This window comes from Pseudoalteromonas marina, from assembly GCF_000238335.3.
GTDB lineage: Bacteria > Pseudomonadota > Gammaproteobacteria > Enterobacterales > Alteromonadaceae > Pseudoalteromonas > Pseudoalteromonas marina.
Map to the genome: position 1 here is coordinate 1,672,472 of NZ_AHCB03000005.1, position 115,343 is coordinate 1,787,814.

104 protein-coding genes and 1 pseudogene (2 of these 105 running past the window's edge) are annotated in these 115,343 nt (G+C 39.1%); 40 read left to right on the forward strand and 65 right to left on the reverse strand.

All coding sequences use genetic code 11. The features are described from left to right. Window positions 1–918, forward strand: partial view of a tryptophan synthase subunit beta gene (trpB, locus tag PMAN_RS07740; RefSeq protein ID WP_006792214.1) — the 3' portion only. The gene continues 267 nt to the left of window position 1, outside the view; 918 of the gene's 1,185 nt are visible here — the last part of the coding sequence; the start codon falls outside the window, past its left edge; the stop codon is at window positions 916–918. Further along, the gene (trpA, locus tag PMAN_RS07745; protein ID WP_010557517.1) at window positions 915–1,736 is read left to right on the forward strand and encodes a tryptophan synthase subunit alpha; all 822 of its coding nucleotides are present in this window, start codon (window positions 915–917) and stop codon (window positions 1,734–1,736) included. Before trpB ends, trpA begins: the two co-directional genes overlap by 4 nt. A 60-nt stretch (window positions 1,737–1,796) precedes the next feature. Here the strand turns inward: trpA and PMAN_RS07750 are convergent, their stop codons facing one another. Both PMAN_RS07750 and PMAN_RS07755 read right to left on the reverse strand, forming a co-directional pair. Next, window positions 1,797–2,375, reverse strand: coding sequence for a type 1 glutamine amidotransferase domain-containing protein (locus PMAN_RS07750; RefSeq protein WP_006792216.1), 579 nt, complete (start codon window positions 2,373–2,375; stop codon window positions 1,797–1,799). 207 nt (window positions 2,376–2,582) lie between these two features. Beyond that, a complete protein-coding gene (locus PMAN_RS07755) occupies window positions 2,583–2,852 on the reverse strand; it encodes an HU family DNA-binding protein (RefSeq protein ID WP_006792217.1) in 270 nt (89 codons plus the stop codon). 171 nt (window positions 2,853–3,023) lie between these two features. Here PMAN_RS07755 and ispZ point away from each other — a divergent pair, with 171 nt between their 5' ends. After that, on the forward strand, window positions 3,024–3,599 hold the full coding sequence (gene ispZ, locus PMAN_RS07760; RefSeq protein ID WP_008127733.1) for a septation protein IspZ: 576 nt from the start codon (window positions 3,024–3,026) through the stop codon (window positions 3,597–3,599). Window positions 3,600–3,660: 61 nt separating this feature from the next. Beyond that, entirely contained in the window at window positions 3,661–4,302 is a 642-nt protein-coding gene (locus PMAN_RS07765; RefSeq protein ID WP_010557518.1) for a CPBP family intramembrane glutamic endopeptidase, read from the forward strand. Between the two features lie 50 nt (window positions 4,303–4,352). Here PMAN_RS07765 and PMAN_RS07770 read toward each other — a convergent pair whose 3' ends face one another. Then, window positions 4,353–5,777, reverse strand: coding sequence for a sodium-dependent transporter (locus tag PMAN_RS07770; protein WP_010557519.1), 1,425 nt, complete (start codon window positions 5,775–5,777; stop codon window positions 4,353–4,355). 189 nt (window positions 5,778–5,966) lie between these two features. On the opposite strand from PMAN_RS07770, the gene PMAN_RS07775 reads away from it, so the two are divergent. The 6 genes from PMAN_RS07775 (at window position 5,967) to PMAN_RS07800 (ending at window position 10,265) form a co-directional block, all read left to right on the forward strand. Further along, complete coding sequence (locus PMAN_RS07775) at window positions 5,967–6,269, forward strand: YciI family protein (RefSeq protein ID WP_008127726.1); 303 nt, start codon at window positions 5,967–5,969, stop codon at window positions 6,267–6,269. 155 nt (window positions 6,270–6,424) lie between these two features. Further along, entirely contained in the window at window positions 6,425–6,685 is a 261-nt protein-coding gene (locus tag PMAN_RS07780; protein WP_010557520.1) for a PepSY domain-containing protein, read from the forward strand. 3 nt (window positions 6,686–6,688) lie between these two features. Next, the gene (locus PMAN_RS07785; protein WP_008127723.1) at window positions 6,689–7,363 is read left to right on the forward strand and encodes a response regulator transcription factor; all 675 of its coding nucleotides are present in this window, start codon (window positions 6,689–6,691) and stop codon (window positions 7,361–7,363) included. Then, the gene (locus PMAN_RS07790; protein WP_010557521.1) at window positions 7,357–8,694 is read left to right on the forward strand and encodes an ATP-binding protein; all 1,338 of its coding nucleotides are present in this window, start codon (window positions 7,357–7,359) and stop codon (window positions 8,692–8,694) included. Before PMAN_RS07785 ends, PMAN_RS07790 begins: the two co-directional genes overlap by 7 nt. Beyond that, window positions 8,681–9,091, forward strand: a complete 411-nt coding sequence (locus PMAN_RS07795; protein WP_010557522.1) for a hypothetical protein — start codon at window positions 8,681–8,683, stop codon at window positions 9,089–9,091. The genes PMAN_RS07790 and PMAN_RS07795 overlap by 14 nt, the downstream gene beginning before the upstream one ends. 103 nt (window positions 9,092–9,194) lie before the next feature. Next, a complete protein-coding gene (locus PMAN_RS07800; RefSeq protein WP_010557523.1) occupies window positions 9,195–10,265 on the forward strand; it encodes a flavin monoamine oxidase family protein in 1,071 nt (356 codons plus the stop codon). A gap of 38 nt (window positions 10,266–10,303) precedes the next feature. Here PMAN_RS07800 and PMAN_RS07805 read toward each other — a convergent pair whose 3' ends face one another. Further along, window positions 10,304–11,338: an AI-2E family transporter gene (locus tag PMAN_RS07805; RefSeq protein WP_008127717.1), complete on the reverse strand. Its 1,035-nt coding sequence runs from the start codon at window positions 11,336–11,338 to the stop codon at window positions 10,304–10,306. Between the two features lie 170 nt (window positions 11,339–11,508). On the opposite strand from PMAN_RS07805, the gene PMAN_RS07810 reads away from it, so the two are divergent. The 6 genes from PMAN_RS07810 (at window position 11,509) to PMAN_RS07835 (ending at window position 19,818) form a co-directional block, all read left to right on the forward strand. Continuing rightward, window positions 11,509–12,399: a TIGR01777 family oxidoreductase gene (locus tag PMAN_RS07810; RefSeq protein ID WP_010557524.1), complete on the forward strand. Its 891-nt coding sequence runs from the start codon at window positions 11,509–11,511 to the stop codon at window positions 12,397–12,399. Between the two features lie 140 nt (window positions 12,400–12,539). After that, the gene (locus tag PMAN_RS07815) at window positions 12,540–13,703 is read left to right on the forward strand and encodes a GGDEF domain-containing protein (RefSeq protein ID WP_010557525.1); all 1,164 of its coding nucleotides are present in this window, start codon (window positions 12,540–12,542) and stop codon (window positions 13,701–13,703) included. A gap of 138 nt (window positions 13,704–13,841) precedes the next feature. Further along, window positions 13,842–15,002 (forward strand): IS30 family transposase, encoded by a 1,161-nt coding sequence (locus PMAN_RS07820; RefSeq protein ID WP_138529284.1) that lies wholly within the window; start codon window positions 13,842–13,844, stop codon window positions 15,000–15,002. Between the two features lie 566 nt (window positions 15,003–15,568). Next, on the forward strand, window positions 15,569–18,229 hold the full coding sequence (locus tag PMAN_RS07825) for a hypothetical protein (protein ID WP_168371074.1): 2,661 nt from the start codon (window positions 15,569–15,571) through the stop codon (window positions 18,227–18,229). Further along, a complete protein-coding gene (locus tag PMAN_RS07830) occupies window positions 18,213–18,659 on the forward strand; it encodes a DNA-binding transcriptional response regulator (protein WP_010558157.1) in 447 nt (148 codons plus the stop codon). The genes PMAN_RS07825 and PMAN_RS07830 overlap by 17 nt, the downstream gene beginning before the upstream one ends. Window position 18,660: 1 nt before the next feature. Continuing rightward, window positions 18,661–19,818 (forward strand): phosphorylase family protein, encoded by a 1,158-nt coding sequence (locus PMAN_RS07835; protein ID WP_010558156.1) that lies wholly within the window; start codon window positions 18,661–18,663, stop codon window positions 19,816–19,818. A 266-nt stretch (window positions 19,819–20,084) separates the two neighbouring features. Here PMAN_RS07835 and PMAN_RS07840 read toward each other — a convergent pair whose 3' ends face one another. The 3 genes from PMAN_RS07840 to PMAN_RS07850 all read right to left on the reverse strand — a co-directional run bounded on the left by PMAN_RS07840 (window position 20,085) and on the right by PMAN_RS07850 (window position 25,306). Continuing rightward, window positions 20,085–21,245 carry an IS30 family transposase gene (locus tag PMAN_RS07840; RefSeq protein WP_138529284.1) on the reverse strand — a complete coding sequence of 387 codons (1,161 nt, stop codon included), beginning with the start codon at window positions 21,243–21,245 and terminating at the stop codon, window positions 20,085–20,087. Between the two features lie 237 nt (window positions 21,246–21,482). Then, window positions 21,483–24,032 carry a glycoside hydrolase family 3 protein gene (locus PMAN_RS07845; protein ID WP_010558142.1) on the reverse strand — a complete coding sequence of 850 codons (2,550 nt, stop codon included), beginning with the start codon at window positions 24,030–24,032 and terminating at the stop codon, window positions 21,483–21,485. Continuing rightward, window positions 24,032–25,306 (reverse strand): sugar MFS transporter, encoded by a 1,275-nt coding sequence (locus tag PMAN_RS07850; RefSeq protein WP_006792235.1) that lies wholly within the window; start codon window positions 25,304–25,306, stop codon window positions 24,032–24,034. Before PMAN_RS07850 ends, PMAN_RS07845 begins: the two co-directional genes overlap by 1 nt. A 258-nt stretch (window positions 25,307–25,564) precedes the next feature. Between PMAN_RS07850 and PMAN_RS07855 the strand changes: the two genes are divergently transcribed. The 3 genes from PMAN_RS07855 to PMAN_RS07865 are packed head-to-tail and all read left to right on the forward strand — an operon-like array spanning window position 25,565 to window position 29,329. Next, window positions 25,565–26,893 carry a GH1 family beta-glucosidase gene (locus PMAN_RS07855; protein WP_010558143.1) on the forward strand — a complete coding sequence of 443 codons (1,329 nt, stop codon included), beginning with the start codon at window positions 25,565–25,567 and terminating at the stop codon, window positions 26,891–26,893. Window positions 26,894–26,946: 53 nt separating this feature from the next. Then, on the forward strand, window positions 26,947–28,284 hold the full coding sequence (locus tag PMAN_RS07860; protein ID WP_010558144.1) for a glycoside-pentoside-hexuronide (GPH):cation symporter: 1,338 nt from the start codon (window positions 26,947–26,949) through the stop codon (window positions 28,282–28,284). Window positions 28,285–28,327: 43 nt separating this feature from the next. Next, entirely contained in the window at window positions 28,328–29,329 is a 1,002-nt protein-coding gene (locus PMAN_RS07865; protein ID WP_010558145.1) for a LacI family DNA-binding transcriptional regulator, read from the forward strand. Window positions 29,330–29,375: 46 nt separating this feature from the next. Here PMAN_RS07865 and PMAN_RS07870 read toward each other — a convergent pair whose 3' ends face one another. Beyond that, a complete protein-coding gene (locus PMAN_RS07870) occupies window positions 29,376–30,044 on the reverse strand; it encodes a DUF2987 domain-containing protein (protein WP_010558146.1) in 669 nt (222 codons plus the stop codon). After that, complete coding sequence (locus PMAN_RS07875; RefSeq protein ID WP_010558147.1) at window positions 30,037–30,846, reverse strand: glucosaminidase domain-containing protein; 810 nt, start codon at window positions 30,844–30,846, stop codon at window positions 30,037–30,039. The genes PMAN_RS07870 and PMAN_RS07875 overlap by 8 nt, the downstream gene beginning before the upstream one ends. A gap of 169 nt (window positions 30,847–31,015) precedes the next feature. Here PMAN_RS07875 and PMAN_RS07880 point away from each other — a divergent pair, with 169 nt between their 5' ends. Beyond that, the gene (locus PMAN_RS07880) at window positions 31,016–32,308 is read left to right on the forward strand and encodes an anti-phage deoxyguanosine triphosphatase (RefSeq protein ID WP_010558148.1); all 1,293 of its coding nucleotides are present in this window, start codon (window positions 31,016–31,018) and stop codon (window positions 32,306–32,308) included. A 96-nt stretch (window positions 32,309–32,404) separates the two neighbouring features. On the opposite strand, the gene PMAN_RS07885 is transcribed toward PMAN_RS07880, so the two are convergent. Beyond that, the gene (locus PMAN_RS07885) at window positions 32,405–34,564 is read right to left on the reverse strand and encodes a prolyl oligopeptidase family serine peptidase (RefSeq protein WP_010558149.1); all 2,160 of its coding nucleotides are present in this window, start codon (window positions 34,562–34,564) and stop codon (window positions 32,405–32,407) included. Window positions 34,565–34,720: 156 nt separating this feature from the next. On the opposite strand from PMAN_RS07885, the gene PMAN_RS07890 reads away from it, so the two are divergent. Next, window positions 34,721–35,035 carry an Mpo1-like protein gene (locus PMAN_RS07890; protein ID WP_006792243.1) on the forward strand — a complete coding sequence of 105 codons (315 nt, stop codon included), beginning with the start codon at window positions 34,721–34,723 and terminating at the stop codon, window positions 35,033–35,035. A 79-nt stretch (window positions 35,036–35,114) separates the two neighbouring features. Here the strand turns inward: PMAN_RS07890 and PMAN_RS07895 are convergent, their stop codons facing one another. The 3 genes from PMAN_RS07895 to PMAN_RS07905 all read right to left on the reverse strand — a co-directional run bounded on the left by PMAN_RS07895 (window position 35,115) and on the right by PMAN_RS07905 (window position 38,415). Continuing rightward, window positions 35,115–36,113, reverse strand: a complete 999-nt coding sequence (locus PMAN_RS07895; RefSeq protein WP_010557374.1) for a branched-chain amino acid aminotransferase — start codon at window positions 36,111–36,113, stop codon at window positions 35,115–35,117. 209 nt (window positions 36,114–36,322) lie between these two features. Continuing rightward, a complete protein-coding gene (locus PMAN_RS07900; RefSeq protein ID WP_008127423.1) occupies window positions 36,323–37,375 on the reverse strand; it encodes a fatty acid desaturase family protein in 1,053 nt (350 codons plus the stop codon). Continuing rightward, window positions 37,372–38,415, reverse strand: coding sequence for a ferredoxin reductase (locus PMAN_RS07905; protein WP_010557373.1), 1,044 nt, complete (start codon window positions 38,413–38,415; stop codon window positions 37,372–37,374). The genes PMAN_RS07900 and PMAN_RS07905 overlap by 4 nt, the downstream gene beginning before the upstream one ends. 393 nt (window positions 38,416–38,808) lie before the next feature. On the opposite strand from PMAN_RS07905, the gene PMAN_RS07910 reads away from it, so the two are divergent. The 6 genes from PMAN_RS07910 (at window position 38,809) to PMAN_RS07935 (ending at window position 44,360) form a co-directional block, all read left to right on the forward strand. Beyond that, complete coding sequence (locus PMAN_RS07910; protein ID WP_010557372.1) at window positions 38,809–39,972, forward strand: PQQ-dependent sugar dehydrogenase; 1,164 nt, start codon at window positions 38,809–38,811, stop codon at window positions 39,970–39,972. 143 nt (window positions 39,973–40,115) lie between these two features. Further along, entirely contained in the window at window positions 40,116–40,295 is a 180-nt protein-coding gene (locus PMAN_RS07915) for a DUF6435 family protein (RefSeq protein ID WP_010557371.1), read from the forward strand. A 535-nt stretch (window positions 40,296–40,830) separates the two neighbouring features. Beyond that, on the forward strand, window positions 40,831–42,177 hold the full coding sequence (locus PMAN_RS07920; protein WP_010557370.1) for a Fic family protein: 1,347 nt from the start codon (window positions 40,831–40,833) through the stop codon (window positions 42,175–42,177). Between the two features lie 110 nt (window positions 42,178–42,287). Continuing rightward, window positions 42,288–43,160, forward strand: coding sequence for a hypothetical protein (locus tag PMAN_RS07925; protein ID WP_010557369.1), 873 nt, complete (start codon window positions 42,288–42,290; stop codon window positions 43,158–43,160). 25 nt (window positions 43,161–43,185) lie between these two features. Further along, on the forward strand, window positions 43,186–43,680 hold the full coding sequence (locus PMAN_RS07930; RefSeq protein WP_010557368.1) for an ankyrin repeat domain-containing protein: 495 nt from the start codon (window positions 43,186–43,188) through the stop codon (window positions 43,678–43,680). A 284-nt stretch (window positions 43,681–43,964) separates the two neighbouring features. Beyond that, on the forward strand, window positions 43,965–44,360 hold the full coding sequence (locus PMAN_RS07935) for a zinc ribbon domain-containing protein (protein WP_010557367.1): 396 nt from the start codon (window positions 43,965–43,967) through the stop codon (window positions 44,358–44,360). A 45-nt stretch (window positions 44,361–44,405) separates the two neighbouring features. On the opposite strand, the gene PMAN_RS07940 is transcribed toward PMAN_RS07935, so the two are convergent. The 6 genes from PMAN_RS07940 to PMAN_RS07965 all read right to left on the reverse strand — a co-directional run bounded on the left by PMAN_RS07940 (window position 44,406) and on the right by PMAN_RS07965 (window position 48,238). Continuing rightward, the gene (locus PMAN_RS07940) at window positions 44,406–44,849 is read right to left on the reverse strand and encodes a GNAT family N-acetyltransferase (protein WP_010557366.1); all 444 of its coding nucleotides are present in this window, start codon (window positions 44,847–44,849) and stop codon (window positions 44,406–44,408) included. Window positions 44,850–44,871: 22 nt separating this feature from the next. Then, a complete protein-coding gene (locus tag PMAN_RS07945) occupies window positions 44,872–45,462 on the reverse strand; it encodes a DUF2238 domain-containing protein (protein ID WP_010557365.1) in 591 nt (196 codons plus the stop codon). 101 nt (window positions 45,463–45,563) lie between these two features. Continuing rightward, on the reverse strand, window positions 45,564–46,355 hold the full coding sequence (locus PMAN_RS07950) for an SDR family oxidoreductase (RefSeq protein WP_010557364.1): 792 nt from the start codon (window positions 46,353–46,355) through the stop codon (window positions 45,564–45,566). Between the two features lie 45 nt (window positions 46,356–46,400). Next, complete coding sequence (locus PMAN_RS07955; RefSeq protein ID WP_010557363.1) at window positions 46,401–46,904, reverse strand: Mpo1 family 2-hydroxy fatty acid dioxygenase; 504 nt, start codon at window positions 46,902–46,904, stop codon at window positions 46,401–46,403. An 88-nt stretch (window positions 46,905–46,992) separates the two neighbouring features. After that, on the reverse strand, window positions 46,993–47,394 hold the full coding sequence (locus PMAN_RS07960) for a hypothetical protein (RefSeq protein WP_010557362.1): 402 nt from the start codon (window positions 47,392–47,394) through the stop codon (window positions 46,993–46,995). 175 nt (window positions 47,395–47,569) lie between these two features. Then, window positions 47,570–48,238: a Crp/Fnr family transcriptional regulator gene (locus PMAN_RS07965; RefSeq protein ID WP_008129892.1), complete on the reverse strand. Its 669-nt coding sequence runs from the start codon at window positions 48,236–48,238 to the stop codon at window positions 47,570–47,572. A gap of 495 nt (window positions 48,239–48,733) precedes the next feature. On the opposite strand from PMAN_RS07965, the gene PMAN_RS07970 reads away from it, so the two are divergent. The 3 genes from PMAN_RS07970 to PMAN_RS07980 all read left to right on the forward strand — a co-directional run bounded on the left by PMAN_RS07970 (window position 48,734) and on the right by PMAN_RS07980 (window position 54,829). Continuing rightward, the gene (locus PMAN_RS07970; protein WP_010557361.1) at window positions 48,734–51,703 is read left to right on the forward strand and encodes a TonB-dependent receptor; all 2,970 of its coding nucleotides are present in this window, start codon (window positions 48,734–48,736) and stop codon (window positions 51,701–51,703) included. A 95-nt stretch (window positions 51,704–51,798) separates the two neighbouring features. Next, the gene (locus PMAN_RS07975) at window positions 51,799–53,349 is read left to right on the forward strand and encodes a tryptophan halogenase family protein (RefSeq protein ID WP_010557360.1); all 1,551 of its coding nucleotides are present in this window, start codon (window positions 51,799–51,801) and stop codon (window positions 53,347–53,349) included. Next, window positions 53,342–54,829, forward strand: coding sequence for a tryptophan halogenase family protein (locus tag PMAN_RS07980; protein ID WP_010557359.1), 1,488 nt, complete (start codon window positions 53,342–53,344; stop codon window positions 54,827–54,829). The genes PMAN_RS07975 and PMAN_RS07980 overlap by 8 nt, the downstream gene beginning before the upstream one ends. An 86-nt stretch (window positions 54,830–54,915) precedes the next feature. Here the strand turns inward: PMAN_RS07980 and PMAN_RS07985 are convergent, their stop codons facing one another. Then, entirely contained in the window at window positions 54,916–57,483 is a 2,568-nt protein-coding gene (locus tag PMAN_RS07985; RefSeq protein WP_010557358.1) for a glycoside hydrolase family 3 protein, read from the reverse strand. Between the two features lie 224 nt (window positions 57,484–57,707). Between PMAN_RS07985 and PMAN_RS07990 the strand changes: the two genes are divergently transcribed. The 3 genes from PMAN_RS07990 (at window position 57,708) to PMAN_RS08000 (ending at window position 61,667) form a co-directional block, all read left to right on the forward strand. Beyond that, entirely contained in the window at window positions 57,708–59,036 is a 1,329-nt protein-coding gene (locus PMAN_RS07990) for a GH1 family beta-glucosidase (RefSeq protein ID WP_010557357.1), read from the forward strand. A 32-nt stretch (window positions 59,037–59,068) separates the two neighbouring features. Then, window positions 59,069–60,595, forward strand: coding sequence for an MFS transporter (locus PMAN_RS07995; RefSeq protein ID WP_010557356.1), 1,527 nt, complete (start codon window positions 59,069–59,071; stop codon window positions 60,593–60,595). 70 nt (window positions 60,596–60,665) lie between these two features. Then, window positions 60,666–61,667 carry a LacI family DNA-binding transcriptional regulator gene (locus PMAN_RS08000; protein WP_010557355.1) on the forward strand — a complete coding sequence of 334 codons (1,002 nt, stop codon included), beginning with the start codon at window positions 60,666–60,668 and terminating at the stop codon, window positions 61,665–61,667. Here the strand turns inward: PMAN_RS08000 and PMAN_RS08005 are convergent. Continuing rightward, a complete protein-coding gene (locus tag PMAN_RS08005; protein WP_033035638.1) occupies window positions 61,664–62,608 on the reverse strand; it encodes a LysR substrate-binding domain-containing protein in 945 nt (314 codons plus the stop codon). The genes PMAN_RS08000 and PMAN_RS08005 overlap by 4 nt on opposite strands. A 113-nt stretch (window positions 62,609–62,721) precedes the next feature. On the opposite strand from PMAN_RS08005, the gene PMAN_RS08010 reads away from it, so the two are divergent. Further along, window positions 62,722–63,669 carry a sodium-dependent bicarbonate transport family permease gene (locus PMAN_RS08010; RefSeq protein ID WP_010557353.1) on the forward strand — a complete coding sequence of 316 codons (948 nt, stop codon included), beginning with the start codon at window positions 62,722–62,724 and terminating at the stop codon, window positions 63,667–63,669. Between the two features lie 34 nt (window positions 63,670–63,703). On the opposite strand, the gene PMAN_RS08015 is transcribed toward PMAN_RS08010, so the two are convergent. The 4 genes and pseudogenes from PMAN_RS08015 to PMAN_RS08030 all read right to left on the reverse strand — a co-directional run bounded on the left by PMAN_RS08015 (window position 63,704) and on the right by PMAN_RS08030 (window position 66,276). After that, complete coding sequence (locus PMAN_RS08015; protein WP_010557352.1) at window positions 63,704–64,231, reverse strand: M23 family metallopeptidase; 528 nt, start codon at window positions 64,229–64,231, stop codon at window positions 63,704–63,706. 146 nt (window positions 64,232–64,377) lie between these two features. Beyond that, window positions 64,378–64,785, reverse strand: a complete 408-nt coding sequence (locus PMAN_RS08020) for a hypothetical protein (protein ID WP_006792270.1) — start codon at window positions 64,783–64,785, stop codon at window positions 64,378–64,380. A 305-nt stretch (window positions 64,786–65,090) separates the two neighbouring features. Then, a pseudogene (locus PMAN_RS08025) lies at window positions 65,091–65,291 on the reverse strand (hypothetical protein); the annotation flags it as partial. A gap of 172 nt (window positions 65,292–65,463) precedes the next feature. Continuing rightward, the gene (locus PMAN_RS08030) at window positions 65,464–66,276 is read right to left on the reverse strand and encodes an alpha/beta fold hydrolase (RefSeq protein WP_010557350.1); all 813 of its coding nucleotides are present in this window, start codon (window positions 66,274–66,276) and stop codon (window positions 65,464–65,466) included. 200 nt (window positions 66,277–66,476) lie between these two features. Here PMAN_RS08030 and sbcB point away from each other — a divergent pair, with 200 nt between their 5' ends. After that, entirely contained in the window at window positions 66,477–67,922 is a 1,446-nt protein-coding gene (gene sbcB, locus PMAN_RS08035; protein ID WP_010557349.1) for an exodeoxyribonuclease I, read from the forward strand. A 1,433-nt stretch (window positions 67,923–69,355) separates the two neighbouring features. Here the strand turns inward: sbcB and PMAN_RS08040 are convergent. From PMAN_RS08040 to galU, 25 genes are all read right to left on the reverse strand, one after another. Beyond that, window positions 69,356–70,063 carry a VpsP family polysaccharide biosynthesis protein gene (locus PMAN_RS08040; protein WP_010557348.1) on the reverse strand — a complete coding sequence of 236 codons (708 nt, stop codon included), beginning with the start codon at window positions 70,061–70,063 and terminating at the stop codon, window positions 69,356–69,358. After that, on the reverse strand, window positions 70,056–70,784 hold the full coding sequence (locus PMAN_RS08045; RefSeq protein ID WP_010557347.1) for a tyrosine-protein phosphatase: 729 nt from the start codon (window positions 70,782–70,784) through the stop codon (window positions 70,056–70,058). Before PMAN_RS08045 ends, PMAN_RS08040 begins: the two co-directional genes overlap by 8 nt. Before the next feature lie 12 nt (window positions 70,785–70,796). After that, entirely contained in the window at window positions 70,797–72,995 is a 2,199-nt protein-coding gene (locus PMAN_RS08050) for a GumC family protein (protein ID WP_010557346.1), read from the reverse strand. 22 nt (window positions 72,996–73,017) lie between these two features. After that, a complete protein-coding gene (locus PMAN_RS08055; RefSeq protein WP_010557345.1) occupies window positions 73,018–73,542 on the reverse strand; it encodes a polysaccharide biosynthesis/export family protein in 525 nt (174 codons plus the stop codon). After that, window positions 73,542–74,756 carry an outer membrane beta-barrel protein gene (locus PMAN_RS08060; protein WP_010557344.1) on the reverse strand — a complete coding sequence of 405 codons (1,215 nt, stop codon included), beginning with the start codon at window positions 74,754–74,756 and terminating at the stop codon, window positions 73,542–73,544. The genes PMAN_RS08055 and PMAN_RS08060 overlap by 1 nt, the downstream gene beginning before the upstream one ends. Further along, window positions 74,740–76,143 carry an undecaprenyl-phosphate glucose phosphotransferase gene (locus PMAN_RS08065; protein ID WP_010557343.1) on the reverse strand — a complete coding sequence of 468 codons (1,404 nt, stop codon included), beginning with the start codon at window positions 76,141–76,143 and terminating at the stop codon, window positions 74,740–74,742. Before PMAN_RS08065 ends, PMAN_RS08060 begins: the two co-directional genes overlap by 17 nt. Before the next feature lie 198 nt (window positions 76,144–76,341). Continuing rightward, window positions 76,342–77,301: a hypothetical protein gene (locus PMAN_RS08070; RefSeq protein ID WP_010557342.1), complete on the reverse strand. Its 960-nt coding sequence runs from the start codon at window positions 77,299–77,301 to the stop codon at window positions 76,342–76,344. 15 nt (window positions 77,302–77,316) lie between these two features. Then, a complete protein-coding gene (cysC, locus tag PMAN_RS08075) occupies window positions 77,317–77,961 on the reverse strand; it encodes an adenylyl-sulfate kinase (RefSeq protein ID WP_010557341.1) in 645 nt (214 codons plus the stop codon). Window positions 77,962–77,999: 38 nt separating this feature from the next. After that, window positions 78,000–79,733 (reverse strand): SLC13 family permease, encoded by a 1,734-nt coding sequence (locus PMAN_RS08080; RefSeq protein WP_010557340.1) that lies wholly within the window; start codon window positions 79,731–79,733, stop codon window positions 78,000–78,002. A 304-nt stretch (window positions 79,734–80,037) separates the two neighbouring features. Beyond that, window positions 80,038–81,459: a phosphomannomutase gene (locus PMAN_RS08085; RefSeq protein WP_010557339.1), complete on the reverse strand. Its 1,422-nt coding sequence runs from the start codon at window positions 81,457–81,459 to the stop codon at window positions 80,038–80,040. 1 nt (window position 81,460) lies between these two features. After that, window positions 81,461–82,876, reverse strand: coding sequence for a mannose-1-phosphate guanylyltransferase/mannose-6-phosphate isomerase (locus PMAN_RS08090; protein WP_010557338.1), 1,416 nt, complete (start codon window positions 82,874–82,876; stop codon window positions 81,461–81,463). 16 nt (window positions 82,877–82,892) lie between these two features. Then, on the reverse strand, window positions 82,893–83,375 hold the full coding sequence (locus PMAN_RS08095) for a GDP-mannose mannosyl hydrolase (protein WP_010557337.1): 483 nt from the start codon (window positions 83,373–83,375) through the stop codon (window positions 82,893–82,895). A 9-nt stretch (window positions 83,376–83,384) separates the two neighbouring features. Continuing rightward, complete coding sequence (gene fcl, locus PMAN_RS08100; protein WP_010557336.1) at window positions 83,385–84,344, reverse strand: GDP-L-fucose synthase; 960 nt, start codon at window positions 84,342–84,344, stop codon at window positions 83,385–83,387. 53 nt (window positions 84,345–84,397) lie between these two features. After that, entirely contained in the window at window positions 84,398–85,519 is a 1,122-nt protein-coding gene (gene gmd / locus PMAN_RS08105) for a GDP-mannose 4,6-dehydratase (RefSeq protein WP_010557335.1), read from the reverse strand. 35 nt (window positions 85,520–85,554) lie between these two features. Further along, window positions 85,555–86,793: a WcaI family glycosyltransferase gene (locus PMAN_RS08110; RefSeq protein WP_010557334.1), complete on the reverse strand. Its 1,239-nt coding sequence runs from the start codon at window positions 86,791–86,793 to the stop codon at window positions 85,555–85,557. Further along, window positions 86,768–87,340, reverse strand: coding sequence for a putative colanic acid biosynthesis acetyltransferase (locus PMAN_RS08115; protein ID WP_010557333.1), 573 nt, complete (start codon window positions 87,338–87,340; stop codon window positions 86,768–86,770). The genes PMAN_RS08110 and PMAN_RS08115 overlap by 26 nt, the downstream gene beginning before the upstream one ends. Continuing rightward, window positions 87,318–88,415, reverse strand: coding sequence for a glycosyltransferase family 4 protein (locus tag PMAN_RS08120; RefSeq protein ID WP_010557332.1), 1,098 nt, complete (start codon window positions 88,413–88,415; stop codon window positions 87,318–87,320). The genes PMAN_RS08115 and PMAN_RS08120 overlap by 23 nt, the downstream gene beginning before the upstream one ends. 74 nt (window positions 88,416–88,489) lie before the next feature. Then, on the reverse strand, window positions 88,490–89,716 hold the full coding sequence (locus tag PMAN_RS08125) for a glycosyltransferase family 4 protein (RefSeq protein ID WP_010557331.1): 1,227 nt from the start codon (window positions 89,714–89,716) through the stop codon (window positions 88,490–88,492). Further along, on the reverse strand, window positions 89,709–90,485 hold the full coding sequence (locus tag PMAN_RS08130) for a sulfotransferase domain-containing protein (protein WP_010557330.1): 777 nt from the start codon (window positions 90,483–90,485) through the stop codon (window positions 89,709–89,711). The genes PMAN_RS08125 and PMAN_RS08130 overlap by 8 nt, the downstream gene beginning before the upstream one ends. Before the next feature lie 21 nt (window positions 90,486–90,506). Then, on the reverse strand, window positions 90,507–91,697 hold the full coding sequence (locus PMAN_RS08135) for a hypothetical protein (protein ID WP_033035883.1): 1,191 nt from the start codon (window positions 91,695–91,697) through the stop codon (window positions 90,507–90,509). 72 nt (window positions 91,698–91,769) lie between these two features. Continuing rightward, a complete protein-coding gene (locus PMAN_RS08140; RefSeq protein WP_168371077.1) occupies window positions 91,770–92,360 on the reverse strand; it encodes an LbetaH domain-containing protein in 591 nt (196 codons plus the stop codon). Between the two features lies 1 nt (window position 92,361). Further along, complete coding sequence (locus PMAN_RS08145; protein WP_010557327.1) at window positions 92,362–93,714, reverse strand: lipopolysaccharide biosynthesis protein; 1,353 nt, start codon at window positions 93,712–93,714, stop codon at window positions 92,362–92,364. A 57-nt stretch (window positions 93,715–93,771) separates the two neighbouring features. Then, the gene (gene cysN, locus PMAN_RS08150; RefSeq protein WP_010557326.1) at window positions 93,772–95,205 is read right to left on the reverse strand and encodes a sulfate adenylyltransferase subunit CysN; all 1,434 of its coding nucleotides are present in this window, start codon (window positions 95,203–95,205) and stop codon (window positions 93,772–93,774) included. Between the two features lie 50 nt (window positions 95,206–95,255). Then, window positions 95,256–96,170: a sulfate adenylyltransferase subunit CysD gene (cysD, locus tag PMAN_RS08155; RefSeq protein WP_010557325.1), complete on the reverse strand. Its 915-nt coding sequence runs from the start codon at window positions 96,168–96,170 to the stop codon at window positions 95,256–95,258. A gap of 110 nt (window positions 96,171–96,280) precedes the next feature. Next, entirely contained in the window at window positions 96,281–97,168 is an 888-nt protein-coding gene (gene galU, locus PMAN_RS08160; protein ID WP_010557324.1) for a UTP--glucose-1-phosphate uridylyltransferase GalU, read from the reverse strand. 309 nt (window positions 97,169–97,477) lie between these two features. Here galU and PMAN_RS08165 point away from each other — a divergent pair, with 309 nt between their 5' ends. The 4 genes from PMAN_RS08165 to PMAN_RS08180 all read left to right on the forward strand — a co-directional run bounded on the left by PMAN_RS08165 (window position 97,478) and on the right by PMAN_RS08180 (window position 102,273). Next, window positions 97,478–98,176 carry a transglutaminase-like cysteine peptidase gene (locus tag PMAN_RS08165; protein WP_010557323.1) on the forward strand — a complete coding sequence of 233 codons (699 nt, stop codon included), beginning with the start codon at window positions 97,478–97,480 and terminating at the stop codon, window positions 98,174–98,176. After that, window positions 98,160–100,166 (forward strand): bifunctional diguanylate cyclase/phosphodiesterase, encoded by a 2,007-nt coding sequence (locus tag PMAN_RS08170; protein ID WP_010557322.1) that lies wholly within the window; start codon window positions 98,160–98,162, stop codon window positions 100,164–100,166. The genes PMAN_RS08165 and PMAN_RS08170 overlap by 17 nt, the downstream gene beginning before the upstream one ends. Before the next feature lie 22 nt (window positions 100,167–100,188). Further along, entirely contained in the window at window positions 100,189–100,716 is a 528-nt protein-coding gene (locus tag PMAN_RS08175) for a hypothetical protein (protein ID WP_010557321.1), read from the forward strand. 246 nt (window positions 100,717–100,962) lie between these two features. Then, the gene (locus PMAN_RS08180; protein WP_010557320.1) at window positions 100,963–102,273 is read left to right on the forward strand and encodes an O-antigen ligase family protein; all 1,311 of its coding nucleotides are present in this window, start codon (window positions 100,963–100,965) and stop codon (window positions 102,271–102,273) included. Between the two features lie 412 nt (window positions 102,274–102,685). Here PMAN_RS08180 and PMAN_RS08185 read toward each other — a convergent pair whose 3' ends face one another. The 14 genes from PMAN_RS08185 to yceD form a co-directional block, all read right to left on the reverse strand. Next, on the reverse strand, window positions 102,686–104,545 hold the full coding sequence (locus PMAN_RS08185; RefSeq protein ID WP_010557319.1) for an alkaline phosphatase D family protein: 1,860 nt from the start codon (window positions 104,543–104,545) through the stop codon (window positions 102,686–102,688). Window positions 104,546–104,549: 4 nt separating this feature from the next. Then, window positions 104,550–105,329, reverse strand: a complete 780-nt coding sequence (locus PMAN_RS08190; RefSeq protein WP_010557318.1) for a TatD family hydrolase — start codon at window positions 105,327–105,329, stop codon at window positions 104,550–104,552. Between the two features lie 19 nt (window positions 105,330–105,348). Then, on the reverse strand, window positions 105,349–105,675 hold the full coding sequence (locus tag PMAN_RS08195; protein ID WP_006792298.1) for a PilZ domain-containing protein: 327 nt from the start codon (window positions 105,673–105,675) through the stop codon (window positions 105,349–105,351). An 11-nt stretch (window positions 105,676–105,686) separates the two neighbouring features. After that, complete coding sequence (locus tag PMAN_RS08200) at window positions 105,687–106,601, reverse strand: DNA polymerase III subunit (protein WP_010557317.1); 915 nt, start codon at window positions 106,599–106,601, stop codon at window positions 105,687–105,689. A gap of 1 nt (window position 106,602) precedes the next feature. Beyond that, a complete protein-coding gene (gene tmk / locus PMAN_RS08205) occupies window positions 106,603–107,229 on the reverse strand; it encodes a dTMP kinase (protein WP_010557316.1) in 627 nt (208 codons plus the stop codon). A gap of 7 nt (window positions 107,230–107,236) precedes the next feature. Then, window positions 107,237–108,223, reverse strand: a complete 987-nt coding sequence (mltG, locus tag PMAN_RS08210) for an endolytic transglycosylase MltG (RefSeq protein ID WP_010557315.1) — start codon at window positions 108,221–108,223, stop codon at window positions 107,237–107,239. Continuing rightward, window positions 108,223–109,041, reverse strand: coding sequence for an aminodeoxychorismate lyase (gene pabC, locus PMAN_RS08215; protein ID WP_010557314.1), 819 nt, complete (start codon window positions 109,039–109,041; stop codon window positions 108,223–108,225). Before pabC ends, mltG begins: the two co-directional genes overlap by 1 nt. 59 nt (window positions 109,042–109,100) lie before the next feature. Beyond that, entirely contained in the window at window positions 109,101–110,339 is a 1,239-nt protein-coding gene (fabF, locus tag PMAN_RS08220) for a beta-ketoacyl-ACP synthase II (protein ID WP_010557313.1), read from the reverse strand. A 276-nt stretch (window positions 110,340–110,615) separates the two neighbouring features. After that, window positions 110,616–110,852, reverse strand: a complete 237-nt coding sequence (acpP, locus tag PMAN_RS08225; RefSeq protein ID WP_006792304.1) for an acyl carrier protein — start codon at window positions 110,850–110,852, stop codon at window positions 110,616–110,618. Window positions 110,853–111,101: 249 nt separating this feature from the next. Further along, the gene (fabG, locus tag PMAN_RS08230; RefSeq protein WP_006792305.1) at window positions 111,102–111,848 is read right to left on the reverse strand and encodes a 3-oxoacyl-ACP reductase FabG; all 747 of its coding nucleotides are present in this window, start codon (window positions 111,846–111,848) and stop codon (window positions 111,102–111,104) included. 10 nt (window positions 111,849–111,858) lie between these two features. Beyond that, a complete protein-coding gene (fabD, locus tag PMAN_RS08235) occupies window positions 111,859–112,785 on the reverse strand; it encodes an ACP S-malonyltransferase (RefSeq protein WP_010557312.1) in 927 nt (308 codons plus the stop codon). A gap of 53 nt (window positions 112,786–112,838) precedes the next feature. Next, a complete protein-coding gene (gene plsX / locus PMAN_RS08240; protein ID WP_010557311.1) occupies window positions 112,839–113,879 on the reverse strand; it encodes a phosphate acyltransferase PlsX in 1,041 nt (346 codons plus the stop codon). Between the two features lie 12 nt (window positions 113,880–113,891). Beyond that, a complete protein-coding gene (gene rpmF, locus PMAN_RS08245; RefSeq protein ID WP_004587686.1) occupies window positions 113,892–114,062 on the reverse strand; it encodes a 50S ribosomal protein L32 in 171 nt (56 codons plus the stop codon). Between the two features lie 10 nt (window positions 114,063–114,072). Next, window positions 114,073–114,597 carry a 23S rRNA accumulation protein YceD gene (gene yceD, locus PMAN_RS08250; protein ID WP_006792308.1) on the reverse strand — a complete coding sequence of 175 codons (525 nt, stop codon included), beginning with the start codon at window positions 114,595–114,597 and terminating at the stop codon, window positions 114,073–114,075. 131 nt (window positions 114,598–114,728) lie between these two features. On the opposite strand from yceD, the gene PMAN_RS08255 reads away from it, so the two are divergent. Continuing rightward, complete coding sequence (locus PMAN_RS08255) at window positions 114,729–115,325, forward strand: Maf family protein (RefSeq protein ID WP_010557310.1); 597 nt, start codon at window positions 114,729–114,731, stop codon at window positions 115,323–115,325. 15 nt (window positions 115,326–115,340) lie between these two features. Here the strand turns inward: PMAN_RS08255 and PMAN_RS08260 are convergent, their stop codons facing one another. After that, window positions 115,341–115,343 carry the 3' portion of an HAD-IA family hydrolase gene (locus tag PMAN_RS08260; RefSeq protein ID WP_010557309.1) on the reverse strand. 648 nt of this gene lie beyond the right edge of the window, so 3 of the gene's 651 nt are visible here — the last part of the coding sequence; the start codon falls outside the window, past its right edge — the gene reads right to left on this strand; the stop codon is at window positions 115,341–115,343.

Below are 115,343 nucleotides of genomic sequence, written 5' to 3' on the forward strand. Positions count from 1 at the left end.
CTTGGCCAAGCGTTATTAACAAAACGTATGGGTAAAAAAGAAGTGATTGCTGAAACCGGCGCAGGTCAGCATGGTGTCGCTACTGCTTTAGCATGCGCACTTTTAGGTTTAAAATGCCGTATATACATGGGCGCGAAAGACGTTGAACGCCAACAACCTAATGTATTTAGAATGAAATTAATGGGCGCAGAAGTTATTCCTGTTACAGCGGGTTCTGGCACATTAAAAGATGCCGTAAACGAAGCGCTACGTGACTGGTCAGCTAACTACCAAGAAGCACACTACTTACTAGGAACTGCGGCGGGCCCTCACCCATTCCCAACAATTGTTCGCGAATACCAAAAAGTAATTGGTGAAGAAGCCAAGCAACAAGTGCTTGAAGCTGAAGGTCGCTTACCAGACGCCGTTATAGCTTGCGTGGGTGGTGGGTCAAACGCTATTGGTATGTTTACCGATTTTATTGACGAGCCTAGCGTAAAGCTAATTGGTGTTGAGCCAGCAGGTAAAGGCTTAGATACCCACGAACACGGCGCCACTATTTGTAAGGGTACTAAAGGTATACTACACGGTACATACACTTACATTATGCAAAACGATGATGGCCAAATTGAAGAATCATACTCTGTATCAGCAGGTCTAGATTACCCAGCGGTAGGCCCACAGCATGCATTTTTACATGAAACTGGCCGTGCACAATATGTAGGTATCAGTGACACTGAGGCACTTGACGCATTTCAGTCATTAGCTAAAAACGAAGGTATTATTCCCGCTCTGGAGTCAAGCCATGCTTTAGCCTACGCGCTAAAATATGCAGAAGAGCAGACGCAAGACAGTGTAATCGTAATTAATTTAAGTGGCCGTGGCGATAAAGATTTAGCACATGTACACAAAGTATTATCTGAAGGAGGCCAGCTATGAGCCAAGTTAAGACGGACCGTTATGGCGCTATGTTTACTGCACTTAATGAGAAAAATCAAGGTGCGTTTGTTCCCTTTGTGACTATTGGCGATCCAGGTAAAGAGCAGAGCATTGCTATCATTAAAAGCTTAATTGATGGTGGTGCTGACGGACTAGAGCTGGGTATCCCCTTTTCAGATCCAATAGCCGATGGCCCTGTTATCCAAGCCGCTAATATTCGTGCGCTTGATGTGAATATTAACACCCAAGATTGCTTTGACATTATTAAAGAAATTCGTGAATACAATGCAGATATTCCAATTGGTTTATTATTATATTCAAACTTAGTGTTTAAACGTGGCTTAGAAGCGTTTTACAAAGATGCAAAAGCCGTAGGGGTAGACTCTATTTTGGTAGCGGATGTTCCTTTGCATGAATCTAAAATGTTTAGAAAGGCTGCAATGGACAATGGGGTTGACCCAATATTTATTGCAACACCTAATGCAGATGACGACACTCTTCGCCAGTGTGCTTCATATGGACGAGGTTATACTTATTTACTTTCACGTGCAGGCGTAACAGGTACTGATACCAAAGCACAAATGCCCGCTGGTAATATTGTAAATAAATTAAAAGAGTATCATGCAGCCCCTGCTCTACTAGGCTTTGGTATTTCAACGCCAGACGATGTTAAATCAGCATTAAATGCAGGTGCAGCCGGGGCCATTTCAGGCTCTGCGGTGGTAAAGATTATTGAAGCCAATCTTGATGATTTAGATGCAATGACAGCACAACTAAAAACGTTTGTTAGCAACATGAAAGCCGCTACAGAGCTTTAATTAAACTCAGGTTTAAACACATAAAAAGGGCATTTAAATGCCCTTTTTCATTATTAAAATTTAGTGTGCTTTATGCTTCCCTTCTAGCACTTCTTCAATAAATTTAGCATTAAAAGCATCTAAATCTTCTGGGCTGCGGCTGGTTACTAAACCTCTGTCTACACACACCTCCTCATTTACCCAGTTTGCGCCTGCATTCATTAAATCGCTTTTAATACTTGGGAAAGAAGTGATTGTGCGGTCACGTAACTTGTTAATTTCAGCCAGTAACCATGGTGCATGGCAAATTGCAGCAACTGGTTTGTTTTTTTCTGCACCAAAAAAGCCGTCTATAAAGGCTTTTGCGTGTTTGTCTTGACGAAGGCTGTCTGGATTAAATAACCCACCGGGTAACATTAATGCATCGTAATCAGCTGAGTTTGTATTGGTGACGAGTTTATCTACTGATACTTTTTCGCCCCATTTATCTTCATTCCACCCAGTTATTTGACCTTCTTTGATAGAGACGATCTCTATTTCTGCACCCGCATTTAATAATGCATCGCGAGGAGAAAACAATTCACTTTGTTCAAAACCGTCAGTGGCTAAAATGGCAATTTTTTTACCTTTTAGTGGCGTACGCGATTGTAATGTATTCATTTGGCTCTCCTTATAAATTAATTAAGTGTTTAACGCACTAAACAATAAGCAGGACGGATGCCAGATTTAAATTATTGAAAATTATATTAAATTTTAATTTATAATATAACCCCATGTAAATTATTTATAATTAATGAATAATCTACATGAAGTTAAAAGAGCGTTGTTCTAGATAGTACAAATAAAAAGGTAAGTAGAAGTGAAGTATTAAAGGCGATCTTTAAGTGCTTTAGCTGGTTTAAAAACGGCCTTGTTAGCCCCTTCTATTTCGATTGTCTCACCCGTTTGTGGATTGCGCCCAGTGCGTGCCGGATAATAGCTAAGTGCAAACGTACCAAATCCATTAATTTGCACCTGATCACCTTCAGATAACGATTTAGTAATCACTTTTTGAATACTTGTAAGAGCGGCTTGTGAATCTTTTTTAGTAAGTTCACTGTGTTTTGCCATTTCGGCAATAAGTTGAGTTTTGTTCATATAAGGCTCCTAAATACACGTAAACAATGAATACGTTTAGCGTGGGAATATAATGATGAATAAATAAAGCCACGCAGGCTAAGGCTTACAGGGCTTTAAGTCAACCTTGTAGTTACCAAGTGTTATGTGGTAAAAACGCTGTAATTTATTTTTGTATAATTTAGGTAGTATATGCACGCATTAATTGAATACATTCCACTTATACTGTTTTTTGCAGTGTTTAAGCTTGTAGATATTTACTGGGCAACGGCTTTATTAATTGCAACATCGCTTATTCAAGTCATATTTAGCTATTACAAACATGGGAAAGTACCGACCCGCCAGTGGATCTTCTTTTCTATTGCCGCCGTGTTTGGCACCTTAACGCTTGTGTTTCATGATGAGCAATTTGTAAAGTGGAAAGCCACTATTATATACGCGGGTTTCAGCATTATGCTGCTTGTGAGTCGTTACATACTCAATAAAAACTTAGTAAAAAAGGCACTAACCGCTATTTTAGAAAACGCAAATGACACAGATAAAAAAATAACCGTGCCAGAGCCATTATGGGATAAATTAAACTTAATGTGGGTAGCTATTACCGCCGGTATTGCAGCACTTAACATATACATAGCATATAACTTTTCACTCGACTTTTGGGTAAACTTTAAAGTCTTTGGCTTGATGGCTATTACATTTGTAAGCATTTTTGCCACAATTATTGCCCTTTATAAATACCTCCCTGATGATGACGAAGCTGTAAACTAGTTTTCGTCATAAAAATGTCGTCTTAGCTTGTTAGTTTATAAAAAAACAGCCTGAGACGACCTTGAACGCTAATCAATACCGCTGGTTTGAATTTACCCTCATATTTATTTTTTTACCGCTAGTAGGCTTTAGCTTACGCAGCCATTTAGCAAATTGGCTTTTACCTGCGCTTATAATATTAATGAGCGTATGTTGCATGCTTTTGTTGAGCGACCCACACTTTAAACGCTTCAGGCTTACCAGCCTTGGACAGTTTTCTGCTGTAAAAAATCGTCTGTTTAGTTTCTTTTTATTAGGCGCCGTTTTCTCTGGTATGTTTTACGGGATCATCCATCAAGAAAACTGGTTTACCCTCCCTCGTAATTCTTTTGATGATTGGCTGCTTTTGTTACTGCTATACCCCGTGTTATCGGTTATCCCTCAAGAGCTAATATTCAGAACCTATTTTTTTCATCGTTATAAACACATTATGCCTAAAAAAAGTATGCGAATTATTGTAAGTGCCACTGTATTTGCACTGGCTCATATAGTTTATGCAAATTTGATTGCGGTATGTTTAGCTTTTTTAGGCGGCTTGTTATTTTCGTATACTTACGCTCAAAGCCGCTCAACCTTTGTATGTGTTATTGAGCATAGCTTGTGGGGAATTTGGATGTTTACTCTAGGTATTGGGAGTTATTTAGACTCAGGTGCTTTAACCTAAATGTTTAGCAAAAAAAGCCGCGACAAGCGCGGCTTTTTATACTTTACATTTTAAAAGCCAAATAACTTTAAACCAAAGAACTTGGTAGCAACCGTGTTTATAAATATCACGGCTAAAATAAATGGGATAAACGTTGAAAGAGAAAAGTTAACGTATTTCTCCATCATGCTGCCTTCGTAGCTAGGTGAACCTTGGCTTAGTTCCTGTGTTAAACGCGCTTTTTTCCATCGATACATTACAAACAAACACACCATTAAGCCATTTAGAGGTAAAATAGTGTCGTAAAATACATCAACTACAATATCAAAAAAGCTCTTACTGGCACCGCCATAGCTGGTAAACGACGTTAAACTGTCAACCATACCAAACGACATAGTACATATAATTGTAAGCACGCCTGTGCTAAGCGTTAGTATACCTAAGGCTTTTTTACGACTAATACCTTTACGATCACTCAATGTTGCCGTTGGTACTTCTACAATTGAAACCAAAGACGTTATTGCTGCAAAAAATACAAGTAAAAAGAATGAAAAGGCGACAACTGAAGCCCCTACATAGCCAATATCGTTTTGTAATGCTAATAAGATTTTAGGTAAATAAACAAAAATCATTGATACAGACGAGTCTGATAACGACTCCGGGTTAGTATTTGGGTCAAAACTAAATATAGCGGGTAAAACCATAAGGCCGGCAACAAACGCGACTAGTGAGTCTGTAATAGCCACCATTTTTGCACTACTAACTATGTCGTCTTTCTTAGAAATATAAGACGCATAGGTCATTAAAATACCCATACCTAGCGATAAAGAGAAGAACGCTTGACTCAATGCACCATTGAGTACGCTAGCACTCATTTTTGAAAAGTCAGGAATAACGTAATACTCAACGCCTGCCAATGCGTTATCTAGCGTTAAAACATACGCTACCAAAGCCAACAGCATCACCAACAATGCTGGCATTAATACTCTAGCCGCTTTTTCTATGCCCTGTTTTACACCGCCGAGTAGAATGAGGTTAACAATAACAACCACCACTGCCATATAAGCAAATACTGTGTAGCTGTTAATAAATGTTCCAAAATGGGCTGGGTCGGCTAACGCATCTAAGTTACCCATGCCTGCCTGTATCAAGTAGCCAAAAATCCACACTGTAATTACCATATAAAAAACGGCAATCATAAATGGAGTTAAAACGGCTAAAAATCCTGCAAATTTCCATTTTTTATCGTTATTTGCTAAAAGTTTGTATGAACCGAGCGGATCTTTTTGAGCATTTCGGCCCATGGCCATTTCTGCCATCATCACGGGTAAACAAATAAACACGACAAATAGAGCATAAATTAATAAAAATGCGCCGCCACCATTTTTAGTCGCAGAAACGGGAAAACCCACTAAATTACCAATACCAACAGCAGAACCAGCTGCAGCCAGTATAAATCCGAGACGGGAGCTAAATCGCTCTCTATTATCGCTCATGTATAAAACCTTTTTATTATTTTGAGTATCTGAGCGACTCTACCAGTGTTATACAGCGGTTTTCAAGCAATTAGCGTTAAAAATAAAATCCAACTGTAAACCTAAGTGTATACGCTTTTAGTTAGCCAAATTTGAGCTCTGTGGTACTATTTGCATAATTAAATTTAACAACTTAAGTGAGAATCTATTATGTTGTACATGATTTACTCAACAGACGTTGAAAACAGTCTTGAATTACGAAAAGCCGCACGTCCAGCGCACTTAGAACGCTTAAAAGAGCTTGATGCACAAAACAGGCTACTTACCGCCGGCCCTTTCCCTGCGGTTGATAATGAAGACCCTCAAGATGCCGGTTTTACTGGCTCAGTTATTATTGCAGAGTTTGATTCGCTAGAAGCTGCGCGTGAATGGGCAACTGATGATCCTTACGTTTCAGGTGGCGTATACGTAAATACAATTGTTAAACCATTCAAAAAAGTGTTTCCAGTATAAATAACAGCGTGTTGTTACAAGCCAACCTGTAATTCAGGATTTGTTCACACGTTTTTAATTAAAATTACTAATGTAATTACGGATTTAACGTTTTTACTTGAATTTTAGTAACTTAGTTAATTAAACTAAGGTTATCTGGTCTAGGAGTTTCTGTTATGCGCGTATTGTTAAGCCTCATTTTTATTGCTTGTGTTAGCTTTGCTAGCAACAGCCAAGCTTCGGCTACGCCCACTAAAAAGGTTAATCAACCGGTGGATAAAAAGAAAGCGGTAATACTTGCAAAACAAAGCATTGGCGGTAAAACGCTAAAGATAACTGAAAAACCAGAGTTTTATACCGTACGAATACTCAAATCTGACGGCCACGTCGTTGATTTACATATTAATAAAAAAACCGGCGAAGTGAAAAAGGATTAAAAAATGCGAATTTTAGTTATTGAAGACGATCTACATTTAGCAGACAACCTACGAAATGCATTAGAGAAAGAACGCTACAGCGTGGATTTATGTCACGATGGTGAAGCTGGTTTATTCCATATTACTGAATACCCTTTGGATATGGCTGTGGTTGATTTGGGTTTACCTAAAATTGACGGAATTGAGTTAATTAACAAAGCACGTGCCCAAGGCGTGACAATTCCAATTTTAATTTTAACAGCCCGTGATCGCTGGCAAGATAAAGTTGAAGGGCTAGATGCCGGTGCAGACGACTATTTAACAAAGCCATTTCATGTTGAAGAATTAGCAGCGCGTTGTAACGCTCTTATTCGCCGCAGTGCAGGTAAAGCTAACCCTGAAATGACAGCAGGACCTATAAAAATACACACCCGTTCGCAACAAGTTTGGGTCGATGACAAAGAGTTAAGCCTAACGGCTTATGAGTATAAAGTACTTGAATACTTAATGGTAAACCCACAAAAGGTTATTTCTAAGTCAGAGCTTACCGAGCATATTTACGATCAGGATTTCGACCTTGATTCGAATGTAATTGAAGTATTTGTCTTACGCCTACGTAAAAAGTTAGACCCAGAGGGCACCCTCAACCCAGTTGAAACGTTACGTGGCCGTGGTTACAGGCTAAAAAGTCAGTGGTAGGACCGCAAGTATCACTAAAAATAAGGCAAGGATTTATCCTTGTCTTTGTTTTATTGGTGGCACTGCCTATTTTGTTTTACTCAATTGGCAAAGCCTATTATGCCTCTTTGGTCGATGCCACAGAAAAAACGCTAGAAGCTCAACTCTATTCTCTTATATCTGAGGTAGACTTCACTGAACATGGCATAATTATGCCAAGCACTATATTAGCGCCTGAGCTTAACAGATTAAACTCTGACACATACGCAATGATTTACCGAGATGAAGAGCCAATTTGGCATTCGGAGTCAGCGGTGAATGTCGACTTTGTACCTCAACAAATAGAAACCAAAGCCGGTGCTGCTGACTTTAGGCGCGTAGAATACAAAAATACGGTTTATTGGCAGCTTAGTTTAACCGTAATATTAAATAATATTGATCAGTCCGAGCAGGCTCGGTTCATTTTAGTAAAACGTAACGACGCTCTACTTCGCTTAATGGATGGGTTTAAACAAACACTTGTTGAGTGGATGTTTGTTATGGGTATTGCCATAACAATTTTAATGGCTATCGGTTTTATTTGGAGCGCCCGCCCACTTCAGCGCTTAGATAAAGAAATAAAAGCCATTGAATCTGGTGATATACAAGAAATTAAAGGCCTTTATCCAATTGAACTACAAACCATAAAAGCCGACTTAAACTTGTTACTTGAATCTCAGCAACGACAAAAAGAACGCTACAGAGCATCGCTCAGCGATTTAGCGCACGCACTTAAAACCCCACTTGCTGTTCTTAAATCAAGCCCGCTTGCAAATGATGCTGACGCACAAGAACAGTTAGACCGTATAAATGTGATGATCGAACACCAATTAAAGCGTGCAGCTACTGGCGCGTCAGATACGTGGAAAAAACAAACGCCTATAAAACCAGTTATCGACTCAATACTAAGTGCAATGGCTAAAGTTTATCGCGACAAAGATATTATTTTTGATTGTATAGTTTCTGATAAAGATTACTTTTTAGGTGACCAAACCGATTTAATGGAGTTACTAGGCAACTTAATTGATAACGCCTGTAAAGCGTGTCGTTCTCAAGTAACGGTACAAGTGGTGCAAAGTAAGACATTATGTATAGGTATAAGTGATGACGGCCCGGGTGTGCCAGAAGATAAGCGCGAATCATTACTTAAACGCGGTACACGCCTAGATACATACCAAAGTGGGCATGGTGTTGGCATGGCCATTGTCTCGGACTTGGTTACATCTTACCATGGCACACTGACAATCACTGAAGCCGACAAGCTAGGCGGCGCACAATTTATATTAGAGTTTAATTACCATGATAAAAAATAACACGTATGCAAACTTGTTTTCGATTTTTCTCCTTATAATAAGTGGCAGTGCTTATTCTAATGCTGTGTGCCAATTGGTTGATAAGCCAACTATGAATGAATCTAAGCGTTACATCCAATGCCTTGACACCCAGCTCGATAAAGCCAAACAAGAGCAAGGGACTTGGATACAAAAACGTAAGTACGAACTAGTCCAATCTGAAGAAGCAACGGGTAATACCCAAGTACTGCAGTTATTTATGCGCAGTATAAAAAATAACGAGAAGTACATTGAAAGCGCCTGCCAGTGGCGCTACATATTGAAACTTCCTAATGCAAAAGCAGCCGCTATCAGCTACAAGCACTGTGAAATTCAGTTAGTAAATCAGTTTACAGAATCCTTGAAACAACCTTTTTAAACCACGTGTAAATAACACGACTAGCTCGCATACTCACTTGACAATAGTGCACACACAAAACAAACTACCTACTAGTAGATTGTTAAACTTAAAAAGGTAAATAATGGCCAAGCCTATAATAATTATTGGTGGCGGACTTGCAGGGCTTTATGCTGCAACAAAATTGCATGAACGTAATATTGCGTTTTTATTATTAGAAGCCAAACCATTTTTAGGTGGGCGTGTTTATTGTGAAAATTCAATAAAAAATGAAAATGTTGGGTTTGATCTTGGTCCGACGTGGATCTTTCCTCATCAACCAAAAATTCAATCATTGGTCAAATCGCTCAACTTATCGATATTTGAGCAATACAATCATGGTGATGTGTTATACCAAGCGCCTAATCAGGCAGTTCAACAAATTGCAGGCGCTGGCGAAATGCAATTGTTTAGGCTAAAACATGGCATGAGTACCTTAATCAAGGCACTCTATAAACAGCTACCTGCAAAGCATATATTGTTAAATCATTGCGTAACAGAACTCAAAAAAAGTAATGATAACTGGCAGTTAACAGTTAATAACAATGGTAAAGTACAGCAGTTTGAAACAAACACAGTGCTCACTGCCCTGCCTCCTCGAATGATCACCCAACATTTAACACCTAATTTTTGGGCAAGTGAGAGGCTTATAAATCGTTTGACTACAACGCCCACTTGGATGGCAGGACAGGCTAAATTTGTGGCCACATTCGAATACGCCTTTTGGCGAGAACGCAATCTATCTGGGCAATGCTTTAGCCGAGTCGGCCCCATGATTGAAATACATGATGCAAGTGCGGAACACAATAAGCATGCTGCCTTATTTGGCTTTATCGGCGTGCCATACGCCACTCGCAGTAAAGTTTCCAAAGCACAATTAATAAAAGCTTGTATTAACCAGCTAGTCTATTTTTACGGCGAAGCCGCTAGAAACCCCACACATTGTTTTATAAAAGATTGGGCTGAGGATGAATTTGTTGCCAATAACGACGATAAAACACAACCCTCACAACACCCTGATTTCCATTTAGGTGAACTAACAAGTGAGCTAAGAGATTTAAATATTCACTTAGTAGGAAGTGAATTCGCAAAAAAAGAAGCAGGTTATTTAGAGGGAGCACTTAACGCTGTTGATGACGCATTAAGTGCTATATAGCAATTCAAATGGGTTATGTTGGCTATAAATGCTGAAGGTTAACGCATCGCGCTATCTTCACCACTGCCTAATAATGTAGCAACCCATTTACCTTCTATGCTGGTTTCAAGGCCTATTTTAACAATCATTGTTAATGGAACAGATAAGAGCATACCTACTGTACCAAGTAGCCACCCCCAAAATATTAAAGATAAAAATACAACAAGGGTTGATAGGCCAAGCCCTTTACCTAAAAATTTAGGCTCTACAATGTTGCCCATCACCGTGTTTATTGTTAAGTAACCCGCCGCTACCATACCTGCAATTAGAGGGCCTTGAGTTATTAAGGCAAGTAACACGGCAGGCACAGCCGCAATAATTGACCCAATATTCGGAATGTAATTAAACATAAATGCTAAAACACCCCATAATATAAAGTAGTCGACATTTAGAACCCATAAGTAAACAGACACAATAATACCAGTAGCTAAACTCACGAGTGTTTTTATAGCCAAGTAAGAATTAATTGATTCTAAAAATCGGTCAATTTGCTTCATTTTACTATCAGGATCTTCAAGAGCCATATGTATTTTATTGCTTAGCAGTGGGCCTTCAAACAGCATAAAAATAACCGTTAAGATTATTAAAAACATGTTTGCCATTACGCCACCAAGCCCTGTCAGCATGTTAGTTGCTACATCAACCATTTTGCCTGGGTCAAACATCGAAATAAGTTGTTCTTTATTAATTAAAATATTGTACTGGGAGGCGAGGTCTACAAGCCAAATAAACTCTTCTTTGAGTTGGGCTTTATATTCAGGAAGCTGCTGTGAAAAATCATTAATGGACTGGCCAACTAAGCCACCTAAGCTGACTCCAAGCCCAACAATAATTAGCACCACAAGCATCACTGCAATGCCTTTAGGAATTTTATAACGTGCAAAAAATTTAATTAGTGGATTACAAATAATGGCAATAAATGCCGCTAATATGAAAGGAATAACAATGACACTTGCTGATTTGATCCCTGCCAATACCACTACTAAAGCAGCAAAAACAATTAAGCTTTTATTTACACCCGTTAAACCTGCCACTTTATTAATCCTTATATTTGTAATAAGGCCACAGTGTAAGGCAAAACCTAATGAAATGAAATAATTACAAAGTGATCATAACCCTTGTTATTTCGTATTAAGGATAGAAACTACATGCTAGTGAGTATAAATTAAAAACACTTGCTACAATTATAATTTGAGGATTCAATATGCATATATTTGTTACAGGTGCTACTGGGCTAATTGGCCAACATTTATGTCCTTTTTTAGAGCACCACAACACGGTTACCGTGCTTAGCCGTAATGCCACAAAAGCAAATGTATTATTGGGTCATAAAATTAAAGCAGTCACTGACATAAGCGCTGTTGATTTTAATACAGTTGACGTTGTTATTAATCTAGCCGGTGAGCCAATCGTTAATAAACGTTGGAGCGATAAACAGAAGCAAATTATACGTGACAGCCGCATTAATCTAACAGATCAAATTAGCCACGCCATTGCAGCAAGTACTAACCCTCCACACACGTTTATATCAGGCAGTGCTATTGGCTACTATGGACGCCAAAGCGACAAGCGCATAGATGAAAACTTTACAGATCCCCACAATGAATTTAGTCATCAGCTGTGTAAAGACTGGGAAGACGCAGCATTAAAAGCAGAGTCTGAAAAAACACGAGTCTGCCTATTACGAACCGGTATTGTATTAGCTAAAAAAGGTGGTGCATTAAGCAAGATGCTTCCCGCATTTAAATTGTGTTTAGGCGGGCCAATTGGTGACGGAGAGCAAGGTATGTCGTGGATACATATAGACGATATGACACAGCTTATTTTATATATTATGAAACACCCTGAAATTTCGGGGCCAATTAACGCCGTAGCACCAAACCCAGTTAGTAACTCAGAGTTTAGTAAACGCTTGGGTAATGCATTATCGCGTCCTGCTTTTATGCCCATGCCTGCATTTGTATTGAAAGTATTAATGGGTGAAATGTCTGACTTACTTACTACCGGGCAATTTGTAGTGCCAACCAAAGCACAAAAGCATAACTATCGTTTTCATTACGAGAACCTTAAATCGGCCTTGGACAGTTTGGTTTAGCTGGCGTTAATAATCTTCTGCGTATACTCTATTCAGTTACAATATGGGTAACTAGTACTATTTACCCATGTTGACCTTTCATGATTAATACATAATACTTAAGTTAGTCAGACACAATTTCCTAATAAAAGCGAAAATGAATGCTACACCTGCCTACTGTGATTGGTCTCTCTTTTATACTTAACCTACTAATAGGGTTGTTTTTTTTATCTGTTCATAATTACAAAAAACAATCTGCTTTTTTAATTTTTGGTTTAGCGTGCATTGCATTTTCATTTGCTGAACTACTCGCATGTTTAAAACTAATACTTAATTTTCCTTTTATTACGAGTTATTTAGCGAATATTTTTATAATACTCAGCCCATTTTTAATTATTCTGGGACTACATAAATACAAATACAGCAAACCTTTAAACTTACGCCCTATTTACTATTTGCTGCTTTTTACCGCCGTAATTTTATTATCTGTGTATCCTTACTCCGCAGCACAAATGGTAACGAGCTTTATTATTGCAGGGTTATACTTATTTTCTGCTTACATCATTAGCACTATGAGCTTTGTTGCAACCTTACAAAAAAAGGCATTAATTACCTGCTTTTTAATCCATAGTTTGCTTATGTTTGTTCAAACAGTGCTGCTTGCTTTACCTATTTTAAGCCTAAGCGAGACAACCTATTTAGAACCATTAGAGCTCATTTTAAGCAGTCATTTAATTTTAGCCACTTGCAGTGCATTATTACTCCCTTACTTATTAGCATCTAATACAGAACATACGCTTGCCAGCATTGCTAATACCGACGTTTTAAGTCAACTATTTAACCGCCGTGGTTTTTTTATGAAAGGAAAAAACGCGTTAAGTTTATCACTTTACCAAAACAAAAATATTTCACTTATTTTGCTCGATATTGATTTTTTCAAACGCGTTAACGATACCTATGGCCACGAGGCAGGCGATCAAGCCATAAAGTGGATAGCTCAGCATGTAAAATCACAATTTTTAAATGAAGAGATATCAGCCAGGATCGGCGGCGAAGAATTTGCCATTTTATTGCCCAACTGCTCATTAAGTGATGCCAGAAATAATGCCGAAGAACTACGAGAAAGCATAAGCAGTTATCCATTTTATTACGAGGGGCACGATATAAATTTATCGGTGAGTGCAGGCGTCAGTAGCACATTAAACGGCGAGCAGACTATAAAAGAGTTACTAGCGAACGCCGATAAACGACTCTACCTTGCTAAAGAAACTGGCCGTGACAAAGTGGTAACCTACGATGAAAAAAGCTTACTTTTGCAAGCTTAATTTGAAAAAGTCTTAACTTGATCTGCCAGATTCGATTTGTACAGTTGGATTAAATCTGACAGTGAATAGCCGACTTGTGCTGTGAGTTCAACTGGTGAATGCAACGCTATCCTTATTATTAGTTAAAGGAGCGTTTACATGAAACAGAGAAAGCGTATTTATTATAATGCAGAACAAAGAAGGTTAATTTGGGATCGATATCAGCGCGGTGATAGTGCGCATGATATAGCAAGGCTATTTGATCGATACCATTCATCTATATTAGGTATTATCCATAAAACAGGTGGTGTTCGGCCGCTTGAGCCCAAACGCTCACCAACAACACTAACTCTTGCAGAGCGAGAAGACATTTCACGAGGGTTAGCAGCAAGTAAGTCACTTCGAGAAATAGCGAGATACCTTAATCGCTCACCTTCCACTATTTGCCGTGAAGTAAACCGCCACGGCGGGATTAAAAAATATCGAGCGAGTAAAGCTGACAAAGTTGCCTGGGAAAATGCCAAACGCCCTAAGCCTTGTAAGCTGTATGGCAACAAAGAATTATGTTTAATCATTGCTCAAAAGATGGAATCTGCATGGTCACCTCAGCAAATCTCTGGTTGGCTTAGGCGGAGATACCCCAATAATGAGGATTTGAATGTGTCGCACGAAACAATATATAAAACCCTATATATACAAACCCGCGGCGCCTTAAAAAAAGAGCTACAAAAACACTTAAGGACGCAGCGGGTAGTCAGGAAATCAAAACACGCCACTCTTAAAGGTAAAGGGTTAGGAAAGATAGTTGACGCTGTACCAATTAGTGAAAGGCCATCAAATGTTGAAGACAGAGCTGTTCCAGGCCACTGGGAGGGAGACTTGATCCAAGGCTCAGGAAACAGTTTTATCGCGACTCTAGTTGAGCGGCACTCTAGGTATGTAATGTTAGTGAAAGTACCTAGTAATAAAACAAAGCCAGTAATCGAAGCGTTGATTAAACAAGCTAATAAGTTGCCAGCAGAGCTTTATAAATCATTAACTTGGGACAGAGGATGTGAGCTTACAAATCATAAAGACTTTACTCTAGCTACAGATATTCAAGTATATTTCTGCGATCCACAATCACCTTGGCAACGCGGCTCCAATGAAAATACAAATAGGTTATTAAGACAATATTTTCCAAAAGGAACTAACTTAAATGAGCATTCTCAGATAAGATTAAACCAAGTTGCCAGACAACTTAATGAGAGACCGCGGAAAACACTAGAATACGAAACACCTGCGGAGCGATTTAATCAGTGTGTTGCATCGAGTGGTTGAACTCACAGCCATGAGCAGACCTTCAGGCGTAACTCGTTTTTGCCCCTTTTTTTGCTTAGAGTAATTACTCCTCCACTGCACAAGTATTTTCATAAGATAAACTTTTCTAATGCTCAGGAGCTCCCTAACTCAAGCGGCTTATCAAGTATGAAAAGGAAAAGTAAATACAAATAACCAAATCTCAATAAACTTAAAAATTAAATATGCTCAATAATAAAGGCAATAAGTGTTATATTTGAACACAAAAAGTAAGTAGCCACAGTGAGCGCCTTATGCTACAGAGTATTAATTATTTGAATATTAAGCACCTTTTACTAAATATAAATAACGTAGGTTCAGTCCATTTAATCGATATCCCATCGAAGAAAGCGCGGAATTATTTGAGAGGTACAGACCCTACTAACTTCAAGCAAACTCGTAGGGCTTTAGAGAAGATCAAGCATAGTTGCACCAATTCCGATTTCAAAAAATCTATCTTATTTGTTAGATCCAGTTCCATTTTTGATAGAACTGAAATTGGTCAGTTGCTTTCGGATAGGTGCCCTAATGAGGCGAATGACTTAATTGTGAAATATTCACTACATGAGGTTGTAGAGTATATTAACAAGTATGCTTTCGAACTAGAAGAGTTGGCTGACTGTGCGGTAAAGATACTAGAATCGCTAAATGTTGGAGATATTAATACTGCTTTAGAATATTGTAGTGATTTAGCTGATATGAAGGGGGCGTCCGTATTTTTAATTCGTCAGTTATCTTACATAACAAATAGATACCAGCTTTTAGGATTGGATGATAACGAGATTCTCAGAAAAATTGATTACATAAAGCAACGAATAAGTATATCACGTTGTCCTTTCATTGAAAGCGCTGTTACTCAATTGAGTAACTTAAGGACCTCTCATATTACCACATCGAAAAGAATCTATGAAATTAATAAAATATTCAATGGGATACATATAGCTAAATCTTTTATTAAGCCAATCCCTAATGACAAATTAGAGTTTGAATTAGTTTTAAGCGATTACTTCTCGTTTTCTCTTTTTGATTCTTACCTCTATCTTATGAAATTGCTTAAGTTTAACCTTTCGTTCATTCCTACAACTACTGTGGAACGAAGCTTAGAGGAAGCATATGAAAGAATTTCTGCAATTCAATTTAACCCGGAAAATATGTACAAAAAAGTAGACGAAGATGTTGGTTACTATTTTCTGAGAGAAGGCTTCCTATTTTCTGAACAACCCAATGCTCTACAGTTCCAAATAGTTCATGGCTATTACTACTTAAATGCCTTAAATTCAAAGCACATAAATCAGCTAGCAACACCAATTGTTGAAGAATATTTTTCAGATATCAATGAGCTAGAACATCTGAATCACACAACTCCTGCTAGGTATGAAATTAGAAGTGACAAGTATAATTCTTCTACTTGTGGGATGTTAGAAAACTCGACCGCACTAGTATATGTACTGGGCCGAAAGCAAGGTCAACTATCGCAGAACGAGCAAGACTTGTTTGTGGAATTAATGTCCTATACGCGTGAGATTGGCGAAATATGTCCAAAAGAATATTTAGCATCAATGGCATCTTCAGCCACATGTCAGCGACTTCAATTAGTAGTTAACTGTTTAATCACCCTGAATCATAAATCTCAGCTGTCAGAGCATAAGCTTCGGTCAGTAATCCAAGATTATTGCATACAACAGTTCAATGGCAATTTGAACGACTTAGTCCAGTACTTATATAGTATTTCTCCAGCGGTAGCAGAACACCTACTATTGACCTGTGATGAAACATTCCTAGCGACCCTGTTTAGGATAGTAGATCGCCCTGTGGATGCGATACAGCTTCGTGCTGATATGCTCAACTGGTACGGTAAAATCAGTGGTGAAGAACGTTATCTAGATAGAGCCAAAACATTAAAAATAGATATTCAAATTAACAAAGAAAAGGGTACTATTGATGATTCCCGTATTTATGTAGACCCATTTAAATACACTCAATGGTTTGAGGATCAAATGGTTGGTAAGCTAACCATGGCTCTTGATAACCTTATGATTAGTGAGCACCCTGCTGTAAATCTTAATTGGAAAAGTACCGGTGTAGGCAGCACAGATGAGGTTATTAATCTATTGCTAGCATGCTACAAAGAGTTTTGTGACAACCGTTCGTTTGGCATAGCTTCATACCTTGGAAGACGGATAAGACACGGCACCTTCGAAGGGACTGCTAGCACAGAATTAAAAGCTCTATCTTCCAAGGAAGAATATATTCACTTATTCGATGATAAGGAGTTTAGCTCTAGGTTTGGCGAATGGATGAAACGCTACGAAGAAATGATAGACGCTTTGAAAAAGAACGTCTTACAGGTCAAGAGCAAACGTAAGCCTGATGGGTGCTTTTCTACAGATATTGATTCTCCAGCTAAAAAAGTCGTTGCTGATCAACTGATATACGAAATCCTTCGAATATATTCCAAGAGAACTGGTGTTGTTAGGTTGCCAAGCTTAATTATTGATTACTGCTGGAGGCTTGCCGAATTTGACCTAGTTACAACTAAGAAGTTGCTCAGTGAGAGAAAATCTTCACATGGTGTATTTTCTTATAGTCCAAAATATGGTTCATTAACACATAAGAGACAATACTCCAAATTTTCTCAAGAAGTTAACTCACTTACTAGCCAGAAATTTGGCTTGATGGCATCTTGGTTCAACAAGCCTACTTATGCTTCGCCAAGTACCGATATCTATTTATTATTTAACGCAGTGATATCCGAAGTAAAAGATAGCTTCCCAGAATTTGAGCCTAAAATAGACTTAGCAGATAAAATCTTCACCATAAATGGTGGCACGTACTATGTTATATATGATGCATTATTTGTTTTAATCCATAATTCTGCTAAGCATGGTAAACCTAACGGTAGAATAGATTTCAAAGTGTCCATACTTGAAGAAAGAAGGAATGCGATTCGTATTGAGTTATATACAGAACTCGATAGTTGTGAAGCAGTAACAAAAGCACTAAATAACATAGAAGAAGCTCAGCTTTTAGCTAAAGGTGATGCTGACGACTATGAGAGTAAAAGCGGGATTCGAAAGCTCAAAAAACTAGAGAACGAAGGAAGTATAAGCGAGCTAAATTTTTCTCCTAATGAAGAGGGAAATATGCTCTGTTTTGAATTCCATTTTGAACTTGATAGTAGAGGTAAGTACGATGATATTGATAGTTGAAGATGATGCACATAAATCGTCACAGATCATGGAAGTTTTTAACTCTGTATTAGGCAACGAGACAGAAGTAACGCTAGTTGATAACGTCATGGATGCTGTCAGGTTTTTAATTGATTATACTCCAGAAAAAATCATACTGGATATGTCTTTACCCAGCCATAGAGCTCTACCGGGGCAAGGAACTCCGGTTCCTCTTCCTACTGGCGGTATAGAGGTTTTGTTTGAGCTAAAAATGAAAAATTTGATGGACTTACCAGTTTTGATTCTAACTCAATACCCTGAAATCGAGATAGAACAAGACTTAATACCAGTTCAAGACTCTGCTGCAACCTTTAGAGAAGAATACGGCTTCATGGCGATTGAAGCCTGTTACTACGACCACAGCAATAATGAACCGTGGAAGAAAAAAACAATGGAATTCTTAAAGTAAAATGAAAATACTAATTATCGAAGACAACCCAAGTAAGAAAGAATCTATTGAAGAAGTTATAAATACTTCTTTGCAAAACCTAGCAAATCACTACAGTATTAATTGGGCAGAAGATTTAACTAGTGCTAGACGTTACCTTTATACAGAGCAATTTGACCTTGTTATCTTTGATATGTATCTTCCAGACATAAAAGGACATGGTCAAGAAAGAGATTGCTCTTTTGAGCTTATTTCTGAATTTTCTCACAGCAAGAATTACCAATCTGAAGCAATAGCTTTAACCCAATTTGAAGTCAATGAGATAGAAAACATACAGCTTTTCAACAAAGCAGGTATAACACTAGTTAGTTATGACGAGTCCAAAGGCTGGAAAACTGCCCTAGAATTAAAATTAAGTAGAGTCGCTCAAAAAATTAAATGTGACTTTTTGATCTTTTGTGCGTTGGCTAAAGAACGCTCTGCTTTTTCAGACACAATCGCTACGCTTGGCGAATCTCAAAATATTTCAGGAATGGATTGCCAAGAAATTCAAATCGGTGATAAACACGGTTTAATCATAAAGCCAAATGAAATGGGTTTAGTTAGTATGGCTATCGTTTCATCTAAAGCTATAGAGTTATTTCAACCCAAAATAGTGGCAATGAGTGGTATTTGTGCCGGAGTTTCAGGAGAGTCAAATTATCTAGACATCATTGTCGGAAAAATATGCTGGGAATATCAAACAGGGAAATGGAAAGATGGTGAATTCAAACAAGAGCCCATGCAGGCCTCTATAGACTCTAATCTTAAGGTCGATCTTGAGCAGTCTAAAAATGATAGCTCTCTCATCAACGCAGTACGTAAAAACCTTTATGCTACTGAACTAGGTAACATGAACATACATGTTGCTCCTATCTCATCAGGTTCAGCTGTCATAGCTGATGCTTCTATGATGGAGAGAATAGGAACCCAACACCGTAAAATGGCGGGACTGGAAATGGAGATGTATGCACTTTATGAAGCGGCATCTCAGTCATTATGTAAACCATTGTACTTCGGTGCGAAGACAGTTGTAGACATGGCCGATAACACGAAAGCAGACGGATTTCACGATATTGGTTGCCTAACTTCAGCACGATACGTAGCAATTATGCTCCAAAAGCAACTTGAGAGATTATAAGAGTTTGAAATATATAACCATATAAGATTGTGAATAAATAATCTCACTAACTCAGATCTAATTTGACAGACTTACCATTGCAACTCTGCTGCTGTCAGATTAGATATCGTGTGGGTTAGTACATTTAGTCGTGGATAGATGAGAGTGACTTCTCAATTGAGGTCTCTCAATACTTTAGGTAATCAATTAAACGTTCATTTTAAAAATTACTGACTCATTTTTGTCCAAAAACGAGTTTGTCTGGACGTCTGCTTCTCGCTGTGAGTTCAACCACTCGATGCAACACACTGATTAAATCGCTCCGCAGGTGTTTCGTATTCTAGTGTTTTCCGCGGTCTCTCATTAAGTTGTCTGGCAACTTGGTTTAATCTTATCTGAGAATGCTCATTTAAGTTAGTTCCTTTTGGAAAATATTGTCTTAATAACCTATTTGTATTTTCATTGGAGCCGCGTTGCCAAGGTGATTGTGGATCGCAGAAATATACTTGAATATCTGTAGCTAGAGTAAAGTCTTTATGATTTGTAAGCTCACATCCTCTGTCCCAAGTTAATGATTTATAAAGCTCTGCTGGCAACTTATTAGCTTGTTTAATCAACGCTTCGATTACTGGCTTTGTTTTATTACTAGGTACTTTCACTAACATTACATACCTAGAGTGCCGCTCAACTAGAGTCGCGATAAAACTGTTTCCTGAGCCTTGGATCAAGTCTCCCTCCCAGTGGCCTGGAACAGCTCTGTCTTCAACATTTGATGGCCTTTCACTAATTGGTACAGCGTCAACTATCTTTCCTAACCCTTTACCTTTAAGAGTGGCGTGTTTTGATTTCCTGACTACCCGCTGCGTCCTTAAGTGTTTTTGTAGCTCTTTTTTTAAGGCGCCGCGGGTTTGTATATATAGGGTTTTATATATTGTTTCGTGCGACACATTCAAATCCTCATTATTGGGGTATCTCCGCCTAAGCCAACCAGAGATTTGCTGAGGTGACCATGCAGATTCCATCTTTTGAGCAATGATTAAACATAATTCTTTGTTGCCATACAGCTTACAAGGCTTAGGGCGTTTGGCATTTTCCCAGGCAACTTTGTCAGCTTTACTCGCTCGATATTTTTTAATCCCGCCGTGGCGGTTTACTTCACGGCAAATAGTGGAAGGTGAGCGATTAAGGTATCTCGCTATTTCTCGAAGTGACTTACTTGCTGCTAACCCTCGTGAAATGTCTTCTCGCTCTGCAAGAGTTAGTGTTGTTGGTGAGCGTTTGGGCTCAAGCGGCCGAACACCACCTGTTTTATGGATAATACCTAATATAGATGAATGGTATCGATCAAATAGCCTTGCTATATCATGCGCACTATCACCGCGCTGATATCGATCCCAAATTAACCTTCTTTGTTCTGCATTATAATAAATACGCTTTCTCTGTTTCATGTAAACGCTCCTTTAACTAATAATAAGGATAGCGTTGCATTCACCAGTTGAACTCACAGCTCATAGCTGCCTGTCAGATAAAGTCTAAACCTATTTGCTTATACTGTCAGATCAGATATGAGCTACTACACTTAATTACTAAATTAAACTATCTGTGTATTTTGATTCATAAAAAAAGCCCTTCAAATGAAGGGCTTTACTACACACAACAATCTATCTATTTAATTTAGCATACTCTTACTTACACTTAAGCGTTGCTTCATCTGCTTTGTTTGGTACAAATTTGATATCTGATACCGACACAGAGGCTTTACCTGAGCTGTGCAAACTAAATGGGCTTGTTAAACTCGCAAAATTTACGCCTTTATCAGCAAAGCATTTAAGGTCAATCGATACTGACTGCCATTTACTAAGTAAACTACTATCAACAACGTTAGCTAGGTTAATACTTTCACCACATTCACCCGAGCACATTGCAAGTGAAAGCTCATTACCAAGCGCTTGGTTAAGCTTTATGTCAAAACTAATCACGCCATTTGCTTCAACATAAGTAATAGTATCTTCAGCAAAGCTCGTTACTATTTCTGCGCTCGCTTTTTCACTACCGTTGAAATTAAACTGACGAGCATCTTCTTGTACAACCTTATCTTCAGTTCGGTATTTTATAGCGCCAAACTCATGGGTACTGCTCGACACATCTAACAATTCATCACCCGATTTTAGCAATAGACGCCATGGCGCAACCGGTGCTCCCACTAAAATATCCATACTCGTGAGTGAAGAATTATCTAATTGCGAATTTTCATCTAAATTATCCGCAAGTATATTTTTATCACCATAGGTTAAACCAAAGCCATACGGTAATAACGGCGAGTAATCTTTATCTCCTTTATTCACCGTTGTTTGAACTGCCGTTTTAGGCCATGAAAAAGAAAGTTTGCCTTTAAAATCGTGGTTAACACTACCGTCGGCTGTTTTTAGTAGCACATCGGCAACACCACCGCCTTCAGTACCAGGTAACCATGCCGCTACAAATGCATCTGAAGCGTTAAGTTCACTGTTTACCCACATTGGACGACCAGAAATAAATACAGAAACAACTTTTATTCCTTGCGCTTTTAATGATTTTAACAGCGCTAACGATTTTTTATTGCCGCGCTCAAATTCAAGGTTATCTCTGTCACCATGCCCCTCCGCGTAAGGTTCTTCACCAAATACAACAACGGCTACATCGGGTTTTTGCTCAAAAGAGCCATCATCACTGAGTGTAACTTTACCGCCTGCGGCAGTAACTTGCTCTTCTAAGCCTTTATAAATTGACGTGGCTCCTGGGAAGTCAGCATTTTTATTGTTAGTGCCCTGCCAAGTAATACTCCACCCACCAGACTGCTTACCGATATTATCGGCACCGTCACCAGTAATAAGTACATGTTGATTTGGCGAAAGCGGCAATAAGCCATTTTTATTTTTAAGAAGTACGAGTGACTCACGTACTGCTTGTCGTGCTACTTCACGGTGATCTTGTGCGCCAATTAATTCTGTTTTACCTGAATATAAACGGTTTGCTGGACTTGGCTTATCGAATAAACCCGCGCGTAGTTTTACACGCAATACACGTGCAACAGCATCGTCAATACGCGCCATGCTAATTTCGCCAGATTTAACTTGCGCTATGGTATTTTCATACAGTGGTTTCCAAGCGCCCGTTGGCACCATAAATATATCTAGCCCTGCATTAATAGCTTGTGGGCAGCTTTCGTTGGTACAGCCTTTTATTTGTCCATGTCCATTCCAGTCACCAACAACAAACCCGTCAAAACCCATGCGTGTTTTTAATACATCGGTCAGTAAATATTTATTACCGTGATTTTTAACACCGTTCCAACTGTTAAACGACGCCATTACAGACTGACTACCCGCCGATAACCCACCTACATAACCTTGTGCATGAATATCAAATAACGATTGCTCACTGTCGATATTGTTACCTTGATCGTCACCATCAACAGTGCCGCCATCACCTAAAAAGTGTTTAACAGTACTAATTACACGTTTATCACTTAAGAAGTCTTCATCGGCCTTACCTTGTAATCCATTTACAATAGCTGCTGAATACTCACGCACTATTGCAGGGTCTTCAGAATATCCCTCATAGGTTCTACCCCAGCGATCGTCACGTACAACTGCAACGGTTGGCGCAAATACCCAATCAATACCTGTAGCCATAACCTCTACCGCGGTAACAGCTGCAATTTGTTCAATTAGGTCAGGGTTATTAGCCGCACCCAAACCAATATTATGTGGAAATAACGTAGCACCAATCACATTATTATGACCATGCACTGCATCTGTTCCCCACATAGTAGGGATTTTGCTACCGTCTATTGAATCATCAATGGACGCTTGATACATTTTTTCAGCAAGGGCAACCCAATCTTGTGGTGTGGCATGTTTATCCCCATTAGGAAACGCCCCCCCCCCGTTTAAGTAAGAACCAAAACCGTATTTACGCATATCTTCAACGGTAATATCACGTATTTCAGGCTGAATCATTTGCGCTACTTTTTGCTCAAGCGTCATTGAGTTTAAATAACTCGCTATTTGCGCTTCTATCTCTGCATCTTTTTTAACCGCAATGTTGAGCTTGGGCCATATTTGTTCAGCACTAGCATGCGCTTTTGTAGTATCAGCTTGATTAGTATTGTCGTTTGAACAAGCAGTTAATGTGGTCACTGAAGCAACCAATGTTGCTAATGCAATTTTATTGAGCGTAAAACGTGTGTTCATTATAAAGTCTCCTTAGCTTGAACAGGTTTGCTGCCACTTAAGCCGTAAAATACGATGAATAGATAACATAAAATTGGTAAAGCATACGAAAGTTGAACCCCAACACTATCAGCAAGTGCACCTTGTAAAAGCGGCACAATTGCACCGCCTACAATTGCCAAACACAAAATGCCCGAACCTTGCGCTGTGTGCTTGCCTAAGCCATTTAGTGCAAGGCTAAAAATAGTAGGAAACATAATGGAGTTAAATAATCCAACTAATAATATTGACCACATTGCTAACTGACCAGATGTGCTCATGGCAATAACCACTAAAATAATAGCCATGGTTGCATTAAAACCAAGCACTTTACCGGCGGGAAGTTTTTGCATTACAGCCGCGCCAATAAAACGCCCAACCATTGCACCGCCAAAGTAATAGGTAATGTAATGAGCCGCGACATGTTCTTTTAATCCAGCAATATTTTCTTGCGCTAAAAAGCTAACTAAAAAACTACCAATCGCAACTTCCGCGCCCACATACATAAATATGCCTACCGCACCCAAAACAAGGTGGCGATACTGCCATGCACTCCCTTCAATGGTGTCTGATTTCTCGGCAGCTTCTTTTTGCTCGCTCATAATGTCAGGAAGCTTAAGCCATGCAAACACACCAGCTAATACAATTAACATTGCAGCAAGCAGCAAGTAAGGAAGTTGAACTGATTCGGCATTTTGCGCCGGTGTCAAAAAAGCATCCGACGCTGAGCCTAGTATTAATAATGCACCAAAAGACGGTGCAACCGTGGTACCAAGCGCATTAAATGCCTGTGTTAATGTCAAACGAGAAGACGCTGTTTTTGCAGGACCTAATAAGCTTACGTATGGGTTTGCAGATACCTGTAATAAAGTAATTCCGCTTGCTAAAACAAACAGCGCAAACAAAAATACAGGATAGTTATGCATTTGTGCCGCTGGATAGAATAATACACACCCAACTGCAGCAATTAATAACCCGACAACAATGCCGTTTTTATAACCCAGCTTTTTCACAATAAGCCCGCTGGGTATAGACATTAAAAAGTAAGCACCAAAAAAACAAAACTGCACAAGCATAGCCTGCACGTATGTTAAATCGAATACCGCTTTTAAATGCGGGATTAGAATATCATTTAGGCAGGTAATAAAACCCCACATAAAAAATAGCGTTGTTAACGATGTAAGTGCAAATCCATAATTATTATCGCCTGTGTTTTGCGATTGTGTGTGTGTCGTTGTTGGTGCTGAACTAGCCATGTGCTCTCCGCAATTTATTATTATCGTTAACCTTCTCTGTATTGTTAATAAATTGGCGGCTAAGCCATGCTATTAAAGAGTTGACCTGAAGGTTAATTAACATTAATCTTAAAAATGTAAGCGCTTTCACAGCTAATTAAATACGAACACGTAACATAATTCAACAATTTTTATTTTTTTATCAAGTCGAGAGTAAGCTACGAGGCAGTAAATATCGGCGCTAAAAGTGCAATTTAGGTTTTAAAAGGTTTGTAACTAATGACTAAAATATCTTTACCAACTTGTTCACCTCTATTAACAAAAGAGTTTATTTATGGTGTAGCAACAGCGTCTTTCCAAATAGAAGGTGGATCAACTCACCGTCTGCCGTGTATCTGGGATACCTTTTGTGATACTCCAGGTAAAATAGCTGATAACTCAAATGGGCATGTTGCATGTGATCACTACAATAATTGGAAACAAGACATAGATTTAATCGAATCATTAGGAGTAGATGCTTACAGACTTTCTATTTCTTGGCCTCGTGTTATTACAAAAAGTGGTGAGCTTAACCCTGAAGGCGTAAAGTTTTACACCGACATCTTAGATGAACTGAAAAAGCGCAATATTAAAGCGTTTGTCACGTTATACCACTGGGATTTACCTCAACACCTTGAAGACGAAGGGGGTTGGTTAAACCGAGAAACAGCTTATGCGTTTGCTCACTATGTTGATTTAATTACCTTTGCATTCGGTGACCGAGTCCATTCATACGCTACCTTAAATGAACCTTTTTGCAGTGCTTTTTTAGGTTACGAAATTGGCATTCATGCGCCAGGTAAAGTGGGTAAACAATACGGGCGCAAAGCCGCCCACCATTTGTTATTAGCACATGGGCTTGCCATGACCGTATTAAAGCAAAACTCACCGACGACTTTAAACGGTATCGTGCTTAATTTTACTCCCTGTTATAGCATCTCTGAAGACGCTGATGACATTGCTGCAACTGCTTTTGCAGATGACTACTTAAACCAGTGGTACATGAAACCCATCATGGATGGTACATACCCAGCAATTATTGAACAATTACCTTCAGCACATCTGCCAGATATTCACGATGGTGACATGGCTATTATTTCGCAATCAATTGATTATTTGGGTATTAACTTTTATACCCGTCAGTTTTATAAAGCGCACCCTACTGAAATATATGAGCCAATAGAGCCTACTGGCCCGCTAACCGATATGGGCTGGGAAATTTACCCTAAGTCGTTTACAGAGTTATTAGTCACACTTAACAATACCTATAACCTACCGCCTATTTTTATTACTGAAAATGGCGCAGCTATGCCCGACAGCTATAATAATGGTGAAATCAATGATGTAGATCGACTAGACTACTACAACAGTCACCTAAATGCCGTTCACAATGCAACAGAACAAGGTGTAAGAATTGACGGCTATTTTGCCTGGAGCCTAATGGATAATTTTGAATGGGCAGAAGGTTACTTAAAAAGATTTGGTATAGTTTATGTAGATTACAGCACACAGCAACGTACTATAAAAAATAGTGGCCTAGCCTATAAAGCATTAATCTCAAATAGATAAAAAAACGTATTTATTAACGCAACTAAAAAAACATAAAGCGAGATAAAGCAACCATGGTTAGTGTAAAAGAAAAAATAGCCTACGGATTAGGCGACACCGCCAGCAATATTATTTTCCAAACGGTAATGATGTTCCTAATGCTTTACTATACCGACGTGGTGGGCTTATCCCCCGCTGTTGTTGGTACTATGTTTTTAGCTGTTCGCATTTTTGACGCCGTAACCGACCCCCTAATGGGCAACCTAGCTGACAAAACACAAACTAGATGGGGGCATTTTCGCCCTTACCTACTATGGCTTGCGCTCCCTTTTGCCATTATTAGTATTTTAGCGTTTACTACACCCGACTTAGAAGGCACTGACAAAATAATCTATGCCTTTAGCACCTATACCTTACTGATGGTTGCTTACACTGCTATTAATATACCTTATTGCGCACTCGGTGGTGTGTTAACCGCAGACGCAAAAGAACGCGTTACTATTCAATCGTACCGTTTTGTATTTGGGATGCTTGGTGGTGTTATTGTTGCTGGATGCACCATGCCAATGGTTGAATACTTTGGCCAGGGCGATAACGCTAAAGGTTACCAGCTAACCATGACCGCCATGAGTATTTTAGGCCTTGTGCTGTTTTTACTCTGCTTTTTAGGCACTAAAGAACGTATTCAACAACCCAAGGAACAAAACATCCCTTTTGCTAAAAGTATTCAAGCCCTAGTAAAAAACGATCAATGGCGTACCTTGTGTATTGCTGCATTTTTCTTGCTGACTGGCCAAGTGCTTAGGCTAACTCTGGCGGTTTATTACGTCAAATACTACCTCGGTCGGGAAGATTTAATTACTCTATTTATGACCCTAGGTGTAGTTGCTAGTATGATAGGTTGCGCCGTTGCACAGCCTCTAGCTGCGCGTTTTTGCAAAATAAAAGCTTACATTAGCTTACAACTTATCGCTGCAACTATTTGTGGGTTTAGCTACTTTATTGGCAGTGAACAACTGGTTCTCGCGTTTGCTGCTTTTATTCTATGGAAATTCTTTTTAGATATGGCGACCCCACTCCTATGGGCAAAAATGGCTGACACCATAGATTATGGTCACGAAGTAACGGGATTACGGATTACGGGCTTAGTTTACTCCGGTGTTATATTTTTTATTAAGATGGGTGTTGCTGTTGGAGGTGCTATTGCAGGTTGGTTATTATCATTTTACAGTTATCAGGCTGATGTGACGCAAACAATGAGTACTCAGCAGGGAATTTTACTGTCGTTTACTGTACTACCCGCCCTAGGATCCCTTTTTGTAGCATATACAATGAAAAAATATACATTAACTAACCAGGTTGTTGAAAATATTCAATCAAAGCTAACCACAGTCAACAACACTAAGGTATGATTTAGCTGATTAAGTTAAGGGTGAAAGCGAGTCAATAAGTAACATGGCAACAATTTATCAAGTATCAGAGCTTGCAGGTGTATCGTTAGCTACCGTCTCTCGGGTAATGAACAAAAACACAAAAGTAAGTGATAAAACAACTAAAAAAGTACTCGATGCAATGCAAACATTGGGTTACAAACCTAACTCAATAGCCCAATCTTTAGCATCAAACTGCACTAACAGTGTAGGTATTCTAGTATCTGAATTACATGGTCCTTTCTTCGCCCAAATGATGGCGGGGATTGAGTCTGAGCTTAGAGCTGCCGGTAAACACGTTATTATTACAACCGGCCACAGTGAAGAAGATAAAGAAAAAGAAGGCATCGACTTTTTAATTAGCAGGCGCTGCGACGCCATAATTTTGCATGTTGAAGCAGTGACCGACGAATACCTGATATCGCTCAGTAGAGGCACAACGCCTGTTTATTTAATGAGCCGCTACGTTGAAGAACTCAAAGAGCACTGCATTAGCTTAGACAATAAACTAGGCGGTTATTTAGCAACTAAATCGGTGTTAGAACAAGGCCATACCGAAATTGCTTATATTGCAGGCCCTCAGTTTAAGGCCGATGCTGTAAACCGTTTAGCGGGTCATAAACAAGCCCTCGAAGAAGCCAATATAACGTTTGACCCATCGCTTTATTTTGAAGGTGATTTTAACGAAACCGGGGGAAGTTCAGCGCTTGAGCACCTCATTAATAGTAAGCTAAATTTTACCGCTCTTGTGTGCGCAAACGACGAGATGGCCTCAGGTGCGATGAAATATGCCCGAGAGCACGGCTATCACCTACCCAACGATTTATCTATAGTCGGATTTGATAACGTAATATTTGCAAACTACCTCTACCCAACACTAACAACGATTGATAATCCGGTAGCTAAAATGGGTGAAATGGCCGCAAAACTTGTTCTTAAAGACGTATACCAAACAAAAAATATTAAAATAAATCGTTTTTTTGAACCCACACTAATGCAGCGTGACTCTTCAGCGCCACTAAAATAAAAAAGCGGCTAATGCCGCTTTTTTGTATTTCACTGCAACGTTACCGTTACTTTGCAATCCAGGGAGTTACTTTTAAAACATTACTAATTTCACCGAACGATTGGCTATCCTCTTCCCAATTATCGTCAACATCAAAATAACAAATCGATTCCTCGCAGGTTACGTTATCATCATTAATGTTTATTGGGTTTTTAAAGGTAACCGCCACACCTTTTTGCTCAGGTAATAAAAACCACATTAGCTTACTAACAAAAAAGCCTGACAAATCAGTTAGTAATTCGTCTAGCTCCTCGTTAATGGTATACAACGCATGTTTTGAGAAAGCTAAATCGTCAAATTCGTTAGCTTCTATTTGTAGCTTTAACTGGCAGTCATGCTCAGGGTTTTGTGGCTCGATAACAATAACAGCTTTATCTGAATCAAGTTGCTTATCAAAAGGCAACAACAGCTGTGCGCTATCTGTGAAGTTAAGCGGATACTCGTTATTCTCTGTTAAAATGGTTCCGTTTTTTATTGCGCATGCCTCATTAGTAGCAATGTCGCTTATGTAAAAGTTGACACGGGCATATTGAAAATCCCCTTTATTAACTACTTTTAAACGATCATAAAAACCATCGTACGACATTACAAACTCTCTGGCGTTGGCGTTAAATGCACTTAAGCTCAACAAAAAAAGTAAACTCGCGTAAAAGTAACCTGTCATATATTTATTCATCAAAATAAGCTCTGTTTTGTCTAATCATCGTATTTAACTCCTCAATGTAGGCCTCGCCTCGCTCAGAGTAAGACATCAAACCATGAGTTAGTTTGGTTGCTAATACTGGCTTTTTTTCACGGCGCAGGTTTTCACGTATGCCCCGTAACTCTTTGTAAGCGCTATGAGTATTTATATTTCTAAAATAAGAGCTTACCGCAGCACGAACCGATTTAAATGCAGCGACTTCATGCGCTGCTCCAGTGTTACGGCGTTTTGGCACCATGCCGCAGCCTTTTGAGTAACACCACTGACCAAAAAAATTCAGGCCAATTTGAGCAAATCGCGAGGTGCCCCAAGCCGACTCATTAGCAGCTTGCATTAGCGCCATTTCTTTAGGAATAATATCAACACGGCGTAAAGCCTGAGTTAGCACAAGTGTGTTAACCGTTTCAGGTAAACCATATTGTTTAAGAATTTTAACAATATCTTTGTTTTGTTTTTCTTCAAGCGATAGGTTGTTTTCAAGCATCATGCGGGCTATTTCTAACTTGGCACGTTGTTGTAATATTTTTTTATTTTCAGCCTCAACATGGGGACGGATAAAATCAAAAAATGCGCGTTTTTTCTCTTTTACATCCGTAAATTCAGAAAATTTAGGCAACGTTACATTATGTAGCGGCTTTTCTTTTTTCTTCACTTTTTTAGGTTGTTCAGTGGTGGTTTGATCTGCGCTATCGGTTTCATCACTTTGTATAAACGGGTACGCAAGTGCCCATATAAAAAGGATGGATAACAAAAACTGAAAGATAATCTTAAGCATGTATCGTCTCATTCAAACAACTATTTATGCATGGTAACTACACACGCATACGAACCCTTATTATACCTAAGCCACTATATAAACGCGAATTGCAAAAATATGTTCATTCGCAATTTATAAGTGCATGGGTATACTAAACACTAAATAGGTTTAATGGTGATTGAGCAGTATGGACAAAGTTTGGCAAAGTAGAATAATAGAGCAATATAAACACAGACCTAACGACAACCGATCTCCCTGGCAGGTTGACCGCTCAAGAATTATTCATGCCGCTGCATTTAGACGCTTACAAGCTAAAACACAAATTATGGGGATTGGCCTAAACGACTTTTATCGTACCCGCCTTACTCATTCGTTAGAGGTGTCACAAATTGGCACTGGTATTTTAAGGCACTTAAAGACACAACATAGTGATTTTAACCATTTTCCATCAACCGGTTTACTCGAAACACTCTGTTTGGCTCACGATATTGGCCACCCACCATTTGGCCACGGAGGTGAAATTGCCCTTAACTATATGATGCGAGACCATGGTGGTTTTGAAGGAAACGCTCAAACTTTACGAATAGTTGCTAAGCTAGAGCCCTACAGTAATGGTTATGGTATGAACCTTACACGTCGCACATTACTCGGGTTTATTAAATACCCAGCATTTATAAACGAGTTGTGGCACACAATACCCGATACGCGTAACTCACGTGCTTTTATCAAAGCCGATGATTGGCGCCCTGCAAAAGGGTTATACCAAGACGACGCACACATATTTGACTGGATTGTTGAACCATTAAGCCAAAATGACAGAACCTTATTAAATACCCACGCAACAATAGATAAACACCGTGCTAAAACACTTTATAAATCCCTAGACAGCGCCATAATGGAACATGCCGACGATATAGCATACGCCGTGCACGATTTAGAAGACGCAATTGCAACCCGTGTTTTAACATTAGATGACTGGCAAACGCACGCACTTCCCCACTTGCAAGCGCTTAATTTTGAGTGGCTGAATACCTTGCTTGAAACGTTAACATCTCGACTATTTTCAAAAAATGATTTTGAACGAAAAGACGCCATAGGTGAGCTGGTAAACACCTTCATTATTCACATTCATTTAGACATACAAAACGAAGCATTTGAATGCCCTATTTTAAAATACACTGCTAAGTTGCACCCAGAGTATGAAAACGTACTACATATACTCAAGCACTTTGTATTTCAACGCTTAATTCGCGACCCTGAAATGCAACAGATTGAGTTTAAAGGGCAAAACCTACTTATTGAATTGTTTACAGCGTTTGCAAGCGATCCGCTTCGTTTGTTACCCGAAACAACGCAAGCGCAATATATTGAGGCTCAAAAACATAACCAAGGCATGCGCATTATTTGTGACTATTTAAGTGGTATGAGTGATGAATACGCATATAAAACTTATCAGCGGTTATTTTTGCCTGCGCAGTAGTTAATAAGCAGGTATTTGAATCCAAAATACAGATAATAAAAGCCGAGTAAATTTACTCGGCTTTTGTATTTTAAAACAAGGTAACGTTAACGCGTTTTATAGCTCTTTAACACCCATGTTATATAGCGTAAAACCAAACATATCTGCGTATAAATCTATAACCTTGCTGGTTGGTGTGCCCGCACCATGACCCGCATTTGTTTCAATACGAATAAGTGTAGGGTTATTTCCAGCCTGCTTAGCTTGTAATTCAGCAGCAAATTTAAATGAATGAGATGGCACCACACGATCATCGTGATCACCGGTTGTTACCATAGTGGCAGGATATTCAACGCCCGCTTTAACGTTATGCAATGGCGAGTAAGCTTTTATATATTCAAACATTTCTTTACTTTGCTCACTAGTACCGTAGTCGTATGCCCAACCAGCGCCCGCTGTAAATGTATGGTAACGCAGCATATCAAGTACGCCTACCGCTGGTAATGCAACTTGAAATAAGTCAGGTCGCTGCGTCATCACAGCACCTACTAATAAACCACCATTTGAACCACCGCGCAGTGCTAAACGCTTTTTAGAGGTGTACTTTTTATCTTTTAAGTACTCTGCAGCGGCAATAAAGTCGTCAAACACGTTTTGTTTTTGCATTTTTGTACCAGCGTTATGCCAGTCTTTACCGTATTCACCACCACCACGAATATTAGCAACGGCATACACCCCACCTTGCTCAAGCCAAAGCGCATTAATAGGGCTAAAACTTGGTGTTAAACTTGCGTTAAAACCACCGTAACCGTATAAAATGGTTGGGTTTGAACCGTCTAATTTTATACCCGTTTTATAAGTAATGATCATCGGCACTTTTGTACCGTCTTTAGAGGTATAAAAAACTTGCTCAGAGGTGTAATCATTACTGTTGAAATCGATTGCCGATTCACGATAAACCTTTGACTCGCCTGAGCTTACATCAAACGAAAAAGTAGTCCCAGGAGTTTTATAGTTGGTAAACGAGTAATAAAGCGTTGATTGATCTTTTTTACCACGAAAACCACGTGCACTCCCTACGCCTGGTAAATTAATTTCACGTATTAACTCACCTTGCTTATTATATTGTTTAACATGCGAAATGGCATCAACCATGTAATTAGCAAAAAAAGTATCTCCGCCTTTACTTAGGCTAAGAACGTTATCGGTTTCTGATATAAAGTCGACCCAATTTTCAGGCGCTGGGTTATTTGCATTTACCGTGACCACTTTTTTATTGGGTGCGTTTAAATTTGTAACTAAGTAAAGCTTTTCGCCGTCGTTATCAATTACAGAAGTATCTGAATCTGAGTTACCAACAACAGTAACAAAATCACTATTTTCTTTACTTAAATCTTTTATAAACAGTTTGTTTCCAGACGTTGAAACGCTGGCAGAAATTAGCAAGTACTTGCCATCATCTGTTACATCGGCGCCAACGTAACGATGCTTTTGCGCCTCGCTGTCGCCAAATACAACACGATCGTCATCCTGCGATGTACCCAAAGCATGATAATACACTTTATGTTGATCTGTTTTAGCCGATAGTTCACTGCCTTTTGGTTTATCGTAGCTTGAGTAATAAAATCCTTCGTTACCTAACCAATCAATACCACTAAATTTCACATCAACTAAAGCTTGCTCTACTTGCTCTTTAGTGTGTGTATCAATAACAATAATTTCACGCCAATCACTGCCCCCTTCAGAAACTTGATACGCTAATAAACTACCATCTTTAGAAAAAGATAAACCCGACATAGACGTTGTACCGTCGTCGCTAAATTTATTAGGATCTAAAAATACCTCTGGCGCTTTATCGCCTTTGCTGCGGTATAAAACATATTGATTTTGTAAGCCATCGTTTTTGTAAAAGTAGGTGTAGCCGCCCTCTTCAAATGGCGCACCTATTTTTTCGTAATTCATCAGCTTTTCAAGGCGCTCTTTGAGCTTGTTTCTGTAAGGGATTTGTTCTAAGTATGAAAAAGTAGCCGTATTTTGCGCTTTTACCCAATCAGCAGTCTCTGCACTCATATCGTCTTCTAACCAACGATAAGGATCGGCCACGTTTTCTCCAAAATAGGTATCAACTACATCACCTTTTTTGGTTTCGGGATACACGACTGAGTTAACTTGATTCATAGATGATTTTACTTCTTTTTGATCTGATGTATTGGTTGGCTCTGAACAGCCACTGAGTGCCAATAATACAGCACATGCAAGAGTACGTTTGAGTAACATAATTTGTGTTCTTTTTATTGATTAAGTAGTAATAATAACTTATGAGTTTTTTAAGCTTATGTCTATTAAGATGCGTTAAGTGCCATTTATCGCTGTAAACAATTGTAAACTTACGCTTTAATAGTAAAAACATATAATAAAAATAAAGCGTGATTTATGGAAAAACAAGAACCCACTTTCAACAGTTTTAAAGCTTTTTACCCTTATTATTTAAAGGAGCATCGCAACGTAACCTGCAGGCGTTTGCATTTTATAGGTAGCCTATTAGTACTTATGGTCATTATTACCGCATTATTAAGTCAAAAATATGCGCTATTGTGGCTACTACCCGTTATTGGCTATGGCTTTGCGTGGGTTGGGCATTTCTTTTTTGAAAAAAACCGACCAGCTACGTTTAAACACCCATTTTATAGTTTGTGGGGAGACTGGGTTATGTTTAAAGATATACTAACCGGAAAAATAAAATTTTAATAAATTAATAAAGTTACTCGCACCAAAAAGCCACCTTAATTAGGTGGCTTTTTGGTGCGAGTAACGTGGGTATTTAACGCTATACCACTTTAGTTAACCATCCATGCTTGTCTTCGCTTTTACCCCATTGAATGTCGTTCAATGCTTGGCGCAGACGTGCAGTAGTTGGCCCAGGCTCTCCTGTACCTACTTTATATTCTTTATCGTTATGAATAAACGTTCCCACTGCAGTTAATACCGCAGCAGTACCTGAAAGCGCAGCTTCTGTGCCTGGTTTTGCAGCACGCTCTAAAAGTTCAGTCACTGTAAAATTACGTTCGCTCACAGTCATGCCTAAATCTTTAGCAATCGTTAAAATACTATTACGCGTTACGCCGTGTAAAAAGGTGGAGTCGAGCGCTTTGGTTATAATTTCGTTGCCATCAATTAAAATAAAGTTTGCAGCGCCCGTTTCTTGTACATCACCACCTGGGCAAAATAATATTTGATCTGCTTGATACTGTTTACGTGCAGCGCTAATTGGGCCAAGTGCACTGGCGTAGTTACCGCCGCTTTTAACCATTCCCATATGAGGTGCACAGCGCATACCGTCTTCTTCAAGTAACACACGTAATGCCGTAGCACCACCAGCAAAATAATCACCTACTGGCGAAAGTAAAGTGTACAACAATGAGCTCATTGAAGGGGCTGCCGCTTTACCAATTGCCGCTTCTGTGCCTATATGTGTTGGGCGAATATACATAGAGCCAGGCGGTAATGGGGTTTCATCGGCATATTGGCGAACAATATCAATAATCATCGTTTTAAGCATTTCGCCATCAAAACTTGGCAAGCTTAAAAGTGCTGAGCTTTGCTGCATACGTGCTATGTTTGCATCCATTCTAAAAATATAAACAGACCCATCTTCATGACGAAATGCTTTTAAGCCCTCAAAACAGGTGCTTGAATAATGAAGAACGTGTGCACCAGCATGAAACTCAAGCTTATCGCATGGAACAACTGAGGTTTCGCTCCATTGATTATCTGAAAAACGAGCTTGAATCATCTGTGGCATAAACACAGTACCAAATGCGGCCATTTTTTATCTCTCTTGTGTGGTCTATTTTTCTCCATTGTATGACAATCACGCATCAATTAACCATAGCTAAAGTAACGGATTTTTAATTAACAATAAGAAAAAACCAAACGCACTGTATGTTTATTAAGCACAACAGCAAAAAACCGGCATATGCGCTTACACATGCCGGTTTATGTTTTAGCTTTTAAAGCGCTTAATGCACCCTATCACTATTTAAATGAGTATCTAATAATTCGCTTTAACACCGAGCCGTATTGTTTAAAAAATCCGCCAGTGTGGTAATCAATCCCGTGCTTTTGCATAACTGCCTGTACCTGAGGTGCCACCTCTTGATATCGCGACGACGGCATATCAGGAAATAAGTGGTGCTCAATCTGGCAGCTCAAATGGCCCGTTAAAATATGAAACCAGTTTGCCCCTTTAATATTAGACGAGCCCAATACTTGACGATAATACCACTGGCCTTGGGTTTCGTTTACGCAGTCTTGTTCTTTAAATGTTTCGGTTTCTTCGGTAAAGTGACCACAAAATATAATTGTTGATGTCCATAAGTTACGAAGCAAATTTGCCACTAAATTACCCGCTAACACCCATAAAAACAGTGGCCCTGCAAGTAATGGGAAGATCACATAATCTTTAATTAACTGGCGAGCGCCTTTACTAAAAAAACGCTGCTTTAAAGTGGCATGCGATACACCCCCTTCACGATTTTCTTTCTTTTTACCTATAAAAACACGCTCTGCTGCCAGCTCATGGTATGACACACCCCACTGAAACAAGACACTTAAATTTATGTAAGTAAAAAACTGCCACACATTTTTAAAACGCCACTTAAAATCATCACTCAAACGTAACAACCCGTAGCCAAAATCACGGTCTTTACCAATAATGTTAGTGTAAGTGTGGTGCTCAAAATTGTGAACCCGATGCCAGCTTTGGCCATCGCAGGCTATGTCCCATTCGTATTGCTGAGAGTTAAGCTGTTTGTCGTTCATCCAATCGTATTGACCATGCATAACATTGTGGCCAATTTCCATATTATCGAGAATTTTAGCCAAAGCCAGTAACAAAACACCGGCAACCCAAAGTAAAGGCTGAATAAATCCAAGCATTAATAGTATTCGCCCACTCCACTCACATAGTCTTTGCTTTCGAACGACAGAGCGAATGTAGTCAGCATCTTTTTGCCCTACTTTAGCAAGCGTATTCATTTTTATAGTATCTAAATCGCTTGCAAGCTGATCAAAGTTTATGTTTTTCATAATTGTAACTCCAAGTCACTCACAGGTTGGCTTATGCAAAGTTGGATTAATTGCTCACCGTTGTCTGACATTTCACCTGTTTTTAAATTACGTACTATTCCCGACTTTTTAATACATTGGCACTGATGGCAAATACCAATTCCGCAGCCACGCTTTACCGGTAATTTTTTAACTTCAAACTGGCTAAGAAGTACATCTTTTCCTTCAACTATATGAGCTTGGCTATTCACCTTTACAGTAAACTGATCTTCATTGTTTACTTTGGGTAACGCTAAACCAAATGCCTCTTGGTAATAATTAAGATCATGTTTTTGAGCAAACGCTTGTACCGTTTGCATAAACCCTAGCGGCCCACAGCAATATATATCTGGATTCTCCCAATGTTTAATATTGCTAGTAATGTCGCTCGACTGCTCACGAGTTAATAATAAAAATGAAAAATGACTAAATTGTGTGGCTAATTCACGCAACTTATCAACACATTGATGTTCGCCCGATTTTGCGTAATACACTAAATTTATTGCTTTAGTTGTTTGCGCTAAATAATCGTCAAGCATTGCTAGCATCGGCGTTATACCAGATCCACCAGCTATTAATGTGGCAGGAGTATGTGTATTTTTAAATACAAACTCACCCGTTGCAGCAGATATGTTGCACCATGTTCCCGCTTTTGCTTTGTTATTTAATAAACCAGTAAATCGTCCTTGTTCGCTTGTTTTAATTAACAAACGTATAAATCCCGTTTCGTTGAAATATTTAACGCTTGAAGCAACTGTAAAAACGCGCGTTAATAATCGTCCATTCATTTCAATGGTCAAACTAACATGCTGCCCTGCGGTATGTGCGGGCCATTGTTTGCTTGGTTTTAGCTGCAAACTCAAAAATTCACCATTTAATGATTCTGAACTCATTAGTTGCGCTCTAAATTGCCCTGCACGCCAAGCAGGTTTAAACACTTGCATTATTGGCTCTATGTAACCTGCAAACGTTTGATGGTGTAAAAACCACGTTGAAAATTGGTTTAATGCCTGCGTAAACATTGTAATAAAATCTCTATATTGGTTTATTGCTCAATGGTTTGCACGAACTGGGTGTTAGCACAAATCAGAACCCTAACTATTTGAGCCTACAAGTGTACGCTCAAACTTCAGCGCACAAGTGTACGCTGAAAATTCAAGTTTTCAACCCTAATAGAGTGTTTATTCCATTATTTTTGTTAAAAACTACGAACAAAAAACAAACTAAACTCAATTTATAAACGTATTCAAAACTAAATAAAATATACTTTACTGAGTGAGCTTACTATTTCTAATACTGTGTGAGTGATATATGTAACTATCTAAAATTAAAGAATTTTCACTTATCGCAACGCTTAGCAAATTTTTACAGCTCGTGCTAACGTAAACCTAATTTGATTAATTTTGGAAAATAACATGCTCAATATAAAATCAAAAAAATATACACATTCTTTTAAGGGTGCCGTGCTAACAGCAGCTTTATTGACGCTGCCTACAATGTCAGTAAATGCAGTTGATTTTAAAAAGCTGCCGAGTTTGCCGCTTAATGTAAAAGCAGTAGACGTTGCAGAAGGTGTAAGTATTCCTTGGGCAATCGAAGCACTACCAAACGGTGATTTATTAATTACAGAGCGAAGTGGACAACTATTTTTATTACGTAAAAACACCTCAACGCTTATTCAAGTAAAAGGATTGCCCGATATAGATGCTAACGGCCAAGGCGGTTTACTTGATTTAGCACTGCATACCGATAATAAAAATAGTCAATGGCTTTACCTTACTTACTCAAGCGCTGAAGGCAAAGGCAGTGGTAGTAACACTGCATTAATGCGCGCAAAATTAAGTGATGACCATACTCAGCTATTAGAGCCGCACGTTTTATACAAAGGTGAGCATAACAGTACAAAAGGTCAGCACTACGGCAGTCGTATTGTGTTTGATAAACAAGGTTATGTTTATTTTTCGATCGGGGATCGTGGCTCGCGCGACCTAAACCCGCAAGATCTTAGCCGTGATGGGGGCAAAATTTATCGTCTTCATTTAGATGGTCGTATTCCAACAGATAATCCCTTTGTTAAACAAACCGACGCTAAACACGCTGTTTGGTCTTACGGACATCGAAACCCGCAAGGTATGTGGTTTGACGCTGAAAATAATCGTCTTTGGGCACATGAGCATGGCCCCCGAGGCGGCGACGAACTTAATTTAATAAAATCAGGATTAAACTACGGATGGCCGGTAGTTAGCTATGGCGTAAATTATAGCGGCACTTCGTTTACAGACCTGCAAACAAAAGACGGCATGCAATCGCCAACATCACAATGGACACCATCTATAGCACCATCAGATATGCTACTTGTCACCAGCGACAAATACCCTAAATTAAAAGGTAAAGTGCTGTTATCGTCTATGAAGTTTTCGTTTTTAAGCGCACTTACGCTTGAAAACGATACGCTAAAAAGCCAAGAAAAAATATTAGAAGGCATTGGCCGCGTAAGAAGCTTAGCTCAAGGTGAAGACGGCTACATTTACTTAGGCCTAGATGGCCAAGGTATTAAACGCCTAGAGCCTGAGCTATAAAACTGTTTAGTAACCGCAGCATAGTAAATAATTCACTTACCTTGTTTTAATTTAACAAGGTAAGCGCCTTACTGCAAAAAGAACTTTTTAGCTATTTGTAGCGTATGGTAGTGCTATCACTTTTATAAAATTAAGCGAGTCCCATGTTTTCGATATTCAAATCAGACCCTACAAAAAAGTTACGCAAAGAGTACGACGCCAAATTAGAACAAGGCATGCAAGCTCAGCGTAAAGGCGACATTAAAAGCTACGCCATGTTAAGCGAAGAAGCCGAAAAAATCTGGAGTGAAATAGAAGCGCTTGAGGCTAAAAAAGCCAAGTGAATTCGTATTAAACGTGTCTACCCGTTTCAAAAGCAGGTAGGCGCGTTTAGCAATTATTCATCACCTCCTTTTTACAGCTACCACCGGTAAAAAATCTACCTTTTTAATAGCCTTACACAAACAATTGTATTTAAAGTAGTTACTTATATTACCGTTGCCATTTTTTAGAGGTGGTAAAATGGTTTAAAAAAGCTTTTGGTTTTCATTTTAAATTTTTAATTACTGCATTTACTTAAACGATGGCGTTTATCCTCCTAAGTCAGAAAGTGAGGACACTTTCCCCTTTTCTGCCTGTTGTTGATTAACAGCCCGACTTAAAGCTTAATACTCGCAATGTGTTACAGGATTTGTTATTGATATTAAAAATAAATAAGAGGACATACATTGCTCATAAAAAGAGGAAAGTGTCCTCTGATAAAGTTGTTATACATCCCTTCAATTTTCGCATTAAAACTCAAATAATAAAATTTGCGTTTTAAATTTTAAGTGGCATACTGATATCAATGTAAAACGCATAAATAAAAAAGTGTAGATTATGGCAAAAGCAAGAGTGGAAAAAGCTCCTGAGCTAAGCATTCCAGAAGACTTTCAATCTATAACTCCCTTTCTTCACAAATATGATGTTACTGATGATGAAGGGAGATACCTTCATTGGAGTCAGCTTAAGTGGAGAGTTCCTAAAGAGGATGCTGAAAACATCTGGAAGACTGTAAAGTTTAAAAGAATGTCGCAGTACAAGTCGCTGACGATTATTGATGAAAATGACAAGCCCTTCTTATACTGTACACCGCATTCCATGGAAGCATTATTATATCAGCTAGTAAAAATCGCAGGCGGAAATGTTGGAGCTGTATCTGACTCTGCGGCTAGTGATAACTTACAAAGTAAATTCTTAGTCTCATCCTTAATTATGGAAGAAGCTATTACAAGCGCACAACTTGAAGGCGCTTCGACTACTCGCGAAGTAGCTAAGAAAATGCTGGAAGATGAAAGAGAGCCAATTGATGAAGATGAGAGAATGATATTAAATAATTATCTTCTATTGAGGTTCGCTGAAAAAAATAAGAAAGAAAAGTTAACATTGGATCTTATTCTCGAGTTTCACAGAATAGCTACAATTGGGACTACAGAGAATAATGTTGTTCCTGGCGAATTTAGAGAAGATAACGATATTTATATTGAAGATGGTGATGGTAATATCGCTCATCAGCCTCCACATTTTGATCTTATTAACGAAAGGCTTCAGAAGTTTTGTGCATTTGCTAATGCTGAACATACAGGCTTGAACGGCTGTGATTTCGTGCACCCAATAATTAAGGCGATAATCCTTCACTTTATGATTGGTTATGAACACCCATTTAGAGATGGAAATGGGAGAACCGCAAGAGCACTGTTTTATTGGTTTATGCTCAAAAGTGAATATACCTTATTCAAATATGTATCTATTAGCAAGCTACTAAAAGAAAAGCCTAAAGAATATGGTATGTCTTATATGTATACAGAGAAGGACTCTAATGATTTAACTTATTTCATTTATTTCCAATTAGATATAATCCTTCATGCTTTTGAAGAATTAAAAACCTATTTAGGCAATAAAACTAGCGAATTTAAGAAAATTGCTGAGATTTTAGAGAAAACCACTTGGGGTAATAAACTAAACTTCATTCAAAAGGATTTAATTAAAAAAGCAGTTAAAGAGCCAGGAAGGGTATTTAGTGCAAAAGAGGTTTCCAATTCGTATACAATTTCAGCAAATACTGCTAGAACCTATTTAGCAAAACTGGCCGAACTCAAGCTATTCCTTGCAACGAAAGATGGTAAAACGCTGATTTATATAGCGCCTTCGGATTTACTTTCGAAACTGAATAGTGGGAATGTATAACAAAAAACTCAATCAGAAAACTACTCACAGGCTTCGACAAAACGTTCGCGTTTGCCGCTTAGCTTAAGCGTTAGGGGCTGTGGTCTGTTGCATTATTTAAGGATTAAGAATTGATTGAAAAAATAGGACATATAAAGAACCCTTTGACGGTAATTGCGATGTTTGCAGCTATAGCAGAAATCAGTGGGACAGGTGTTTTACCTTTTATCGAGCCGGAAAATCAAGGTATCTACATTTGGTTTCTGATTTTCTTTCCAGTGTTTCTTGTCGGCACCTTTTTCTTAACTTTGAATTTTAATCACAAGGTATTGTACGCACCTTCCGATTATAAAAATGAAGATAACTTTTTTAAGTCTTTTGGTAAGGCAACAACCCAAGAAAAAGAAGAGAAGCTAAGGGAAGAAGTTGAAGAAGTTGGAGAAGCACCAGAAGATAGTTCTTCTGCTGAACACGATGTTCCGAATAATGCAGAATCAGATCCAGCTGAACCAGAAAGTAAAGCTGCCTTACTAGGAGGAACTGCGACATTTGTAACTAATTCGGAACGTCACGCAGACCTTATGGCTAATGTATCTTTAGCTGAGAAACTATCCATCATAAAACTATCAAAAGATTTGGGGCTTGAATTCAGAACTGATGTTCGGTTTGAAACTCCAAGCAATCGAAAAATTATATTTGATGGCTTAGCTTTAGTTAAAGATAAAATACATGCGGTTGAAGTCAAACTGTTTAGAAACGAACATATTAACCTTTCGAGGATAGATAAAGTCTTGCTTGAAGCAGAAATAATGGCAAGCCAAATGAAAGGCATTTATTCAAAAGAGTTAGTAATTCATTTTATGGCTGTTATAGATAACTCGACAGTTGATACCAACAAAGTAAGAGAGCAACTTGCAAGATACTTGGATAGATACAATGTCAAAGTTAAGTTACATGTTGTTAAATTAAATGATTTAAAAAATGAGTATCAGTATCACCCCTAACAAGCTGTTGAACTAGGAAAGTGCAGTGAAAAAACTCATCAATATTGTCTTGTTACCTGTAAGTGTTTTGGGTGTTCTCATTTACTCATTCCTTAATCAAGAATTCGGATATCACCTTCATTACATTGGCCAGAAAGACACAATAAAAGGCTCATTAAGTGAGTTATGGTTAGAGTCTTGTCCTGACATTCCAGAAAATGATGCTGAGCCTAATTCACTATTAGGTGCAGTTGTGGCAGGCCGCGAAGTTTTAAATACAAAATTTCATTACGTTCTGAGTACAATGATTAATTGCGGGGCTGACATTGAGCAAAGAGATAGTATCGGTTTTACAGCTTTACATGCGGTAATTTTGTACTCTGATCCTATTGCAGTTAAAAAATTGTTGGATCTTGGGGCAAGCAAAGATACCAATTTAAGCCACGATGCAGCCAAAAAGTATGGAAGTATTAATTCCTTAAGTTTTGTCACTCTATCTAAAAACCCAAAACAAGAAATATTAGAATATTTGGCAAAGTAGCCCTAGCAAGAATACCAAGGCTCGTAAACTCGCTCGGACAATTAACAATGGGCTATTGTCGCTGCGCTCAATAATTTTAGCCTATTATTAATAGCTGCTTATGCGGGCGTTGAAGCTCTAGAGTTACTCATTTTTAAGAAAATTAGCCTGTTTTATGGGTTCCAAATAGCATTACCTAATGCTTTAAAAACATTTAGAGTTAATTACAGGAACCCTTTTTAATTGAATTTGGCTGTTGGAGCTACTCTACAGTCTTGTTATAAGCCCTAAATAGAATCGAGTTTATGTCTCTGTTAGTTTGTAAAAAATGTAATTCAACAATTGCCCCAAAGGTTAAAACACCCAACGCTAGGGAACGAAATTATGTTTGTCCTGTTTGTGGTACTTCAATTAATACATTTAAGATTATTAATTATGTAATTGGCCTTACTGTTTTGTTCACGCTTTGGGTTATTTCATTTTTCTCTCATCATATAATTGAGGGGAATTTTAAGTTGAATCAAGAGAATCAATTATCATTAATAGCCGTTATTGTACTAGTAACCTTTATTGGCTACGTTACTTACAGGCGCTCCAAGGAAGCTGAAAAATCTAAAAAGTGGGTGCTATTTGGTAGTATTGCAGGGTTATTACTTTTAAATGAAATTCATACAGCAGCTTTAAGAGTTTGGGGCCTGTAAGGAGTTTAAAAGAATCATTGCTCTTCCCCCCCTTTACTATACCTCTCAAGTATTTCCCTCATACACATTCTCAGGATTTATTTGCATTAACAGTGCGGGGTTATCTATCGGTTTAAACCCGTATTGTGCATAAAGGCCATGCGCATCCGATGTGGCTAATAAAAAGCGCCTTAGGCCTTGTAGCTCAGGGTGTTCCACTATTGTTTTAATGAGTAATTTGCTTAGGCCACACCCTTGTAGGTGCGGGGTAATAAATACATCTGCCAAGTAGGCAAAAGTAGCGTTGTCGGTAACTACCCGTGCAAAACCAACTTGCTCGTTATTAGGGCTATACACGCCAAAGCACATTGAGTTATCAATCGCTTTTTGCATCACACTTTTAGGTATGCCTTTTGCCCAGTAACTATTAGCAATAAAATTATAAATAACGTTAAAGTTAAGCTTAGACTTGTCTGTACTAATTGAGTAGTTGTGAGGTTGTTGAGTCATTTTTAACTATCCAGTGTAGTATTTAATAGTTTTTTACATACTTTAACTGTGTATCGTGTAGTTTTGAAAGCAGCAGTAACGAGCAAATTGCACCAAATAACGCTAATGCCATATCTGACTGTGTATCCCACACATACCCTTGCGTCCCTAAAAATGCTTCAGCGTTTTCACCGGTCAGTACTGCTACCCACCACTCTATTAATTCGTAAAACGCACTAAACGCCAAACTGACAGATATAACAAATAAAGTTAACCAACCTCGGCCATTTACAACTTGCTTTCGTAGCAGTATTTCGCGCGCTAGCAAAGCGGGTACAAATCCCTGAAAAAAGTGCCCTACTTTGTCATAGTTATTGCGTTCGCTGCCAAATAAATTATCAAATAAAGGTACTTCTGCGTAGGTATAATGACCACCTATCATCAGCACAATACAATGCACTAAAATAAAAAAGTACAATAAAGAGGTTAATTTAAAGTATTTGTACGTGCTTGCTATTAGTGCTAAACCAATCATTGCGGGAATAACTTCAAGTAACCAAGTAAATTGATCTTTAGGGTTAATGCCAGACCAAATTAATACACCAAAAAAAAGGCTTAGCCATGCAAATTTCACGAGTATCCTTACCTTATTTATTTAATTTTAATACAGTCTACCTTTTCAATATTAATAAAACCACCGCCTGTTATTTAGCTTAATTAATAGTAAAAGTGCAATTATCTGTAGTTAGTTTTAGCTGTTAATCGATTAAATAAATTAGGAAAAAATCGTTTTATCGTTGGTGCCCAACCACTTAATCCTTGCCCAACAATAACTTCGTCTTTTTTGTTAGCAATCGCTTTAATCATTTTTTCAGCCGCACAGGATACTGCCATGCCGTTTTCAATTGATTCTTCGGGTTTATTTTGTGCGACGCCCTGCTCGTTTAACGAGTTATGTGCAATCGCTGTTTTAATCGAACCTGGGCAAATCGTTAAGCAATTAATATTGTGCTCTGCTACTTCTGCTCGTAGGCAATCCATAAAGCCCACTACCGCATATTTTGAGCCTGAATAACCCGTTCTAAACTTTGAGCCAACTTTTCCTGCCACACTGCTAATAGCCACGATTGAACCGCTTTTTCTTGCAACCATTGAAGGTAATATCGCTTTTGTCAGTGCTATTAAACCAAAATAGTTAACCTCCATAAGCTGGCGGTATACGTTAAAGTCGTTTTCTAAAAATAAACTGCGCTGCGACACCCCGCCGTTATTAATTAAAATATCGATAGAAGGTAAAGTGTGCAGTAAATCAGTAACCTGAGTCAAAACAGCCTCAGGCGCTGACAAATCAAGCGGTATAATTAAATGCCCATCACCTTCAAGCGTTGCTTTTACTTCGGTGAGCTTTTCAACATTGCGGGCAGATAAAATGACGCGTGCGCCTTGCTTTGCAAATTGAACCGCAAGCTCCTTGCCAATGCCTGACGATGCACCTGTGATCCACACTGTTTTATTATTAAAATTCATAGGCACCTCTTTGCTCAATGAAGCTTTTGATTTAAGTAAGTGAATTTACGCCTTTGTTGGCCCTGCAATATTGTTCACTTCAATTTCGAGCTGTTTGTAAAAGCCCATTAAAAATAGTAATTCTACAGTTACATACAATGGGCCAATAATTAAGCCAATTAAATCATCAACAAACGCGGGCTTTTTGCCTTCATAATAATGTCCAATAAATTGCAACACCCAACCAAACACAAATACGCCCACGCCAATACTTAACCAAGGCCAAAATGTCATAGCTGCTATAGGCTCAGCAGCAAACAGCAATGCAGTAAACAATATAGCCATAATTAAACCCAGCGATAGACTTAACATGAAGTAATAAATTACCGAAGCTAAAACAAATATTTGGGCAGCATTAATAACAACGCCACCAAGGGGTATTTCAATGCGAGCAAGTAAACATAAAACGGCAAATACAATAAGTGGGATACCAAAAAAATGAGTAAGCACATTGCGCTTAGAGCGGTGATATAAACCATATTTTCCCAGTTGTTGTTGAAGTGTTTGCATTGTGTATTCCTCAATAAATATTTAGCTAAGCACTAAACATAACAAATAAACGCGTAACAACAATGTCATCTACCCGACACTTACAAATTTAAGCTAACGCCGAAATAATACTTCCCTTTTCTCGTTCTGGTTGGGTATCCATTCGTTCACGTCCATTTTGATACTCCTGTTCGAGCATTTTTTGTAGTTCGTCCATTTTTTTGTTAATTGAATCACTGTCAGCGCCTTGCTTTTGTAACTGCTCTGATAACTCTTCTATTAATGCTTTTATCTCTGCTATTTTGTCTTTATCGATACCTAAACGTTGGTATACCAATGCCTCTTGAGCATTTTGTAAAAAATTATTAGCAATCTTTGGCTCATTAAACTCTTTCGGTTGTTGGGTGGTTTGTTGGATGGGGACATCTGTTGCCGCACTCTTATTTATTAATGCCGCATTAGTGTCACTTACATAGCTACTATATTGATTTATGTAAGAAGTTACCATCATTAGCTTAAATCCATTGCTGCAAAGTATTATCTGTAGCAATTTTGGTTCCAAAAAATAGTGAAAATAAACTAAGTTAAAGCTAGGCAACCAAAAATCTGGTTAAACAATTTAGGGTTTGTTTTTATTTGGCCAAAAATTTAAATTTTAACTGAAGGTTTATTGCACAACGCTTGAGTTAACTAGCAAGCGCCTGCAGTTTACTTACATCCAACACTGTAATGCACTGATACCCCAAACTAATGGCATTTTTTTTAACCAGTTTTTGTAGTATTTGATTTATGGTTTGCCGTGTTAAATAGGTCATATCCGCTAATTGTTGCTGAGACAACGCCAATGGCGCTGAAAAATTAGTTTGCTCACTCAGCATTAATAATCTGTTACATACCTTTTGCTCTGCACTGTGCAATGCATGATCTTCCATCGAAGAAAACATAAGCCGTAATTTTTGTGCTAATAATAAACCAAACTCCTGCCAATACTCAGGGTGTTTACTTAATAGTTGCTCTAATGATCGTTGTGGTACATAAAATAACTGAGCGTCAGTTTGTGCGTAAACGTCATGGGTTCTTAAGCCTTTATCAAATAACGTTACTTCACCAAACCATAACGATGCATCTATGAAACTCAAAACGGCCTCTTTACCATTACTATTTACGCCACTAATTCGCATAACCCCACTTAAAACAACGTATATTCCATCATGCGCATCGCCACGTAAAAATAGCGCTTGTTGGGCTTTCAAAGTGAGTATTTTACCGTGAGCTAATAAAAACATTTTTAGCTTGGGGCTACGATTTTTAAACCATTGCCCTTGCTCTATTACTGCTTGCTGATGCGCTTTCATGGTACCTCTTTAACAATCGTACTCACTTTTTGGAACCCAACGATATTTGCTAATTTCAAATAATTCATTAAATTTGATTGCTCCGTTTTTAACTGTATTTCAACTTAACATTATTTGTTAATTTACTTGCACAATAACTCGAATTTATGACAATCCACTCAGATATATCAAGGGTCTAATCATTACATGTTGCGAGATTCAATTACTAGCACCACTTTTAAAGCATATTAATTTGGCATAATTTTAATGCAGTTTAACCAACCTCTTCACTCACAGTATAAATTACATTTTTCGAACAAATATATTTCATTTTATTAAAACATTAGTTGATCCTTCTATGAAATTGGTCTAGCATTTCTGGAAGCGCTTCCACATAGGTGATTTTTAATTTCCTTTTCTGGAAGCGCTTCCACACATTTGACAATGTTAACATTTACACAATAACAGCCTCATACAAGCTGTTAATAATAATGATAAAAGTACGAGGGAAACCGAATGGCTAACCATATTGTAAGAAAAACAAAGATAGCAACCAGCCTATCTTTGATTTTAAGCGCATCTGTATCTTTACCGTTGCTTGCACAAGAAGAAGCAAATCAAGACGTTGAAGTAATTCAGGTCACCGGCTTTAAAAGTAGCATTAAAGAATCAACTCGATTAAAACGTGATGCCGCAGGTGTGGTAGACGCCATTTCTGCTGAAGATATTGGTAAATTTCCCGATACCAATTTAGCCGAATCGCTACAGCGTATTACCGGTGTGTCGATTGATCGCTCAAACGGTGAAGGGTCTAAAGTGACCGTTCGTGGTTTTGGTCCCGATTACAATATGGTAACCCTAAATGGTCGCACAATGCCTGCTGCATCTCTTCCTGCAGGTGGCGGCACTCCCAATTCTCGTGCATTTGATTTTGCTAATTTGGCATCTGATAGCGTTAAATCAGTTGAAGTTTATAAAACAGGTAAAGCAAGTATTGCCTCTGGTGGTATTGGTGCAACTATTAACATTAACACTGCCCGGCCACTCGACAACCCTGGATTTATTTCAAGTATTGGTGTTAAAGCACTTCACGATACAACTAATCGCGTAGGCGATGACATTACACCTGAGCTTTCGGGTATTATTAGCTGGACCGACAGCGACGCTAAATTTGGCGCATCGTTAACGGCAAGCATGCAACAGCGCGATAGCTCATCAACAGGTGCATTTGTAAATCAGTGGAATACATCGGCTTTTGACGGCACTATTCCTCAAGCAGCTGACGATATTGTTTTAACTAACGCACCAGAGATTGGCCAGCTTTATTCAATGCCATCAGATTTACGTTATACCATAGCCGACAGAGAGCGTACGCGTACAAATGCGCAATTAACATTTCAGTACAGCCCAATTGATGATTTAACAGCCACACTTGATTACACCTACTCTAAACAGGATTTATTTGAAGCACGTGCTGAGCAGTCTCTTTGGATGGACAATTACAAAAGTGCGCTAACCTTTGATGACAACACCGTTAAAACACCTGTCTATTACCGTGAAGAGCGCCGCGATCTACAAACGCGTGATTTAGGTTTAGCATTTCAAGAGTTAAATCAGGTAAATAAAAACGATTCAATCGGCTTAAATGTAGAGTATTACTTTAACTCTGAGTTGAGCTTTATGTTTGATGCACACAATTCAAAAGCCACCAGTAAACCTGATGCACCATACGGCAGCTGGGTTAATGCAGGCCTTGGTGCAAATGTTATTAATGCACAAGAAGTAGACTTTAGCCGCGAACTTCCTTCTATGAATATAGATTTTAACGACTGTCGACGCGCTAACTTAAACTGTAACAATACGCTCGACCCTGCAGATGTAGGTACCTCGATATTAGACTCTAATTTTGCAAGCCAAGAATCTGAAGTGAACGAATTTAGGCTTCATGGTAAATATGAGCTGGAAAACGGTGTAATTGACTTTGGCGTAGAATCTCGCTCTATGGAAAGCCATTCACTTCAGTCACTTACTCGTAACACAATGGGAAATTGGGGAGTTGAAAACCCTGGTGAATTACCTGACGGTTATTTAAATCCTACCAACTTTTTAGCTGAGTTTGACGATTACGATACGTCTGGTTCATTTAATCAAGGCTATACGGGCAGCGCTTCACAAATAGGTTATTGGGCAGGCGAGCAATATGGATTTAACTTCGCAGCCGATGGCGCTTTTGCTACAAACCGCACCATAGAAGAAGATATTACTGCGGCCTTTGTTCAGTTCACTTATACTGGTTATTTTAATGACATGCCTTACAACATCGTTGTTGGCGCACGTCACGAGTCAACTGATATTACTTCAACTGCTAATATTGACCTGCCAAATGCCATTGCTTGGGAAGGCAACAACGATTTTAACGTACGCTTTGGCTCAGATAAGCAAGATTTCACACTAAAATCTAGTTACGATCATTTTTTACCCAGCTTAGACTTTGACATAGAAGTAATCGAAAACGTAAAAGCGCGCTTTTCTTACAGTACAACGATCGCCCGTCCAACGTATGATAACTTAAGTTCTGCCGCTACTGTCGGTGTACCGGGAGCACCAACCTTATTGCCTGGTTCGTCACCAGCAACAGCGTCAACAGGTAATCCTGGTTTAGTGCCGCTTGAGTCAGATAACATTGATGTATCGGCAGAATGGTATTTTGCAGAAACAAGTTATGTATCGGTAGGTTACTACACAAAAGATATCGAAAACTTTATTGGTTTAACGCCAATGACACAAAATTACTATGGTTTACGCGATGCAACTGCGGGCCCTCGCGCGCAAGCTGCCATTGCAGAACTTGAAGCCCGTGGGCTTGCTGTTACAGATTCAAACTTATTCCAAATGGTTGCGGCTACCGAAAATGGGGTAGATTTTGATTCTATGACTTACGAAGAATTTGAAGCGGCGTACGATGTTATTGCTAACAGCGATGATCCACTACTCGATTTTACTGCACAAGTACCAACCAATAATAAAAGCGCCACCATAGATGGTTTTGAAATTGCATTTCAACACTTTTTTGGTGAAAGCGGTTTTGGCGTTCAAGCAAACTACACTACCGTTAATGGCGATATAGACTTTGATGTAAATGCTAGCCCTTCTACAACGCAGTTTGCACTGGTGGGGCTAAGCGATACAGCCAACTTTATTGCCATGTACGAAAACGATGACTTTCAAGCCCGTGTTGCCTATAACTGGCGGGATAAGTTTTTAAATAGTGCTGCGCGTTACGTTAACGAACCTGGTTTTACTGAAGAGTATTATCAAATCGACTTTAACGTTGCTTACAACTACAGCGAACAGCTTTCGTTTTTTGTTGAAGGTATAAATATTACTGAGCAAAACAGCCGCGAACATGGCCGTACATCAGTGCAATTATGGAACTTACAACAACTAGGCGCACGCTACAATATTGGTATGCGTTACAACTTCTAAAGGTAATACCAAGCAAAGCCGTTAGTTATTACTAGCGGCTTTTTTGTATTTAAAACGATATAGTTTACGTGTTATCAAGTTTAGGGTTTTAACTCATGACCAAACCAATAAAAAAAATAGTCATTTTAGGTGGTGGTACAGCCGGCTGGCTAAGTGCGGGTTTATTAGCTGCTGAGCATCCACATTTGAGTGTCACGTTAATTGAGTCAGCAAACGTACCAATACTAGGTGTAGGCGAAGGCACGTGGCCTTCAATGCGTAATACGTTACAGCGTATTGGCATTAAAGAAATTGATTTTATAACCCAGTGCGATGCCACCTTTAAGCAAGGTTCTAAATTTATAAATTGGCGCAACCTAAATAAGGGAGAAAACTACTACCACCCTTTTATGGACCCTCAAGGCTACGAGCAAACCAATTTACACGCAAATTGGCAACGTATTGCACCTAACCAAAAGTTTGCTGACGTTGTTAATATGCAAAGTTTTGTATGCCAAGCAGCACTTGCGCCAAAACAATTACAAACACCCGAATACGCAGCAGTCACCAACTATGGCTATCATTTAGAGGCAGGTAAATTTGCCGAGTTTTTAAAAAACCACGGTGTTAAAAACTTAAATGTTACACATATTACTGACGATGTAACCCACGTTATTAACGACGAGCATGGCTATATTGCCTCATTAAAAACAAATAAAAATGGCGATATAACAGGTGATTTATTTATAGATTGCTCAGGCTCTCGTGCTCGCTTAATTGGTGAGCATTTTAATAGTGAGTTTATAGCGCAAGATCATATTTTATTTAATAACAGCGCTGTTGCAGCGCAAGTACCTAATGCACACATCAATCAGCCAATTGCCTCTGCAACGCTCTCTACTGCGCAAAGTAACGGCTGGATTTGGGATATAGCCCTGCCAACACGCCGTGGCACAGGTTATGTATTTAGTAGTCAATATCAAAGCGATGAAAGCGCAACTGATACTTTAAAAAGCTACATAGCTAAAAGTACTAGCGAGCAACAAACTGAGCAGCTTAATTACCGTGTATTAAAATTCAGCCCAGGGTACAGACAAAAGTTTTGGATTAAAAACTGTGTTGCCGTGGGTATGTCGGCTGGATTTTTAGAGCCACTTGAAGCCTCTGCACTTGCCATGGTTGAACTTTCAATTAGTATGCTGAGCGAGCAACTACCACAAAACCGCACGCATATGAGCCAACTTGCAAATCGCTTTAACGACCGTTTTAGCACGCGCTGGCAACGTGTTGTCGAATTTTTAAGACTCCATTATGTTTTAAGCGAACGAGACGATACCCCTTACTGGCAAAATATTCGGGATTTAACAACTGCACCAGAGCGCCTACAAAACTTACTTAAACTTTGGCAATTTCAGCCCCCTAGCCGCTTTGACTTTATTGAAAACGAAGAAGTATTTTCATCAAGTAGTTATCAGTATATTTTATACGGCATGGGCTTTAATACACAAACACCTCAAGCACACAATGCGTTTACCAGCGCTCAAGCTGGCGATTATTTTTATCAGCAAAACCGTGAAAAAATAGCGCAATACTTAAAAGGCTTACCGAGTAACCGCGCGCTTTTAAATGATCTTTTATCTAATAATAGGCAGCCACATAATGACTAAAACAAATGCTGTTAAAAATGTAGTAATAGCGGGAGGCGGCACTGCAGGCTGGATGGCTGCGGCTGCACTTGCAAAATTAATTGGCGAAAATATACACGTTACCCTTGTTGAATCTGACGATATTGGCACTGTAGGCGTTGGCGAGGCAACAATTCCGCCTATTCGTACGTTTCATAAATTGCTAGGTATAAACGAGCAAGCTTTTATGAAAGCCACTCAAGCAAGCTTTAAATTAGGTATTAGCTTTGAAAACTGGGGCGATGAAAACACGCGTTATATTCACTCATTTGGCGCAACAGGCAAAGAATGTTGGGCGGGTGAGTTTCATCACTTTTGGCTACAAGGCAAAACTTTAGGAATAAACAACCCTTTTGGCGATTACTGTTACGAGCTGCAAGCGGCTAAAGCCGGTAAATTTGCGTTTAACCAACAAAACCCTATTAACTACGCCTACCATATGGATGCTACCCGCTACGCGCAGTTTTTACGTGAATTTTCAGAGCCATTAGGTGTAAAGCGTGTTGAAGGTAAAATACAAAAAGTAGTAAAAAATGCTAAAACAGGCCACATAGAATCATTACTTTTAAATAGTGGCGAGCAAATAAACGGCGACTTTTTTATAGATTGCACCGGCTTTAGAGGCTTATTGATAGAGCAAGCATTGCATACGGGCTACGAAGATTGGTCGCACTTATTACCATGCAATAGCGCCATTGCAGTACAAACAAAATCAACAAGCGATACCGTATTGCCACTTACCCGCTCTATTGCCCATAAAAGCGGTTGGCAATGGCGTATACCGCTGCAAAGTCGTGTCGGAAATGGGTTAGTGTATTGCAGCCAATATATGGATGACGAACAAGCTAAAGCGTTATTGCTAAATAACATTGAAGGTGAAGCGCTTACTGAACCCCGTGTTATTAAATTTAAAACTGGGCGGCGCTTAAAAGGCTGGAACAAAAACTGCCTTGCGCTAGGTCTTGCTAGTGGATTTGTTGAACCACTTGAGTCCACCAGCATTCATTTAATTATGTCGGGTATTATTCGCTTTATGCGTTTATTTCCGTTTAATGGCATAACCAATCACGCCATTGATGAATACAACAAACAACTTAAAAGCGAAATTGAAAATATTCGTGACTTTATTGTGCTGCATTACAAAGTAACTAATCGCGATGACAGCGAATTTTGGCTGCATTGTAGCGCCATGGAAGTGCCAAAAACACTTAAGCATAAAATTGATTTGTTTAAACAAACTGGCCGTGTATTTTTAGACGATGGTGATATTTTTAGAGTCGATTCCTGGGTGCAAGTTATGCTTGGTCAAGGTATTGTGCCTGAACAGCACCACTTAATAGCCAGCATGATGAGCGATGAAGAACTCGCCCGTTTTTTACACGGTATTAAACAGCAAATAGAACAGCGCGTTAGCCAATTACCGCCGCATCATGAATTTTTAAAACACTATTGCCCTGCATAAATCTCCTCTTTAAAAAAGCCCTGAAAAAAGCCCTTAAAAAAGGGCTTTGAGACAACACACAATAAACTTAACTTATAAACACGCTATTACTCACATTTAACCGTGGCGCTATTTGCGCTTTGTGGTTTAAAGCTAATATCTGCAACTGAAACGCTAAGCTCTCCTGCCGTTTTAATAATAAACGGGCTGGTTACTCTGGCAAAATCAACGCCCTTTTTAGCAAAACAGGTTAAATCTATACTCATTGTTTGCCATGTATTTAAGGCTGAATTTTTAAGCTCATTGGTAATATTAAGCTCGCCACCACAGCCTTGCTCGCATTTCATACCTAGTTGCACTTGCTCTGTTGGCATTGTATTTATTTTATAGCTAAAACTAAGCGCTGAATTAGCCTCAATATAAGCTACTTTGTCTTCAGTAAAGTTACTGTTAATTTCGATATAGCTTGTGCTAGAGCCTGTAAAATTAAACGCCATCGCATCTTCTTGAATGGCCTTATCTTCAGTACGATAAGTAATGCCGCCAAGCTTTACACTGTTGCTGGCCACTTGATGCTGCTGGTTATTAGAGTTTAAAAACAAACGCCACGGCGTTTTAAAGCTGCCATTAAATATAGACAGCGGCGCAAGGTTGCTTACATCAACACCTGACTCTTCATTTAGGTTATTGGTAAGGGTACTTTTATCTTTATAGGTTAACCCAAATCCATAAGGTAGTAGCGGTGCATAATGTTCATTGCCCTTGTTTACAGCCGTTTGTAGTGGCGATTTAGGCCAAGAGAACGATAACTTACCTTTAAAGTCATGTTGTACTTGCCCTTGTTTATCGCTTAGTAATACATCAGCAACACCTTGGCCTTCAGTGCCAGGAAGCCATGCAGCTACAAACGCATCAGATGCATTAAGCTCGCTATTAACCCACATGGGTCTGCCCGATATAAACACAGATACAACCGGTATATTTTGCTGTTTTAACGCTTTTAATATTTTAAGTGAGCGTTTATTACCTCGCTCAAACTCAAGGTTATCTTTATCGCCATGCCCTTCTGCGTATGGCTCTTCGCCAAATACAACAATGGCTACGTCGGGTGTAGTATCAAACGTGCCATTTGGGCTTAAAATAGCGTTACCACCAGCAGAGTCTATTTGCGTTTTTAGCCCCGCATAAATAGACGTTGCTCCAGGGAAATCTGCATTTTTATTGTTGGTGCCTTGCCACGTAATGCTCCAACCGCCCGATTGTTTACCAATATTATTGGCCGCATCGCCTGCTACAAGTATATTGCTTGATGGGTTAATCGGTAATATATGGTTATTGTTTTTAAGCAGTACTAAAGACTCTTGCACCGCTTGGCGGGCAATATCACGATGTGCTGGCGCACCAATTAGCGCTAATTTACCTGAGAATTTACGCTTGGCAGGGCTTGGTTTTTCAAATAAACCCGCACGTAATTTAACGCGTAAAATACGTGCAACGGCATCATCTATTCTAGCCATAGGAATAGTACCTGCTTTTACTTGCGCTATTGTATTGTTATAAAGTGGTTTCCAAGCACTTGTAGGCACCATAAAAATATCAAGCCCCGCATTGACTGCTTGTGGGCAGCTTTCGTTAGTACAGCCGGCAACTTGCCCGTGGCCGTTCCAATCTCCTACAACAAAGCCATCAAAACCCATTTTGGTTTTGAGTACATCGGTAAGTAAGTATTTATTGCCATGATTTTTTTTGCCATGCCAGCTATTAAACGACGCCATAACAGACTGACTACCTGCCGTTAAGCCACCTATATAACCTTGCGCATGTATATTGTATAAATCTTTTTCGGTATCAATATTATTACCTTGATCGTCGCCATCCACTGTACCACCATCACCTAAAAAGTGCTTAACAGTGCTAATTACGCGTTTATCACTTAAAAAGTCGCCATCGGCTCTACCTTGTAAGCCATTTACAATAGCGGCTGAATACTCGCGAACAATTGCAGGGTCTTCTGAATAGCCTTCGTAGGTTCTGCCCCAGCGATCATCGCGCACTACAGCTACGGTAGGTGCAAATACCCAATCAATTCCTGTAGCCATTACTTCTACCGCTGTTGCCGCTGCAATTTGCTCTATAAGCGCAGGGTTATTAGCAGCACCCAAACCAATATTATGTGGAAATAACGTCGCACCAATGACGTTATTGTGTCCATGTACGGCATCGGTGCCCCACATGGTAGGGATTTTACTGCCATCAAGCGTATCATCAACCGATGCTTGATACATACTCTCTGCAAGCGCTATCCAGTCAGCAGGAGTAGCATGCTTATTAGCATCAGGAAAAGAGCCTCCACCATTTAAATAAGATCCAAACCCATATTTGCGCATATCTTCAACGGTTATATCGCGAATTTCTGGTTGGATCATTTGCGCTACTTTTTGCTCAAGCGTCATCGACTTTAAATAACCAGCAATTGTATTTTCAATCTCGGCACTTTTTTGTACTTTGTTTTTAAGTGTTGGCCAAAGTGTTATATCGCCCTGCTCATGCTCCGAGGCGTTAGTATGATTGTTACTAACTTGCGTTTGCTGTTTATTACAGGCTGTTAAAACGCATATTCCTCCCACTAAAAGGAAAAGAATTTTTAATGCTTTTGTGTTTAAGCTTTTTTTCATTGTTATGGCCCTGTGTTGTCTGGGTGTGTTTTTATAATGTAATTTGCTTATTTAAATATAACTATTGACCTGTTAAACAATAGCCACTAACCTAAATATGGAAGCGCTTCCTGAAAGTTATTAAATACTATACCCGGCGATTAATCAAATTAATTATGGAAGCGCTTCCAACTTTAACTTTATAAAAGCAAATTTACTAAAAATAAAGCAGGGGTTTTCGCTTAATGAAACAATTATCTTTACCTAGTGGCTCACCACTTTTAGCCAAACACTTTACTTACGGTGTGGCCACAGCGTCTTTTCAAATTGAGGGTGGCGCAGCAGATCGTCTCCCCTGCATTTGGGATACCTTTTGTAGTAAAGAAGGTAAAATTGCTGATAATTCAAATGGCGATGTAGCCTGCGAGCACTACACTCGTTGGCAAGACGATATAGATTTGATTGAGTCGCTAGGTGTAGACGCCTACAGGCTTTCTATTTCTTGGCCGCGTGTGATGACCAAAGCTGGCCATTTAAACCCTGAAGGGGTTAAGTTTTACACCGATATTTTAGATGAGCTAAAACGTCGTAATATCAAAGCATTTGTTACTTTGTACCACTGGGATTTACCACAACATATTGAAGACGAAGGCGGTTGGCTTAACCGAAACACGGCTTACGAATTTGCACATTACGCAGACTTAATTACTCAAGCCTTTGGTGAGCGAGTACATTCTTACGCAACACTAAACGAGCCATTTTGTAGCTCTTATTTAGGTTACGAAATTGGCGTACATGCACCCGGTATTGTAGGTCGAGAACACGGGCGAAAAGCTGCCCATCATTTACTACTTGGCCACGGATTAGCGATGCAAGTGCTTGCTAAAAATAGCCCTAATTCACTCAACGGTATTGTGCTTAACTTTACGCCTTGCTACTCAGTTACCCAATGCGAAGAAGATTTAAACGCCACTGCATTTGCTGATGACTACATAAATCAATGGTATATGCAGCCAGTAATGCAAGGTCAATACCCTGATATTATTAACCAATTACCTAAAGCCCAGCGCCCTGATATTTTACCAGGCGATATGGAAATTATTGCACAGCCACTTGATTATTTAGGTGTGAATTTTTATACCCGTATGCATTATCAAGCAAGCGAAACAGACTTTTATCATGAGCTGCCACACAAAGCCCCAATGACCGATATTGGCTGGGAAATTTACCCTAAAGCGCTTACAGAGTTACTTGTATCGTTAAACGAAAAATACACCCTACCACCTATTTATATTACCGAAAATGGCGCAGCCATGGCTGATGAATTTAAAGACGGTGAAGTGAAAGACACCGATCGTATTGAATATTACCAAGAGCATTTAAATGCCCTACATAATGCAACAGCACAAGGTGTTAAGGTAGATGGTTACTTTGCGTGGAGCCTCATGGATAATTTTGAATGGGCAGAAGGGTATTTAAAACGCTTTGGTATAGTACACGTAGACTACAACACACAAAAACGAACTGTTAAAGCCAGTGGTAAAGCGTACACTAAACTCATAACAAGCCGATAAATTAGCGGCTGATAACAATAAGAACACACACTGTGAACAAACTCCCTTTATACGAAAAAGTCGGTTATGCCATGGGTGACGCGGGTGCTAATTTAGTATGGCGCGGCGCATTGGCCTATTTAGCGGTATTTTATACCGACACCTTTGGCATATCGGCTGCAGCGGCCGCCATGCTGTTTTTAGTGGTTAGATTATCTGATGGTGTAACCGATATAATTATGGGCATGATTGCCGATAGAACGCAGTCACGCTTTGGAAAATTTAGGCCGTGGATACTCTACTCCGCGCCCTTTTTAGGTTTATTTATGGTGCTGTGTTTTACCACACCTAACTTTAACGACACCAATAAACTTATCTATGCCTACGTTACTTATATTGGTTTAACACTTGCTTATACAGTCAGTAACGTACCCTACTCTGCACTTATGGGCGTAATGACCCCCGATGACACCGAGCGCACAAAGCTATCAGGATTCAGATTTGCAGGCGCGTTTACCGGCGGGTTATTAGTGATGGGTTTTTTACCCGATTTAGTCGCTTACTTTGGAGGCGGTGATAACGCCAAGGGCTATCAGCTCACTATGTATTTGTTCGCAAGTTTACTTATTGCGCTTATGGTTATTACCTTTGTAAGCACTAAAGAGCGTGTAATAGCCACAGCCTCAGAGCAAGGGTGTTTAAAATCAGAACTGTTTGATTTAACTAAAAACCTACCATTTATAATATTACCTTTGTTATCAACAACACTGTTTTTTTATTATCGCGATTTATACAGCGGATTATTTTTTGCTTTAGTTATGGCGGCAATGACTGTTGTTATAAAAAAACTACTTAATAAAAACAAACAAAACCTAACCGGTTCGCAGCGCGATATGGTCGATTTACTAACAAATAAACCGTGGCTCGTTTTATTGGGTATTGGCTTTTTAACCATGATGTTTAACGGCATAAAATATGGTGTTATTGCCTATTACTTTAAGTACCACGTTGGCAATGAACTGATGGCAGGGCAATATTTTATTGCCTTATTAATAGTATCTATATTTGGTGCACTTGCTACAGGCAAGCTGGCTGAAATTATGGGCAAACGCAATTTATTTATTGCATCGTTGTTGCTAAGCGGCTTATTAACCACTGCATTTTATTGGGTGCCTAGCAATAATATTGTCGCTGTATTTACGTTTGGCTGCGCGGCTGAGTTTTTTGCCGCTATGATGCCTACTTTGTTTTTTAGCATGCTGGGAGATTCTGCCGACTACTCCGAGTGGAAAAATAAACGCCGCGCAACCGGGCTTATTTATTCTGCAGGCACCTTTGTACAAAAAACGGGAGGTGGTTTTGCTGGGGCACTTGTATTAGTGGTACTTGCAAGCTATGGGTATAACGGTATGGATGAGCTTACAATTAACCAAACCCTTCCCGCTATGCAGTTGTTAATGAGCTGGATCCCTGCTGCTTTTGCATTTTTAGGCGCCGCGTTGATGCTTATTTATCCGCTTACACCTGCAATAACCCAAAAAATAACAGAAGATTTAGCAATTAGGCGCAGTAATGTGTAAATTAACATTTAATCACAATTTATGTTTTATAAATTTTATTTAAAACAAATGCGTACAAGCTAGGATATAAATGGCGACTATTTATCAAGTATCAGAAATGGCAGGAGTGTCTTTATCAACTGTTTCTAGGGTGCTTAACGACAACGACTACGTAAGTAAAAAAACTAAAAAAAAGGTATTAGAGGCGATGAAAGAGCTCGGCTATCAGCCAAGCTCTATTGCACGCTCTTTAGCATCAAGCCGTACTAACAGTGTAGGCATTTTAGTGTCTGAGTTAGACGGCCCGTTTTTTGGACAAATGATGTCGGCCATTGAAGAGCAATTACGTATAGCTGGTAAACACGTAATTATTACGCCCGGCCACAGTGATGAAAAAAAAGAAAAAAACGGTTTTGAATTTTTAATTAGCCGTAATTGCGACGCCATTATTGCTCACGTAGAAGCGGTATCTAACGAGTATTTAATTGAGCTCAGTAAAGGTAAAACCCCTATTTATTTAATGAGTCGCTACGTTAAAGAAATAGAGCAAAACTGCATTAGTCTCGATAATGTTATGGGTGGCTACCTTGCAACAAAAGCTATGATCAATAAAGGGCATAAACGTATTGCTTATATTGCCGGTCCACAATTTAAAGAAGATGCATCAGATCGTTTAAAAGGCCACAAAAAGGCGCTTGCAGAATATAACCTCACCTTTGACGAAAGCTTGTATTATGTGGGCGACTTTAAAGAAACCGGTGGCAGCGATGGCCTGCGTCATTTTATTCAAAATAAAGCACAAATTACGGCTCTTGTGTGCGCCAATGACGAAATGGCATCGGGTGCAATGAAATACGCTCGCGAGCATGGCTTTAATATACCTAAAGATTTAGCAATAATTGGGTTTGATAACGTTATTTTTACCAATTACCTTTACCCTACGCTTACCACAATAGATAACCCAGTACCCGAAATGGGCCGTGCAGCAGCAAATTTAGTGCTTAAAGATATTTATAAAAAAAGCGGCATAACGGTTACTCAGGTGTTTGAGCCTAAGCTAATTTTAAGAGACTCAACCCCGGATATAAATTAATTTAGTTGCAAATTATCTAACTCGTTTCGTACCCACTGCGAATCGAGGTATTGCTCTAAATGCTGCTGTGCAAATTTTAAAAAGTTTCGAGCCGCATGCGATATATGCCTGTCGGTTCGCATAACAAAATACCAATGGCTAGCTAAATGAGTATCGGTAACAGTTAATACCTTAAAGCTTGCATCGTCTTTTGCGAGTACATGGCGAGATAAAACGGCTATTCCCATACCCGAAGATACCGCAACTCTAATTGCTTCGTTGCTGGCCATTTGTACTGAATCACTCAGTACTAAACCACGGCTTTGTAGCTCGCTTTCAAATAACATGCGCGTTGCCGAGCCATTTTCACGTAATAAAAACCGGTATTGCATTAAGTCGCTGAGCTTTACTGACTCTACTTGTGCAAGCGGATGATTAACCGGCACAATAAACTCAAGCGGATTATGTAAAAAACGTGCAGCTTGCGCATGTTCAAGCGATGGAGGATGGCTGAATACGTAAATATCGTCTTCACCACGCTCAAATCGGTTTAGCACTTCTGCACGGTTACCAATTTCTAGTGGAAGCTCAACATGCGGGTGTAAATTACTATAGGGTCCTAATAATTTGGGCAAAATATATTGTGCGGTATTGACCATGGCTATTTTACACCTACCTCGCTCACCACCATTTAGTTCTGTTAAAAAGTCTTGGTAATCTTCAAAGTGTCCAAATACTTGCTGACAGGTTTTATAAAGCTCAAGTCCAGCTTCGGTCACGTGCATTTTTTGATGCTGCATAACCATTAAAGGCTCAGCTACGGCTTCTTGTAAGCGTTTAATTTGCAGCGATACAGTAGGCTGAGTTAAGTGCAAACGCCTCGCGGTTTCGCTAATTGAGCCTGTTTTTACTACGTTCATAAACACTTCGAGCAACCTAAATGAAATATGTCGTAAATCCACAATCACCACCTATAGATAATTATTTATACCTAACTAGTATTTATTTTATTATTTACTATACAAAGTTTTAAATACAATAGCGCTACTTAATTTCATATTTAAAAGGAAATGTTGTGCCTGATATAGTTGTTATGTTTTTTATTTTAGGATTAGTAGCGGGAATATTACGCTCTGATTTAACCATTCCTAAAGCAACCTACGAAACACTAAGCTTATTACTCATGCTAACTATTGGTTTAAAAGGCGGCATGGTACTTCACGGCAATTTAAGCTGGCAACTGTTACCAGAAATGGGCACAGTGATGCTCCTAGGTGCACTTATTCCGCTAATGCTATACCCCATTTTAAAATACGTTATTAAATTATCAGTGGCTAACAGCGCAAGTATTGCAGCGCATTATGGTTCGGTGAGTGCAGGTACGTTCGCGGTTGCGTTAGCGTATGCCGAATCTGCAAATTTAGCCGTTGGCGCTGAAGTAACGCTCTATTTAGTTATGCTAGAGCTTCCCGCTATTATTGTTGGCTTATTACTTTATCGTAAGCTCGATAAAGACCCAAGCCAAACAAGTACTCTCTCATTAAAAGCACTTTGGCACGAAACCCTCACCAACAAAAGTGTAATTTTATTAGTGGGTGGTGTAATTATTGGCATGATGTACGGCACATCGCAAGGCAGCCAGGTTACCAGCTTATTAACAAGCAGTTTTAAAGTAGTCCTCGCTTTATTTTTACTAGAAATGGGATTAGTAGCTGCACAAACACTTCGCCCTTTCCCATGGCAACATTGGAAATTAGCGACTTTTGCTATTATTACCCCACTATGTTTGGGCACAGTAGGCGTGGGCGTAGGTACTTTATTAGGATTAGAACTTGGTTCAGTGGTTATACTCGGTAGCTTAGTAGCCAGTGCCTCTTACATTGCAGCACCTGCAGCAATCAAAGCCGCTATTCCTAAAGCCGATATAGGCCTTGCAATGCTTAGCTCGCTAGGTGTTACTTTTCCGTTCAATGTAATTGTAGGTATTGGACTTTACCACCAGCTTGCTGTAGCTATTCAATAACTAAAAATTTGTATCATTTATTAGCCACCGACTATTACCGGCTAATCAGTTTTGTATGTGGGTTAATATAAAACATTCTTTTCCAACCTTGGCTTTCACTTGTTGCAAGCCAAGGTAGTGGAAATAAAGACACAATTGAATAATGAACATGAGGTGGCTTACCCGCTGCATTTCCTGTGTTACCCAATAAGCCTATATTTTCATTTAACTTCACAATGTCGCCTTCACTTACACTGTAACTATTTAAATGCGCTACATAGTGCACCCGCCATTTAGGCCCGAGTATAGCAACTACCTTACCGCCTCTTTTAAGCTCACCGCTAAACACAACAATCCCATTAACCGGTGCAACAACATGCGTATTTTTTTTACCAAATATATCAATGCCTTTATGAACACCCGACTTCCCCCATGGCTCATACCAAAAAGTAGCATGATTCCAGTCTTTGGGTGTTGCCCCTAATACGGGATTAGTGATTTTTTCAGGCAAAACGAACAGGGCTAGTACTATGGTTAATATAATAACGACTAAGCTAAGTAGTAATATTTTTATGGGCTTCAAAATAGGATTCTGCTTTGAGTTAAACAATTAAATGTATTATTAACCCGCAATGATGAATAGATAATGAGCACTTTAAAAAACAGTAAACACAAAAAAGCCGATGCAAGATCACTCTCACATCGGCTTTTTCACTGCGGTAATACTTATTATAAAGAAAGCTCTTCTTTAGCACGTGTTAAATTGTGCGACACCATTGTACTGTTAGACATTGATTTAGCTTCGTATAAATCAGCAAGACCAGCCGTTTCGTTGTTCGCTTTTAAACGCGCTACACCGCGGTTGCTTAACGCGAATGAGGTAAGCTGGCGTACTTTAAATCGTGGTGCGTCTGCATCTTTTAAAAGTGCAATTGCTTTAGTACAAATAGCTTCAGCCTGTGCGTAGTTTTTTGATTTAACATTCAGTGCGCAGCTGTTAAACGATTGTTCAAGCGGCTGCGGCGCAGTTTGCGCTTCAATAACCATTAATTTGTAGTCACTTGAATCAGCCATTACAGCTGCAGAGCAAGTTAATAATGAGCCAAGAGCGATGGTTTTTAAAAGTGTACGTTTCATGGTTTGCCTTTCCTAATTAAGTGAGTCGTGCTTGTTGCCGACAACTGAACTTTAGAGTAAAAGCTCAAACCTCACAAACGATAAAAACAAACTTAATAAGTGAATAAAATTAACCTATAGACTTTAGTCTAACGCCATTATAAATATACCAACTTTTTAGGTACTCACATTTAATAAACTATGGGTAATGCGATTACTCTTAGCAATAAGAACGTAATCGTACAAAATACAATAATGCTGATACAAAAAAGCCCCAGCAGGTTAAACCTAGCTGGGGCTTTTTTTAAAATATGCTTGCTAAAAGCTTATAAAGAAAGCTCTTCTTTAGCGCGATTTAAGTTGTGCGATACCATAGTGCTGTTAGACATTTGGTTAGCTTCGTACAAATCGGCTAATGCAGCTGTTTCGTTATTCGATTTCAAACGCGCAACACCACGGTTACTTAGTGCGTATGAAGTAAGCTGGCGTACTTTAAAACGTGGTGCGTCAGCATCCTTTAAAAGCGCTTTGGTTAAGTCGTGCTTGTTGCCGACAACTGAACTTTAGAGAATTACCATCAAACCGACAAACGATAAAAACAAACCTAATAAGTGAAGAAACCTAACCTATAGACTTTAGTCTAATGCCGACCATTAATTTCGAAAATTGATATTTATCAAAACAACCAAAAATTTAAACTTATTGAGTGCGTTCAAGTAACTTAACTATTTGGGTTACAACCATTTTTGGCTCATCATTTTGCGGATAGTGATAGCTTTTATTTGTTATTACTATTTCACCTTGTGGAAATGCATTAGCCCACTTTGAATGTAAGTCACCCCACATTTCACGCGCTTGGTCGGTAAAAAATAATACAGGTGGCTTTTTATACTTTTTAACGGAGGCGATCACAGTCACGGGTATATCAGCAATTTGAGGGTAATCAGGTAGTGGGCGTTTTGCCCAAAAATCTAAATACTGATTCGACATACCATTTTTCATATCATCGAGCTTTATTGCAGCAATTTCTTTTTCTGCACGTGGTAAATCAATCGCACGCATAATATCTACATCATGCTCTGATGCAGGCTCAATTAACATCAACGCTTTAATACTGTTAGGGTATGTTGCAGCAAATACACGCGCAATATAAGCACCATAAGAATGGGCAACGTATACAACAGGCTCTTCTACTTTAAGTACTTTTAGCAATTGCACAACCTCAGCAGCGTATTCTTCTGAGCTATAGTTTTTCTTTATTTGTGCAGAGCCGCCATTACCAATACGAGAATACCGTATAACTTTCGCGTGCTTGGTAAGTGATTCAAAAACAGGTTCCCAATCACTTAAACCAGCAGAGCCACCCGCTTCAAGTAAAATGGTATGTTTACCATCACCTGCTAATTCGTATTCAACGTCAAAACCATTTACTTGAACCTTAGCCGTACTGGCTATTACACCGTGTGGAGTGAAAAGCGAATAAAAAATGATTGCGGTAAAGAGTATTCTCATCATATTTTTACTTAAGTTAATTTAAAAAATACCATATGCGATATTAAATATGACTTCCAGCGGTAATAGTTAAAATTTCTAAAGTTTAAATTAAGGTACCTATAAACTCCCTCGCCCATATGCCATAATCTAAATAATTCATTATTTTAGTAACTTGGCGCATATTTAGGCGCTTTTAAGTTAACTACTCAGGGTTTACTATGGCATATCAAGAGCAAAATCAAGCAACAGTCTATTGGCACGATTATGAAACTTGGGGGGCGAGCCCTCAAAAAGATAAGCCGAGCCAATTTGCAGGTATTCGTACCGATCTTGATTTAAACATTATTGGCGAGCCGCTTATTGAATATTGTAAGCCGCAAGCGGATTACTTACCCCACCCTGAGGCATGTTTAATCACCGGTATTACGCCACAAGTGGCGATGAAAAAAGGCTTGGTTGAGGCTGAGTTTATAGCAAAAATTCATGCTGAATTTAGTATGCCAAACACCTGTGTGGCAGGTTATAACAGTATTCGCTTTGATGACGAAGTAAGCCGTTATAGTTTTTATCGTAACTTTTACGACCCGTACGAGCGTGAATATAAAAACAATAATAGCCGCTGGGATATTATTGATTTAGTACGCGCTTGCTATGCGCTTCGCCCTGAAGGTATTGAATGGCCGTTAAAAGAAGACGGTAGCCCAAGCTTTAAGTTAGAACATTTAACAGTAGCCAACGGTATTGAACACGCTGCTGCGCACGATGCGCTAAGCGATGTGACCGCCACTATTGCATTGGCTAAGCTAATAAAAGAAAAACAGCCAAAGCTTTATAACTTCTTTTTTGGGCTCCGTAATAAAAAAGCGCTGGGTGATTTAGTTGATGTATTTAACATGACGCCGCTGGTGCATACATCATCGCGTATTCCTGCAACGCAGGGGTGTACAACGTGGGTGGCGCCTATGAGCTTTCATCCAGTAAATAAAAACGCGGTTATTTGTTTTGATTTAACCCAAAGCCCGCAAGTTTTACTTGATTTAAATGTAGAAGAATTACGTAAACGTTTATACACCAAACGCGTTGATTTAGCCGAGGGCGATTTACCTGTTGGTTTAAAGTTAGTGCATTTAAACAAGTGCCCTATTTTAGCGCCTGCAAAAACATTATTGCCTGAAAACGCAGCCCGTTTAGGAATTGACCGCGAGCAGTGCCTGGCTAATTTAGCTATTTTAAAAGCCAATACCGAGCTTCGCGATAAGGTCACTGAAGTGTTTAACAAGCAAGGCGATTACAGCGCGACCACTAACGTTGATTACTTACTTTACGATGGCTTTACAAGCCACGCCGATAAAGCTAAATTTGCGATTATTCGCGATGCTAAAGCAGACGAGCTAGCGGGCTTAAATTTAGATTTTGAAGATAAAAAGTTTAATACATTACTGTTTAGATACCGTGCACGCAATTGGCCAGAAACACTCAACCAGCAAGAACTTGATCAATGGCGCCAGTATTGTCAAAACAAGTTAATGCACGGGGAAGATCAACCCTCAATTAGCGCACAAGATTTTATGATCACCCTTGAAAACTTGGCACATGAGCACGACGACAGCGAAAAAAACCTCACCATCTTAAAGGCGCTTTATAACTACGCGCAGAGCATGTAAATTGCTTTAAGCGTATTGGTCAGCGCATATAAAAACGCGACGCTTTAATTACTAAAGCGTCGCGTTTTTATTTAAATTATTATGGGCTTCGCCCATCACGCAAGCAAGCTTCGCGTCTACAAGTAAACCCCATATCTACACCATCGCGGTAGACGTAGAGCTTGCTCACGTGAAAAGCTGCGCTTTTACGTTTAATTGATTAGAAAACAGTGATTATGTCACCACCGAGAAGTAAACGAGAAAACAAGGAGAAGTGATTAATCATTACTTATGTCTTCTCTGTGTAGCGCGAAGCGCCTCGGTGTTCTCGGTGGTAGCAATTCATTTATAAATAACAAGAAGCTGCGCTTTAGAGAAGCGCTCTAATGATAAAGGTAGGAAACCATAATTAGTCTTTTAATGTCTTCTCATTTGCTCCTCATTTTCTTCTCTTTGTGCAAATGATCTTTCAATAAGAAGCTGCGCTTTTACGTTTAATTGATTAGAAAACAGTGATTATGTCACCACCGAGAAGTAAAGGAGAAAACAAGGAGAAGTGATTAATCATTACTTATGTCTTCTCTGTGTAGCGCGAAGCCCCTCGGTGTTCTCGGTGGTAGCAATTCATTTATAAATAACAAGAAGCTTGCTCACGCAAGTTATTAAAAATTAATTAAATATTGCACAAAGAGGTTGAGAGACGCTGCGCTTCTAATTGAGCAAGCTCAACGTCAACAAAACCTAGCAAGACGCCTACGACAAATCAACACCGTACATTGCTAATGTGATTTAATCACCACTGAGCAGTAAAGGAGAAAACAAGGAGAAGTGATTAATCATTACCTATGTATTCTCTTTGTAGCGCGAATCGCCTCGGTGTTCTCGGTGGTAGCAATTCATTTATAAATAACAAGAAGCTGCGCTTTAGAGAAGTGCTCTAATGATAAAGGTAGGAAACCATAATTAGTCTTTTAATGTCTTCTCATTTGCTCCTCATGCTTTTCTCTTTGTGCAAATGATCTTTTAAAAAGAAACTGCGCTTTTACGTTTAATTGATTAGAAAACAGTGATTATGTCACCACCGAGAAGTAAAGGAGAAAACAAGGAGAAGTGATTAATCATTACTTATGTCTTCTCTGTGTAGCGCGCAGCGCCTCGGTGTTCTCGGTGGTAGCAATTCATTTATAAAATAACAAGAAGCTGCGCTTTAGAGAAGTGCTCTAATGATAAAGTAAATAAACCATTATTCGTGTTTTAATGCCTTCTCATTTGCTCCTCATGCTCTTCTCTTTGTACAAATGATCTTTTAAGAAGAAGCTGCGCTTCTAACGTGAGCAAGCTTTAAGTCTACAAATAAATACAGGCAAACTTCATTGAATCTTACTTAAGGCTCTCGGTGGTGGGGTTTAAAATCTAATAACAGACATCTAAAATCTTTTCACTGAGAAGAAAACCTATTTACACTGTTTTTTGAACATCCAGCTGTTTCTGACAGGCTCAAAATGAGCGCCAAATTTAAGCGACAAACATAAAATAGGTAAAGCATCTACCTGCTTAGCAATATCGAACGCACGAGAAAACTTATGCCCGTGCTTAGCCGCAAGTTTTAGCTCGTTTACATACAAGGCTTTATATTTTGGAGGGAGTTGTTGCCAGTTCATTAGCGCTATTTCTATAGCGCCTAAATGCACTTCAATTTTATACGGGCCAACAAGCTTAGCTTGTTGAATATAATCGTACACCCGATCGGTTGGGCCATTTTGGTAACTCACTACCTTTGCCAGCGCAATCCAGGTTTCGGACCACGTTTCACGAAGAGCTACCGACTTTAATAATAATTGCTCTATTTGTTGGTAACTTGCAGCTATATCATCTGGCTGGTTTGTACTAACCGCTAACTTAAGCAATTTCACATGCGCCATTAGCTGCAAATAATGAGGATGAGCTGGATCGAGCGAGCTTGCCAAACTTATAGCGTCGTCGGCTAAGTTAAGCTGCTGTATATCAATATTATTACCCGTAATTTCCTGCAGGGTATTTTTTGCATTAAAGTACCACGCATTAGCGCGCATACTTTGTAAACTGGTATAACAAATTGCCAGTGTAATAAGTGTCAACACTAAAACATTAACGTATTTAAACACCTTGCTAGTGCTACTCATTAAATAAAGACGCCGTTAAAGTAAGCGGGTTAGTTACAAACAACGCTTCAGCCTGCTCGGCTCCTATTAAATCGCTAACAATTCTTTTTGCCTTACTTAAAATAGGCGGCCTGCGCTTAACCGAATGAGCATCGCTTGCAACATAATTCACCAAGCCATTTTTGAGCATATCAACGCTAATAGTTTGTGCTTGTTCGCCCCACTCGCCTTCAATGCTAGAGGCCGTTAACTGAAATTCACAACCCAATTGCTTTAAGCGCTCAATATAAAATGGCTTAGCTTGAATATCGCGGTTGCGCTCAGGGTGCGGAATAATGGTTTTAATATTTTGTTTAGCCAGCCAATTAATAAACTTATCAAACCCTTGCGGCACATGCGAATGCGGTAGCTCAAGTAACACATAATTAGCGCCATTTACATTGCCAATAAACGGTAGCTTTTTGCTCATTACCAAGGTCATAAGCTCTACATCTAACCTAACCTCTGCGGCTACGGCTAGCTGAATATTAATATTTGCATCATGCGCGGCTTGTTTTAATTTAGCTAGGTCGTCATAAATATGCGAAGCCGCATTATTAAAGCGGCCTAAATGAATATGCGGGGTAGCTACCATATGAGTTATACCATCGGCCTGCGCCATGGTTAAAAGCGCTAAAGACTCAGTTAAGTCTTTAGCGCCATCGTCAAGCCCAGGTAATATGTGGGAATGTATATCTATCATAATAACCGTTAATTACGACTGTTCAGATTTTTGAGTGTAATCGTAATAATCGTAGTAGCCATAATTATGTTCTTCTTTCGACTTGGTTATATCAACCTGGTTAACAACAACCCCAGCAATATGCGCTTTAGATTCAAACAAACGCTCAATGCCCGCTTTAATAGGCTTAATGCGTGTTAAATCGGCTTTAACAACATAAATAACCGAATCGGTATTTTGCGCAATAACCAGCGCATCACTCACCGCTTGGGTAGGTGGTGTATCAATAATGATATGGTCGTAGGTTTGTTTTAAACTTACCAACAACTCATTAAACTGATTGCTCGAAAGCAGCTCTAACGGGTTACCCGGTATTTGCCCACTTGGCATAATAGTAACGCCCGACTGCTCGTCAATATGCGTACATTCGCTTAATTGCTCAGTACCCACAATTAGGTTACTTAAACCTGGGTGAAATACCGGTATATCAAAGCGTTTTGCAATACTCGGTTTACGTAAATCGGCGTCAATAAGTAATACTTTACCCATTTGCGCAAGCGACATAGCCAAATTGGTAGAGGTAGTCGTTTTACCTTCACCTGGCGAGCTTGAGGTAACCGCAATTACTTTGTGCTCGCGGTCAAGCTGGGTTAACAACAAACTGGTACGAAACGTTCGTACCGACTCAGCAAAACGCCTGTAATGTTCGTCAAAATAAGCATGTATACCAAATGTGCTATTTTTAGGCACTTTAACAAATGGCAGTATACCTAACATACGCTGCGCTAATTTATTTTCAACGTCGTTTTTATTTTTAACCGTGTCGTTAAGTGCATCAAACACAAAGCTCATAACTACTGCAAAACCAAAGCTTGCTACAAACGCCAAAACTACAATAAGTTTTTTGTTAGGTTTACTTGGATCTTTTGGTGCGTATGCGCGGTCGGTAAAACGTGCTGCTGCCGAGCTAAAGTCGCTTGTTACTTCGGTTTCGCGCGAGCGAGATAAAAACGTATTAAATATATTACGGTTTGTTTCAACTTCGCGTTTAAGCTGATTGTAGGCGGTTTCTTTACGGGTGATCTCTTGGTATTCGGCACGTATTTTAATTAAATCGGCTTCAAGGGCGCTAACGGTGCGGGTAATACGGTTAAGCTCTTTTTCTATACCAGTAATAAGGCCTTTAATTTGCTTATTTAAGTTGCTTTTAACGGTAGCCAGCTCAGCCTTTGCCGATATTATTTTAGGGTGTTTAGGGCCGTAAACTTCGCTAAGCTCACTTACTTTACGCTCTACTAAAATAACTTCGCGTTTTACGTCTTGCACCACTTTGTGCGATGTAATTTCAGGCATGCTACCTAAAAGTTCTAAATTGTTATTACCGTATTCGCTTATTACACGGTTAATACTTTGTAGGTTATTTTTTTCGGTACGGGCGGTTACTAATTGCTGCGATGTTTGCTCTAGCTCTTGTGTTACAAGCCCTGCAATACCCTCAATATCCACCAGCTTTTGCGCTTCACGGTAGGCTTGTAGTTTTTCTTCCGAGTCGTCAAGTTGCACACGCAACTGAAATAAACGCGTATTTAACCAGCTAGACGCTTGCTGAGTAATACCCATTTTTGCGCGCATTTGGCTTTCTATGTACACTTCACCCACGGAATTTGCCACTAATGCTGCAAGCTTTGGGTCGCTCGACTCAAAACTCACTTTAACTAATTGAGTATTACGAATCGGCGAAACAGTCAATCTACTTTTAAAAGCCACAAGCAAGCCAAGCATCTCTAAGTCTTGTTGCTCTTGCTCAGTAAGTTTTAGCTTGTCGGCTTTATTTAAAAAGGGAAATAACCCTTTTACAAAACCGGTAGCCTCACCAATAAAAGAGGGCTTAGGGATAAAATCGGTATGGGCTTTTAAATCAAGCTTAGTAATTACCTCTCGGGCAATACTATCCGACTTAATAACCTCAAACTGGGTAAGATAGTATTCTTTTTTAGATGAGTCGAGCCCGTAAACTTCATCAAAGCTTACTGCTTTGCTTTGCTCGGCCTCAATAAGTAATGTAGCGGTTGCGGTATAACGCGGTATTAGCGTTAACGTTACCATAATAGTTAGCAGCGTAACTACTAATGCAAAGCTTAAAATACGCCATTTATTACGTTTAATAACATTTAAATAAGCGCTTAAATCAATTACTTCTTCGCTTTGTGGGTTTTCGTGTATTTGGTTCATTTATTACTGCCCTAACAATTGCTTAAAACAAGCGCTGTTCTATTTTTATTGTATCGCCCGCTGCAATCTGGCTGTTTAAGCTACCTTTTTGTTGCTGCTGCTTAGTTTGCTCTTTAAATATGTATATTTTATCAAGCGATGCCCGCTCGGTTAAACCACCGGCAAGTGCCACTGCTTGGTTTACTGTCATCGCGGGTTGGTACGGGTATGCGCCAGGGCTTTTTACTTCGCCGTGTATATAAAAAGGGCGGTATTCAATAACTTGTGCATACACGTTTGGGTTTACTAGGTAGTCGGGCTTTAAACCTTGGGTAATAAGTTGCTCTACTTGCGTAGTACTTAAACCAGCCAATTTAATTTTACCTAAAAACGGGTAACTTACTTCACCGCTATTGCCTAAAAGTGCAGTAACCTCTAGGTCGGGCTGGCCAAATACTTTTATTTCAACCTTATCGCCCGCGCCTAAAACGTAATCTTGCGCGGCATGCGCAAGATTACCCATTACTAAATTTATAAATAAACCAGTAATAAAAATACCAAATTTCATTAATTAGCCTTTAGTGCAAATGTAAAGTTAATACCTACAACCATACGGTCAAACTTTAGCGCGTCTTGCGTAGAATCTTTATCTATAAAATCAACATAGGTCGAAACCATACCAAAGCTATTAGTGGTATAACTTACAGCAAAGTTAGCATTACTAGTTTTGTCTTTACGGCCAATTTCGCCCACGTATTTTTCGTCGGTGTACGACAAGCCAGCACTGGTACTTAGTTGGTCGTTCCAATCGTGTGTCCAGGTTGCACGGTATACACTTTCACGAATGTAATCGCCTTCAACAAGCGGGTCTTTTGCGGCGCGGCTAGTGGTAAAGTCAACAAACGAGTAGCTAAGTGGTTGCCACGTAACACCCGCCTCCCAGCTAAGCCCGCTAAAGTTTTCACGCTGCTCTGCGGCAAAATCCTTTTTTTGGTAACCTAATTTTACAGAGCCCGATGTAAGTGCAGTTGCATCCCACTCCATACCAAATAAAATTCTAACATCGTCTGAGTCACGGCTTAAACCATTAGCGTCAATTACATCGTAACGATAATCTTCTTGCTTTAACTCTAAAAAGGTACGCGTAGCTGCTTGGGTATTGTAGTAACCAACAATACCTAGGGTTGTTCGGTCGTAATCACGAAATTGCGAAATAGCCCTAAAGTTTTGGTATTTTTTATTAAAAAAGCCCCCCATTAATGCAACTTGTGCTTTTGAGCTTTCGGCTCCAAATTCGTAACGGCCATTTAAGCTTTGTTGTTGGTATTCAACTAGCTCATTTACTGCATCGCCTAGGCCTTCGGTTAAACCGCTACCACGTGGTTCAAACAACCAATCGGCTGTGGCATTAAAGTCAAGTCTGTGTTTACTTGTAAACTCGTTATGGGTTGCAGCGCTTAAATTAACTTGGGTAAAATTATCGGCGCTGTCTTTATTATGCAAACTTGTGCTGGTTGCAACATTAAAGTTGTAGTAGTTAACGCCGTCTTCTATTAGTGCATCAACATTTGGCGCTATAGTCCAAATTAAACGCGACTCTTCGTCGGTTGGGGTACTAAAAAAGTTATCGTTACTGCTAATACCAGTTGTTAACGTAGGCGTAATTTGTGCGCCATCTTTGGTCATAACACTGCCAGGGTTTAGCTCTGCCATTGTGGGAGTTGCTACTCCCATACCTGCAACTAATAGTAAACCTTTAACGGGGTTAGTAAGCGTTTGCATTTTTAAATCCCTTAAATATTGTTAAAAAAATAATTTTTATGTCAAACCATAACGACCAGTGCTTAATGTAATGTAAATCGTACTCTACACGTTTGGTCATTTTGTTTAGGGTGTCGGTTTCGCCCCGCCACCCATTAATTTGTGCCCAGCCTGTAATACCTGGTTTTGCTTTATGCCTAAACATATAAAAGTCGACCTTTTTACGGTATTCCTCGTTGTGGGCTACCGCATGGGGGCGCGGCCCAACAATCGACATATCGCCTTTTAATACATTTATAAACTGGGGTAACTCGTCTAAGCTGGTGCGGCGTAAAAAACCTCCCAAAGGCGTTACACGCGCATCGTTTTTAGTCGCTTGAGTAACAATATGGCTATTTTCGGTCACGCTCATAGAGCGAAATTTCCATACCTTAATTTTTTTACCATCAAGCCCGTAGCGGTCTTGCTTAAATATAACAGGACCTTTTGACGTTATTTTTACAGCCGCAGCAATAACCACTAAAAGGGGTGAAATAAGTAATAAAATAAGGCTGGCTACTATTATGTCTTCGGTGCGTTTAATAAATTCATGCGCGCCTATAAATGGCGACTCAAACACACTTAATGTGTCTACCTCGCCTACATGTTCTATACGCGCATGTATTAAGTTAGACAGTAAAAAATCGGGTATTATGTGTACATCTACCGTGGTGTCGCCTAATTGTTTTAAAATATCAGCAATGCGCTTTTCGGCTTTTAATGGCAGTGCAATGTAGAGTATATCGATCTGCCCTGCTTTAGCTGCATCAACAGCCGTTTGTATGCTGCCTTCAACACTATCAATAGCCAATTTATCGCTTAAACGCTCTGGTTTTCGGTCATCATAAAAACCTTTAAATTTAAAGCCTAGCTCGTCGTTGTTATCTATTTCGGTAAACAAATATGCGCCGCTTTCGGTGGCGCCTACAATGGCTACATTACGTAAGTTCATACCTAGCTTACGGCGGTTACGTTTATATAAAAACACGGTTAAGCGCCAGGTATATAAAAACAGCATGCTACAAAAAAACCATACACCCAAACCAATCCGCGAATAGGTTTCGGTAAATTTAAACATAAACGAAATTACAAATAGGCATAAAAATGCAATGGTTAACGAACCCCACGCACATAGCACCATGCTTCTAAACTTACCTGCTCGCCACGAGCGATAAGCCGAAAACAATTCAGCGCAGTACATATAAGCTACAGCAACAAAAAGCACCGCAACCAAGTAAGCAGTATTAAATGTAAATGAATAAATAAGGGAAGAAAGCTGAAACGCTAAAAACAAGCATAGCAAATCGAACAAACGATAAAAGTTTGCATCAGAAGAGCCCGAAGGCTTAAACGTCCTTGAAGTAACCACACTAAAGTCCCTCTAGTTTTGTATTTTTATGTAACTATTAAGCTAACGTTAATATAGATCATTAAGCAGTTATATTCAATAAATATAACCCTAAACACCTAGTTAATTAGCATTAAAATAGCTTACCCTTTTAACCTGTTAAATTAACTAATAAAACCAAGCAAATAATATTATTTCATTAAAAATAAATTAACATTCTTATTTATCATAAAAATGACTAAGTACATCTATAAATAGCTTAACATCTTCTTTTGCTAACTTATTGATCCCTGCAGCAGCTTTTCGCCCGCCGCCAGTAGCAAATTTACAACAAACTTCATCGGCGCCAGTTCTATTATTAAGAGGTGCACGTACACTAACCAAATAACTACCATCTTCGTTTAAAGTTAAAACGGCATGTGCTTTGGTTGGATTTTTGTTAGCAAGCTCATTGCCGTAAACACCACTGATTCGCCTAGCCCATGGCATACAAGGTAAGATATATACTTCACAAATATCATTACAAATATATGGTGAAATGGCAGTAATATTTGCATAATCTGCTTGGTACGCAGATTGTAACTTATAAAAAACCGAGTTTTTGTTTAGCTGTAAACTAAAAGGATCGCTTATATCACGCAACAAACAAAATAAAGCAGCTGGATCAATATGCAAATCATCAAGTGACGCACCATAGCCATTATAATTAATTAATGTACCGAGTTCGTTTAAAAACGATTTTTGCTGATCATTTAAGTTATATTTATCTGAAAGCTTATTGGCCGTAGCTATCAAGTTATCACCATAAGCAGCCGCAATAGCCCAATTTATATATGTGTTGCCAAGCATTTCACTAATTAACAAACTAGTACATACCTCAGAAGATGTATCAACTAACGTTTTTAAATAATCAGATTTTGGTACATCACCTGCCCTATGGTGATCGCAGTAAAATACAGTAATGCTCTTATTTAAAATATTTGTTAAGGCCTGAGTATTTTTTTCCATTGAAATATCAAGTGCGTTAACATGAGTCGCATCGTCTAAATCAACGAGTTTCAATAAACTATTATCGCGCTTAACGCCTGTTATTAGTTTACTTTTTACTGGGTTACTTAAACGCAATTGAACCAAAGCAATAATGCCATCGGCATCGCCATTAAATACATCGTAAATCATTCAATAAATCCTATATTAATATTGCTGAAAATATCCGTTTTGCTTTAAGTAATTTACAATCTGTAACGCACAATCATGAACAGAGCATTCAGCCGTTTTAATGACTATATCTGCATTTTGCGGAGCTTCATAGGCAGAATCTACGCCCGTAAAGTTTTTTATTTCACCTGTTTTAACTTTTGCATATAACCCCTTAGGATCACGCTGCGCACATACATCAAGTGGCGTATCTATAAAAACCTCTATAAATTCTCCCTGTTTGAGCTTTTTAGCAATCATTTCTCTGTCAGATTTAAACGGAGAAATGAAAGCAGAGCAAACCAATAAACCTGCATCAACAAAAAGCTTTGCTACCTCACCAATTCTTCTTATATTTTCTACTCTATCAACATCAGTAAACGTTAAATCACCATTTAAGCCATGGCGAATATTATCACCATCAAGCACGTAGGTTTTGCAACCACTGTCATGCAACATTTTATCAACAGCATTAGCAATTGTTGATTTACCAGAGCCACTTAAACCAGTAAACCAAAGTACGGCAGGCCTATGCTTGTTACTTTTAACTCTATCATCATGGCTAACGGTAGCTTGGTGCCAAACAACATCTGACGATTTTTCAGTCTCAGAATCTACCGTTTTATATGGACTTTGTGTCATCTAACGTCTCTTATTTATAATTAAATTATTAAACACTATTAAAACCCGTACACACTGGGTATTACATAAATAGCAGTAGTGCAGTAAACGAGTGAAACAGGCAATCCAAATTTAAAATAGTCTTTTATTTTGTATTGCCCAGCCGAATACACCATTAAATTTGTTTGGTAACCAAATGGCGATAAAAAGCTAGCGCTTGCTCCAAATGCAACCGCCATAATAAAAGGCATGGGATCGGCATTAAAATGGTTAGCCAAAGTTAGGCCAATAGGAAATACTAGAGCAGCAGCTGCATTATTGGTAATTAGCTCTGTTAATATTACTGTGGTAATAAACAGCAAAACAAATGCACCAAAAGCATCATACCCACTACTTACACTCAGTATTATTTGGCTAATATAATCAGCTAAACCAGAACTTTGCATTGCATACGCAACTGTTATTGCGCTTCCAACAATAATGACAATTTCAAAGGGTAAACGACGCCTAATTTCTGCAATTGATAGTGCGCCAACCGCTAAATAAAACCCCAATAAAACTAATAAAGACTTTAGTAAGCTTATTGCACCAACAGCAGCCATTCCTAAAGAAAATATAAATCCGGCAATCACTAATTTGGAAAAACTAGATGAAAATTGTCCATTACCCAATTCATCATTTAAAACAATAAAATTCTTTTTTAAGTTGTTTCTATTTTTAAAGTCTTTACCTACGGCCAATAACAACGCATCACCCGGTTTTAACTTTACTTTACCAAGCCCACCCGTTACTTTTTGCCCCCCCCTTCTTACGCCAATAACCGTAGCATTAAATAAAGATCTAAAATTACTTTGCTTAATAGTTTTGCCGCTAATGCGAGCGTCAGCCGTAATAACAACCTGAACAAGGTTGTTATTTATACTTGCAAGGTCATCATTTAATACTTTTAAACCATCGAATTTATTGAGTGTTGTTAAGTCTTTTACATCGCCAGCAAACATTAACTTATCGTTTGCTTGAATTTGAAAGTTTGGGTCAACGGGGCTTATTAACTTATCGTTTCGTATAACTTCCGCCAAAAACAACGCGTCTAGGTTTCTAAAGCCATTTTCTAAAACCGTTTTATTAATCAAAGAAGAGTTTAATCCAACTTTGGCCTCTATAAAGTACTCGTTATTCTCCAAATTATCAGGCTTGTTTGTAGGTAATAAAAAATATGCAGCGGGTACCATTACAGCTAACGATGCAACAAGCACAATTACTGCAACTGGTGTCGTAGAGAACATACTGAGTGTATTTAACCCAGCACTTTCAACAAAACCTGCCACTATTAAGTTTGTAGACGTCCCTACCAAAGTAAGCGTGCCACCAGCAATACAAGCATACGACAAAGGAAGTAATAAATGGCTAGGTACCAAATCTTTATTTTGGTTAATACTAGCCATAACAGTAGATACAACTGCCGTATTATTAGTAAACCCAGATGCAAAACTGCAGCTAATACATAACTTAATTAAATTTACTAATTTATTTTTGCCAAAAAACTGTTGACCAAAGCTTTTTATATATGTGGTTTTTTCAATGGCGAAACTGCACATTATCAAAAGTAATAAAGTAACCAGCGCACTATTAACAAACCCATTAAAAAAAACGTCTTGTGAAACTGTGCCCGTTAAAAATAACATTGCACTAGTAAGCGCAAACACAAGCATTGGTCTAATTTTAAATATAATTAAGCCTGCGAGTAACGCAGCTAAAACAAAGCCAACCCATAAAGGGCTATTAAAAAACACAAATGTATCCTTACAAATAATCAATCAAAGTGAGCTTTATGCTATTTTTCTAAATATATTAAGAGTTTTAAACAAAAGACTTATTAATCCAAAGTTTACTTTGTTCAAATCTGTGTCAGCCTTCGTACCCACTAGCTTAATCAATAAAATAGGCAGACCTAATGTTATCAGTGTTTTAAAAAAGATATTAGTGCAAGTGATAACATTATATAACCTGCATCATTAGCACTATAAAGCACACTAAGGCAAACGTTACTAAAAAACTTCTAGTGTTTTCAAAACATGTTACTTTCACATCAAAAAATTAGTGCTCTTCAATTCTTTTTAAAGTATTTGAAACAAGATTATCAGCCTTTGCTACTGTCGATGCTTCCGCATAGCATCTTAGCTCTGGTGCATTTCCTGAAGGACGTAAATGAACAATCGTCTCATCTGCAAAAGATATTCTCAAGCCATCGGTCTCGTCCACATCTGTTACATCAGTTTCACAGCCTAAACTAACAAGCCATTGATTAGGGTACTGCACGATATTGCTAATTAGATCTAAACTTTTATGAATTGCATAGTCTTTAATGCGGTCACTTGAAGTAAACCTACTAGGTAAACTATCAACCATTTGGCTAATGCTGGTTACGTTTAACTGACTGAGTAATACGATCACAGGCAATATTGCATCGCGTGTAGGTAATGGTTTTATTATCTTACCATTTAATATAACTTCACTTGCTAGCAAATAGCCACCATTAGCTTCAAAACCAGCAACGGCACTATACTTTTTACATAATTCCTCAAGTCCCGCAATGACATATGGCGAACCAATTTTTGTACGCTCAACATGCTTAAATAGAGCTGACTTTTCGATTGCTGTGTTACAGCTCACAGGTGTTGCTAAGGCTTCTATTTTTAGAACTTTCGAACATAATAAACCCAAAATATCACCGCGAAGCCATTCTCCATTTTCATCAGATAATAAAGGCCTGTCACCATCGCCATCTGTTGAGAATAATGCATCTAGTTTGTATTCTTTAACCCAATCCTTCGCTTTTTGTTTGTCTGCATCAGATACTGCCTCAGTATCAATGGGCACAAAGTTATCACTTCGCCCTAGTGTAACAACTTCCGCGCCAAGGCTTTCAAATATTTCACCATAAAGATCACGACCTGCACTTGAGTGTTCATATATACCAATGCGTTTTCCAGACAACGTTTTTTTATCAAATGCTTCTATATTCCTAGTGATATAAACTTGCTTTGCATCTAATAGAGTTTTTAACTCTGGTAAAAGCTCTAAGGATATGGGTAAAACAGGTGCTTTTATCTCTAAAATAGCAGTTTCATCTGCTTTTGTAATTTCGCCTTCGGAACGGTAAAATTTAAGGCCGTTGCGATCAAATGGAATATGACTACCTGTAACCATAATGCATGGCATTCCTTGTTGCATCGCATGAAAGGCTAGTGCTGGTGTTGGAATAACACCATAAAACTTAGTTTCAATATCGAGCTGCTTTAGTCCTACACTAATCGCTTGAGCCATCCTATAACTGCTAGGGCGGTTATCAATTGCAACAGCAATTGTCTTTAAATCCTGTCCTTTTTTTAAAACAGAGGCAAACGCAATCGCAAAAGCTGCACATACCTCTATAGTAAAATCACTAACGAGTCCCCTAGCACCGCTAGTACCAAAAGCCACACCTGAATCATCAATAATATTATGTGAAAATGCCATTTTATTTGCCTTCTATTCGCCCATAGCGATCTTCAAAACGAACAATGTCGTCTTCACCTAGGTAAGAACCCGACTGAACCTCTATTAGCTCTAGATCTACTTTGCCTGGGTTTTCGAGTGCATGCACAGCCGTTATAGGAATATAAACCGATTCGTTCTCGGTTAAGTATTGCTCTTGCCCGTCTAAATGTACTTTGGCAGTACCCGAAACCACAATCCAATGTTCAGCACGGTGGTGGTGCATTTGTACCGACAATTTAGCACCTGGTTTAACCGTAATACGCTTAACCTGAAAACGCTCACCACAATCAACCGAGTCGTATTTACCCCATGGGCGGTATACTTCACGATGAAATGTAACTTCACCGCGCTGCTCATTTTTAAGCTGCTGCACAATGGCTTTTACTTTTTGCGACTCGTTTTTATGGGCAACTAATACCGCATCTTTCGTGTTAACAATAACAAGGTTTTCAACACCTACGGTGGCAACCAGTTTGTCTTCACCAAATACTAAGGTGTTTTTCGTATCAACCGCTTTTACATCGCCTTTAAAGGCATTACCGTTTTCGTCTTGTTGAGATACTTCCCATAATGCTTCAAAACCACCTACGTCGTTCCAACCAGCATCCATAGGTACTACAACGGCATCTTTTGTGTGCTCCATTACCGCGTAATCAATAGACTCGTCGGGGCACTGCTCAAATGCTGCTTTTTCTACCCGAACAAAATCTAAGTCATCGTTTTGTACTTGCATTGCGGCTTCACACGCGCTGTAAATATCGGGCCTGAATGCTTTTAACTCTTGTAAGTAACGGCTTGCTTTAAACAAAAACATGCCACTATTCCAATAATAATCGCCACTTTCAATGTAAGTATTTGCGGTAGCTAAATCGGGCTTTTCAACAAAACGGTCAACCACAAAACCTGCTTGGTATTGCTCGCCACGTTTAATATAGCCGTAGCCGGTTTCGGGCTTGTTGCCCACAATACCAAAAGTAACTAATTTGCCCTGCTCTGCAAGCATGGCTGCTTGGTTTACACTTTGCTGAAATGCAGTTGTATTTTCAATAACATGGTCGGCAGCAAGTACAAGTAACAATGGATCTTGCTTGTTTTCAATGGCTTTAAACGCGGCTAACGCAATAGCAGGTGCGGTATTACGCCCTACTGGCTCTAAAAATATACCCGAATGCTCAACATTTAATTGCCTAACTTGCTCTGCAGCTATAAAGCGGTGCTCTTCATTACAAATAAGCATAGCCGGCGAATGCTCAATACCACTTAAGCGGTTAATGGTTTGCTGCAGCATAGTATGGTTAGAGCCACCAAGTGCTAAAAACTGTTTTGGGTAATTACCGCGCGAAAGCGGCCACAAGCGCGTGCCAGAACCACCGGCCATAATGACGGGTAAAATCATAATCATTCCTTTATTTTTAAAGCTCAACGCTTATATTGTTACTTAAAGATTCAAAATACCATTTAGTATGCTTGTGTACTGCGGTGTCGTTAAGTAAATCGTTAATTTCAAACCATTTATAACCGTTATGCTGTACATCCATTGGTAGGTTACTAAGTGGTTGTGTCAATTTTATAACAAACGAAATAGCCACATAATGCGTACTAAACTCTTCACCAAATACATTATCGTTATAAAAGTGATCGTACGGGCCTTGCAGTGTTGCTTGTTCAATAGCAAACTCGGTGCCTAGCTCGTCATGCGTTAAGCGTTTAAATGCACTCGCTAAGCTTTCGTTTTTTAAAATTCGTCCGCCGGGTACAAACCAAAACCCTTTGGCGGGGCGGTTTAATCGTTGCCCTAATAAGGCTTGGCCATTTTGGTTTATCACCACCAAATCAATAGAAACAAGTGGGCTACTTTTTATAACGGTACTAAATGTTTGTTGATCTAAAAACACGTAACAACCTTATTTTCTAAAGTTGTTTTGGTTTGCTAAAAACCAATCGTAGGTGCTAGCTAAACCTTGCTTAAGGTCAATACTGTATTGCCAGCCTAGGTCTTTTAAGCGCGAAACGTCCATTAACTTTCGTGGTGCGCCATCGGGCTTGGTTGCATCAAACTCAATAGTGCCGTTAAAGCCAACTACTTGAGCTACGGTTTCAACTAATTCACGTATAGTGCAATCTACCCCTGTACCCACGTTTATATGGCTTAGCATCTCTTGTGTATTGGCTTGGTAGGTTTCGTTATTTAGGTTCATAACGTAAATAGACGCTGCGGCCATGTCGTCTACATGTAAAAATTCTCGCATAGGCTTACCCGAGCCCCAAGCAACCACTTTGCTGTCGCCGTTAAGCTTTGCTTCGTGAAAACGGCGTAACAATGCAGGTATTACGTGCGAATTTTCAGGGTGAAAATTATCGTTTTCACCATATAAATTAGTTGGCATTACCGAGCGGTAATTACGGCCATATTGGCGGTTGTACGATTCGCACATTTTAATACCGGCAATTTTAGCAATAGCATAAGGCTCGTTAGTTGGCTCTAACGTACCTGTTAGTAAAGCCTGTTCGGTCATAGGTTGTGTGGCAAGTTTTGGGTAAATGCACGACGAACCTAAAAACAATAAATCGTTAACGCCGGCTAAATGTGCGCTGTGTATTATATTGTTTTGTATAGTTAGATTTTGGTAAATAAATTCGGCTGGGTAGGTATTGTTAGCAACAATACCGCCTACTTTAGCCGCCGCTAAATATACTTGGTCAATTTTATTGGTTTCAAAAAAATGTTTAACCGCTGTTTGATCAAGTAAATTTAATTCGCTACGGTCTTGAGTAATTACATTTATGTTGGGGTTTAGCGATAACTGGCGAACAATAGCCGAGCCCACCATGCCTTTATGGCCCGCTACAAAAACAGTTTTCATAATATATCCATGTAAAGTAGCTGCACACAAGGTGCAGCATTGGTACCTAAATGTTATTCAACGCTTACGCTAATATTGTAACCATGTGTTTTTAAAATAGCGTGTTGTTTTGCTTTACCTAAATCGTTTTGTACCATTTCGGCACACATTTCTTCTACGGTAATTTCTGGCTGCCAACCTAGTTTAGCTTTTGCTTTAGAAGGATCGCCTAGTAGTGTTTCAACTTCCGCTGGGCGGAAGTAACGTGGGTCAACTTTTACTATTACGTCACCTACTTTTAGTGCTGCGGCGTTTTCGCCCTCAATTGCCGCTACCGTTGCTATTTCGTCTACGCCTTCGCCACTAAACTCGAGTGTTACACCTAGCTCTTTAGCCGACAAACGCACAAAGTCGCGTACCGAAATTTGTTTACCTGTAGCAATAACAAAGTCTTCGGCAACATCTTGTTGTAACATCATCCATTGCATACGCACGTAGTCTTTAGCGTGGCCCCAATCACGCAGTGCGTCCATGTTACCTAGGTATAGGCACTTTTCTAACCCTTGTGAAATATTGGCTAAAGCACGGGTAATTTTACGGGTAACAAAGGTTTCACCACGGCGCGGCGACTCATGGTTAAACAAAATACCATTACAGGCATACATACCGTACGACTCACGATAGTTAACCACAATCCAGTACGCATACATTTTTGCAACCGCATAAGGTGAACGTGGGTGAAAAGGCGTTGTTTCTTTTTGCGGAATTTCTTGCACTTCACCGTATAGCTCAGAGGTAGACGCCTGGTAAAACTTGGTTTTTTTCTCAAGCCCTAAAAAGCGGATTGCCTCTAATAAACGTAATGTGCCTATTGCATCTACATCGGCGGTGTATTCTGGTGCCTCAAAGCTAACGGCTACATGGCTTTGTGCGCCTAAATTGTATACTTCGTCTGGCTGAACTTCTTTCAAAATACGCGTAAGGTTAGACGTATCGGTTAAATCGCCATAATGCAAAAAAAACTGTGGGTTAGTTTCGTGGCGATCTTGGTAAATATGGTCCACTCGCTCCGTATTAAAGCTAGATGCACGGCGTTTAATACCATGTACTTCGTAACCTTTTTCAAGCAACAACTCAGCTAAGTAAGAGCCATCTTGGCCTGTAACACCGGTTATTAACGCAACTTTTTTTGACATGTCATTTCCTTTTAAATTTTCTAAGCTGTTAAATGTTATAAATGTTTGTTTGTCAGTTTATTTAGGTCTGTAACAAACTGATCAAGTATTTTGTTTTTTGCTAAATAGGTTTCTGCAAATTGACGAGCTATTTTATTATGTGTAGTTAAATCTCGGTTTAAAATTAGCTCAAGGCCATTAATAAAAGCAGCTGTGTTTTCGGGCTCTACACAGTCGTAAATACCTGTATGTTTGTTGGCTATTTGGCCAAGCTCTGTATGTGGCTCTGCAGTAACTAATGCATGCCCCCCAGCCGATAAAATATTGGTTAGCTTTGATGGCAATACAGCATCGGCTGCACCCTTTTTTTGTACCACTAAATGTACGTCGGCCAATGCTAACATTTGTGGTACTTTTTCCCATGGTTGTAATGGCAAAAATACAACATTGTTAAGGTTAAGTTGGTTAGCATTTGCTTTTAATGTATCTACATAAGCGCCAGCACCCACTAATACAAATTTTACATTAGGTTGTGTTTGGTAATGTTTAGCAGCATCAAGCACTACCTCTAAGCCCTGCTTATTACCAATATTACCTGCGTACAACACTATTTTATCGGTAGGTTTAAAACCCCACTCTTTTCTAAGTGCTGCACCGCATGTTTGCGGGGTTACAAAGTCGGTATCGGACCAGTTAGGAAAGTGAATAATTTTACTCTCGCTTACGCCCTTACGCTTAGCGTTTTCAATCATTGAATACGATATGGTAGACACTGCATCAAAACGCTTCATTAACCAGCTTTCAATGCGCTTAACAAAGCGCGATACTTTACCTTCGCCCATTAATCCTAAACCAAATAATGCATCTACCTCGTAATCTTGAATATGCATTATTGCTTTAGCACCTGTTAATTTTGCGTAAAGTAGCGTAAACGGTGCACAAAACAAGGTGGGTTGTACAAGCATAATTACATCTGGTTTTTTAAATAATTGGCTAATTAGGGCAAAAAATGACGAAACAGCAAACGTGCCTAAATGAACAACGCGCTTTATGGTAGTCACATTTTTAGGCACATAAAGCGGGCAACGTATTACATTTACGCCTTCAACTTCAGTACTGTTAAAAGTAAATGCATTAAAACCATTATGTACTTGCCATTCAGGGTAATAAGGTGGCGCAACAACAGCAGTTACATATAAATCTCGCTTAACCAACTCAGGGCACATTTCACCATTGTATTTGCCAATACCTGTGAGCTCAGGGGAGTAGTTAAGGCTTTGTAATATTAGTTTCATTACCAATCCTTGGTTTAACTGGCTTTGCTGGGTTGCCAATACATATCATGCCAACTGGCATATCCTTGTAAACAGAACTTCTTGAGCCTATAACTGCACCTTTACCAATTGTAATACCTGGTGCTATAAAAACATCGGTTGCTACCCATGCTTCATCTTCAATAACAATAGGTTTGGCGAATATATCAAAAGCCTCAGATTGGTAATCATGGCTACCAGTACATAAATAGCTTTTTTGTGACACAACCGCATTTTTACCAATAGTAATTTCACCGAGAGTATAAAGTTCAGCGTTATCGCCAACCCAAGAGTTATCACCAATCGTTAATTTCCAAGGATATGTTATTTTTACACTCGGGCGGATAACTACATTAGAGCCAATTCTTGCCCCAAAACAACGAAGTAAAAAATTACGCCATTTATAAGCAAATTGTGGTGACATTGAGAATAATGATGCTTGAATGATCCACCATAATTGCACAATTAAAGCACTCCGCCCTCTAAACCCTTTAGGTAAAACAAATTTATTTAACTTTTGGAATATCATAATTTCTCATATCGTCTATAAATGCAATTAAAGCTTCTTTTGCTTTTACTTTTTCATTTTCAAAATCTACTAATCTTTTGGTTTTCTTATCTAAATCAAATCCTTGATTATCAAACTGAAATTTGATTGATTTGGCTATTTCTTTGGCTATATCTGAACTAGGGGTTTCCAATACAGAAAAACCAGATAAACTTTCAATAACATCCTTCATACAACCTTTGCGCGTTCCAGCTAAAAAAACACCGTTTAATGCAGCTTCGTAAAGGACTAAGGGTTCAGCTTCATTTTTATACATAGACGGGAAGATAAAGCAGTCTAAACTTTTATAAAATTCTAATTTATCTTCCTCATACAATGGGCCAAGATATTTAATATTAGGGTTCACAGCTACAGCTTCTAATACCATTTTTTTTGCATCGTCATCGGCAAAAGGTCCTGCAATTTTCGCCACGAAATCTATTTGTAATAATTCTAAGTTAGAACAAACCTTTAAAAATAAGGCAATACCTTTTTCAAGGCATAAATTAGCCAAATGCCCTAACACCACAGTATTTGTTGTGTCTCTTTTCTCAACGTTATTTACAGTTTCAAAAAACGCCAGATTAGAGACAACTCTAATTTTCTCTTTGTTAATACCATAATGTTCAGTTAGCTTTTCTCCCATTTTTGGGCCTAATACAATATGTGTTGTTGCACTTCCGGCTATTTTATTAAGTACTGAAAATAAAGAACTATGATCGTTTAAGTAATTGAACGAATGATGGTGGATAAAAATTTTTTGAAAAAACACACGGCAAATAGCAATGTAAACCAGATCATAAACCTGACCTGTACCACCATTGATTGGTCGATAGACTACACCACCAAAATTAAATAACAATTTGAAGAACATATAAAAGTAACATAAAAAAGTGTGAGTTAATTTAAAAACCCCCCAGTACTTTGACATGAAAAATCTTGCAGCATAACTTGGCACTGTATTAATCACTGTCGGTTTTAAACCCAACTTTAGTGTTTTATTTAATACAGCTAAGTTTACGTTTGACATACCATGCACAGGTTTTGGTAAATCCATTAAAAATAGCAATTAAAATAGCCTCTATTAAGTTCCAACTCTAAAAACCATACCCCTAAACATGAAGCCACTAGCTAGGTACTAAACTTAGATCTGATAATCTGGTTGTATTGTTGCTGAGTATATATCTCAGACCTTAGATAAGCCTCTTTTGAATGGTGAGACAAGAGTTCACGATCATTACAATATTTTTCTATACATTCTTCGATTGCATCTACTGACATCTTTTGTATAACAAAACCAGATTTGTTATTTTCTATTATTTGAGCGCAAGCAGCTGAAGATATCACTGGCGTACCTCGTGATATGGCCTCAACCTGAACCATTCCAAAACCATCTGACAAGGTAGGAAAAAGTAATACATCGACAGAATCTATTAATGTAGGGATATCATTGGAAGCTACAGTTCCAATGTACTTATGCCCGGAAAACTCTTGTAACTTAGACTTCTCAACTAATAATTCACCAGCCAAAACTAGTTCAACTTTAAAACCTTGTTTAACTAACCTATCGACAGCAGCAACAGCATAATGCACACCTTTTCTTATTGATACATTACCAAGGCATAATAACCTTAAAGGTCTATCAGTATTAATATTAATACGCTGCTGTCTGCTGATAGAGGAAGCAATGGGTAGAACAGTGATTTTTTTATCAACGCCCCAATATTCTATAGACTTTTTTGAATATTCAGAGTTAACTATAATTTCATCAGCTATCTCTAATTCGCTTTTAACTCGCTCCTGAAACCCTTTATTCCAATGACCAGAACTTGAATTAGCCCCCCAATCTGAATATTTAGCAGTCTCTTCTTGAATAAGCTCCCACTCCGCTAATCCTGGATCAACTTGATCAAGAATAACAGTTCCACCAGTATCTTTACTTGCTCTCATACTTTCTAGAGCTCCTCCCGTGAAAGCAATCAAATTTTCCCCATGCTTAATTTGAGAACCAACAGTCTTCGCATATTTCCCACCATAATAAATCAATAACTGCTGTTTTTCGGCTAATGTTTTTGCTTTTCTAGTTTTTGCTCTAAAATCTAATCCGAGTATAAATTGCTGCCGAACTTTAGACCAAGGTAGGTCTTTATGATTACGGCACAATAGTGCTTTAATTGCAGGCGACCCATTAAACATTGGGGTAGCTTTGGTCGCCCAATAAGGCATGTAGATATCTGTATATAAGTAATTTAATTTACCCGCAACATTTAGAGCTAAAGGTAGGCTGTATCGTTCCCTAGAGCCCATACAAGATACTGTAAACTTATTGTTTTTCATTTTAGTTAATAAATCAGACATAACCATACCTTGCAGCTTGTTCTAAAAATACTTTGCTAATTTTGGCTGACGAAATAATAGCATCACGGTATTCCTCCAAACCTTTATTTTCACCGGCCCCCCGCACAAAATTAAATTTATTATTATTATGCCTATCACCATCAGTATTAAGAGTTTTCTTCATTTGATCTCGTGAGGAAAGCTCCAAGGCTTTTGTAATTATCGAATCATCAATAGAATAGCCTAACTGCCTATATACTTTTGAAATTTCGATTAAGGGAGAAGCTTGTAGATCTTCGTACCTAACAATAATAGCCCCTTTATCTTCCCAGCTTTTCATAAAGTTTCCCCAAGCATTAAAACCATAACGCCAATCAAACATAAATTCATCGATGTTTGATACTTTTTTGCCTCGCGCTTTTTCAAGGTAGTTATGATAACTTGATATTACAAAAAAAGGATTCCTGACAACTACTACACTTTTAACCCCCTTAAAAAAAGGTGTGTATGGGAAATGTGTTTTTAAAAAGACAGGACAAGCCTCAATAATTTTGATTTCGGAAAGGCTCCTGTTACCTCTGATAACTGGAGAGTAATTCTCTATAGTACGAAAGTTAATTTTTTCACCACCTTCAATCAACGAGTTAACATTGGAAACAACAAATCGAAACCAGCTATTTCCTGATTTAGGAAAAGAAGCCAGTAAAACACTTGAAGAGGGAAACTGTTTTGGTGCTTCAAATATTGCTCTAGAATAACGCTCCAATTGATAAAATAAACTTTGGTACATTCAAATTTCCTATGTCTGTTCTTATTTAAATTTAATATTTATGCGTTGCATACGCAAAAGTAGAATATATGGATAAACTATAAATATTAGCCCTTTAAAAATTTGAGCCATTGAGCCTCTGGAGTAGTAGTAATATCCCATATAAACTGAGATCAAACCTACCCCTATGAGTAATTGTCTAGCATTAAGAGAGTACTTACTGACTAGTTTAAATAGCCAAATTGTTAAAAAAACATATATTATGCTGCCAATATACACAGCGTACCAACCGAACATAGTAAAATACTCACCAAAGAATGGTACTGTAGTACCTGACCTTAAAGATTCTTCGCTCATTGAAATGCCGTATGCTATATCTTTAAGGTGACTATACAAGTTCTTATCTGGATAAATAAATCGTGGAATAAATTGTTCGAAAACTTCAATCAATGGCTTAAAATGCACAAATGGTAAATCATTACCATACTGCGACAAAGTTGAAGCTAATCCGAATACACTATTCGCATCTGCAAATAAACCATAGAGCAGAGTTTCAAGATCAATATACTTTATTGCATCAAGATCTAACCCTGAAAACTTACTCCTCACAACGGTCATAACTGAAAAGAAAATTCCGACAATAACCAATGTAAAAAAAAGGCCAATTTTTTGTTTTTTACTAGAATCTTCATTAAAATAGAACGCCAATAAAAGAGGCCCTACAATCAATGCAATTTTGTACCTCAAGCCAGTAAATACTGAATATAATAAGAAAATTATAAGTGCAATTTTCCAAATATTCTTTCGGGCTCTTTCTGTCCCAAATGAAAATAAAATAACAGCAATTAGCACATCAGAAAATTGATAAAAAATCAGCAAAAATGGGTCAATTGTAATTAAACTTGAATCACTTAAAGCACTTGCCTTTAAATAAACATATAATGAAGAAAATAGTCCAATAAAAAAAAGAAAATTTATAGTTCTATTAGTCCAATCGCTTTCGATATATTTGATATTAAAATTGGAAATTGGCTGAAGTGTACGATCTTTATATATTGTAACTGCTGCAACAACGAAAAACACAGTAAGATAAATAGAAGGTAATAAATATATTTCACTTGCCCAATTCGAACCTATAAACCAACCTCCTTTAAATTCAATCCAATACCATGTGCCTAATAAACCATAATATAATGTAGATACAGTAAAAACTGTTAAGAACATCTTAGTCATCGTAGACTTTAATAATGATATTGTGCAAAGGTATAAAATCACCAAAATTACTATCAATAGTATAAACATTTATTAAAGCTTCCCAATCCAAGCTTCAAAAGGAGCACATTGGTTTACGGGCTTATATAATAAACTTTTAGTACGTTTACCAACCTCTACTGCAGGATTACCAGCAACAATAGTATAAGGAGGGACATTACGGGATACTACTGCTCCAGCCCCAACAACTGCCCCTTCTCCTATTGTCACCCCCGGTAATATAATTGAATTAGTTGCAATCCATGCGTAGTCACAAACTACAATTGGTTTTGATGTTAAAGGCCACATTGGATCCCGCAAACTATGGGTACCAGTTAGTAAATGCGCACCACTATTAATCACTACACAATTGCCAATTAGTATTTCATCATGTAGTGCTAGGTGAACAGCTGTTGATATGGAGCTGAAAGCTCCTATAGTTAGTAGTTTGCCTTTCCCTTTTATGTCAATTTTTCCTACAAACGCAGAACTTTCAACTTTAGCACCTAGCAAGTTGAGGATTATTTTCCTAAAAATAATAATAGAGGTTGCCGGAAAATGAATACAGCGTTTAATCCATACAACAAACCATCTCCGACAAAATAATCGCGGTCGTTCGCGGTGCGAAAATAAATATAGCAACATATCAGTATTTCAACCTTAAATTAAAAACATCCATTACATATCTTTGTAATGAGGATTGAATGACTTTATTTGCTTCAACAACTGAGAAAAACAAAATAAAAGACTCAGCTAAAACTATTGCAATTGCAGCTGCTTCTAGCCCTGCAATTGGAAATAACAACCAAGCAAAAATCACAGAACAAAACGAAGTAAATAGAAATATAATAGAAAAACGATTGTGATTATTCGTCGCCATTAAAACTAGCCAACTAGATTGACTATTAATATTCAGTAATGCAGCCCCTAAAAGTAGATAAAATAAGTGAACTGAATAAACAAAATCATCACCCAACCAAAGACTAAAAAGAAAATCATCTACTAATATTAAGGCAAAAACGCAAATAAAACCTATATATAGAGCATAACGCGATGCACCAATGTAAAGTTTTTTCATTAGTTTATAATCAAGTAAAGCAAACGCTTTTGTGATTTCAGGCCAAATTGCTTGATTGACCATTGTAACCATTTGCACGATGATTCGAGATAATGTTCTAAGTACATTGAACTGTGCCACTGCCACGGCACCCAAGACACTGCCGATTACCAAAGTCATTCCTTGTATACTTAAAGCTAATCCTAACGGGAAAGACATAAATGCAAGCCCTGGTTTTATCATCTCTTTAATAATTCCAAAATTTGCATCTTTTATAGAAAGACTGAAACTTTTAGAAGTATTAATTAGACGCATATACATAACCAAGTATCCGACTATACGCCCAAATAAACCCGCAATAGCAAAGGATAATATTCCCCCACCGATTATTAATGCACCAATTGCAAATAACCATTCGGTTAAACGAGTTGTATGAGAAAGAAATGTACCTTCAGCATATTTATCTAAACTCCGATACGCTGCACATAACACATTGACTTGCATACCAAACAAAACTTGAATTGTCAGCACTAGAACAATATGGGTAACTTCAAGTCTATCTATCGTACTAATACCTATATTGTCACTGATGTTCATAATGCCAAATAGAAACAATACAAATATAAAAATTAAGCTAGACATAACCAAATTGAATGCGATAAGGCTGTGGAACGTAGATATTACATCCTTGTTATCATTTTGAGCATTTTTCGTAACCATACGATTACTAGCAATAGCCCCTATACCAAAATCACTCATAGCTAAATAGGTTGGAAGTGCACTTAAAATTAACCATTCGCCAAAACTAACCATCCCCCAATAATGAATGAACAAGGGAACACTCACAAGTTGAGTTAATACAGTTATGGCTTGCCCATATGCATTTGCGCTAACCCCTTTGATTAGGCGTGTATAAAGACCTTTATTTGTTTTTTTTATCACTTTTTGCCTAAGTTATTTTTATTTGTTGTCAATGAAAAGAAAAAGTTGTTATTAAACTTATTTTATTTTGATACAAGCCCACTCAGGAAAACACTTCCTAATATAAGCATTTAACTCAATTTCAGATTGAGTATAAGTTCTATTTTTAAGCTTTAAGCTATCAGCTGTTACCTCAAAGCTTTCACTTTCAGGTATAGTCTTCGATATCATCCCCGCACCCACCGTTACGTTAGTAAGCCTATCGATTACAATAAATGACCCTGTGCCATGCACTGTGTTGTATTCGTCAATTACTACTGGGCTTGATGTGCTTATATTGCACGAACCAATTTCGTTAAGTTGCAGCTCATTTACGTCTAAGTTTTTTAGGGTATTTACATCAATTTTATGGTTAATTTTTTCTATTCGGCCATAGGTGTTTTTTGTGCCTACTTTAAACTCATACTCTTTGCCTGGTTGTAATGCTGTTTCGTCCATCCAAACAAGTGTTGCTTCAAATTGCTCTGACGTGGTAGCTAAGTTATTTGATTTAACAATGACATCCCCACGCGAAATATCAATTTCATCAGTGGTTGTTAATGTAACTGCTTGCCCTGCAAATGCGCTTGTTAGGTCGCCGTCGGCAGTTACTATGCTTTTTACTGTTGATGACTTACCTGAGGGCATAACGGTAATTAAGTCGCCAACATTAATAACGCCACTGGCTACTGTGCCACAGAAGCCTCTAAAGTTTAGGTTAGGGCGCGTTACAAATTGAACAGGAAAGCGAAAGTCTTGCAGGTTTTTGTCTTCGTTAACTGTTACTGAGTTTAGTAACTCCATTAGGGTTGCGCCTGGGTACCAACTCATTGACTCAGATTTATTAACTACATTATCACCACGCAATGCTGATATTGGTACAAAGCGGATATCTGGTATGTTTAGGTCGGCAGCAAATGCTTTATAATCGTCTTTAATTTTACGATATTGCTCTTGGCTAAAGTCAATTAAATCCATTTTATTAACTGCAACAATAACGTGTTTTAAGCCAAGTAAAGAAGCAATATATGAATGGCGTTTAGTTTGCGTTTGCACGCCGTAACGTGCGTCTACCATTACAATAGCTAGGTCGCAATTTGAAGCGCCTGTTGCCATGTTACGGGTGTACTGCTCGTGCCCAGGGCAGTCGGCAATAATAAATTTACGGCTTTCGGTTGCAAAATAACGATACGCTACATCAATAGTAATACCTTGTTCACGCTCTGACTGAAGGCCGTCGACCAGTAGCGCTAGATCAAACTCACCATCGGTTGTGTTAAACTTTTTAGAGTCGTTTTTAATAGCTGACATGTGATCTTCAAAAATTAATTTTGAATCGTGTAATAGCCGGCCTATTAATGTTGATTTGCCGTCGTCTACATTGCCACACGTTAAAAAGCGAAGCATGTCTTTATCTTCATGCTTTTGAAGGTAGGTTTCTATATCTGTTTCTAGTAGTGTTTGTTCGTTCACGGGTATTCCTTTAACAATATTCTTTAAAATTAATGATGCTTAAAATTGGCTTAAAAGTAGCCTTCCATTTTTTTCTTTTCCATTGAGCCTGATGAGTCGTGATCGATTACTCGTCCTTGGCGTTCAGATGTTTTAGTAAGCAACATTTCTTGAATAATTTCTGGTAAAGTAGTGGCTTCAGACTCTACCGCTCCTGTTAGTGGATAACACCCTAATGTACGAAAACGTACTTTTTTCATCATTGGAACTTCGCCTTCTTTTAATGGTAAGCGTTCGTCGTCTACCATTATTAACGAGCCATCTCGTTCTACTACAGGGCGGGTATCTGCTAAGTACAAAGGTACAATTTCAATGTTTTCTAGATATATGTATTGCCAAATATCAAGCTCAGTCCAGTTTGATAATGGGAAAACACGAATGCTTTCACCTTTATTAACTTTACCGTTATAAGTGTTCCAAAGTTCTGGGCGCTGACTTTTTGGATCCCAACGGTGGTTTTTATCGCGAAAAGAATACACTCGCTCTTTAGCACGTGATTTTTCTTCATCGCGGCGCGCACCACCAAATGCGGCGTCAAACTTATGCTTATTTAAGGCTTGTTTTAAGCCTTGTGTTTTCATTATGTCAGTGTATTTGGCACTACCATGATCAAACGGGTTTATATTTGCGGCAATGGCTTCTTCGTTTTTGTGAACTATTAGGTCCATGTCGTATTTTTTAGCCATACGGTCACGAAACGCAATCATTTCTTTAAACTTAAAAGTGGTATCTACATGCATTAATGGAAAAGGAGGCTTAGCTGGATAAAAAGCCTTCATGCATAAGTGCAGCATTACTGCTGAGTCTTTACCCACCGAATACATCATCACTGGGTTATCAAATTCTGCTGCCACTTCTCTCATTATATGAATCGACTCAGCTTCTAATTGCTTTAAATGAGTCATTCTTGCTTGTGATATTTCCATTTTATCTCTCGTTATGCTTTAACGTATTTGAGCAAGCGTTATACAAATTATAACCTGCTGTAATTTCTAGCTATATTAATCTGCTTATGCTTAGAGTTTAAATTCTTTTACTAAAGCAGTTTTTTTAATTGCTTTGTAAACTCTTCACCCATATGGCTTGATTGCATTGCATATTCAACATTAGCCAGCATATAGCCTAATTTAGAACCACAGTCATGCGATTTACCTGTTAGGTGGTAAGCTTCAAGCGTTTCGAGGTGGCGTAATTGTAGTAATGCATCGGTAAGTTGTATTTCGCCGCCAGCGCCAGGTGGCGTGTACTCAAGCAAATCCCAAATAGTGGGCGATACAACATAACGGCCTGTTATGGCTAGGTTGCTTGGGGCTTCATCGTTATTTGGTTTTTCGACCATGTTTTTAATGGTGGCGTTTTCGCCTGCGTTTATGTTTTTACCTGCTAGGTCTACCACGCCGTATTGGTGAACTTGTTCTTGAGGTACAGGCTCTACCATTACTTGGTTATGGCCTGTTTGGTCAAACCGGTTAATCATTTGGCTTAAGTTATCGGTTTTTGGGTTTGACTTGTATTTGTCAATTATTACGTCGGGTAGCATTACGGCAAAAGGGTTGTTGCCAACTATGGGTTTAGCCGCAAGTACTGCATGGCCAAGGCCTAATGGAGCCGATTGGCGAACCGAAATTACCGTTACGTCTTTTGGTACTATTGAGCGAATCTCGTCTAGTAGGCTGCGTTTTACGCGTGCCTCTAGCGTGGCTTCTAGCTCAAAGCTGGTGTCAAAATGGTTTTCGATAGAGTTTTTAGAAGCGTGAGTAACCAGTACTATTTCTTTTATGCCTGCGGCTACGGCTTCGTTAACTACATATTGAATTAAGGGTTTGTCTACCAGGGGGAGCATTTCTTTTGGTATGGCTTTTGTAGCTGGTAACATACGTGTACCAAGGCCTGCAACGGGGAGTACTGCTTTTAAAACTTTCACTTTAATTCCTTTTTTATTTTTTGATTATTTATAAAAACACAAAAAAGGACAAGCGTAGTTAAGCTTAAGTCCTTTTAACGTACCTCACATACCGTGTGAAGTTATTATTATACACAACACAATAATGTACTCAACTATAAAAACATCCTTTTAGATTGTTTTTTTGTTAAATTTATGTTGCACCAAAATGACTACCAAACGCCCTACTTTAGTGCTGTGTAGCACTTTTTACTTATCTACCTTTTTTGTTGTAATAATACTATACTTAGCTGTGCTGTTTATTAGGGATTATTAACTAAAGGAACGTATGTGCGCTTAAGTGTTTGCATTTTAATTGTTATGTCGTTTTTTGTGTACGCGCAAGACGCACTTATGCATTTGCGTAACAGCGATATACTAAACCGTGCACAACAACATTATGGCGACGAAGGCTACACCCGTATTAAAAATTGGCTTAGTTTTATAGATAGCAGCCAAGGTAAAAGCGAGTGGCAACAAATACACCTAGTTAACGACTTTTTTAATAAACACATACAATACCAAACCGACGACGACCTGTGGCAAAAAAAAGATTACTGGGCCACCCCGCTTGAAAGCTTAGGCGTTGGTATGGGCGACTGTGAAGACTACGTAATAGCCAAATACTTTACGCTAATTGCACTAGGCATACCGGAAGATAAAATACGGTTAATGTATGTAAGGCAAAAAACAGTAAACCAGCCGCATATGGTATTAATTTATTTTGAAGAGCCTAACCAAATACCGCTTGTGTTAGGTAATTTTAATACTAAACTTTTACCCGCTAATAAACGGCCTGATTTAAAACCTATATACAGCTTTAACGGCCAAGGTTTATGGCTAGCTAAAGCAAAAGGGTTGGGTAATAAAGTAAAAAATAGCCGTGGTGTATCGGCCTGGAACACCATGCTGCAACGCATAGAACACGGTGAGCTTGCGCCCACCAACAGTAACATTAAAGGAACTAGTAGTTATGTATCGACTTTTTAAAAATGGACTTAGTTTAAAAACCCAAGTGTACGGGTTAATTATTTTAATTTCGGTTATTTCGTTTTTTGTACGTGTAGTTACCGACGTACAAACCACCCGCCACTATTTGCAAACCCAAATGGGCAGCCACGCGCAAGACACCGCAACCAGTTTGGGGCTTTCTATTTCGCCCTACCTTGACGACGAAAGTTTAATGATTGCCCAAACCATGGCCACGGCTATTTTTGATAGTGGCTATTATAGGCAAATTAAATTTACCGACATGCAAAGTAATATGGTGTTTGAGCTTACTAACCCTAAACGGGTTGAGTCGGTACCTGGCTGGTTTATTAATGCGGTAGAGCTTAACGCGCCCACTATGAGCAGCGAGCTTAATAATGGCTGGGTTATGGCAGGTACGCTTGAAGTAACTAGCCATGCTGGGCAGTCGTACTTAACGCTTTGGGAGCACACTAAACGTAGCTTTTACGGATCGTTTTTATTACTTGCGGGATCGCTTGCGGTTGCGTTTTTAATTTTAGGCACGGTGTTTAGGCCGCTAAAAGCCGTAGAACATCAAGCACAATTGGTTACGCGTAAACGCTTTACCTTAAACGAGCAAATACCGGTTGCACGCGAGCTACGTACAGTAACTAAAGCCATAAACAATATGGTTATTAATTTACAAAGCACGTTTGACTCGTTAACAAAACAAACCCAAACCCTCACCGAAGAAGTATACATAGACCCACTTACTGGGCTTGGGAATCGTCGGTCGTTTGAAAACCATTTTAGCTCAGTGGTTGATACAATAACTGAAGACGCGCCAATAACCGCAATGATGATCACCCTGCCTTCGCTTACTAATATTAACCAAACCGTTAGCTACCAAGACGGCGACGAACACGTTTACGATGTAAGCACTACTTTGCAATCTATACTAAGCGAGTTAACTAACACTAAACTTTTTAAGCTTAATGGCAGTACGTTTATAGCACTGGCCCCATTTGACGTACCATTTTTAAATAAAACCAAGCTAGACATTAACGATGCTTTTAGCCAAAAGAAAAACAGCTTACATGTAAACGGGTTTGCTAACTTGTCGCTTGTAAGTGTTGAAAAAGGCTCGAGCTTGGGGAGTGTGCTTTCGGCGCTTGATACCGGTTGTACCATTGGCGAAACCGCAGCTACTAATAAAGTAGATAAAGACACTCTATTTAGTGTTAAACAATGGCGTGCGCTAATTCAATCGATTATTGATTCGGGCGAGGTGAGTTTTTCGGTGCAGGCTGTTAAGCAAGCTAACTCAGAGCACCAGCAGTGCTATTTTGAGGTGTTTGCACACTTTATACATGAAGGTGAAAAAGTAAATAACGGCCATTTATTTGCTATGGCCGAAAAACTTAATTTAACCGAAGAACTCGACAAAAAAATAATACGCAATTTTGTAAACGTTAAAGAGCAATACCCAAAAGATGTGTTTGCCCTTAATTTAAGTAAAGCCGCGTTATACTCTACCGATTTTATAGAGTGGCTTACGCTTTACGCGACTACTAAACCTATTTTAAAAACTAACTTATTGTTTGAGCTACACGAAATAAGCTTACTTTATAATGTGCATGTAGCCAGTTTACATATAGATGCCATTAAAGATATTGGTATTAATGTGTGTGTAGAACATTTTGGTACCAGTTTAACGTCGTTTAGGTACTTACAAGGCCTAGATATTGAATTTGTAAAAATTGACGGCAGCTACATACAAGACTTACTAGATAACACCCAAAGCCAATTTTTTATTCAAACGGTAAATAATATTTGCCACGGTTTTGGTATTAAAGTTTTAGCCTGCTTAATTGAAAAACCTGAGACTTTAAAGGCACTTGAAAAACTGGGCTGCGACGGAGTACAAGGCAATTTAATAATGCCGCCTTCGCAAATAGTAAAAACTAATAATAATGGCGTAAATAAAGAGTTTACTTTTTGCTCTAATACGCTAAAATTTTGTAATTAGACACTCAACCATGGGACGAGACATGAAAAAACTAATTTTAGCTGGCTTAATTGCTGGTGCCACTGCAGTGGTTACATTACCTGTATATGCACAAGCAGACAGCGCTGGCCTTGTTAGCGTATTAAACAATGCGACTGCAGATACTTCGCCAGAGCAACTTCAAGCAGACTTACTTGCTGCTATTGAAGCTGCTTGTAGTGATTGTTCTGCTGAAGACGTAGAAGCGTTAATTAACGATGCAGTTGCTGCTGTAGGCCCAGATAGCCCGTTAGTTGCTGATGTACTAGGCGCAATGAGTGCTGCTGGTATAGATAGCGATACGCTTACATTAGCTGCTGTAACTGCTGGTGTTGATGCAACTACTGCCTCTGAGGCAACGGCTGCTGGTAATCCAAATGCACCAGGTCAAAACCCTGGTAATAACGCTGCGCCAAACAGTAACGCTAACCCAAATGCACGTTCACGTGTGCCTGCATTTGTTAGCTTACCAACACCTCCGGGTGCTGGCGGTAATGGCGGCGACGACGGTATTTCTGAAGTTGATAACTAAAACCAACTTTTAATTATAAAAACGCAGCCAATTGGCTGCGTTTTTTGTTATGTGTACTACACAAATATGCAATAATGCGAAATATACAAGTTTTGAGTTTTTAGAAAACAGATATCAGTGAAGTAAATATGTATTAAACATTAGTGGTTAGCTATAAGTTTTCAGAAGATAGTAAAAAACAGATAGTAGTAGTTAGAAATAAGTTTTTAGGTTAAGTATTAGTAACAAGCGTTTATAGGGAAATTAGTGAACCGTTTAATTTTTGTATTGTTATGTGGCATTTTATTTTTACTCCCGTTACCTTTAGGCAGTTACCGACCTTGGGCCATACTTGCTATGGGCCTTTTAATAAGCGCTACGTTTATAACGCACTTAATTTACGGTGCTATAAATAATAACCAATCTTTGTACCCTCCTTTGTATTCGTGGCCTGTGTTTGCGGCGCTTGGTGTTGTTATTGCGGTGTGCGCCGTGCAAATGTTTACGGTAAGCGTTGATCCTTTTCAAACCAAACAAATGTTATTAAAAACCAGCTTTATGATTTTATTTTGCTGGCTTATTTTTATTTACTTTAACAGTGCTGCGCGCATTAAAAAGCTAATTTATGCGGTTATATGTGCTGGGGTTTTTCAGGCACTGTATGCTAGTTACTTAAATTTATCGCCCGATGTAGTTAGCCCTATTTTTGGGTATAAACATACCGACCGGGCCATTGGTACATTTACGTATTCTAACTTTTTAGCTAACTATTTAGCGCTGTGTTTATGTTTGGGTATAGGCGTATTGGTAAGCGAGTTAAAGCGCAATAACGGTAAAGGTAAAAACACATTAAAACAAACTCTTAGAGCTTGGGCCGAAATACTTTTAAGCTCTAAAATAGTGTTGCGTATTTCGTTAATAATTATAATTGTGGCGCTTATTTTAACCCGTAGCCGCATGGGTAACTCGGCCTTTTTTATTGCGTTAATGGTGGTAAGCTTTTTGGCGCTGTTTGTTTATAACAATAAACCTAAGGCGTTTAAGTTATTAATAGTGAGCTTTTTTATTATTGATTTAATAATTATTGGCGCTATTTTTGATGTTGAAAAAGTAAAGCAGCGTATTAGTGAAACAAGCATTGCGTCTGAAACCCGCGACGAGGTGGTACGCGACTCTATACCGCTTATTTTAGATAAGCCTTTATTGGGCTCGGGCGGCGGTACGTTTTATACCGCATTCCCTGCGTATCAGTCGGAGCCGTATTCGGGCTATTACGATAACGCCCATAACGATTATATTCAATTTGCCGTAGAGCTGGGTATACCTGCTACAGCTGCGCTTGGTTTGTTGGTTTTGTATTGTTTATGGTTGTGTGTTGCAACTATGCGCAAGCGCAAAACGGCGTTGTTTCAGGGTGTGGCTTTTGGATGTGCTATTGCGATTATTGATATGTTATTGCATTCATCGGTAGATTATTCGCTCCAAGCTGGTGCAAACTCTATGCTGTTTATGGTTATTTTATGTTTGGCGATTTTGAGTAATAAAATAGTTGTTAAACGTGTACGCAGTTTTAAATAGATATTTTCCAGTTTTCAGTTTTTAAAAATATTTTATTCAGGTAAGTAGTCATATCTCTAAATAATTAAACCAACACGGTATATTGCTAAGTGATTATGTCACCACCGAGAAGTAAAGGAGAAACCAAGGAGAAGTAACTAACCATTACTTATGTTTTCTCTGTGTAGCGCCAGCGGCTCGGTGTTCTCGGTAGTGATATTTATAAGCAATAAGAAGCTGCGCTTCTAACGTGAGCAAGCTCTACGTCTACAAGTAAATGCCAAACCTTACCAGTAGACGCGCAGCTTGCTGGCGTTTAAAAGCAACGCTTTTACATATCTATAAATAACGCGCCAGCAAGGAAGACGCCTACAAGAAAATACCAACCCCTCCCTTTTAGAAGGGCTTCATTCTATTAAGGCAATGCCGGGCTTTATTTGTGTTCTAGGTCGAATTCGGTGGTGTGGCCGTCGCCGTGGATGAGTTGATAGCGGGATAAGTCGCCGTTATCTAACGTTATTAGGCTTATTGCGGAGTCGCTTACTAAATACTTTTGGCCTTCGCCTAGGGTTTGGTGTTTGTCTACTTCCATGTGCCAGCGTTTGGTGAAAAAGTTAAGCGGGCTTTTGGGGCCGTATAAAATAGAGTCTAGTTTGTCTAGTACGTTTATTAACTTACGCGGGAATTCGTTTTTTATCCCGCTTGCGGTGAGCTGCCATATTCGGTTTGGGTGATCGCCAAAACGCTTTTGCACCGAAAAACAAAACGAGTAATGTACATCGCCTGATAAAATAAGGGTTTCGTTTGGGGTGTCGGTGCGTCTAAAGGTGTCGAGTAGTTTTTTAGCCGAGCCTTCGTGGGCCATCCAGTTTTCTACATCCACCATCAGTGGCTGGCCGCATATATTAAAAGCCGCTTGAATGGCTTCTATTGATTTAACACCAAATACTGGCGCGGGCGATACTATAATTACTTTATCGTGACTGAGTAGGCTTTCTTCAAGCTCTGTAAGGCGTTCCCAATCGAGCAGGCCTGATGGCTCGTTAAAATTGCTTTCGTTACGCCAGCGGTGTGTGCGGGTGTCGAGCACCACGACTTTAGGTGTTGTAGTTAACTCGTAATGCCAATGGTTAAATTCGTTCAGGGGTTTATCAAACGCTTTAAATTGCCATTGGTTATTAGCGCTTAAGCTTTGTTTAAATGGCGGTATTAGCGCGCTTGTTTTTGTTAGCGCGTCGTTACCCATACCTTGAAACAGCCAGTAACTTATAAGCCCATTATTAATTATACGTTTACTGCTTGGGTTTTGGTTTATGGCTTGCTCCCACCCTGCGGTGAGGTTCCAATCGTCGGTTACGTCGTGATCGTCAAACATCATTAACGTAGACACATTAGCAAATAATTTTTCTACTTCATTCAGCCCTTTAGCATAGCCAAGCAACGCCGATTTTTCGGCATTAAAAATACGTTGATGCTCGAGGTTTTGCCCGGTGTATTGTGCGTTTTTTAAATCAACACATTGCCATGCAGCGGCGCTTAAATTAAGTAAATAAAGCGCTATAAATTCTTCAAAGTGAATAAGGTGGTTAAATGCTTTTACGCTTGAAAAATGCGGCTCGTCTTTTTTAAGCCAATAACCCACACCCAGTTTTGAGCGCTTTTGCCACGGGGTTTTGGGTAAAAAATGGTGCCTGTTGTATAGCTGTTCATCAATTTTGTTAGGCAGAGGCAACGCCATGGGTTGTTCTTTATAAATACCTAGCTTTTCAATAAGCTGATGAATCACCAATAACATAGGCCCTGCTACATCGTCGGCGTAAACCTGGTCGCCGCTTAACAGCAATAATTGTGCGCCAGGTGTATTTTGGCTGCGTTGAGTGTTTTGCCATTGGCTTGATGTTACTAGGCTGTCTTTTGCGGGGTGATGCGCGTTTCGGCACGAGCCATGCAATATGCTATTTAGTTTATTAGGTATAACAAATGCTGGAGTTGCTTGGTTGCTGTAAGCCCAAGCTGATAGGTCAACCTCATTGCCATTTATTATTAATTGATACGCTAGTAAGGTGTCGAGCGCAAAAAGTGTACTTGCCGGTTTTACAACTACAAAGTGTAAATAAAGGCGTTCGCCTAGTGTAATGGTTTGTTGCTCGCTGACACTTTGCGTATTGAGTATATTAATTTGGCACTGTGCGGGGATTGACGTTGCAAATACTATGCATACGCCTGTTTGCTCAGCGCGGCGCACCATTGGCCCCATAAGTAACATAGGAAGTTGCGCCGCGTGAGTCGTCATATTATTAGCCTTTAGCTGCTAATTTAAATAGCGAGTAAAAGTTATCGGTGGTGGCTTTAGCTAGCTCGTTAAAGCTAATACCTTTTAACTCACTAATGTAATACGCAACATCTTGCACGTAAGCTGGCTGATTAGTTTGCCCTCGGTGCGGTACGGGTGCTAAATACGGCGAATCGGTTTCTATTAGTAGTCGGTCGAGTGGGATTTGCTTTACTACGTCTTTAAGCTCTACTGCATTTTTAAACGTTACAATGCCAGAAATAGAAATATAAAAGCCCATATCTATGGCTTTTTTAGCCATGTCCCAGTCTTCTGTAAAACAATGCAGTACGCCGCCACAGTTTTCGGCGTTGTGCTCGCGCATTAGATTAATGGTGTCTGCACGGGCGTCGCGTGTATGGATAATTAGCGGCTTATGTAGTTCGTTTGCCACATCAATATGGCCTACAAAACTTGCTTGCTGTACGGCATGCGTGTCTTTTGCGTAGTAGTAATCTAGGCCTGTTTCGCCTATGGCAACTACTTTATTGTGTGACGCTAAATCAATTAATTGCTGCTTGTTAAGCGCGTCTTTTTGATCGAGCGGATGCACGCCACACGAGGCCGATACATCGTCGTAGTGCTTAATTTTATCAAGCATACTTGGGAATTGGTCAAGCGTAACGCTTACACATAAAAAGTGTTCAACCTGTTTGGCGCGTGCTTGGTCTAGCACTTGGTCTAGGTTTAAATCGAGTTTATCAAAATCAAGACGGTCTAAATGGCAATGCGAATCTACAATCAAAATTGGGCCTGTTTTTTTACTACATGGTGTAAGTTGGATTACCGGAGTTTAACATAGTCCCCAGTAGTTTTTCGATCTTGGCGTTTAGGTTTGTTTTGTCGTCTAAAAAGCTAATACCAATCCCTGGCGGGTTTGAGCTTTGTGCGCCTTGTGGGGTGATCCACGCAACCTTGCCAGTGACTATGTCGTCTTCTAGTGCGTCGGGAAGGGTTACACGTAACGCCAGCGAGTGCCCTACTTCGTAACGCATGTTAGTACGCACAAATAAGCCGCCTTTTTTTAAGTAAGGCATGTAACAGCGATATAATTCGTCTAGGTCGTCTATATCTACTAATAGCTCTTGCATGGTTAATCCTTTTATTTATTACGTAAAATGTACGCTAATCGCGATACGGCGAGCGGTAAATTAAGGCCGAGAATTTTTGTGTTATTTTGCAAAAATTCGCTAAGTGCTTGCTGCGCTTGTTGATACGCTTCAAAGCTCATACCTTGTAATAATTGCTGTTTTAATTGCTCGCTTAAAAATAAGGTAAATATACGAACCAGCTCCGGTTGTTTATTTATTATATCGACTAACGCTTTGAAATTATGGCTTTGTTTAAACTCAGTTGCAAACTTATAAAGGGTATCTATATTTTGTAACTGGTTTTGCTCTTGCCACTGTTTTACTTGTAATGGCTGGCTATAAAAAAGCGGTAGCCAAGGGTAATTTTGTATTTGTAACGACTCAAGCCATTGCTGCGCTAGTTGTGTACTTGTTACTTTTACGTCGGTTTTAGCGCATCGGCTTAAAATAGTGGCTGGCAATTGTGCAGGTTGGCTTGTGGTTAATATTAAAAACCGGCTATTGCTTGGTTCTTCAAGCGTTTTTAACAAGGCGTTAGCCGCTGCCATGGTCATTTTTTCGCAGTTTTCTATTACCACTACTTTGTTGCCATTTTGCGCCGCTGAGTGGTTCATAAAATCGCTAATGGCGCGTATGTCGTCTACGCCAATGCTTTGGCCGTCTACCTGGGTTATGCGCTTGTCGGGGTGTGTACCCGCAAGGTTAAGCGAGCAACTTTTACATTGCTCACATGGCGCTAAAATACTGTTTGGTGCGGCTGTTTGCTGGGTGATATTTTGGCATAACAAGGCATTGGCTAGTTCGTCACTTAAGGCAAACTTACCTACACCCACAGGCCCGCAAAACAATTGGGCATGATGAAAACGCTGACCACGAAAGCTTTGTGCTAAGTGTTGCTGTGTTTCATATAGCCAAGGTAGAGACATGTTATTTTAGCTCTTCAAAAAAAGTACGTAATACGTTTGTGATATCGCGATGTACCTTATCAATTTCTTGATTGGCATCTACGGTTTTAATTGAGTTGTCGTCGCTTGCAAGCTCTAGGTAGCGCATGCGTGTACGCTGAAAAAACTCAATGGCTTCTTGCTCTATTCGATCAAGTTCACCTCGCCCTTTAGCACGTTCAAGACCAATTACTGGGTCTATGTCGAGGTAAATGGTTAAGTCGGGCTTTAGGCCTTTTAATACCATAGACGATAACGACGCTAGTGTATTTGAGCTAATGCCACGCCCGCCGCCTTGATACGCCTGCGACGATAAGTCGTGACGGTCAGCTAATATCCATTTACCTTGCTCAAGCGCAGGGTTTATTACGTTATGCATTAGCTGCGAACGTGCGGCGTACATAATAAGCAGCTCGGTTTCGAAGGCTATTTCTTCTTCGTGTTCGGCTTTTACCAAGGTGCGTAACGATTCGGCCAATGGCGTGCCGCCAGGTTCGCGTACGTTAATGTAATCTATTTGTTTTTTGTTTAAAAAGTCTTGGCAAAGTGAAATAGCGGTTGATTTACCCGCGCCTTCTAAGCCTTCTACTACTATAAATTTTGGTTTCATAAACACGTTAATTCTTTTTATTTAAAATATAGGTTTTAACTGCCGCGTTATGTTGTTTTAACGTGGTAGAAAATTGGTGGCTGCCATCGCCTTTTGCTACAAAGTAAACATAGTCGCTTTGTGGCGGGTTTACCGCAGCTAAAATAGCTTCTTTTGATGGCATAGCTATTGGCGTTGGCGGTAATCCATCAATACGGTAGGTATTGTATGGCGTATGATTGCGTAAATCTTTGTATTTAATATCACCATCAAAGTTTTCACCCAGGCCATATATTACGGTTGGATCGGTTTGTAGGCGCATTTTGGTGTTTAACCGATTGACAAAAACCGAAGCAATTAACGGGCGCTCGCTGGCTACTGCGGTTTCTTTTTCAATAATTGAGGCCATTATTAGTGCCTCGTACGCGGTGTTGTAAGGTAAATTGTTAACGCGTTTTTGCCATGCATCGCTTAGTGTTTGTTGCATGGTTTGTGCGGCGCGTTTTAATACACTGCTTGCGGTATCGTTATGCTGGTAGTGGTAAGTATCTGGAAATAACCAGCCTTCTAACAATGTATCTTCATTTATAATTTGCTTACCTAACTCGTCTAACTTTAGATCGTTATTTAAATTAGGCGCATTTTTAATATTTGCTATTACATCGCGCAGCGCTTGGCCTTCAATAATGGTAAAGCTAAAGCTGATTTGTTGACCTTGGTTTATTTTTTTTATGTTATTAATAACACTGGTATTTGAAAGCTCGTAAAGCCCGGCTTTTAAATCGGTTAGCGTGGGGTCGAGCTTTGCAATAACTTGGTAACGCCAACAGCTTTCAACCCAGTTTTTTGCTTGCCATTGCAGGCATAATTTATTAAAACCGGTGCCCTTTTTTACCTCAAATTGCGTGCTTTCGCCTATATTTAGCGGGCTTTGTAGGGTTGCCTGCAATTGCTGATAGCCAATAGCTGTGCTAATAATCGCTAAAAAAGCGACTGATAAAATAACTTTTAACACTAAGCCTCCTTGGCTAATAAATTAGTTAGCAATGCGTTGCTGTACGCTACATTAAAGCACTGTTGCTCTATGCGTTTAACAGGTACAGCATGCATTAAGCTGTTGCATACAAATACAGCATCGGCCTTGGTTAAATCGTTTACTGTAATGTGTTTAAACTCAACCGTTAATTTATCACATAACGCTTGCAGATAAACGCCCTTTATACCGCATTCATTGAGCTTTGGTGTAAATACTTTACCGTGTTTAATGGCAAATATATTAGCTGCTGAGGCTTCAATTACCTGGTTGTTGTAGTCGAGCACAAGTACGTCTTCGCAATTTTGCGTTTGCATGGCTTTTTTAATGAGTACTTGCTCTAACCTATTTAGGGTTTTTAGCCCCGCAAGTAAAGGCTGCGCCGCTAATTTAATTGGGCTTATTTCAAGGCTAACCCCCAGCTCTGCAAGTGCATTGTAGTTAGCAGGGTATTCAAGCACGCTTACTATAATTGTTAAATTACATTCGCTTGGTAGGTTATAACCACGCCCGCCTTCACCGCGTGTTACGAGTATTTTTAACACGCCCGTTTGCTTTTGTTTTACTTGATTGTGTATGTATTGCTCTAAAGAGCTAAAGTCGAGTTCAGGAAAGGCTAAACGCTCGGCACATTCAGCTAGGCGAGCCTTGTGGTGGTGCCAATATTCAACTTGCCCATTTACAATTTTTGCTGTTGTAAAAAAACCATCGCCATAGTTTAAGCCTCTGTCGGCTATGCTAACGGCGTTTGATTGGCTGGCATTTATGATTATTTGCGTATTATTTATTATTTTTTGCATATAAAAAAAGCCCAGTTAAACAACTGAGCTCTTATAAAGTGGTTCGTTGTTAAAAAAGATTATACCTTTTTAAATAGCAACGAGCCATTAGTACCACCAAAGCCAAATGAGTTACACAGTGAGTAATCTAGTTTTGCATCGCGTGCTGTATGTGCAATGTAATCTAGGTCACAGCCTTCATCTGGGTTATCAAGGTTGATAGTAGGCGACACTTTTTGATCTTTTAGCGACAATATCGACACGATTGATTCAACTGAGCCCGCTGCACCCAGTAAGTGACCCATCATCGATTTAGACGAGCCAACCATTACGTCTTTTGCAGCATCACCAAAAATAGATTTAACTGCAGCAGTTTCAGCTTTATCGCCAGCGTTGGTCGATGTACCGTGGGCGTTAATGTAACCTACTTGATCTGCATTTACTTGCGCATCTTTTAATGCGTTTTCCATGGCAAGGGCTGCGCCTGCGCCGTCTTCTGGTGGAGATGTCATGTGGAATGCATCACCACTCATACCAAAACCAACTAGCTCGGCATAAATGTTTGCGCCACGTGCTTTTGCGTGTTCGTATTCTTCAACAACTACAACACCAGCACCGTCAGAAAGTACAAAACCGTCACGGTCTTTATCCCACGGGCGCGACGCTGCTTGTGGGTCGTCGTTACGTGTTGATAATGCGCGTGCTGCGTTAAAGCCACCCATACCAATTGGTGTACACGCTTTTTCTGCACCGCCAGCAACCATAGCGTCGGCATCGCCGTAGGCAATCATACGCGCTGCATGGCCAATGTTATGTAAACCTGTCGTACACGCAGTTACAATTGAAATATTAGGGCCACGTAGTCCGTACATTATTGATAAATGACCCGAGATCATATTAATAATGGTAGAAGGCACATAAAATGGAGATAGCTTACGTGGACCACTGTTAAGTAACTTAACGTGGTTTTCTTCAATTAGTGTTAGGCCGCCAATGCCAGAACCAACAGCAACACCAATGCGCGTTGCGTTTTCTTCTGTGATTTCTAAACCTGAATCTTTAAAGGCTTGAACACCCGCTGCTAAACCATATTGGATAAATAAATCCATTTTTTTTGCATCTTTTGGTGGCATATAAGCCGATGCATCAAAGTCGTTGATTAAACCAGCGAACTTTGTTCCAAATTTTGATGTGTCAAAGTGTGTTATTGTTTGTATACCACTTTTAGCATCTAATAAGCCTTGCCAGGTTGATTGAACATCATTGCCTAGCGGCGTCAACATTCCTAAGCCAGTTACGACGACACGACGTTTAGCCACGGTTTGCCTCCAATAAGGGATATTTATAATTTTATTAAAATTTTAACCATTTTAATTTTTAAATGGTTTTTTAATCCAATTAGATTCACAAGGGGATCATCATACCCAAGCAACCTCAAAGTGCGAGTCTCAAACTTGTTTGACAACACATAACGTAAACAAAATTAATGTTAGTTAAATTTGGGGAGTTAAGGTTTGATTTTTGAATCATGAACTTTGAGGTGGTTTGGATACATAGATTAAAGGCAGCGAATGCTGCCTTTAATATACAATTGATTACTCAGCGTGAGCTGTTACGTAATCGATTGCGCTTTGAACTGTAGTGATCTTTTCAGCTTCTTCGTCTGGGATCTCAGTGTCAAACTCTTCTTCAAGAGCCATTACTAGTTCTACAGTATCAAGAGAATCTGCACCTAGGTCATCTACGAAAGAAGATTCGTTTTTAACTTCTTCTTCTTTAACACCTAGTTGTTCAATGATAATTTTTTTTACGCGTTCTTGGATATCGCTCATTCTTCTTTCCTTTATTAAAACGCCAATGCGTTATTTTCAGATTGCGGGGTAGTTTACGCCGCATAATTCTCTGATTCAATGATTTGACCGTAAATAATTGTCTGGTCAAACCTCTGAGTGTGTGTTTTCCCTGTTATCGCTTATTTTAATAGCAATTTCAAGTATGTTTAAAGCAAGTTCACAAATAATTCAATGTTTTTTAGTGAATTATGCCAACTTAATTTTACTCTTGTAATGGCTATATGGTTATTAAACCATATACATCGCGCCATTTACATGCAAAGTTTCACCTGATACATACGCAGCAGCGTCAGATGCTAAATAACACACTGCAGCTGCAATTTCGTCAGGCTGACCTAAACGACCCGCTGGCACATTGGCTAAAGTGGCTGCTTTTTGGTCATCGGTTAGCTCGTTGGTCATATCTGTTTGGATAAAACCCGGTGCAATTACGTTCACTGTAATACCGCGCGAGGCAACTTCGCGTGCTAATGATTTAGAAAAACCAATAACACCCGCTTTAGCCGCAGCGTAGTTAGCTTGCCCTGCATTACCCATAGTGCCTACTACCGAACCAATATTAATGATACGGCCGTTCTTTTTCTTCATCATTGGGCGTAATACTGCCTTAGACAAACGGAAAATAGAGCTTAGGTTGGTGTCGATAATATCGTCCCACTCGGCTTCTTTCATTCGCATAAGTAAATTGTCGCGCGTGATACCTGCGTTATTTACTAGTACGTCAATATCGCCTAAGTCGGCTTTTATTGCAGCCAAAGTAGCCTCAATTGAAGCAGGATCGGTGACGTTTAATGCATAACCTTTACCGTTATCACCTAAATAGTCACTAATGTTAGCCGCACCCGACTCGCTTGTTGCTGTACCAGCGACTTTTGCGCCTTGTGCAACCAGCATAGTTGCAATTGCTTTACCAATACCACGGCTTGCGCCTGTAATTAGGACAACTTTGCCCTCTAAAGAAAATAAGTTAGACATTTTTTTACTCTTATTTAGCTGTATCAATTGAAGCGGCGTCGTTTACTGAGCCACATACCATTGCTTTATCAATTCGTTTTGCCAGGCCTGTTAATACTTTACCCGGACCAAATTCGTAGCTCTGCGTTACACCTTGCGCCACTAAAGCTTGCACGGTTTCTGTCCAGCGTACTGGGCTGTATAATTGACGCACAAGTGCATCTTTAATCGCGTCAGCTGAACTTTCTGCTTTTACATCTACATTATTAATTACATCACACTTAGGTGTATTAAATGTTAAAGCGGCTAAATCATTCGCCAGTTTTTCTGCTGCCGGCTTCATCAATTCGCAATGCGAAGGCACACTAACCGATAGCGGTAATGCGCGTTTTGCGCCCGCTTCTTTACAGGCTACTGAGGCTCTATCTACTGCCGCTTTATGCCCGGCTATTACAACTTGACCTGGTGAATTGTAGTTAACTGGCGATACAACTTCGCCTTGTGCTGATGCTGCACACGCCGCTTTAATTTCGTCGTCGCCTAAACCAATAATAGCGGCCATTGAGCCCACACCTGCTGGTACGGCTTCTTGCATGTACAAGCCACGGTTTTCAACTAATTTTACAGCTTCGCTTAAACTAATCACGTTACTGCATACCAGTGCTGAATATTCACCTAAGCTGTGCCCTGCCATGACAACATCGGCATCTGGATTTTTAGCTAACCAGTCGCGATAAATCGCAACGCTTGCGGTTAATAATGCAGGTTGAGTTCGGTGGGTTTCGTTTAGTTTTTCTTCTGGACCGTTAAGAACTAACGCTGCTAAGTCGTATCCCAATGCGGTTGATGCTTCTGCAAACGTTGATTTTACAATGTCGGAGGTTTCTAAAAGCGCTTGTAACATACCTACGCTTTGCGAACCTTGACCTGGGAATAGAAGTGCAATTTTTTGTGCCATACTTTGCTCTTTTTAATTAAACAAATAAATAATGAAATACACGGCACATCAATTTACTGATTGGCCACCGTGTCTTTAGAATGTGTTTTTTCGAAAATAGCGGCTATTTTAGTGGGAAGTTGGCGTTCAACTTCTTTTACCGCTTCATCGATTGCTGCTTGAAATGCCTTAGCTGAGGCGTTTCCATGGCTTTTAACGACAATACCGCGCAATCCTACCAGAGAAGCACCGTTATACTGGTCGGGGTTCACCCTTTTATAGAGTTTTTTTATGATTGGACTAAGGATAAACGCCATACATTTATATATAAGGTGTTTTTCGAGGGCTTTTGAGAACTTATTCATGATAAGTTTGGCTATGCCTTCACAGGTTTTAAGGGCAACGTTGCCAACAAACCCTTCACATACGATAACATCGGCCTTACCTGTAAAAATATCGCTGCCTTCACTGTAACCAATATAATTTATATGTGGGCTTTGCTGCATTAATTGCGCAGCGTGTTTTATGTCGTCGTGGCCTTTTATGTCTTCGGCACCAATGTTTAACAAACTTACGCGCGGGTTATCACACCCAAGTGCTTGGCCTGCAACCACGGAGCCCATTAGGCCAAATTGATAGAGTATTTCGCTATCACAATGTACGTTTGCGCCTAAGTCGAGTAAGTACACTGGATTTTTACGCTCTGTTGGTACAGATGAAATAAGTGCGGGACGTTTTACACCAGGCAACATTTTTAATACGTAATGCGCCATAAAAAATAACGCGCCAGTATTACCTGAACTTACGCATGCTTGAGCCTCGCCTGATTTTACTAAATCAAGGGCAACGCGCATTGAAGAATCTTTTTTTGAACGAACAGCAACAGCAGGTTCGCAGGCATTAGTGACTATTTCACTGCAATGACGAATTATGAGTCTTGGGTGAGATAAAGAATCGAGGGATTCGAGTTCTTTAGATATAACTTGCTCGTTACCACACAGTATAAGTGTAAGGTTGGCGTGAGCGTTTACTGCACTAACAGCAGCAGGAATAGATGAACGGGGGCCGTAATCGCCCCCCATCATATCTAACGCTATGGTTAGATTATTCAGCATCAAAGCAATCTCTTAGTTAGAAATTACTTGAACGCCTTTGTAGTAACCGTCAGCAGTTACATGGTGACGACGATGAGTCTCACCTGAAGTTTGGTCAACTGTTAAAGTTGGACCGTTGATCGCATCGTGTGAACGGCGCATGCCGCGTCTTGCACGAGACTTTTTGCTTTTTTGTACAGCCATTAGTCTTCTCCTAAGAATCTTTCTTAAGTTGTTTCAAAATATCAAATGGATTTGGTTTATCATCTTCCGCTTTTAACACACCAAAGCTGGCAGGCTTTGACGAGTAATTGCACGAAGCTTCGTTGTGTGTAGGCACCAATGGCACCGCTAAAATTAATTCGTCTTCGATTAACTCAAACACGTTAATTTCACCGTTTTCATCAAGCGCTACTTCATCGTAGTCTTCTGGAAGATCATCCGACTCAGCATCCAAACCAACAGGCGAATACATAAAGTCTTGATCCAAATCCAACCCTAAATCATCATTACAACGTTGACAAGTTACAGTAACGTGTGTGGACAAATTGCCGCTAATCACAACTAAACCTTGCTCATCGTTTTTGCACTGAATTTTTACCGCTATTTCACCTACTTCTTCCTGTACAACACCTCGTAAACGAGTCAGTTTTTCAAGCGGTACAATACCATCGTATGATAAACGGTGTTGCGCTGCTTTCCCAGGATGAAGAGTGAAGGGAATTTTTACCTTTTGCATAGGGGCTGCATCATATAGATAGTTAGTTTGTTAGTCAAAGTAAAAAACCATTTTTACTAGGTTTTTCACGTGTTTTACTCACGGATCTGATTTATCCTAACTCAATCTGATTTATCTTAGGAAAACCATTCATGAAGCACTCGCTTATTTTAGCCTCAAGCTCGCCTTTTAGGCAGTCTTTATTACAAAAATTTAATTTACCGTTTAAAGCCTTTTCACCCGATGTTGACGAATCAGCCCTTGAAAACGAAACACCCAATGAGTTAGTTAAGCGTTTAAGTGAACTTAAAGCTACTGAAGCTACTAAACATTTTAACGAAGGTTTAGTTATTGGCTCTGATCAAGTGGCTGTGTTTAATGACCAAATTTTAGGTAAGCCGCACACTAAAGAAAACGCCGTAAAGCAATTGAGCCTGTTTAGTGGCCAAACAGTTACTTTTTTAACCGGATTATGTGTTTTTGATATTCAAAGTGGGCAAAGGAGAAGCCTTGTTGAACCATTTAATGTGACTTTTAAAACACTCACTACAGCACAAATTAGCGCTTACTGCGATGCAGAACAGCCTTATAATTGTGCTGGCAGCTTTAAAAGTGAAGGACTCGGCATTTGTTTATTTGAAAAACTAAGCGGTGACGATCCCAATAGTTTAATTGGATTGCCACTCATTAAACTCAGCCAATTATTAGCTGAGTTTAATGTTGATGTGTTGAGCCTTCAAACCAAATAACGCTTGCTTTAAGTGTTA

Bases quoted from the DNA above. Each gene is read 5' to 3' on its own strand.
- PMAN_RS07875 (WP_010558147.1), bottom strand. From the start codon at position 30,846: ATGCTTAAGATTATCTTTCAGTTTTTGTTATCCATCCTTTTTATATGG.
- sbcB (WP_010557349.1), top strand. From the start codon at position 66,477: ATGGCATATCAAGAGCAAAATCAAGCAACAGTCTATTGGCACGATTAT.
- PMAN_RS08200 (WP_010557317.1), bottom strand. From the start codon at position 106,601: ATGTCTCTACCTTGGCTATATGAAACACAGCAACACTTAGCACAAAGC.
- rpmF (WP_004587686.1), bottom strand. From the start codon at position 114,062: ATGGCTGTACAAAAAAGCAAAAAGTCTCGTGCAAGACGCGGCATGCGC.
- PMAN_RS08050 (WP_010557346.1), bottom strand. From the start codon at position 72,995: ATGAACCAAATACACGAAAACCCACAAAGCGAAGAAGTAATTGATTTA.
- PMAN_RS07770 (WP_010557519.1), bottom strand. From the start codon at position 5,777: ATGAGCGATAATAGAGAGCGATTTAGCTCCCGTCTCGGATTTATACTG.
- PMAN_RS07970 (WP_010557361.1), top strand. From the start codon at position 48,734: ATGGCTAACCATATTGTAAGAAAAACAAAGATAGCAACCAGCCTATCT.
- PMAN_RS07890 (WP_006792243.1), top strand. From the start codon at position 34,721: ATGGAAAAACAAGAACCCACTTTCAACAGTTTTAAAGCTTTTTACCCT.
- PMAN_RS07905 (WP_010557373.1), bottom strand. From the start codon at position 38,415: ATGTTTACGCAGGCATTAAACCAATTTTCAACGTGGTTTTTACACCAT.
- PMAN_RS07800 (WP_010557523.1), top strand. From the start codon at position 9,195: ATGGCCAAGCCTATAATAATTATTGGTGGCGGACTTGCAGGGCTTTAT.
- yceD (WP_006792308.1), bottom strand. From the start codon at position 114,597: ATGCAAAAGGTAAAAATTCCCTTCACTCTTCATCCTGGGAAAGCAGCG.
- PMAN_RS07830 (WP_010558157.1), top strand. From the start codon at position 18,213: ATGATATTGATAGTTGAAGATGATGCACATAAATCGTCACAGATCATG.
- PMAN_RS07860 (WP_010558144.1), top strand. From the start codon at position 26,947: ATGGTTAGTGTAAAAGAAAAAATAGCCTACGGATTAGGCGACACCGCC.
- fcl (WP_010557336.1), bottom strand. From the start codon at position 84,344: ATGAAAACTGTTTTTGTAGCGGGCCATAAAGGCATGGTGGGCTCGGCT.
- PMAN_RS07865 (WP_010558145.1), top strand. From the start codon at position 28,328: ATGGCAACAATTTATCAAGTATCAGAGCTTGCAGGTGTATCGTTAGCT.
- PMAN_RS07935 (WP_010557367.1), top strand. From the start codon at position 43,965: ATGTCTCTGTTAGTTTGTAAAAAATGTAATTCAACAATTGCCCCAAAG.
- PMAN_RS08060 (WP_010557344.1), bottom strand. From the start codon at position 74,756: ATGCAAACGCTTACTAACCCCGTTAAAGGTTTACTATTAGTTGCAGGT.
- PMAN_RS07950 (WP_010557364.1), bottom strand. From the start codon at position 46,355: ATGAATTTTAATAATAAAACAGTGTGGATCACAGGTGCATCGTCAGGC.
- PMAN_RS08135 (WP_033035883.1), bottom strand. From the start codon at position 91,697: ATGACTAAGATGTTCTTAACAGTTTTTACTGTATCTACATTATATTAT.
- PMAN_RS07855 (WP_010558143.1), top strand. From the start codon at position 25,565: ATGACTAAAATATCTTTACCAACTTGTTCACCTCTATTAACAAAAGAG.
- PMAN_RS07835 (WP_010558156.1), top strand. From the start codon at position 18,661: ATGAAAATACTAATTATCGAAGACAACCCAAGTAAGAAAGAATCTATT.
- tmk (WP_010557316.1), bottom strand. From the start codon at position 107,229: ATGAAACCAAAATTTATAGTAGTAGAAGGCTTAGAAGGCGCGGGTAAA.
- PMAN_RS08055 (WP_010557345.1), bottom strand. From the start codon at position 73,542: ATGAAATTTGGTATTTTTATTACTGGTTTATTTATAAATTTAGTAATG.
- PMAN_RS07965 (WP_008129892.1), bottom strand. From the start codon at position 48,238: ATGAAAGCGCATCAGCAAGCAGTAATAGAGCAAGGGCAATGGTTTAAA.
- PMAN_RS07960 (WP_010557362.1), bottom strand. From the start codon at position 47,394: ATGATGGTAACTTCTTACATAAATCAATATAGTAGCTATGTAAGTGAC.
- cysD (WP_010557325.1), bottom strand. From the start codon at position 96,170: ATGGAAATATCACAAGCAAGAATGACTCATTTAAAGCAATTAGAAGCT.
- PMAN_RS07900 (WP_008127423.1), bottom strand. From the start codon at position 37,375: ATGAAAAACATAAACTTTGATCAGCTTGCAAGCGATTTAGATACTATA.
- PMAN_RS08115 (WP_010557333.1), bottom strand. From the start codon at position 87,340: ATGATATTCCAAAAGTTAAATAAATTTGTTTTACCTAAAGGGTTTAGA.
- PMAN_RS08255 (WP_010557310.1), top strand. From the start codon at position 114,729: ATGAAGCACTCGCTTATTTTAGCCTCAAGCTCGCCTTTTAGGCAGTCT.
- PMAN_RS08085 (WP_010557339.1), bottom strand. From the start codon at position 81,459: ATGGCATTTTCACATAATATTATTGATGATTCAGGTGTGGCTTTTGGT.
- PMAN_RS07985 (WP_010557358.1), bottom strand. From the start codon at position 57,483: ATGAAAAAAAGCTTAAACACAAAAGCATTAAAAATTCTTTTCCTTTTA.
- cysC (WP_010557341.1), bottom strand. From the start codon at position 77,961: ATGACACAAAGTCCATATAAAACGGTAGATTCTGAGACTGAAAAATCG.
- PMAN_RS08000 (WP_010557355.1), top strand. From the start codon at position 60,666: ATGGCGACTATTTATCAAGTATCAGAAATGGCAGGAGTGTCTTTATCA.
- PMAN_RS08040 (WP_010557348.1), bottom strand. From the start codon at position 70,063: ATGAGTAGCACTAGCAAGGTGTTTAAATACGTTAATGTTTTAGTGTTG.
- PMAN_RS08120 (WP_010557332.1), bottom strand. From the start codon at position 88,415: ATGGATTTACCAAAACCTGTGCATGGTATGTCAAACGTAAACTTAGCT.
- PMAN_RS07980 (WP_010557359.1), top strand. From the start codon at position 53,342: ATGACTAAAACAAATGCTGTTAAAAATGTAGTAATAGCGGGAGGCGGC.
- PMAN_RS08170 (WP_010557322.1), top strand. From the start codon at position 98,160: ATGTATCGACTTTTTAAAAATGGACTTAGTTTAAAAACCCAAGTGTAC.
- PMAN_RS08110 (WP_010557334.1), bottom strand. From the start codon at position 86,793: ATGAAACTAATATTACAAAGCCTTAACTACTCCCCTGAGCTCACAGGT.
- PMAN_RS07975 (WP_010557360.1), top strand. From the start codon at position 51,799: ATGACCAAACCAATAAAAAAAATAGTCATTTTAGGTGGTGGTACAGCC.
- PMAN_RS07850 (WP_006792235.1), bottom strand. From the start codon at position 25,306: ATGGCTAGTTCAGCACCAACAACGACACACACACAATCGCAAAACACA.
- PMAN_RS08140 (WP_168371077.1), bottom strand. From the start codon at position 92,360: ATGTTGCTATATTTATTTTCGCACCGCGAACGACCGCGATTATTTTGT.
- PMAN_RS07870 (WP_010558146.1), bottom strand. From the start codon at position 30,044: ATGAATAAATATATGACAGGTTACTTTTACGCGAGTTTACTTTTTTTG.
- PMAN_RS07920 (WP_010557370.1), top strand. From the start codon at position 40,831: ATGGCAAAAGCAAGAGTGGAAAAAGCTCCTGAGCTAAGCATTCCAGAA.
- PMAN_RS07990 (WP_010557357.1), top strand. From the start codon at position 57,708: ATGAAACAATTATCTTTACCTAGTGGCTCACCACTTTTAGCCAAACAC.
- PMAN_RS08090 (WP_010557338.1), bottom strand. From the start codon at position 82,876: ATGATTTTACCCGTCATTATGGCCGGTGGTTCTGGCACGCGCTTGTGG.
- PMAN_RS07845 (WP_010558142.1), bottom strand. From the start codon at position 24,032: ATGAACACACGTTTTACGCTCAATAAAATTGCATTAGCAACATTGGTT.
- trpA (WP_010557517.1), top strand. From the start codon at position 915: ATGAGCCAAGTTAAGACGGACCGTTATGGCGCTATGTTTACTGCACTT.
- PMAN_RS07780 (WP_010557520.1), top strand. From the start codon at position 6,425: ATGCGCGTATTGTTAAGCCTCATTTTTATTGCTTGTGTTAGCTTTGCT.
- PMAN_RS08185 (WP_010557319.1), bottom strand. From the start codon at position 104,545: ATGACGACTCACGCGGCGCAACTTCCTATGTTACTTATGGGGCCAATG.
- PMAN_RS07910 (WP_010557372.1), top strand. From the start codon at position 38,809: ATGCTCAATATAAAATCAAAAAAATATACACATTCTTTTAAGGGTGCC.
- fabG (WP_006792305.1), bottom strand. From the start codon at position 111,848: ATGTCTAACTTATTTTCTTTAGAGGGCAAAGTTGTCCTAATTACAGGC.
- PMAN_RS07915 (WP_010557371.1), top strand. From the start codon at position 40,116: ATGTTTTCGATATTCAAATCAGACCCTACAAAAAAGTTACGCAAAGAG.
- ispZ (WP_008127733.1), top strand. From the start codon at position 3,024: ATGCACGCATTAATTGAATACATTCCACTTATACTGTTTTTTGCAGTG.
- PMAN_RS07955 (WP_010557363.1), bottom strand. From the start codon at position 46,904: ATGCAAACACTTCAACAACAACTGGGAAAATATGGTTTATATCACCGC.
- PMAN_RS07940 (WP_010557366.1), bottom strand. From the start codon at position 44,849: ATGACTCAACAACCTCACAACTACTCAATTAGTACAGACAAGTCTAAG.
- PMAN_RS08070 (WP_010557342.1), bottom strand. From the start codon at position 77,301: ATGATTTACGATGTATTTAATGGCGATGCCGATGGCATTATTGCTTTG.
- plsX (WP_010557311.1), bottom strand. From the start codon at position 113,879: ATGCTGAATAATCTAACCATAGCGTTAGATATGATGGGGGGCGATTAC.
- PMAN_RS07885 (WP_010558149.1), bottom strand. From the start codon at position 34,564: ATGTTACTCAAACGTACTCTTGCATGTGCTGTATTATTGGCACTCAGT.
- fabD (WP_010557312.1), bottom strand. From the start codon at position 112,785: ATGGCACAAAAAATTGCACTTCTATTCCCAGGTCAAGGTTCGCAAAGC.
- PMAN_RS08130 (WP_010557330.1), bottom strand. From the start codon at position 90,485: ATGTACCAAAGTTTATTTTATCAATTGGAGCGTTATTCTAGAGCAATA.
- acpP (WP_006792304.1), bottom strand. From the start codon at position 110,852: ATGAGCGATATCCAAGAACGCGTAAAAAAAATTATCATTGAACAACTA.
- PMAN_RS07755 (WP_006792217.1), bottom strand. From the start codon at position 2,852: ATGAACAAAACTCAACTTATTGCCGAAATGGCAAAACACAGTGAACTT.
- PMAN_RS07795 (WP_010557522.1), top strand. From the start codon at position 8,681: ATGATAAAAAATAACACGTATGCAAACTTGTTTTCGATTTTTCTCCTT.
- PMAN_RS07750 (WP_006792216.1), bottom strand. From the start codon at position 2,375: ATGAATACATTACAATCGCGTACGCCACTAAAAGGTAAAAAAATTGCC.
- PMAN_RS08045 (WP_010557347.1), bottom strand. From the start codon at position 70,784: ATGATAGATATACATTCCCACATATTACCTGGGCTTGACGATGGCGCT.
- PMAN_RS07775 (WP_008127726.1), top strand. From the start codon at position 5,967: ATGTTGTACATGATTTACTCAACAGACGTTGAAAACAGTCTTGAATTA.
- PMAN_RS07820 (WP_138529284.1), top strand. From the start codon at position 13,842: ATGAAACAGAGAAAGCGTATTTATTATAATGCAGAACAAAGAAGGTTA.
- PMAN_RS08020 (WP_006792270.1), bottom strand. From the start codon at position 64,785: ATGAAACGTACACTTTTAAAAACCATCGCTCTTGGCTCATTATTAACT.
- PMAN_RS08030 (WP_010557350.1), bottom strand. From the start codon at position 66,276: ATGAGAATACTCTTTACCGCAATCATTTTTTATTCGCTTTTCACTCCA.
- PMAN_RS08195 (WP_006792298.1), bottom strand. From the start codon at position 105,675: ATGCAAGAGCTATTAGTAGATATAGACGACCTAGACGAATTATATCGC.
- PMAN_RS08125 (WP_010557331.1), bottom strand. From the start codon at position 89,716: ATGTCTGATTTATTAACTAAAATGAAAAACAATAAGTTTACAGTATCT.
- PMAN_RS08175 (WP_010557321.1), top strand. From the start codon at position 100,189: ATGAAAAAACTAATTTTAGCTGGCTTAATTGCTGGTGCCACTGCAGTG.
- PMAN_RS07815 (WP_010557525.1), top strand. From the start codon at position 12,540: ATGCTACACCTGCCTACTGTGATTGGTCTCTCTTTTATACTTAACCTA.
- PMAN_RS07785 (WP_008127723.1), top strand. From the start codon at position 6,689: ATGCGAATTTTAGTTATTGAAGACGATCTACATTTAGCAGACAACCTA.
- gmd (WP_010557335.1), bottom strand. From the start codon at position 85,519: ATGTCAAAAAAAGTTGCGTTAATAACCGGTGTTACAGGCCAAGATGGC.
- pabC (WP_010557314.1), bottom strand. From the start codon at position 109,041: ATGCAAAAAATAATAAATAATACGCAAATAATCATAAATGCCAGCCAA.
- PMAN_RS07840 (WP_138529284.1), bottom strand. From the start codon at position 21,245: ATGAAACAGAGAAAGCGTATTTATTATAATGCAGAACAAAGAAGGTTA.
- PMAN_RS07880 (WP_010558148.1), top strand. From the start codon at position 31,016: ATGGACAAAGTTTGGCAAAGTAGAATAATAGAGCAATATAAACACAGA.
- PMAN_RS07895 (WP_010557374.1), bottom strand. From the start codon at position 36,113: ATGGCCGCATTTGGTACTGTGTTTATGCCACAGATGATTCAAGCTCGT.
- PMAN_RS07810 (WP_010557524.1), top strand. From the start codon at position 11,509: ATGCATATATTTGTTACAGGTGCTACTGGGCTAATTGGCCAACATTTA.